Origin of the sequence: Georgenia soli, assembly GCF_002563695.1 — a bacterium.
In the GTDB taxonomy this organism is placed as follows: Bacteria; Actinomycetota; Actinomycetes; order Actinomycetales; family Actinomycetaceae; genus Georgenia; species Georgenia soli.
In genome coordinates this window covers 2,223,677-2,336,304 of the sequence record NZ_PDJI01000004.1, presented here as the reverse complement: position 1 = coordinate 2,336,304, position 112,628 = coordinate 2,223,677, and the positions used below count along the sequence as shown (strand labels likewise).

The window sequence follows — 112,628 nt, the reverse complement described above, 5'->3', positions numbered from 1 at the left end:
GGAGGTGCCTGCGCCGCCCGCCCCTCCCGCACCGCCCGTGCCGGAGGACGACGGCGGCACCGCCCGCATCTCGCTCCGCCTCCCGGAGACCCTCAAGGCCCAGGTCGACCAGGCCGCCGGCCGCGAGGGCGTCTCCGTCAACACCTGGCTCGTCCGGGCCGCCCAGCAGGCGCTGGCCGGCCCGGCCACGACCACCGAGAACGTCACCAGGACCGGTCGCCGCATGAGCGGCTGGGTCCGATGAGAAAGGCCTTCCGCCATGGATCCCAGCGTCCTCGACTCGTTCGCCGCGCGCGCCCTGCGCGTGCCGATGGACGAGCTCCTGACCGAGCGCCGCACGCCCCGCCTGCGACGCACCCGCCGCAACCACGAGAGGAGGGAGCACTGATGGACCAGTGGCTCGAGCTGCACGAGGCGCGTGCGCGTGACCTCGTCCGCGAGGCCGAGGCCGTCCACCGCCGCCGCGCCCTGGCGCCGCGGCGCACCACGACCTTCGCCCCCACGCGTCGGCGCTCCGCCGACGGCGCGTTCTAGTCCCGTGCCCCGCCGCCCCGGCGGCGGGGCACCTCCCCGAGGAGACCCGATGACCCAGCACGACTTCCCCGTTCCCGGACCGGTCCGGGTCCAGGCCGCGACCCGGTCCAGCGACCTCACCGTCGTGGCGGACGATGTCGCCGGAGCCACCGTCCGGCTCGACCCGACCAGGGCGGACGAGGACGGCCAGTCGCTGGCGGAGTCGACCCTGGTGGCGCTCGCCGGGGACACGCTGCGCATCGAGGTGCCGCCGTCGCGCACCCGGCTGTTCGGGCCGAGCGCGCGCCTGCGGATCACCGTGACGGTGCCCGTCGGCTCCTCGCTCGACGCCACGTCCGGCTCCGGCGACGTGACGAGCACGGGGGCCCTCTCCGCCGCCGCGGTCCGGACCGGTTCGGGCGACGTCGACCTCGGCGAGGCGGGCGACGTCGACGTCACCACCGGGTCAGGTGATGTCACGGTGATGTCGCTCGACACCGGTCAGGTGCTCACCGGCTCGGGCGACGCGACGGTCGGGACGGTCCGCCGGTTCCTGCGCACGCGGTCAGGGTCCGGGGACCTCGTCGTCGGTTCCGTCGCGGACCTCGAGGGGGCCACCGGCTCGGGCGATCTGCTGGTCAAGGAGCTCGCCGGGCGCGCCGTCGTGCGCACCGCCTCCGGTGACCTGACGGTGCGCCGGGCGGTCCACGGCCAAGTCGAGGCGAAGACCGCGTCGGGCGACGTGTCCGTGCGGGTCGCCGAGGGCACCGCCGTCCTGCTCGACTGCTCCACCGTGTCCGGCGGGATGCGGTCGACCCTGGAGCCGGGCGCCGAGCCCGGCCCGGACGAGCCCGCCCTCGTGCTGCGGGCGCGGACCGTCAGCGGCGACGTCAGCGTCCAGCGCACCACCTGACGCTCGGCGCACCGCTCGGCAGCCCTACGCCGCCCGGCGGTTCGACGCCGCCGGACAGCTCAGCGCCGTCCGCCCGACAGCGCCGGCCCACCCAGCACCTCAGCGCAACGACAGGGCGAAGCGCTCCTCGCCCCGCAGCGGGTCCGAGGGCAGCGCCTGCCGCTCGCCGGTGGACCGGAAGCCCAGCCGCTCGTACAGGTGCCGCGCCCGGTCGTTGCCGTCCGCGACGAACAGCGTCAGTGTCCGTGCGCCTTCGGCCGCGGCCGCCTCGCGCACCGCGGAGACGAGCAGCGCCGCCGCCCCCGATCCGCGCGCGTACGGGTCCACCCACATGGACACCAGCTGCCGCTCGTCCTCATGCCCCGGCTCCACGTAGTAGCCGGCCAGTCCCACGACCTGGCCGGCCCGCAGGGCGAGGAACGTGCGCCCTGCCGCGGCCCGCTCCCGCCAGGTGCTCTCGTCGAACGCGAGCTCACGCTCGAGCGTGGAGCCGAACGCCTGCGGCGCCTCGGCGAGGGCGCGCAGGCGCACGTCGCGGAGCGTGCGCCAGTCCTGCTCGCTCACGCGCTCCACGGTGATGCCCTGGTCCGTCAGTTCCACTTCCGATCACCCCGGTTCTCGTTCGTGCGAACCTCCCCCGGCTACCCCAGCGGCGTCTGCTGGTGCAGGACGAGCACGGCACGCCCGTCCTCCTCGACGTACGTGCTCGCCATGGTGGCCCGGTACACCTCGGTGCCGCGCCGGCCCTCGAACGTGTAGACGACGGACGCGGCGTCCTCGCCGACCTGCAGCAGCTGAGCGTCGGTCAGGGCCACGCCGTCCCAGCCGGGGCTGACGTCCATCGCCCTGGCGCACTCCTCGGCGTCGAGGACCATGCCGGGCAGCACGAACAGCGCGTCCCGACGCATGGCCCGGCGGTAGGTGTCGCCGTCGCCCGTGGCGAGCTGTCGTTCGCTGGCCAGGAGAGTCGCGAGGTTCAGCATGCACCGAAGGTAGCGGGGCGACGTCGGACGCGCCGCTGCAGCGAGGACCGCCGGGGCGCGCCGCGGGGCAGGATGGAGGCATGAGCATCGTGAAGATCAATGCCATCACGGTCCCCGCGGACAGCGGTGACGAGCTCGCCCACCGCTTCGCCGCCCGCGCCGGTGCGATGGAGGGGGTCGACGGGTTCCTCGGCTTCGAGCTGCTGCGACCGACCGACGAGCGCACCACCTGGCTCGTCATCACGCGGTGGCGAGACGAGTTCTCCTACGAGGCGTGGCGCGGGTCCGACGCGTTCGCCGTCGGCCACGGCCGCGGCGGCCAGGCCGACGCCGGCGCCGGCGCCGGCGCCGGCGCGCGACACGAGCACGGCGGGCACAGCGAGGGCGGCGAGAACGGCGGGGAGCCGTCCGGCGGCCACGGGCACGGCGGCCGGCGGCCGGTCGGCACGTCCGCCGAGCTGTGGAGCTTTGAGATCGCGGGCGGCAGCGGGGTCGACTGACCTGTGCGCGACACTCCTTCCCCGCCCCGTGCCGGTATGTTTTCGGACGGCGACGGAGCGAAGGAGCGAACATGCCGCACACAGAGCAGCCCGGGGGCGCCGACGCACCGCGGTGGGTCCGGCGATGGGCCTACGCACTGCTCGCCGCGACCGTCGTGGTCCTGCTGCTCATCTCGTTCGTCGTCGTCGAGGCCCTCGAGATCCCGCTGCTGGTGGACCCGGTGCCGGCACTGCGGGGGGCGGGGCCCTTCGCGGCCGTGGTCGGGGTGGCCCTGCTCACCGTGGACGTGGCCGTCCCGGTGCCCGCGAGCGTCGTCATGACCGCGCACGGCACCCTGTTCGGCGTTGCCGCCGGTGCGGCACTGTCCGTCCTCGGCGGAACCGGGGCCACGCTGGTCGCCCTGCTGCTGGGCCGGCGCGGCGAGCGCACGATCAGCCGGGTGACGCTCCCCCGGCACCGGGAGACGGCGGAGCGCCTCGTCACCCGCTACGGTGCCGCGGCTGTCGCCGTCACGCGGCCTGTGCCGGTGCTGGCCGAGGCGGTCGCCGTCGTCGCCGGTGCCGCGGGGATGCCGGTCCGGCGGGCGGCGTGGGCGGGAGCCCTCGGCAATCTCGTCCCGGCCGTCGCCTACGCCGTCGTGGGAGCCACGGCCACCGACCTCGCGACCGGCGCGGCCGTGTTCGCCGGTGTCCTGCTCCTGAGCCTGACGGCCTGGCTCGTCCCGGCGCTGCGCTCCAGGAGCCGCGCGTCGGTCTGACAGCCCGCGCCGAGCGCCGGCCGACCGGTCCGCGGGAGGGAACCAGCCGGGCGGGCGTGAACCCACCCAGGTACGAAGGCTGCCGGACGGGCGTGAACCCGCCACGTGCAACCGGTCAGGAGGTCCCGAGCTCGTTCCGGCCGAACTCCTGCAGGAACCGGGGGCCGTGCTGCTCGAGCTCGCGCTCGTACCTCTCGGCCCAGCCGCTGTACGGGTCCGTGGCCAGGCTGTCGTTGGTGAAACGGGGGTCGCCGGTCAGCTCGGTGACGCAGAAGTCGGGGATCGTCAGATCCGTGACCGGCCCGCCCCGTTCGCACTCGGCGACGATGAGCGGGGCGTTGCGCCCGAGGAACGAGTCGAGCACCCAGCCGTCGGTGCCCAGCCACACCGAGTGGCGGTACTTGATCACCTTGGCGCCACCGAGGCGCACCATCCCCAGCCCCACGGACACGTCGAGCTCCCGCTCCGCCTCGTACCGTGTGCCGCCCACGTACGGCCCCTTGGCGGTGAGCGCGCAGAAGGTGAACGTGCCCGCCAGCTCGTCGAGGAGCGTGTCTTCGTCGACGGCGGCGGGCACGGGCACCCGCGGCGCCGGGGCCTGCAGGCGGACCCGCAGGGCGTACCCCTCGGCGGCGAGGTAGTAGCTCTGGACGATGAGGACCGGGTCCGGCTCGCGCAGGACCGAGTCCGGCAGCGCGCGGACGAGGAACTTACGCTCGAACTCGAAGTCGCCGTAGCCGGTGTCGCTCATGCCCAGAACCTACCCGCCAACCCGTCCAGCAGCCCTCCCCCTCGACGAGACGTCAAGTCCTCCGCGACACGTCAAGTCCTCCGCGAGACGTCAAGTCCTCCGCGAGGCGTCAACTTCTCGCCGAGCCGCATCGTCAGCGCACGGACGCCACACCCGTCCGTGCCGACGAGCCCTCCTCGAAGTCCTCGGGGAAGCCGTTGAAGAAGTCCGGGTGGAAGCCGATGCGCCGGCCGCGGTCCAGTCCTTCGATCGCCACCATGTCGTCGGTCGACAGCTCGAAGTCCAGGACGTCGAGGTTCTCCGCCATGCGTGACGGCGTCACCGACTTGGGGATCACGACGTTCCCGAGCTGCAGGTGCCAGCGCAGCACCACCTGGGCGGGGGTGCGCCCGAGCCGCTCCGCGATCCCGGTGATGACGGGGTCGCCCAGGACCGCCCCCTGCCCCAGGGGGCTGTAGGCCTCGGTGAGGATGCCGTGCTCGGCGTTGAACGCGCGCAGCTCCTTCTGCTGGTGGTACGGGTGCACCTCGATCTGGTTCACCACCGGCCTGACCTCGCCGGCCTCGAGCAGCTCGGTGAGGTGGTGCGGCAGGAAGTTCGAGACCCCGATCGAGCGGATGCGGCCCGCCGCCCGCAGCTCCTCCATCGCGCGCCAGCTGTTCAGGGCCTCGCCGCGCCCGGGGCAGGGCCAGTGGATGAGGTACAGGTCGACGACGTCGAGGCCGAGCTTCTCGGCGCTGGCGTCGAAGGCGGCGAGGGCGGACTCGTAGCCCTGGTCCGGGTTGGCGAGCTTCGTCGTCACGAACACCTCCTCGCGCGCGACGCCCGCGGCCTTCAGCGCCGCGCCGACGCCCGGCTCGTTCTCGTACCGGGCGGCGGTGTCGATGCTGCGGTACCCGGCGGCCAGACCGTGTGCGACCACCTGCTCGGTGTCCTCCGGCGGGACCTGGAAGACGCCGAGCCCGAGCTGCGGCATCGTCGTCCCGTCGTCGAGCGTCACCTGGGGCTGGTCCATCGTTCTCCTCCGTCTGCCGGCTGCTGCGTCCTCATCCTGTCCGCAAGGTGTGACGTGGACCAAAACCCCGTCCGCCAGGTGGGCGCGGGCGGCCGGGACGCGACGGGGCAGGCGAGCGCCCCCACGCCGTGCCAGGACGACGACGGAGCGGACGGTCTCCCCTAACCTTCTGTCGCGCGGAGGTCGCCCGAGGGCGGGCGACCGGGGAGGGGGCCGCATGGACGCGGACGCCGTCGTCGTCGGAGCGGGGCTGGCCGGACTGGTCACCACCTGCGAGCTCGTGGCCGCGGGCCGCCGCGTGGTGCTGGTGGACCAGGAGTCCACCGCGAACATCGGCGGGCAGGCGTACTGGTCCTTCGGCGGGCTGTTCCTCGTCGACTCGCCCGAGCAGCGGCGCCTGGGCGTCCGCGACTCGCTCGACCTGGCGTGGCAGGACTGGGAGGGCACCGCCGGGTTCGACCGGGAGCGCGAGGACACCTGGCCGCGCCGCTGGGCGCGGGCGTACGTGGAGTTCGCCGCCGGCGAGAAGCGTGCCTGGCTGCACGGGCTGGGCGTGCGGTTCTTCCCCGTCGTCGGCTGGGCGGAGCGGGGCGGGCACGGCGCCACCGGGCCGGGCAACTCCGTCCCCCGCTTCCACATCGTGTGGGGCACGGGCCCGGGCCTGCTCGAACCGTTCGTGCGGCGGGTGCGCGCCGCCGTCGACGAGGGCCTCGTGACGCTGGCCCCGCGTCATCGCGTGGACCGGCTCACGACGACGGACGGCGTGGTGGACGGCGTCGCCGGCACGGTCCTCGAGCCGTCCACCACCGCGCGGGGCGTGGCCTCCTCGCGCACCGCCGTCGGGGAGTTCGAGCTTCGCGCGGCGGCGGTCGTGGTGACCTCCGGCGGCATCGGCGCCAACCCGGAGCTGGTGCGCCGGTACTGGCCCGCGCGGCTCGGCAGCCCGCCCGCGCACATGCTCACCGGGGTGCCGGCGTACGTGGACGGGCGGATGCTCGACATCGCCGCCGACGCCGGGGCGAACCTGGTCAACCGCGACCGCATGTGGCACTACACCGAGGGCATCACGAACCACTCCCCCGTCTGGCCGTCGCACGGCATCCGCATCCTGCCGGGGCCGTCGTCGCTGTGGCTGGACGCGCTGGGCAACCGTCTGCCGGTCCCGAACTTCCCCGGTTTCGACACCCTCGGCACGCTGGCCCACCTGCGCGGGACGGGGCACGACCACAGCTGGTTCGTCCTGACGCAGCGCATCATCGAGAAGGAGTTCGCCCTCTCGGGGTCGGAGCAGAACCCCGACCTGACGGGCCGGAACCTGCGCCTGCTGGCCCAGCGGCTCGGCCCCGGCGCACCCGGTCCGGTGGAGGCGTTCAAGGAGCGGGGTGAGGACTTCGTCGTCGCGGACACCCTCGGCGAGCTCGTCGCGGGCATGAACGCCCTCACCCCCGAGCCGCTGCTGGACGTGGCGCAGGTGGAGCGCGAGGTGCGCGCCCGGGACCGGGAGATGGCCAACGAGTACTCGAAGGACCTCCAGGTGACCGCGGTGCGGGCGGCGCGCGCCTATCCGGGCGACCGTCTCGTGAGGGTGGCGCCGCCGCACCGCCTGCTCGACCCCGACGCCGGCCCGTTGATCGCGGTGCGCCTCCACGTGCTCACGCGCAAGACGCTCGGCGGCATCGAGACCGACCTGGACGGCCGCATCCTCCGGGCCGACGGCGCACCCGTGCCCGGCCTGTTCGCCGCCGGTGAGGCCGCCGGTTTCGGTGGGGGCGGCATGCACGGGTACCGCTCGCTCGAGGGCACGTTCCTCGGCGGGTGCCTGTTCTCGGGCCGGCAGGCGGGCCGGGCGGCCGCCGGGTGACCGCGCCCGGCGTTCCTGGTCCGAGTGTCACCGACGCTGCCGTAGCCTTCGGCTCGTGATCATCCGTCGCGCCGCCGCGGGCGCCTACTGGGCGCTGAGCCGCTGGACCTACCGCTCCGAGCCGCTCCCCAAGGACGGCGCCGGCATCCTCGTGGGCGCCCCGCACACCTCGAACTGGGACTTCGCGCTCATGCTGGCGATCAGCTGGCGCGCGGGCGTCCAGGTGAAGTACCTGGGCAAGCACACCCTGTTCAAGAAGCCCTTCGGTCCGCTGATGCGGGCGCTGGGCGGCATCCCCGTGGACCGCACGAACCCCGCCGGGCTCGTGGACGAGCTGGTCTCGCGGGTCACGGCGGGCGAGCGCTTCTACCTGGTGATCACCCCGGAGGGCACCCGCAGCGCCTCGCCGTACTGGAAGTCCGGCTTCTACCGCATCGCCCGGGCCACCGGGATGCCGGTGACGCTCGGGTACGTCGACCGCAGCACCATGACGACGGGGCTGGGCCCCACGCTGACGCTCACCGGCGACGTCACGGCCGACATGGATCGCATCCGCGCCTTCTACGACGGCAAGACCGGGATTACCGGCCGGACGACGACGCCCCGGCTGCGTGAGGAGTCGGGCGAGACGGCGGCCGACGAGCCGTTGCCCCCGACCTGAGACCGGCACGATCAGGAGCGCTCTCCTCGGCGTCTGCCCGGGACCGGCCCCGGGCGGCGACGCCGCCGCGAGCAGGTCCGGACGCACGAAGGCCCCGGCACCGCATGACGGTGCCGGGGCCCTGCGTCAGGACGCCCTGAGGCGCCCAGAAGAGTTGACCGGGCGAGCCCGGCACCCTCGCTCTGAGATCAGAGCGGGCGGATGTTCTCCGCCTGCGGGCCCTTGGGGCCCTGGGTGACGTCGAACTCGACCTTCTGGTTCTCCTCGAGCGAGCGGTAGCCCGAGGACTGGATCGCCGAGTAGTGGGCGAAGACGTCGGCCGAGCCGTCGTCGGGGGCGATGAAGCCGTAGCCCTTTTCGGCGTTGAACCACTTAACAGTTCCGGTAGCCATGGTTGCTCCTTCCGAGCAGTGAGACGGCCCCCCGGTTGGGAGCCGTGTGTCACGGTGTTCTTCGTCTGCTCCATGAAGGAAAAGCAACCCGACAGGCGGCCGGGGCCGAACAAACTTGAGTGCACTGCAACTTGTGGCACGAGCCTACGGCATATCTGCCGGTCGGAGGCAAGTGTTTCCCGGCACATCGTTCCCGCGTGTCGGTTCGGCCGTCATGTGCGCTCATGGACGCGCCCACGTGGACCAGCGACGACGAGACGCTCCGCGAACGCCGACGACGTCGGCGAGGCCCGTCGGCGGACCGGGGCCCGTCTCTCGCGGCGGCGCCGGCGGAGGGGCGCCAGTAGCATCGGTCCACCTCCGCAGAGAAAGAGTGCGATGTCCGACTTCCGCGTTCCGCTCGCCGAAGCCCTCGACCCGCTCGTCCTCGCCCTCGACGTCGGTTCCACCGCCAGCCGTGGCGGGCTCTACGACGCCGCCGGCCGGCCGGTGCTGCAGCACCGGCACAAGGTTCCTCACCAGTTCACCACCGGGACGGACGGCACCTCGACCATCGACCCCGACCAGGTGGTCGACGAGGTGGAGGAGATCGTCACCACGCTCGCCCGCAGCGAGCTGAAGGGTCGGATCGCCGGCGTCTCGCTGGACACCTTCGCCTCCTCGCTCGTCGGCGTGGGGGCGGACGGGCGCGCGGTCACCCCCTGCTTCACCTACGCCGACTCACGGTGCGCGGCGCAGGTGAACGCCCTGCGGGCGGAGCTCGACGAGCAGGAGGTGCGGTGGCGGACGGGGACGCGGCTGCACTCGAGCTACCTGCCGGCCAGGTTCCGGTGGCTGCGCGAGACGGCGCCGTCGACCTTCGCGTCCGTCGAGCGGTGGATGTCCCTCGGCGAGTACGTGTACCAGCGGATCCTGGGCACGACCGCCGTCGGCACCTCGACCGCCGCGTGGACCGGGCTGCTCGACCGGCGCACGGGCCAGTGGGACGCCGGCATGCTCGAGGTGAGCGGCGTCGCCGTCGAGCAGCTGTCCGAGGTCCGCGACCCGGACCGGCCGCTGGAGGCGGAGTCCCGGTGGAAGGCCCTGCGCGGCGCCCGCTGGTTCCCGGTCATCACCGACGGGCTCGCCTCGAACCTCGGGGCGGGTGCCGACAACCCGGCGACCGTCGCTGCCGCCGCCGCCACCAGCGGCGCCATGCGCGTTCTCGTCTCCGACCTGCCGGACGAGCTTCCCCCGGGCCTGTGGTGCTACCGCGTGGACGCGACCCGCTCGCTGCTCGGCGGTGCGCTGAACGACGTGGGGCGCGCGGCCTCCTGGCTGGAGGCGAACGTCCGCCTCGACGGCGTCGACGTCGGGGCCCTCCTCGCCGCCGAGCCGGACCCGAGCACCCCGACCGTGCTGCCGTACTTCTCCGGCGAACGTTCCACCGGCTGGGCCGCCGACGCCCGGGCGCTCCTCGCCGACGTCTCCGCGGGCACCACCGCGTCCATGCTCTACCGCGGGACGATGGAGGGCGTGGCGCTGTCCTACGCCCGGGTCGCCGCCCAGCTGCAGCAGGTGGCCGGCCAGACGCAGCAGATCCTGGCCAGCGGCCGGGTGACGCAGGACCTGCCGACGTGGCTCCAGGTCCTCGCCGACGCGCTCGGAGCCCCCGTCGTCCCGGTGACGATCAAGCGCTCCACCCTGCACGGCACGGCCCTGCTCGCGCTCGACACGCTGGCCCCGGGGGTCGAGCGGAGGCCCGTCGACGTCGGCCCCACGTACGAGCCCGTGCCCTCCCGGGCGCAGTACTACACGGACCGGGCGGCCCGGTACGAGCAGCTGTACCGCTCGGTCGTCGCGGGGAGCTGAGGCCGGCTCACCGGGGGCCCTCCACGGCCGCCGACCGGTGAGGTTCTGGCGTCGGACATCGCGCGGGCTGCGGTCAGATCTCGGAGTCACCCGCGGGCGAGTCTGCCGAGACGCGCCGGCCGGAGACCCGGCCGAGCTCGATGGCGATCCGGACCCCGCTGCCGCGCACCGCCCACGAGTCGATCGGCGGGAGGTCCGGGTTGACCAGGTCGTCACCCACCAGGCGGGAGCTGCCATGGACGACGACGGACCATCCGGACCGCGCCCGGACGTCGAACTCACCGATGCCGAAGGACATCACCCGGTCCTGGGCGGCGGCCGCGAGCTTGCTGCCGTAGGCGGTCGTCACGACCAGCTCGTCCCGGTGCAGCACGTAGTTCACCGGCACGAGGGCGGCGCCGCCGTCGTCGTCGGGGAAGGCGACCCAGCCCACTGCGCCCTCGCGCAGCAGTCGCAGGCACTCGTCCCTCGAGAGCTCTTCGAGCTGGTCCGCGCGCACACCGGCCTCCCGCCTCGTCGCGGTTCGAGTGTCGCACGGCGGCCCGGGCGCGTGCTGAGGTGCGCCGAGCGGGAAAGTCGTGCCACGCGTGAGGGCGCCCTGACTTGCGGGAACAGCGGGAGGCCGGGCCGCAGCAGTGGTGCTGCGGCCCGGCCCCTACCCCCTGCGACTCAGCTGCAGCCGCTGGTCGACCCGCAGCCCTCGCACACGTAGCACGAGCCCGAGGGACGCATCTTGATGCCGCACGACATGCACAGCGGGGCGTCGGCGCGCTGACCCTGCTGCAGCTCGAGGAGCTCGGCGGACGAGTGCGGCCGGGCCGGCGGCGTCGGGGCGGGCGCCGGCTCCGCGGGCGTGGTGCCGGCGGACGACGGCGCAGCCGTGGCAGCCGCACCCGCGGCACCAGCCGTCGGCGAGGGCGTCCCGGATCCGTCGGCGCCGTCCTCGTCCATGAGCTCGTTGAGGTCCGCCAGGTCGTCCTCGGCCGGCGCGTACGAGCCGGTCTCGGCGTACCGGGCCCGCTCGGCCGTCGTGAAGATGCCCATCTCGGAGCGGGTCTCGAACGGCAGGTGGTCCAGCGCCAGACGGCGGAAGACGTAGTCCATGATCGACTGCGCCATCCGGACGTCGGGATCGTCCGTCATACCGGCCGGCTCGAAGCGCAGGTTCGTGAACTTCTGCACGAAGATCTCCAGCGGCACGCCGTGCTGCAGGCCGATCGAGATCGCGATCGAGAACGCGTCCATCACGCCGGCCAGGGTCGAGCCCTGCTTGCCCAGGCGCAGGAAGATCTCGCCCAGTCCGTCGTCGGGGTAGGAGCCGGCGGTGAGGTACCCCTCCGCGCCGCCCACCATGAAGGACGTCGTGACCGACGGCCGCTGCTTGGGCAGGCGCTTGCGCGCCGCGCGCGGCGGGCCGTCCGTGGCCGGCTGCGGGGCGACGGCGGGAGCCCCGGAGCTCGCCTGGGCCGACGACGCAGCCGCGGCTCCGGCGTCGGCCGTGCCCTGCGCCGACTTCCCGGTGGAGAGAGGCTGGCCGACCTTGCAGTTGTCGCGGTAGACGGCGAGCGCCTTCAGGCCGAGCTTCCACCCCTCGAGGTAGACCTGCTCGATGTCCTCGACGGTCGCCGACTCGGGCAGGTTGACGGTCTTGGAGATGGCGCCGGAGAGGAACGGCTGGACGGCGGCCATCATGTTCACGTGCCCCATGGGGGCGATGGAGCGCACGCCCATGGCGGTGTCGAACACCTCGTAGTGCTCGGGCCGCAGGCCCGGGGCGTCGACGACGTGGCCGTGCTCGGCGATGTGCTCGACGATCGCCTCGATCGTCTCCTCGGTGTAGCCGAAGCGGCGCAGCGCGCGCGGGACGGTGTTGTTGACGATCTGCATCGACCCGCCGCCCACGAGCTTCTTGAACTTCACGAGGGAGAAGTCGGGCTCGATGCCGGTGGTGTCGCAGTCCATCATGAAGCCGATGGTCCCGGTGGGGGCGAGCAGCGAGGCCTGCGCGTTGCGCCACCCGTGCTCCGTGCCGAGGGTGTTGCCGGCCTGCCACTCCCGGCTCGCCGCGGCGTGGATGGCGGCGTCCATGGTGTTGACCGTGCGCAGGTCGTCGTTGGCGGCGGCGTGCTTGCGCATCACCCGCTGGTGGCCGGCGGCGTTGCGGGCGTAGCCGTCGTAGGCGCCGAGGGCAGCGGCGAGCTCGGCGGAGCGCCGGTACGCCGACGCCGTCATCAGGGAGGTGATCGACGCCGCGAGGGAGCGTCCGCCGTCGGAGTCGTAGCCGTGGCCGGTGGCCATGAGCAGGGCCCCGAGGTTGGCGTAGCCGATGCCCAGCTGGCGGTAGGCGCGGGTCGTCTCGGCGATCGCCTCGGTCGGGAAGTCGGCGAAGCAGATGGAGATGTCCATCGCGGTGATGACGAGCTCGACGGCGGCGACGAACCGCTCGACGTCGAAGGTGTCGTCGTCGCGGAGGAACTTCATGAGGTTGAGCGAGGCGAGGTTGCACGAGGAGTTGTCCAGGTGCAGGTACTCGCTGCAGGGGTTCGAGGCGGTGATGCGCCCCGACTCCGGGGAGGTGTGCCAGTCGTTGATGGTGTCGTCGTACTGCAGCCCGGGGTCGGCGCACTCCCAGGCGGCCTTGGCGATCTTGCGGAAGAGGTCCTTGGCGTCGACGGTCTCGATGACACGGCCGTCCTGGCGGGCCTTGAGGCCGAACGTGCCGCCGGCCTCGACGGCGCGCATGAACTCGTCGCTGACGCGCACCGAGTTGTTGGCGTTCTGGTACTGGACCGAGGTGATGTCCCGGCCGCCGAGGTCCATGTCGAACCCCGCCGCCCGCAGGGCGCGGATCTTGTCCTCCTCGCGCGCCTTGGTCTCGACGAACTCCTCGATGTCCGGGTGGTCGACGTCGAGGACGACCATCTTGGCGGCGCGGCGGGTCGCGCCACCGGACTTGATGGTGCCGGCGGAGGCGTCGGCGCCGCGCATGAAGGAGACCGGCCCGGAGGCGTTGCCGCCCGAGGAGAGCAGCTCCTTCGAGGAACGGATCCGTGAGAGGTTCAGGCCGGCGCCGGAGCCGCCCTTGAAGATCAGGCCCTCCTCGCGGTACCAGTTCAGGATCGAGTCCATCGTGTCGTCGACCGACAGGATGAAGCAGGCCGAGACCTGCTGCGGCGACTCCGTGCCGACGTTGAACCACACCGGCGAGTTGAACGCGAACACCTGGTGCAGGAGCAGCCAGGTGAGCTCGTCGGAGAACACCTGGGCGTCGGCGTCCGTGGCGAAGTACCCGTTCTCCTTGCCGGCGGCGGTGTAGGTGCGCACGACGCGGTCGATGACCTGCTTCAGGCTCTGCTCGCGGGCCTCGGTGCCCAGCGCGCCCCGGAAGTACTTGGTGGTGACGATCGTGGTGGCGTTGACCGACCAGGTGGACGGGAACTCGACGCCCTTCTGCTCGAAGACCGTCTCACCCGTGCGCCAGTTGGTCTGCACGACGTCGCGGCGCTCCCACTCCACCTCGTCGTAGGGGTGGGTGCCGGCCGTGGAGAACACGCGGGGGATCGTGAGGCCACGCCGCTTCGTGCGGGCGGTTCCGCTCTTCTTGCTGGCCGGGGTGACGGTCATGCTCTGCTCCTTCGGGCGGTGCTGCGGCGGTCCGGGCACCGGGTGTTGTCCAGTACCCATTGTGAACCTGTGGTGACTCGTTGTCATCACAACATGTAGTGCTTGTAATTCGCAGGCGCCACCATATGTTGGGGTCAATCTGAAGGTTGGGACCTTGGCCCCGGGCGTGGCGCGGGCGCCTGTGCAGGGGCCGGAAAGCCGCGACGACACGCCGCTCCACGCGGCACCGCGGCTCCTGGACGCAGCGTGGCGAGTCCGAACCGCTGGTCCCTCAGGCTGGGTCGCCGTCCTCGGCGGAGCGGCCGGCGTGCCGGTGCCGGTGCACGTGCCGGTGCCGGTGCAGCAGCCAGATGCCGTAGGCGGCGGCGAGCGTGCCCATCACCAGCTCGACCACAACGGTGAAGATGTCCGGTGTGGAAGTGCCCCCAGGCACGGGAAGAGTTGCCGTCTGCGTCACAGCATCGATGAGGACCAGGGGCCAGATCGTGCCGGTCACCACGACGGCGGCTGCGAAGGCGATGCCCATACCGACCATGTGCAGCGCCTGAAGTCCGACGAGGGCGGGGTCGACGCCTGCGGCCATGACGCCGAGGTACTGCGCGCCCCACAGGACCGACGAGAGGAGCACGGCCCGCAGGGTCGCGCGCGGCAGCAGCGCCTGCAGCACCGCCCCGCGGAAGACGGCCTCGTCGCCGAAACCCACCGCAAGTGAGCTGAGCGCGACCAGCGCGAAGTATCCGAGGCTGTGACTCGCCACGCCCAGCCATACCGGTAGCAGGACCATCGAACCCGCGTAGACCACGATCAGCGGCAGGAGAGGAACGAGGCTCCGCCAGGTAGAACGGGTGGTGAAGCCGGTGACCCGCCACCACCCCAACGCCGTCAGCAGGGCCGCAGGGAACAGGACCCTCCACGCCAGGCCTCCGAGCATGAGGGCGTTCGCCGATGCTGTGACGCTTGCGGCCTGCGGCGCGAGGAGCGTCAGGGCCAGCAGAGGAACGATGTACGCCAGGCTGACCAGCACCGCGAACAACTCGCCCCTTCGGGCGGTGAACTCACGCAGCGTTCGGCGGGCCGGGACAGAGCGGGCCGGGACAGATCTGAGAGCTGAGGTCACGGGACACCTCCCATCAGGCGCCGTCGCCCCATGCCGCCCGGGCGACATCCATGCGCTCGTCTCGTCCATGAGCAGAGCCACCTGCGTCGACGTTAACGCGGGCGGTTCGGCGGCCGCGAGGGCCAAAGGTCCGAGGCCTGTCCGCGACAGAGGTCTGTCGACCCGGAACCACAATGGTGAGGATTCGATGAGCATCGAATCCTCACCGTTGGGCCCCGGCGGGCAGCCACAGATCGCCTTCACCCGTCCACGCCCCGCTCAGCGGCAGCGCGCCCGCCCCCGCCTGGTTCGCCAGAACGACGCTGGTACGGCTTCAGTCGCGCGCACCGATACGGCTCCAGTCGAGCGACGCCAGCGCGGCTCCGGTCGAGCGACGCGGTGCGCTCGAGTTGGAAGGTACGGCTTCAGCGGAAAGACGCCCGCACGGCCGCGCGGCGAAGGGTGGCGAGCACGGGCCTGCCCAGCAGGGCGACCCCCACCGCCGTCGTCAGCGCCCGGCCCAGGTCCCAGGCGAGGGACGTCGTGAGCGAGTACACGACGAACCGGCTTAGGTTCGCGCCGACCGGGTCGCCCGGCACGAACGAGATCGCCGTGCCAGCACCGAGCTGGAACGGCCAGAAGGACAGGTTCATCGCCCACCCGTACGCCAGCGACGCCACCGCCCCGTAGCCGGCCAGCGCCACGACCTCGCCCCACCCGCGCAGCCGCCCGGGCAGCAGGCCCGCGCCGAGACCGACCCACGCGGCCCCGAGCATCTGGAACGGCAGCCACGGCCCGACCCCACCCGTCAGCAGGGCGGAGGCGAGCAGCGTGGTGGAGCCGAGGACGAAGCCGAAGCCCGGCCCGAACACCCGCGCGCCGAGGACGATGACGAGGAAGACCGTCTCGACGCCGCCTGTCCCGCCGGCCACGGGCCGCAGCACCGCCCCCACGGCGGAGAGCAGCCCGAGCATCGCGACGGCCTTGACGTCGATCCCGCCGTCGCCGAGGCCGACGAACAGCACAACGAGCGCGGCCGCCAGGACGACGCCGAGAACCAGCGGGGCGCTGGTGCCGTCCGCGAGCGCGGCCCCCGGCTCCACCACGAGCGGCCACCCGAAGGCGAGCAGGCCGAGCGTCGAGGCGAGCACGAGCGCCACGACCATGCGGCGGCTCAGCGGCACGGCGGTGCTGACGCCGTCCGGTGCCATCAGGTGGACCTGCCTCGACCGTTGGTCCGTCACAGCGCACCTCCGCCGAGCGAGTGGTCACGCGGTGCGCCCGGATCGCGAGCGGTGCCCGGGGCGCGCGGGTCGCGAGCGGTGCCCGGGGCACCTGGATCACCACGGTGGTCCAGTTCGCCGGGACCACCGCGATCGCGCCCGGACCCTCCGGCGACGTCCCGGACGAGCAGGTCGCGCACGTCGGCGACCGTCAGCACGTCGACCGGGCGGAGGATCTTGGCGACCTGCGGGGAGAACGTCGCCGAGTCGTGCAACACGCTACGGGCCGGGGCGTCGGCCACCAGGTCACCGCCCGCGAGGAGCACGACCCGGTCGGCGCAGCCGGCCACGAACTCGACATCGTGGGTGGCCAGCAGCACGGTGCGGCCACCGGAGCGCAGGGTGCGCAGGAGGTCGGCGAGGCGGGCCTTGCCCGTGTAGTCCAGCCCGCGGGTGGGCTCGTCGAGCAGCAGCACCATGGGCCGGCCGGCGAGCTGGATCGCCAGCGCCAGCGCCAGGCGTTGCCCCTCGGAGAGGTCCCGCGGGTGCGCATCGCCGGGCACGCCCGGGGCGAGGGCGTGGAGGACGTCCCGCGTGGTGCCCGCCGGGGCGCCCACCTGCTCGTCCGCCGCCGCGCACTCCTGCCCGACCGTGGGCAGGTAGAGCAGGTCCGACGGCGACTGGGGCACCAGCGCGACGTGGCGCCGGGCGGCGGCCGGCGTGAGGGTGGCCGGGTCGGCGTCCGGGCCGGCGAGGTGGACGATGCCCGCGCTGCGCGGACCCTGACCCTGCAGCGCCCACAGGAGGGAGGACTTCCCTGACCCGTTGCGGCCCATGAGCGCGACGATCTCGCCGGCGTGAAGCGTCAGGTCCGCCCCACGCACCGCGTCGACGGCACCGTGCCGCACCGCCAGACCGCGGGCCGTCAGTGTGGCCGGCGCCTCCGCCGACCTGGCCGTGCGACCTTCGTCGTCGGCCGCACGCCGAGAACGCCCTAAGTGCTCGTCTGCCACCGCGAACGACCACTTAGGGCGTTCTCGGCGCTCGGACAGGGGTTGCTTCGCCGTCGCCGTCGGACGCCCGGACAGGGGTTGCTTCGCCTCCGCCGTCGGACGCTCGGGGGCGTGCCGCTGCGGCGCTGCCAGGAGGCGCTCGCGCAGCGGTGCCGCCAGGCGCCGGGCGTCGCGCACCGATAGCGGCAGCGGGTCCCAGCCGGCCAGCCGGCCGAGCTCCACCACGGGCGGGGCGACGGCGGACCCGGCCAGGACCTGCGCGGGCGGGCCCGAGACGACGGTCCCGTCGTCGCCCAGGGCGATGACCCGGTCGGCGAACTGGACCACCCGCTCCAGGCGGTGCTCGGCCAGCAGCACGGTGATGCCGACGTCGTGGACGAGGCGGGCGAGGGCGGCGAGGACGTCCTCCGCGGCGGCGGGGTCGAGGGCGGAGGTGGGCTCGTCGAGCACCAGCACGCGCGGCTGCGCGGTGAGCACCGCGCCGATCGCCACCCGCTGCTGCTCACCCCCGGACAGGTCGGCGAGGGCGCGGTCGCGCAGTCCGGCGAGGCCGAGCAGGTCCAGGACCTCCTCGACCCGCTTGCGCATGAGCGCCGGGTCCACGCCGATCTGCTCCATGCCGAACGCGAGCTCCTCCTCCACGGTGTCGGTGACGAACCCGGCCAGCGGGTCCTGCGCGACGATGCCGACGACGTCGGCGAGGTCCCGGGGAAGGTGGTCGCGGGTGTCGCGGCCCTCCACCAGCACCCGGCCCGCGACCTCCCCGCCGGTGAAGTGCGGGACACGCCCGGCGGCCGCCCCCAGCAGGGTCGACTTCCCCGAGCCGGTGGGCCCGACGACGAGGCAGAGCTCGCCCTCCTCGACGTGGGCGTCGACGTCGCGCAGCACGGGTGCGGCGGCACCGGCGTAGGTGACGGAGAGGTTCTCGAAACGGATCACCGCACGCTCCTCGGTCGTACGACGGCGGGCACGGCGGCGACGACGGCGGCCAGGGCCGCCAGCGGGGGCAGCTCGGGCCAGGCGGGCGGGCTCAGCGGGGCCGACACCGCGGCCGGGTCGAGCGCGCCGGCCACGAGGACAGCGGCGGCCGCGAGGGCCCCGCACCCGGCGACCGCCCACTCCTCGGCACGCCACGGGTCGGGCCGGTACCGCGTGCGGCGCACCCGACGGCCGGCAAGGGAAGAGGCGAGGACGGCGACGGCGGCCCCGGCGGCGAGCAGGGCGAGTCCGGCCCAGTCCGGCGTCGCGCCGTCGAGCAGGCCGTACGTACCCAGCACCCCGGCCAGGAGGGCGACGACGAGCGCCGCCCCGACCCGGCGGTCACCGCCCGGGGTGGTGGTGCGGGCGTAGCCGCGCGAGTCCATGGAGGCCGCGAGCGCGAGGGCGTGGTCGAGGGCGTCCTGCAGGACGGGGACCAGGCGGGCGGCCGCGGCGCGGGTCCCGCGCGCCTCGAGGCCGCGCAGGCGCTGCGCACGGCGCACCCGGGCGACGGCCGCGGCGAGCTGCGGGGTGACGGTCACGGCGATGACGACGGCGGTGCCCAGGTGGTGCAGGGAGGCGGGCAGGCAGCGCAGCGCGCGCTTGGGGTTGGCCAGGGCGTTCGCCGCCCCGAACGTGACGATGAGGGCCGCGAGGCGCAGCCCGCCGTACAGGGCACCGAGCAGGCCGGCGAGGTGGACCGGCCCGAGCAGCTCGACGCCCACGAGCAGGTCCGGCAGCGGCACGCCGGGCAGGTCGAGCACCACGGCGCTGGCGTCGTCGACACCGACCAGCACGTAGAAGAGCACCCGGACGGCGATGACCACGCCACCCAGCACGAGGTAGGCGCTGAAGGCGCGGCCCCACGGGGAGTCGTCCCGGTGCACCGCGACGACGAGGACGACGGTGGCGAGCAGCAGGAGCACCACCACCGGGTTCGTGGTGCGGGTCAGCGCGACGGCGATGCCGCCGGCCCACGCCCACCAGCCGAGCGGGTGGAGCCGGCCGCCGGCCGGGCGGGCGGTGGTGCTCGCCTGCCCGGCGTCGACGGCCGACCGGCCGGCGCGAGCGCTACCGTGCGGGGCGCGAGCGCTCACGTGCGCGGCACGCGCGGGCTGCCGGGCGTGGGTGCCCGTGTGCCCGGCACGGGCCGGTACAGCGTGACCTCGCTGTGCCGTCGCGCCGCCCTCAGGCCCGCTCGTCACGGGATCACGCCCGCCCGCCCCCGCGGCGGCGCAGGAGCACCACGGCGACCGCCACCGCGACAACAGCGGCCCCCAGGGCGGCCACCGTCCCGGTGGACGGCCCGCCCTCGCTCTCGGCGGCCTGGTTCGCCTCGGCGGCCGGGGCGTCCTCCTCCATCACCACGTCGGCGGTCCCGGCGGCGACGAGCTCGGCGGGCTCGACGCCGGGGCCCGTGCTGCCGTCGTTGTAGCGCCACCCCTCGAACGCGCCGGGCGCCGGGTCGGCGGTGTCGGCACCCTCGGTCTGCGCCGTCCACGCCCCGTCCGACTCGGCGGAGAAGTAGGCCCAGTATCGGCCGTCGAACTCCTCGGGGCAGGGGTCGGGGAGGTTGTCGATCGCGCAGATCATGCCGGGCACGGAGTCGGTGGTGGTGAAGCCCGCCTTCTCCAGCGCCTCGCGCCCGCTGGCCGGGTCACCCGTCGCGCAGCCGACGCGGACGTCCTCGCCGAGGTCGCTCAGGTCGACGACCACGGTGACACCGTCGTCCTGGGTGCAGGCCTGGCCCGTCACGACGGGCTCCGCCTCGGCGCCGGCCGCCCGGGCCGGCAGGGCTGGGGCCAGGAGCCCGGCGGCGAGCACGACCGGCGCGACGGCGAGCGCAGCGGCACGCCCGAGGGGCGCCGGCCGCCGGAGCGCGGCGAGGGAGGACCGGGGGGACGGGGCGGAGTTCATGCAGACCTCTCGGGCGGGGGCCTGCGCGCAGGCCCGCGCCCGGTGCGCACGCGCCCGGACCCGAGCTCGCCCGCAGACCGCGACGGGTGGAGCCAGACGTCCCGGCCAGGTGCTCCGGCTCGCCGCCTCTCGGCGACCTACGGTTGCGGGTCAGCGCCGGACTTGGACCGGCTTCTCCTGGTTTCGGGACGGTGTGAAGTTGTTCTGTCCCCCGCATTGTCCCCCACGAGGCGGCCGGTGGGATGCTTCCCGGGTGACGCGCATCTACACCGGCACCGGCGACGACGGCACGACCGGCCTCTTCTTCGGCGGTCGGGCCTCCAAGGGCGACGTCCTCGTGGACGCGTACGGGGACGTGGACGAGGCGGTCGCGGTGCTGGGCGTGGCACGCGCGGGCTGCGCCGACGCCGCCCTGGCCGACCGGATCCTGCGGCTGCAGCGCGAGCTGTTCGTCGTGGGCGCGGACCTGGCCACCCATCCCGAGCGGCGCCGGCGCCTGGTCGACGGCGTGTCACGGGTGACCACGGAGATGGTGGCGGCTCTCGAGCGGCTCATCGACGACCTCGTGACCGAGCGGCCGCTGCGTCCCGTCTTCGTCGTCCCGGGCGCCACGACGACGAGCGCGGCGCTCGACCACGCACGGACGGTCGTACGCCGCGCGGAGCGTCACGCCGTCGGCGCCCGTGAGGCCGGGCGCGCCGTCGCCGAGCCGGCGCTGATCTACCTCAACCGGCTCTCGGACCTCCTGTTCGTGCTGGCGCGGCACGCGGCCGGCGAGGCCGAGGAGCCCGCGAGCCACGAGTGACAGGCCGTGCCTGACCAGCCTGACCCAGACGAGGAGGACCGTGATGCTGGAGGTCGACCCGACGTCCGCCGTGCCGCCGTTCGAGCAACTGCGCCAGCGGATCACCGCGCAGATCAGCTCCGGCGAGCTCCGTCCGGGAGACCGGCTGCCACCGGTGAGACGGCTCGCCGAGGACCTAGGCATCGCGGCCAACACGGTCGCCCACGCCTACCGGACGCTCGAGGCGGACGGTCTCCTGCAGGGTCGCGGGCGGGCAGGGACTTTCGTGGCCGACGACGACTCCGGCCGCGCGGCGCACGCCGCGGCGAGGACCTACGCCGCGACGGTGCAGGCCCTCGGCCTGAACCAGGCGGAGGCCGTGGAGCTGGTGCGCCGGGCGATGTCGTCCTAGGCGCAGGAGTCCCCCAGCCAGACCCGGCAGAACCCGTCCGATATACCACACGCAAGTGTTCCCGCACGCCAGGTGGAGCGTGAGTTCAGCCACATCGTGACTGCGCTCATAGGACGGCGAAAACTCCGGCCGTTACTCTTCCGTGACAATCCCGTCGGGGCCTGCTCCCGGCGCCACGCCTGAGCCCCCGGTCCATGGGTCTCCCGCGGTCTCCTCCGCGCACACCCGGCCGGCAGATCTCCCGGAGAGCTTTTCTTGACTGAGCGTTACACCCCCAGCACCGCAGACTGCACCGACACCCAGGTCATCACCGTCTCAGCACCCGGCACCGAGCGCACCCGCGGGGCGCACCGCGCCGAGACGAAGCCGCTCTCGCGGCGTGGCCGAATCCTCCGCGCCTCCGCCCTGGGAGTCCTGGGCGTCCTGACGCTGGCCACCCCCGTCGTCGCCGTGAGCACCGACGACGCCGACGCCGTCGCCGCCAAGGCCACGCCGGTCAGCAGCGACGCGCTGCAGGCGCTCGACGCCGGCTTCGCCGCCGCCGCGAAGGAGGGCACGTCGTCGGACGCCCTCGTGGCGGACCGGGCCGCCGACGACCGCAGGACCGAGCTCGAGCGCGCCTCCCGCGTGAAGGTCCGCGAGGCCCTGCCCGAGGACAAGCCGGCGGGGCCCGCCGCCGAGGCCAAGCCCGCTCCGGCCCCCGCACCGGCGCCCGAGCCCGCGCCGGAGCCGGTCGCCGTGGCCGAGCCGCCGCGCCCCGAGGTCGTCATGCCCGTCGCCGCCGGCGACTTCCGGCTGACCTCGCAGTACGGCGCCCGCTGGGGAAGCATGCACGCGGGCGTCGACTTCGCCGCGCCGCTCGACACCCCGATCCACGCCGTGGCCGACGGCGAGGTGACGTACGTGGGCGTGGGCAAGGACGGCCGGTCCAGCATGCTGATCTCGATCAGGCACAACGTGGGCGGCAAGGTCTTCGAGAGCTGGTACGTGCACATGTACCCGGACGACCTGAAGGTCACCGCCGGCCAGAAGGTCAAGGCGGGCGACGTCATCGCCGGGGTGGGCAACAACGGCAACTCCACCGGTCCGCACCTGCACTTCGAGATCCACACCGCCCCGGGCAGCACAACCGAGCCGCTCGGCTGGATGGAGTCGCTCGGCGCGGTGGACGTCGGCCAGATGTGACGCGCCGCGCCCGGCCCGAGCATCACGCCCGGGCCGGGCCCGTCAGGGAGTCAGGCGACGAAGCCTGGCTCCCCTTCTGCGTCCATGACCGGGTACCCCGCGTAGTCCCACTCGCGCAGGCCGCCGCGCAGGTTGAAGGTCTGGTGGCCGTCCGCGGCCAGGAGCTCGGCGGCACGCGCCGAACGCGGGCCTGAGCGGCAGACGGTGACGATCGGCCCGTCGGGCAGGTCCTCGCTGCGGTCCAGGACGTCGGCCAGCGGGATGTTGACCGAGCCCCTGATGTGCCCCGCACGCCACTGGGCCGGCTCGCGCACGTCGACGACGACGGCGCCCTCCTCGATCAGCCGGCGCACCTGGTGCGGGCGCACCTTGCGGTACGCCGTCCGCCGCCCGCTCAGGAGGCGGCCGAGCCAGCCTCCACGGACCTTCTCGCGCGGCTCTGCGGACTCGGCACGGGGCTCGACGGGCTCGACGGCGGACGGGACAAGCTGGCTCGTGGTCAAAAGGGCTACCTCCACAGGTCTGTCTTGGGTTACGTCGGTTCAACGCCCGCACGTTCCGATTTGTTCCCCGGATCGCGCCGTACCGCCGTTTCAGGGATGACAGACTCGCTGCATGCGTGAGCTCGTCGTCCTGGGGACCGCCTCCCAGGTGCCCACCCGGTCCCGCAACCACAACGGGTACTTCCTGCGCTGGGACGGCGAGGGGCTGCTCCTCGACCCCGGCGAGGGCACCCAGCGGCAGATGATCCACGCGGGCGTGGCGTCCTCCCGGGTGACCCGCATCTGCCTCACCCACGTCCACGGCGACCACTGCTTCGGCCTGCCGGGCGTGCTCTCCCGCATGGCCGTCGACGGCGTCGAGCACCCGGTCCACCTGCACTACCCGGCGTCGGGCGAGGCGGTGGTGCGGGCGCTGGTCGGCGTCGCGGGCGGCGGCGTGGACCTCCGGCTCCACCCGCACGGCTCCGCCGGGGAGATCGCCGACGGCCTGGACGTCGTGCCGCTGCACCACCGCATCGAGACCTACGGCTACCGGCTGCGCGAGCCCGACGGCCGCACCCTGCTCCCCGAGCGGCTGGCGGCGGCGGGGCTCTCCGGCCCGGCCGTGGGCGAGCTGCAGCGACGCGGCCGGGTCGGCGCGGTCCGGCTCGACGACGTCAGCGTCCCGCGACCGGGGCAGCGCTTCGCGTTCGTCATGGACACCGCGCCGTGCGCGGGGGCCGAGGAGCTCGCCGAGGGTGCGGACCTCCTCGTGGCCGGGTCCACCTTCGCGGACGACGACGCCGACCTGGCGGCCGACTACCGGCACCTCACCGCGGGGCAGGCGGGAGCGCTGGCCGGTGGCGCCGGGGCGGGCAGGCTGGTCCTGACCCACTTCTCCTCCCGCTACCCCGACGTCGCTCACCTCGCCGACCAGGCCCGCGCCCGGGCCGGCGAGGCGGCGGTGGTGGCCGCCGCGGACCTGGACCGGTTCCCGCTCCCCCGACGGCGGACGCGCGAGGCCGGGGGGCGCTGAGGCCGGGGCCTCTGCCGCCGGCGGACCGTCGGCGGCAGGTCCGCTAATTCCCTGTCGCGCGGCCCCGTGCCGCTCTACCGTGACGGCGTGCGCCACCGACGGCACCGCACCGGAGCCGGCCGGCGCACCACTCCCGGGGGTACCACCAGAGCAGCCACGACGACGAGGACAAGGCTCCTATGAACCCCAGCGCGACCACGACCGTCACCGAACGACTCCGCGACCGCGTCACCGGCCGGGTCATCACCCCGGGAGACGCCGACTACGAGACCCTCCGCACCACCCACTACGGCGCCCCGGACGCCCGCCCCGCTGTCATCGTGCGGGCGGCGAGCACCTCCGACGTCGTGGTGGCGGTGGCCGCGGCACGCGAGAGCGGGCTGGAGCTGGCTGTGCGCAGCGGCGGGCACAGCGCGGCCGGCCACAGCACCACGGAGCGCGGCATCCTCCTGGACCTGGGCGACATGAAGGACCTCGAGATCGACGTCGAGAACCGCACCGCCACCGCCCGGCCCGGGCTGACGGCGGGTGAGTACAACACGGCCGCGGGGCGCCACGGCCTGGCGACCGGCTTCGGCGACACCGGCTCCGTCGGTGTCGCGGGCATCACGCTCGGCGGCGGGGTGGGCCTCCTGACCCGCCGGTACGGCCTGACGATCGACTCCCTGCTCGGCGTCGAGATCGTCACCGCCGACGGCGGCGTGCTGGAGGCCGACGCCGAGCACGACCCGGACCTGTTCTGGGCGGTCCGGGGCGGCGGCGGGAACTTCGGCGTCGTCACCCGCCTGACGTTCCGGCTGCACCCCGTCGACGAGGTGGTCGGCGGCATGCTCGTGCTCCCGGCGGCGGCCGAGGTCATCGAGGGGTTCGCCCGCCTCGTGGCGGCGGCACCGGACGAGCTGACGGCGATCGCGAACCTGATGCCGTGCCCGCCGCTGCCTTTCGTGCCCGCAGAGGTCCACGGCCGCCCCGTGCTCATGGCGCAGCTCGTGCACACCGGCCCAGTCGACGAGGCGGAGGAGGCGCTGGCACCGTTCCGCGCCCTCGCCGAGCCCTACGCGGATCTCGTGCGTCCGATGCGCTACCCCGAGATCTTCCAGGAGGAGGACATGGGGCCGATGCCGGAGATCGTCTCCCGGGGCGGGTTCGTCCGGGAGTTCGGCGCCGAGGGTGCGGCGCTCCTTGCCGACGCCGTCGCCACGCCCGGCTCGCCCCGGATCGCCCAGCTGCGGGTGCTCGGCGGCGCGGTCGCCCGGATCGACACCGACGCCACGGCATTCGTGCACCGTGACGTCCCGATGATGCTCATGCTCGTCGCGTTCTGCGACGGCCCGGAGGACCGCGCACGGCAGGAAGCGTGGCTGGAGGAGGCGTCGGTCCTGCTGGACAGGGCCACCTACGTCAACTTCCTCGGCCGCGCCGGGGCCGAGGAGGTCCGCTCCGCTTACCCGGGACGGACGTGGGACCGTCTGGCCGAGGTGAAGCGGCGGTACGACCCGCAGAACCTGTTCCGCCTCAACCACAACGTCACCCCGGCCTGACGCGTTCTCGGGCGCCTCCGCGGCGAGTTGATGGTCCTAGACGTCTTCGAAACTGGCCCGCACAACATCGCGCTGAGCTGGGGGTACAGCGGCGTCGAGGGTCTGCTGGTCAACCTGACCGAGAAACGAAGCAGTGCTTACCCAGCCCCCTGAGTGAGCTGAAGTGCCTGAAGCGCGACGCTCGGAGCCGATCCAAGGAAGCCCGCTACGGCTGGAGTAAAGATCCGCTCACTCATCGTCGCCCAGCGTTCGCGGAACGTCCCCTCGCTGTGACCTTCGGCGGCCTTGAGAGCTCCCCAAAGGTGTTCAAGCGCTGCCTGCAAGTCAACGGATCCGAGGACCTCGTACTCCTCGATGCAGGTCCGAGCGTTCTGCACGACCTTGTAGACGTATGCCCTGAGTTCGTCAGGCAGCGTGTCGTCCTCGGCCAGGAGGGCAATCACCTCGGTGAGCAACTCAAGAGCCGCGCCGCGCACTTCCTCGTTAACGGAGGGACCAGCGAAGTCCAGCACGTCAGACAGTTGCACGAGCGTGTCGAGCATCGGCTGAGTGATCAGGTCAGCAGTTCTCATGGACTGCCAAGCGCCCGGGTAGTTCAGCACGATGTGGGTCCAGTTGCCGAGGTGCCGGCGATATGGCCCGACTTTGCGGCCCTGAAGCTCCAGTCCGTCGATCAGGTCCTTCAGCTCACTGATCCAACGCATCGCATTGACATGGTCGGCGTCCGCGCTGGTGAACTCGCCCTCTTGATTGAGTCCTCTCGTAGACGCGACGGAGACATTTCCAGTGGGTTCGGCCCACGTCTCGAAAAGTTCCATCAGGAGGGTCGCGGGGTTGGCCATGCCCCGCACATTACCGGTGAGCGACCTCCGTTTCGGCGGAATCCTGAGGGATGACTGACCAAGGCCGAAGGAGCGCCCGGGCGCGGACCCAAAGCGTTGCCACGACTGCGGCGGACTGACGTTCAGCTAGGTCCGGTCAGGCGGGCCGACTTCTCGCGCACCTGCCGCTTGATCCGCCCGAGCATCCCGGCCATCCCGCGCAGCCGCAGCGGGCTGACGGCCTGCGCGAGCCCGAGCCGGTCCGAGACGTCGCCGGGCACCGCGAGCACCTCGGCGGCGGTCAGCCCGTCGAGGGCCTCGTGGAGGATGCCGGCGAACCCGCTGGTGGTCGGGGCCTCCCGGGGCGACTGGAAGTGCAGGTGCACGATCGCGTCGTCCCCGGTGCCCTCGAGCTCGGCGATGAGGAAGATCGGCGACTGGCACTCGGGCACGGGCTCGAGCAGCTCGGGGTGGTCGGCGTACCGCTCGGGCAGCGCCGGAAGGTTCCGGCTGAACTCCAGCAGCATCTGCAGGCGGTCCGGCGCGGCGACGGCGTTGAAGTCGTCGACGATCTCGGCGAAGCCGGCGGGCAGGTCGGCGGTCGGTGCGCTCATCGGGCGGGCACCTCCCCGGGCTCCTCGCCGACGGCGATCGGCACGCGCACGGCGTTGCCCCACTCGGTCCACGAGCCGTCGTAGTTGCGCACGTCCTCGAAGCCGAGCAGGTGCTGGAGCACGAACCAGGTGTGGCTGGAGCGCTCGCCGATGCGGCAGTACGCGATCACGGGCTGCTGCGGCAGGAGGCCCTGCTCCTCCTCGTAGATCGCGGCGAGCTCCTCGCGGTTCTTGAAGGTGCCGTCCTCGTTCGCCGCCCGGGCCCACGGCACGGACAGCGCGCCGGGGATGTGGCCGCCGCGCAGGCTCGCCTCCTGCGGGTAGTCGGGCATGTGGGTGCGCTCGCCGGTGTACTCCGGCAGCGAGCGGACGTCGACGAGCTGGCCGCCCAGGAACTCCAGCACGTCCTCCTTGTAGGCGCGCACGCGGCTGTCGTCGCGCTCGACCACCGGGTACTCGGTCGGCGCGGGGACGGGCGTCTCGGTGGTCATCTCGCGGCCCTCGGCCTGCCACTTGGCGCGGCCGCCGTCGAGCAGCCGCACGTCGGGGTGGCCGAAGAGGGTGAAGACCCACAGGGCGTAGGCCGCCCACCAGTTGTTCTTGTCGCCGTAGAGCACGACGGTGCTCTCGCGCGTGATGCCCTTGGCGGACATGAGCCGGGCGAAGCCCTCGCCGTCGACGTAGTCGCGGGCGACGGGGTCGTTGAGGTCGAGGTGCCAGTCCACCTTGACGGCCCCGGGGATGTGGCCGGTCTCGTAGAGCAGCACGTCCTCGTCGCTCTCGACGACGACGAGCCCCTCCGTCCCGAGGTGCCGGGCCAGCCACTCGGTGCTCACCAGGCGTTCCGGGTGGGCGTACTCGGCGAACTTCGGGTCGTCGTCGTAGGGCAGTGCCATCGTCAAACCTCCACGCTCGGGTCGGGTTCCTGCCTCGATCCTCTCACCGCGCGGGGTCGGGGGCCCAAGCAGGACCGGCCCCGCGGGGGACCTACTGCCCGGGCGGACGGCATCGGACGCTGACATGCTGAAAAGGCGTCGGCAGCCACGAGCCGACCACGAAGGAGGACGGACATGAAGGCGTTGCAGTACCGCACCATCGGGGCCGCCCCGGAGGTCGTCGAGATCGAGACTCCCGAGCCGGGGCCGGGTCAGGTGCGCCTGAGGGTGACCGCGGCAGGGGCGTGCCACTCGGACGCCTTCGTCATGAGCCTGCCCGAGGAGGCGTACGTCTACGGCCTGCCGCTCACCCTCGGGCACGAGGGGGCCGGCGTCGTCGACAAGCTCGGCGACGGCGTGAAGGGCGTGGAGGTGGGGACCTCCGTCGCCGTCTACGGACCGTGGGGCTGCGGCCACTGCTACCAGTGCGCGCAGGGCCGGGAGAACTACTGCGCCCGGGCCGGCGAGCTGGGCATCGCCCCGCCCGGGCTCGGCTCGCCCGGCGCGATGGCCGAGTACATGATCGTCGACGACCCCCGCCACCTGGTGCCGCTGGGCGACCTCGACCCGGTGGCCAACGTGTCGCTGACGGACGCCGGGCTCACGCCGTACCACGCGATCAAGGCGTCGCTGCCCAAGCTCGTGCCCGGGTCGGTGGCCGTGGCGATCGGCGCCGGGGGCCTGGGCCACGTCGGCATCCAGATCCTGCGGGCCGTCACCTCCGCGACCGTCGTCGCGCTCGACGTCAACGAGGAGAAGCTCGCCCTCGCGACGGAGGTCGGCGCGCACCACGCGTTCCTCTCCGACGACGGGGCCGTGGACGAGGTGCGCAGGCTCAGCGGCGGCCGCGGCGCGATCGCCGTCCTCGACTTCGTCGGCATCCAGCCGACCATGGACCTGGGCAGCAAGATGCTGGCCGTCGGCGGGGACCACGTGATGGTCGGCGTGGGCAGCGGCTCGCTGCCCGCCGGCTTCCTCGACCGGCCCTGGGAGTCCTCGGTGCGTGCACCGTACTGGGGCTACCGCTCCGAGCTGTTCGAGGTGCTGGACCTCGCCCGTGCCGGCGTGATCTCCGTCGAGACAGAGGTGTTCTCCCTCGACGACGCACCGAAGGCGTACGAGAAGCTCCACGCGGGCACGCTGCGCGGGCGGGCCGTCGTCGTCCCGTAGGCGCGGACGTACGGAACGCTCCCGGCGGCGCCGGGGCTCCGGCTGAGCGCTCGGCCCAGGTCGGGTCGGGCGCTCAGCCCTGCCCGAGCCGGGAGCGCATCTCGTCGACCTTGGCGGAGAGCTCGTCGAGCGCCTTCTGGACGCTCCCGTCGGCCTGCTTCGAGGCCTCGTTCAGCTTCGCCTTGGCGTCCTCGAGCGCGGTCCGGGCCTGCTCCTTGGCCGCCGCGGCGTCGTCCCCGGACAGGGCCTGCTCGGCGTCCTTGACCGCGGTCTGCGCCGAGTCCACCGCGTCCTCGACGGCCGCACGGGCGTCCGGGTCGAGGCTGGGCAGCTGGCTGCGGGCGTCCTCGGCCGCCGACCGGGCCTCGTCCGCCGCGTCCTTCAGGGCCGTGCGCGCCTCGTCGGCGGAGCCGCTGAGGCCCTCGACGGCGGCAGAGGCGGACTGACGGACCTCCCCCGGCACGTCGCTGGACGAGCAGGCGCCGAGCAGCAGGGCGAGCGAGACGCCGCCGGCGGCGGCGAGCGTGGTGCGGTGGCGCACGGGGTCCTCCCTGGGCAGGTGACGTCCCCATTGTGCGCCGTCGTACCGGTGAGGGCGCAAGCGGTCAGCGGTCGACGGCGCTGGCTGACCCCCAGGCGCAGGGCACTCGCGACGCCAGTTCGCTCCGCTTCGCCGAGGTCGGGACCTCTGTCCCGGTTTCGCCCGTTATGCCGGACCTACGTTTGTCCCGTACGAAGAAGGACCGGTCCGATACCGGTTCGGAACTGAGCGGGAAGCCAGCAGGTGGCTGCCCGCAGAGACACGGGGAACCACCATGAACAGCAGCATCGCCAAGGTCACCGGCCTGGTCGCCATCATCGCAGGAGCGCTCTTCGTCATCGCCGGCGGCGCGACGTGGGCCCTCATCACCACCAACCTGGCCAAGGAGAACGTCACCGTCGCGGAGGACTCCAAGTTCCTCCCGGGCGACGACGTCAACGGCCCGTTCTCCGCCTTCGCCCAGGCGCAGGTCATCAACGAGCACGCCCTGCACGCCACCGAGGGTCGCACCTACGCCGAGCTCGGCGGGCTCGTGAAGGAGGCCGAGGCGGCCGGCGACACCGCCCTTGCCGAGGAGCTGCAGGGGCAGCGCGCCACGGTCATGAACGCCTCGTTCCTGCGCGCCTCGCTGTTCACCTCGGTGGTCTCCTACGGCGTGGCCGCCCTGGTGATGGGGCTGGGCGCTCTGCTCGCGATCTTCGGGGTGGCGTTCCGCTCCTTCGCCCCGGCGGCTGCTCCCGAGGCCGTCCGTCCCGTCCCGGCCAAGCTGGACCAGGTGCCCCTCCCCGCCTGATCCGCAGGGACGCCAGCGGCCCACCGGACCTCGTCCGGTGGGCCGCTTCTGCGTCTCACGCGCGCAGCGAGCCCCGTCGGGGGTCGCCACCCTCAGGTGCCCTCGAGGGCAACCTCCACGGCGCGCAGCGCGTGCGTGCGCATGGAGTCGATCAGCGGCAGCGGGCTGTCGGCCGGCCGCACGAGCAGCTCGATCTCCGTGCAGGCGAGGACCACCGCCTCCGCGCCCCGCGCGGCGAGCTCCTCGATCACCCGGACGTAGCGGCGCCGGGAGACGTCGGAGACGACGCCCTGCGTGAGCTCGTCGAAGATGACCCGGTCGATCATCTCCCTGTCCGTCCCGGGCGGGACCACGACGTCCACCCCGTGCCTGCCGAGCCGGTCGGAGTAGAACGTCTCGTCCATGACCCACCGGGTGCCGACGAGTCCGACGGTGCGGTGGCCGGCCGCGGAGGCGGCCCTGCCGACGGCGTCGCCGATGTGCAGCAGCGGGACGGACACGGCGGCCTCGACGTCGTCGGCCACCTTGTGCATGAGGTTGGTGGCGATGAGGACGACGTCGGCTCCGGCCTCCTCGAGCCGGCGCCCCGCGTCGGCGAGCAGCCTGCCCGCGCCGGCCCAGTCCTCGGCGAGCTGGAGGGCGCGGACCTCGTCGAAGTCGAGCGAGACCATGACGATCCGCGCGGAGTGGTGTCCGCCGAGCCTGCTCTGGACCTCGGCGTTGACCACCTTGTAGTACTCGGCCGAGGAGTACCAGCTCATCCCGCCGATCAGGCCGATGGTGCGCATGCCTCTACTGTGCCGCAACCGCACCGCGCGACGGGCGTGACGGCGCGACGAACTCCACGACGCGGGCGATCACGCCGGGGTCGCGCAGGATCCGCTGGTGCCCCAGCCCCTCGGTGGTCTCGAGGGTGGCGGCGGGCCAGGCCTGGGACACCCGGACGCCCTCGGCGTACGGCACCTCCTTGTCGAGGCGGTCGTGCACCACCAGCGCCGGGACCGCCCCCGCCATCCGCGTGAGGTCGAAGTCCGTCAGCGGGCGTCCAGCGAGCGTCTCGAGCCGAGACGCGAACTCCCGCTTGGTGCGCTCGGCGTAGCCGAGGCGGCGGGCCATCTCGTCCGTCATGGCCACCACGTCCGCGCTCGGCGCGACGAGCGCCACCCGGGCGGCCGGCATGCCGTCGTGGACGGCGATCGCCGTCGTCGTGCATCCGAGCGAGTGGCCGACGACGGCGGCCGGCTCGCCGTGGCGCTCGACGACGGCGAGCAGGGCCTCCGTCATCTCGACGGCGGTGCTGCGCCGGGGGCCGAGCACGCCCGGCCCTGACTCGCCGTGGCTCGGGGCGTCGAAGGCGACGACCCGCCGTCCGGCGTCGACGATCGGTGCGACGAAGGCACCGAGCTGGCCGCGCCAGCCGCCCCAGCCGTGCACGAGGTAGACGGGCTCGCCGACGCCCCAGGTCTCGACGACGACGGAGCGACGCCCGGGCAGGTCCACGACGGACCGCTCGCCGGCGAAGGGTCGTTCGTCGCGCCGACGGCCGCCGTTGGAGGGCAGCGTGGACCACAGGCGCAGCGCCCACCGGGCGGAGACGTGGGGGGCCACTGTGTCGAGGACGCCGAACGCGGCGCGCATCGCCGCCAGCCGGGCCACGCCCGCCGGGCGGGGACTTCTGGTCGGCGTGGACGTGCTCGTCATCTGTGCTCCCGTGGTTCCTGCCCCGCCGTCGGGGCGTGACGATGGTACGGCCGCGACGTGGTCGGGCCCGACGGCGTGCCGGCACGCTGGCCTCCGGCGGCACCGTGCCGCAGGATGAGGTCGTGACCGCGCACGCCCCGACGGAGCCCGAGAAGTTCACGAGCGCCGTGTACTCGAGCCGCCTGGAGCGGGCGGCGGCCGACGCGGCACGGACGGGACTCGCGGGAGTCATCGTCGCCCCCGGCCCTGACCTGACGTGGCTCACCGGTTACCGACCGCCGGCGGCGACCGAGCGCCTCACCCTGCTGGTCCTTGCGCCGGACCAGGAACCGACCCTGCTCGTCCCGACTCTCGAGCGCCCCGACGCCGAGGCCGCCACTGGCGCGCCGGCCCTGCAGCTGGCCGCCTGGACCGACGGCACCGACCCCTACGAGGCCGCCGCCGCCCTGCTGCCGGCCGAGGGGACGTTCGCCGTCTCCGACTCCACGTGGGCCGCGCACCTCCTGGGCCTGCAGCGGACCCGGCCCGGCACCCGGTACCGGGCCATGTCCGAGGCACTGCCCATGCTCCGTGCCGTCAAGGAGGGCGCGGAGCTTGCCCGGCTGACGGCCGCCGGGGCCGCCGCCGACGCGGTCTACGACGAGATCCTCGGGCGCCCTTTCTCGGGTCGCCGCGAGAGAGAGGTGGCGGCCGACCTGGCTGCGCTGCTGCAGCACTTCGGGCACGAACAGGTCGACTTCACCGTCGTGGGCTCCGGACCGAACGGGGCCAACCCGCACCACGAGGCCGGCGAGAGGGTGATCGAGCCAGGAGACGCCGTCGTCCTCGACTTCGGCGGGCTCATGCACGGCTACGGTTCCGACACCACGCGCACCGTGTCGGTCGGCGAGCCCGATGAGGAGGTGCGCCGGGTCCACGAGGTCGTGCGCAACGCGCAGCAGGCCGCGTTCGAGGCGGTCCGGCCGGGCGTGCCGTGCCAGGAGATCGACCGTGCCGCGCGCGCCGTCATCACCGAGGCGGGCTACGGGCAGTACTTCATCCACCGCACCGGCCACGGCATCGGCGTCACCACCCACGAGCCGCCCTACATGGTCGAGGGCGAGGAACAACCGCTCGTTCCCGGGATGTGCTTCTCCATCGAGCCCGGGATCTACCTCGAGGGTCGGTTCGGTGTGCGGATCGAGGACATCGTCACCGTGACTCACGACGGTGGGCGTCGCCTCAACACCACGGACCATGGACTCGCCGCTGTCAGCTGACACAGGTGACACAACTGGAGAACCCTGCCACCGATCACCGGTCGTACCCTGGCGACCATGACCACGCCGACGGACCACGAGATCACCTTCCGGACCCGCAAGTGGATCAAGCCCGAGGACCTCAACGCCAACGGCACGCTCTTCGGCGGCAGCCTCCTGCGCTGGATCGACGAGGAGGCGGCGATCTACGTGATGATCCAGCTCGGCAACGAGCGCGTGGTCACCAAGTACATGTCCGAGATCAACTTCGTCAGCTCGGCGGAGCAGGGCGACATCGTCGAGATGGGCCTGCTCGCGACGGCGTTCGGCCGCACCTCGATGACGATGCGCGCCGAGGTGCGCAACCTCTTCACGCGGCAGAGCATCCTCACGATCGAGAAGATCGTCTTCGTCAACCTCGACGAGGACGGCCGCCCCGCACCGCACGGGTACACGGACATCACCTACGACCGCAACCGGATCCCCGAGCGACTGAGGCTGCCGGCGAAGCGCCACGCCGCCCGCAATCTTTAGCCGGTCACCCGTCCCCGCCCCTGTCCGCGTCCGTCCCCGTACTGCCCGGCGACAACGCCCTGACTGCCCAGCTGGCGGGCCGGACGCGCAGTCAGGGCGTTGTCGGCAGGTTGGTCCCCGGAGGTTGTGGGGCGGCGGTGACCAGGCCTACCGCACTCCGGCCCGCAGCGCGCGCAGTGCCACCGACAGCGGCGCCAGCGAGGCGCCGTCGAGCCCCTCGACACCCCGGATCGTGGCGCGGGCCCGCTCGGCGTAGGCGGCGTTCGCGGCGTCCCAGGCGGCCAGGCGGGCGTCGGGCTCCTCGCCGTCGTCGGTGGCCCCCATCACCGTGGCGGTCAGGGTGTCCAGCACGGCGTAGAGGTCAGCGCGCAGCGCCGACCGGGCCAGGGCGTCCCAGCGCTCGTCGTCGGGAAGCTCGGCCACCCGCGCGAGGAGGGTGTCGACGCCGAGGTGCTGCTCGACGGCGGCACGCATCTGCGCCACCTGCTCCAGCGGCCGGTCGGTCCGGCGAGCGAGCTCGGCGACGTCGAGCACCCCGTACTGCTCCGCCAGCACCGACCCGTACCGCGCGAGGTCCTCCGGGACCCCGGCCTCCGCCATCGCGCGGTAGCGCTCCTCCGCGTCGGCCAGCGACCGCCCCCGCAGCAGCTCCGGCAGGCGCGGGGCGAGCTCGTCGACGGCGGGCGCGAAGCGCTCGATCTCGTCGGCGACGTCGATCCCGTCCGGGCGGTGCTGGACGAACCAGCGCACCGCCCCGTCCAGCAGCCGGCGGAACTCCAGGTACAGCGCCGACTGCGCGTCGGTGGGGACGACGTTGTCGAGCCGCTCCACCGCCCGCACGAAGGGGGCGATCCCGAAGATCTCGCGGGCGACTACGAACGCCCGGACCACCTCGGCGGCGGAGGCCCCCGTCTCCTCCATGGCGCGGTAGACGAACGTGATGCCGCCGCGGTTGACCACCGAGTTGGCCACACGGGTGGCGATGATCTCGCGCCGCAGCCGGTGGCGGCTCATCTCCTCGGCGAAGCGGTCCTGCAGCGCCTGCGGGAAGTACTGGCGCAGCTCGGTCTCGAACCAGGGCTCGTCCGGCAGGTCGGACTCGAGCAGGTCCGCCTTCAGCGCCAGCTTGGCGTAGGCGACAAGGACGGCGAACTCCGGGGACGTCAGGCCCCGGCCGGCCTCGGCGCGCCGGGCCAGCTCCGCGTCCGAGGGCAGGAACTCCAGCTCGCGGTCGAGGTCGCCGCGTTCCTCGAGCCAGTGCATGAACCGCTGGTGGGCGCCCAGCATCTGGTGGTGCTGGGTGCGGGCGTTGCCCAGCAGGACGCTCTGCTCGTAGTTCTGCCGCAGCACCCGCTCCGCCACCTCGTCCGTCATGGACCCCAGCAGCTCGTTGCGCTCCTGCAGGCTCATCCGCCCGTCCTTGGTGACGGCGGTGAGGAGGATCTTGATGTTGACCTCGTGGTCGGAGGAGTCCACCCCGGCCGAGTTGTCGATCGCGTCGGTGTTGAGGCGCACGCCGGCCGTTGCGGCCTCGATGCGCCCGAGCTGGCTCGCGCCGAGGTTGCCGCCCTCGCCGAGCACCTTGCACCGCAGGTCCTCGCCGTTGACGCGGATGGCGTCGTTGGCGCGGTCGCCGATGCGGTCGTTCGTCTCGGTCGAGGCCTTGACGTAGGTGCCGATGCCGCCGTTCCAGAGCAGGTCCACCGGCGCGGTGAGCACGGCGCGGATCAGCTCGGACGGCGTGAGCGAGGTGACGCCGTCGTCGAGGCCGAGGCGCTCGCGCACCTGCGGGCTGACGGGGACCGACTTGGCCGTGCGGGGGTAGACGCCGCCCCCCTGGCTGATCAGGGTCTGGTCGTAGTCCGCCCAGGAGGAGCGGGGTAGCTCGAAGAGCCGGCGGCGCTCGGCGTAGGAGGTCGCGGGGTCGGGGTCGGGGTCGAGGAACACGTGCCGGTGGTCGAACGCGGCGACGAGGCGGATGTGCTCCGAGAGGAGCATCCCGTTGCCGAAGACGTCCCCGGACATGTCGCCGATGCCGGCGACGGTGAAGTCCTCGGTCTGGGTGTCGTGGCCCATCTCCCGGAAGTGGCGCTTGACCGCCTCCCACGCACCGCGGGCGGTGATGCCCATCTTCTTGTGGTCGTAGCCGGCGGACCCGCCCGAGGCGAAGGCGTCGTCGAGCCAGAAGCCGTACTCCTGGGAGACCTCGTTGGCGACGTCGGAGAACGCCGCCGTGCCCTTGTCGGCGGCGACCACGAGGTAGGGGTCGTCACCGTCGTGGCGGACCACGTCCGCGGGCGGGACGACCTCGCCGCCGACGATGTTGTCGGTGATGTCGAGCATCGAGGAGATGAACAGCCGGTAGGCGGTGCGGCCCTCGGCCACCCAGGCGTCGCGGTCCGCGGCGGGGTCGGGCAGGTTCTTGGGGAAGAACCCGCCCTTGGACCCGGCGGGCACGATGACGGCGTTCTTGACGGTCTGCGCCTTGACGAGGCCGAGGATCTCGGTGCGGAAGTCCTCGCGCCGGTCGGACCAGCGCAGCCCGCCGCGGGCGACGGCGCCGAAGCGCAGGTGCACGCCCTCCACCCGGGGGCCGTAGACCCAGATCTCGTACAGCGGCCGGGGGGCCGGCAGGTCGGGCAGGCTCCGCGGGTCGAGCTTGAACGCGACCGTCGGGTGGTGGCCGTCCCCCGCGTCGTCACCGGGCCGGGCCGGCTGGTAGTAGCTGGTGCGCAGGGTGGCGCGCACGATCCCGAGGAGGGCCCGGAAGATGCGGTCGTGGTCCAGGGAGGCGACGTCGTCGAGCCCGGCCAGGATGCGGTCCGCGACCTCCTCCTCGGCGGCCGCGCGGGCGTCGTCGGCGACGTCCCCGAAGCGGCCCGCCGGGTCGAAGCGGGTCTCGAACAGCTCGACGAGCAGCCGCGCCAGCTCGCTGTTCTCGCGCAGCGCCGCCTCGACGTACTCCCGGGAGAAGATCGACCCGGTCTGGCGCAGGTACGCCGCCAGCGCGCGGATCACGACCACCTGGCGCCAGGTGAGCCCGGCGGTGAGCACCAGGGCGTTGAAGCCGTCGCTCTCCGCCCGCCGGTCCCAGACGGCGAGGAAGGCGTCCTGCAGGCGGTCCCGCACCTCGGCGGGGTCGCCGGCCCACGTGCCGGGCGCGCCCCGCAGGCCGAAGTCGTAGACGTAGATGTGCCCCGCGTCGTCGGCGAGGGTGTGGGGCCGCTCGTCGACCACCTCGAGGCCCAGCCCCTGGAAGATCGGCAGGACCGCCGAGAGGGAGATCTCGGCCCTGCGGTAGAGCTTCAGGCGGCGCTCCTCCTCGGCGGCGCCGTCGGGGCGGTACAGGTGAAGGCCGAGCGAGTCCGGGGGGAGGTCGCCGAGGTGGCGCAGGTCCTCGGTGGCGGCGACGGCGTCGAAGTCCTCCTTGTACCCCTCGGGGAAGGCGAACGAGCGGGCCAGGGCCGCGCCCTCCTCCCCGTAGCGGGCCCCGGCGGCCTCGACGAGATCCTCCTCCCACGTCCGGGTCGCCGCGGCCACCCGGCGCTCGAGCTCCGCCACGTCGACGTCGCGGACCGTCTCCCCGTGCCCGGCGCGCACCACCACGTGCAGCTGGGCCAGCGCGGACTCGGAGACGCGGGTGTTGGTCTCGCTGCTGACCCCGTCGAAAGCCTCCCGCAGCACGGCCTCCACCCGGCGCTCGACCGCCGGGGTGTAGCGGTCGCGGGCGAGGTAGACGAGGCAGGACATGAACCGCTCGTAGTCGTCCTTGCGCACGAAGAGGCGGGTGCGTGGCCGTTCGCGCAGATGGACAACGGCGGTCGCGACGTCGGTCAGGGTGGCGACGTCGCTCTGGAACAGCTCGTCGCGGGGGTAGGACTCGAGCACCTCGAGGAGGTCCTTGCCGAGGTGGCTGGCGGGGGCGAAGCCCGACCGCGTGCGGACCGCCGCGACCTTGGAGCTGATGAAGGGCACCTCGGTGACCGACCAGGTGTAGGCGCTGAGCGTGAACAGCCCGAGGAACCGCTGCTCGCCGACGACGTTGCCGAGGTCGTCGAAGACCTTGACGCTGAGGTAGTCGAGGTAGACGGGGCGGTGGACGGTCGAGCGGGAGTTGGCCTTGGTGATGATGACCAGGCGAGGCTCGGCGGCCTTGCGGGCGACGGTGGGTGGCAGGACCGTGGGCCGGGCGGCCTCGTCGTGGCGCAGGATCCCCAGCCCGGTGCCGGGGACGGGCTCCAGCGTGGCCTCCTCCGGGGTGGCGCCGCGCGTGAAGTCGTACTCGCGGTAGCCGAGGAAGACGAACTGCCCTCCCACGAGCCAGTCGAGCAGCTGCCGGGCCTGCCGGATCTCGTCCTCCGGCACCCCGGACGGGGGCGACTGCAGCAGGAGCGCGGAGATGTCGCGGGCGCGGGCCTCCATGCGGGGCCAGTCCTCGACGGCCGCACGCACGTCCGCCAGCACCTGGCGCAGCGCCTCAGCGACCTTGTTCCGCTCCCCCGCGTCGTCGATGCGGTCCACCTGGACGTGGATCCAGGACTCGTGGACGGCGCCCCGCGCCGCAGCTCGGGGAACGACCTCGAGGAGCGTGCCGTCGTCGTCGCGCCGCACGGTGGGCTGCGGGTGGACGAGGAGGCGGATGGTCCGGCCCTGCTTGGCGAGCTCGGCGGAGATCGAGTCGACCAGGAACGGCATGTCGTCGGTGACGATCTCGATCACCGTGCGGCCGGCGGACCAGCCGTGGTCGGTGTCGGTGGGGGTGAAGACCCGGACGACCGCCTCCCCGGGACGACGCTGGTGGGCGACGGCCCGGTGCGAGAGCGCCGCGCCGAGGAGGCTCCTGGGCTCCTGGGACTCGAGGTCCTCGGTGAGCACGTCGCGGTAGTAGCCGTCGAGGAGATCGGCGACAGCGTCCGGCTGGGGCGCGTCGGGAAGGTCGCTGGCCGCCGCGGCCGCCTCCCCCAGCACCTCGGTGCGGTCAGCGTCGAGCGTGGCAGCCATGCTGGTGCATTCCTCCGTCGGTCTCGCCCCGGCCCGTCGTCAGGCCCCTCAGGCGGATCGTACGCAGGAACGCCCGACGGCGAACCTCGGGCGCGCGTGCGTGCTGCTGCGCGGCGGCGGGAGGGGCGCGAGCAGCCGCTGGTGCTGCAGGGGTACGTCAGAGAGGGATGAACCCCTGGCCGGCATCCCTGCCACGGTCGATCTCCCAGCGCAGACGGCGCAGTTCCTCAGCCGTCTCCGGGTCAGCGCCCTGCATGCGTTCGGACCTGCGGCCGAGCTGGTTGGTGATCTCGTACCAGAGGCCCAGGAGGCACACAGCGAGAAGCAGCAGTCCCACGATCCAGTACCACATGGGCACCTCCGTCGGCCGGTGTTGCCCGGAGGCTACGCGGCAGCCGCCTCGTGCACCAGCCGCGGTCAGGTCTATCCCGGGATGATTGCCGCGACCGCGGTATCGGGTCGCCTCTGTGCAAGCGGTCCCGCCTGCCTCGCGGTGCGCATGAGCAGTCTGGTCGTTGCGGCGCACCTCTCGTCGGTCCGGTCATGCGATGCCCGCTCGACCGGTGTTCTCCACAGCCCCGTGAGATGCCACGCCGTCCACAGATTTGGCGGAATGACGCCACTTCCCTTGCCGCCTCGAACGCCCGTTCGATAGCCTAGGGGCACGTTCAGCAACCGGGTCTGACGAGGCAGTCCGGCTCTGACGGACGGACGTACGGGCCCCGCGGCCGACACGCACCCACGACGCAGAGGGAGGGCGAGATGACCACGACACCGCCCGCCCCCGGCGCGCCCGCCGACCCCGCCGTGCCGGCCGGGCCGGTCTCCGCGGCCCTGACCGCGGCGGCCGACCAGCTCGACCTCCTCACCGGCCTCGACCTCGCCACCCTGCCCTCCGCCGAGCTGCTCGCCGCGGTCGACGCCGCCGAGGCCCTCCACCGCCGCCTGCAGGCGGTCACCGCCCGCATCCTCACCGCCACCGAGACCGACGGCATGTGGGCCACCACCGGAGCACGGTCCTTCCCCGCCTGGTACCGCGCCCGCACCGGCCGCCACCACACCACCGCCCACAAGAACGTCCGCGAGGCCCGCCGCCTGCGCGACCACCTCCCCGCCACCGCCGACGCCCTGGCCGCCGGGACCATCAGCGCCGACCACGCCACCGCCCTGACCACCCACACCGCCGCCACCCCCGCCGTGCGGGCCCGCCTGAACGACCCCGACCTCGGCGAGGACTTCCTCCTGGGCCACGCCGCCACCCTCGGCGCCACCGAGTTCACCCACCTCGTCAAGCACTGGGCCTACCGCGCCGACCCCGCCGCCGCCGACCGCACCTACCGGGACGACTCCGACAAGGAGCACCTCACCCTCGCCCCCACCACCGGCGGCTACCACCTCACCGGCTGGCTCACCACCGCCAACGGGCAGGCCGTCCAGGAAGTGAAGCGTTCGGGTTTGTGTGCCGCATCGTTTCTTGCGAGGAAGGATGCAGGTATGCCGAAGCAGTACGACGCCGCGGCGAAGGAGCGCGCGGTGCGGATGGTCAGGGAGCAGGTCCCGGAGTACGGGTCGATCACCAAGGCGTGCGAGGCGGTCGCGGCGCGTCTGGGGATGTCCCGGGAGACGTTGCGGGGGTGGGTGCGTCAGGGCGATGTCGACGCCGGCGCCCGGGACGGGATGACGACCCAGGAACGCGAGGAGATCAAGGCGCTCAAGGCGCGGGTGCGGCGCCTGGAGGAGGACAACGCGATCCTGAGGTCCGCGGCGACTTTCTTCGCGGGGGAGCTCGACCCCCGAAACCGATGATCATGGAGTTCATCCGCTCCCAGCACGCCCAGGGCCGCTCGGTCGAGTCGGTCTGCCGGGTCCTGTCTGACCAGGGCCTGCAGGTCGCCGCGCGGACCTACCGGGCCTGGCGGGCCCGGACCTCCCTGGCGCCGCGGGAGCTGGCGATGGCGTACCTGGTCAACGCCATCCACTCCCTGGCGTTCGTCCTGGACCCCACCACGGGCCGGTACCGGCTGCTGCCCGAAGGCCTGTACGGGCGGCGGAAGATGACCGCCCTGCTCCGGCGGGGCGGCCTGGAGGTCTCCTACGGGCGCGTCGACGCCGCGATGCGGGCCCTGGGCCACCACGGGATCAGCCGGGCCCGGCGCCACCGCACCACCGTGCCGGGCAAGGACGGCAAACGGGCCGGGGACCTGCTCAACCGGGACTTCACCGCGCCGGCGCCGAACCTGGTGTGGGTCACCGACTTCACCTACGTGCGGACTTGGGAGGGGTTCGTCTACGTCGCCTTCATCGTCGACGTCTTCGCCCAGCGGATCCTGGCCTGGCACGCCCAGCGCACCAAGGTCACCGACCTGGTGATGGTCCCGCTGCGCATGGCGATCTGGCAGCGCGACCGCGAGGAGCGGCCCGTCTCGCGCGGGCAGCTGATCCACCACTCCGACGCGGGCAGCCAGTACACCTCGATCCGGCTGACCGAGCACCTGGCCGTGGAGGACATCGCGCCCTCGATCGGCACGGTCGGCGACGCCTACGACAACGCCCTGATGGAGTCGATCATCGGCCTGTACAAGACCGAGTGCATCGCCACCACGGTCTTCCACGACGGGGCGTACAAGACCCTCGGCGACGTCGAGTTCGCCACCGCCGGGTGGGTCGCCTGGTACAACAACACCCGGTTGCACTCCAGCATCGGGATGGTCCCGCCCGTCGAGCACGAGCAGGCCCACTACGCTGCCCTCGAGCCCGAGGCCCAGCCAGTATGAGAGCGGCACGAAAACCCGAACGCTTCACCCACCCCGGCGCCGCCTTCGGCCTCTCCCCGGCCACCCTTCACGCCAGGGCGACCGAGCCCACCGCCGCAGCCGCCCTCGCCGCAGCCCCCGGTGACGGCCGGGCGCCCGGCGATGGGGCACCGGACGGCTTCGTCATCCCCGGCGAGCTCGACCACACCGCCCTCCTCGGCGCCGAACCCGCCACCCTGGCCGACGGCACCCCCCTCGCCCCGCAACTCCTCGCCCGCCTCACCTGCTCCGGCGCCCTCCACCGCGTCATCTTCGGCACCGACTCCGAGATCCTCGACGTCGGCCGCGAAGAATGAACCGCCCCGGGTTCCGTGGAGAGTTCAGTTGTTGGCTCCGACCGGCTGGACGGAGTCGTGCTTGGCGTAGTGGTTGGCTTCGTGCTGGGTCGGGGTGAGGTAGCCGAGCGCGGAGTGGAGTCGTCGGGTGTTGTACCACTCGACCCAGGCCATGGTGGCGTACTCGACGTCGGCGATCGACCGGTAGGGGCCGGCGTGGAAGACGTCGGGCTTGATGCACTCGGTCTTGTACAGGCCGACGATCGACTCCATCAGGGCGTTGTCGTAGGCGTCGCCGACGCTGCCGATCGAGGGTGCGATGCCCTCGAGGTCGAGGTGCTCGGTGAAGCGCAGCGAGGTGTACTGGCTGCCGGCGTCGGAGTGGTGGATCAGCCCGGTGGTGACGGGGTGTCCCTGGTGGCTCCTGGCCCAGGTGGCCATGCGCAGGCAGGTCAGCACCAGGTCGGTGTGCCTGGTCGTCATCGCGTGCCAGCCGACGACGGCCTGGGAGAAGACGTCGACGGCGAAGGCGACGTAGACGAACCCGGCCCAGGTCCGCACGTAGGTGAAGTCGGCGACCCAGACCAGGTTGGGGGCCGCGGCGGTGAAGTCGCGGTTGAGCCGGTCCCCGGCCCGGCTGCCGTCCTTGCCCGGGACGGTGGTGCGGACCTTCCCCGAGCGCACCGCTCCGCGCATCCCGTGCTCGCGCATGAGCCGCTCGAGAGTGCAGCGGGCGACCGTCACGCCGCGGGCGCGCAGGGCGTGCCAGGTCTTGCGGTACCCGTACAGGCTCTCCGGGGTCGGGCGGCCGTGGGCGTCGAGGCGCAGCCGGCGCAGCTCGTGCAGGACGGTGGCGTCGGAGACGGTCCGCGCCGCGGGCCGGCGGGAGCGGTAGGCGTAGTAGGTGCTCGGGGCGATCTTGCAGCCGTGCTCGGTCAGCACGCGGCAGATCGGCTCGACCCCGAACCTGGCCCGGTTCTCGTCGATGAACCGGCAGATCACCGCTGTGGCGGGTCGAGCTCCCGCGCGAAGAAAGACGCCGCGGACTTCAGGATCTCGTTCGCCCGCCGCAGCTCGCGGTTCTCCTTCTCCAGCTCCTTGATCCGCGTCGCCTCGGCGCTGGTCACCCCGGGTCTTGCGCCGGCGTCGACCTCGGCCCGGCGCACCCACTTACGCAGCGTCTCGTGCCCGACCCCCAGCCTTTCCGCGATCGTCCTGATCGCCTCGTACTCGCTGGTGTAGTCCTGCCGGTGCTCCAGGACCATGCGCACAGCGCGCTGCTTGAGCTCCTCCGGGTACCGCTTCGTCGTCTTCGACATGAGATCGATCCTTCCAAGGAAGGAACCCTCCACGGAACCCGGGGCGGTTCACCCACGGTCTGCGGCCCTCGCTCGCCGGTGACGCCTCGCCCTTCTCACCGTCCCCGCAGCACAAGCCCTGCCTACCGAAGCAAGCAGGTCAGCCAGCAGCGCCGGCTCCGACGGAGCGCCCGGTTCAGGCCACCGGCACAGCGGCCAGTCGGCTTGGAACGCCGGAGGTTTTCACGCCCCGCCGGAGGTACCGCCGGGGACGCCGGGCCGGGAGGCGTAGTACCGGCGGTGCAACTCACGCATCCGCAGGTCAAGCCCCGGAACCGGACCCTCGACCGGCAGGCCGGGCACCACCTCCTGGATCGGGAGGGAGCGAACCGGTCCAGGCGCGACCCCGAACTCCGCGAGCCACTCTCCCAGCTGTGCCGAGGAGTGGACGTAGACGATCCGGCCGAGCCCCACCCAGCCGTGCGCCGCCGAGCACATGGGGCAGTGCTCGCCGGAGGTGTAGACGGTTGCGGCCGCACGCTCCGCGGCGCCCAGGTGGACGGCGGCCCAACGGGCCAGGGCGATCTCCGGGTGGGCGGTCGGGTCAGCGGTGCCGACGATGCGGTTGCGGTCCTCCGCGAGGACGCTCCCGTCGGCGCCGACGAGCACGGAGCCGAAGGGCTCGTCCCCTGCCTCGAGCGCCTCCGTCGCCAGCTCGATGCAACGGTCCAGGTGAACGGTCTCGGGGTGCATGTGCCGCATGGTGCCACGGAACCCGCTCACGCCGTCGTGCCGACAGCCACGCGCCGCCGGGCCCCGACGAGGAACGGGGGCCGGCGGCTTCTGGGTGGGAGACGTGCGGGAGGCGCGACGCGCGCGCCCCGCGGATCGCGTCAGGCGCGCGGCGCGAGTGCGCGCTCCGGCCTGGCCTCGCGGGCGGGCGCAGCCGCTGCGACGGAGCCGCTGTCGGCCCGGCGGCGCAGCAGGCGCATGGCGTTGGCGATGACGACGAGCACCGAGGCCTCGTGCACGAGCATCCCGATCGCCATGGTCACACCGCCGGCGAAGACCCCGGCCAGCAGCAGCGTCACGGTGACCAGCGCGACCGCGATGTTCTGCCGCATCACCGACACCGTGCGCCTGGACAGCCCGATCGCCTCGGGCAGCCGGAGCAGGTTGTCACCCATGAGCGCGATGTCCGCGGTCTCCACGGCGACGGCGGAGCCGGCGGCCCCCATGGCGACCCCGATGTCCGCGGTGGCCAGGGCGGGGGCGTCGTTGACGCCGTCGCCGACCATCGCGACCGTCAGCTTCTGCCGCTGCAGCTCACGGACGGCGTCGAGCTTGTCCTCCGGCAGCAGCCCGGCCCGGACCTCGTCCACCCCGGTGGCCCGCCCGATCGCCTCGGCCACCAGCGGCGCGTCGCCGGTGAGCATGACGACCTTCTTGACGCCCGCGGCGTGCAGGCGGCGAACCATCTCGGTGGCGTCCTCCCGAACCTTGTCGGCCACGGCGACCACCCCGGCCACCCGGCCGTCGACCGCGACGATCATCGGCGTCCGGCCCGCCGCGGCGAGCTCCTCGGCCGCACGGACGGCGCCGACGGTGTCCTCCACCCCCTCGGCGGTCAACAGGGCGGCGTTACCGACCAGCACGCGGTGGCCGCCGGTGCTGGCGATGACGCCCATGCCGGGAACGGGCTCGGTGCTCTCGGGCAGGCCAGGGGTCGACAGCCCCTCCTCCGCCGCCGCGTCGAGGACGGGTCGGGCGAGCGGGTGCTCGGACCCTGCCTCGGCCGCCGCCGCCCAGGTCAGCACGTCGTCACGGTCCAGCGACGGGTCCAGCACGACGACATCGGTGAGGTACGGCCGACCCTCGGTGAGGGTGCCCGTCTTGTCGACGGCGACGGCGTCGATCCTGGCGGATCGCTCCAGGAACTCCCCGCCCTTGATGAGGATGCCATCCTTGGCGGCCCGGCCGATGCCGGCCACGATCGCGACGGGGATGGAGATGACGAGCGCGCCGGGGCAGCCGATGACGAGCAGGGTCAGCGCGAGGACGACGTCACCGGTGATCAGGCCGACCGCGAGCGCGAGCAGCATGATGCCGGGCGTGTACCAGGTGGAGAACCGGTCGATGAAGGCCTGCGTCTTCGCCCTCGCATCCTGTGCCTCCTCGACCCGGTGGATGATGCGGGCGAGGGTGGTGTCCGCCCCGACGCCGGTGGCGCGCACCTGGAGGAACCCGCCGCGTGAGACGGTTCCGGCGTAGACCTTGTCGCCCGCCGCCTTCTCGGCCGGGATGGACTCCCCGGTGATGGACGCCTCGTCCAGGGCGCCGGTGCCGCCGACGACCTCGCCGTCGACGGGGACCTTGGCGCCGTTCTTGACCAGGACCGTCTCCCCCATGACGACGGCGCCCGCGGGGACCTCCACCTGCTCGCCGTCGCGAAGGACGACGGCGACGTCCGGGGCGACGGCGACCAGTTCGGCCAGCGCGGACCGCGTCCTGTTCATCGTGCGGGCCTCGAGCGCGTGCCCGACGGCGAACAGGAAGGTCACCGCGGCGGCCTCCCAGTACTCGCCGATGATGACGGCACCGACAGCCGCGACCGACACCAGCAGGTCGATGCTGATGGCCCTGACCATCAGGGCCCGGACCGCCTTGACCGCGATCGGCGCGCCGCCGACGACCGCCGCGGCGACCATGAAGACGTCGCTGACCGCGTCCGAGCCCAGCACCCGGGCGACGAAGAATGACGTCAGGATCAGCGCCCCGGACACGATCGGCACCGTCCACGGGCGGTGCATCCACCGTTGCAGCGTGCTCATGATCTTCTCCCTCTCGACGTTGTCGGCCCGATCTGGGCTGCTGACAACGACGCTAGGAAGGACGCGGAGAAGGAACCATGACGGACGTCAATCAACCGCAGAGGCGCGGCGGGCGGGCGCCAACCTCTCAGGCCGCGGCCCGAGGCGACTCCCGTGGCCCTCCCCGACGACCGAGCGGCCCTCACCTCAGTGTCGAACGTCAGTTCGATGAAGCGAGTATGCTCGAGCAGTGGCGATCGAGCAGGTTCCCCTGCGGGAGCAGGCCCACAGCCTGGGTCCCGCGCAGTACGGCACGCCGGTCCACCAGGCCGCCGAGCCGCTGCCCGTGTCGGCCTGGATCCACACCCGTACCGGCCACCACCACGTGGTGGGTGTCGCGGTCGCGTGGACCTCGAAGGCGGCCCGCATCCGCTACACCGACGACCACGGCCGCGAGGGCTACGCCTGGGTGTGGGCCAACGCGGTCACCCGGCGGTAGGCCCGTCAGCCGTCACCCGTCCCGCCGAGCCTTCGCGCCCCACCGGCCCACCGGTCCACCGACCGCGGACCTGCCCGCCGACCGTGAACCTGCCCGCCGACCGCGCCGCTCAGCTGAAGAGGTCGGAGAGCCCGCTGCCGCTCTTGCCCGCCTGCTGGCCACCACCGGCCTTGACGGACTCGCTGGGCTGGACGAGCACGTACCCCTGGCCGCCGAAGGCCATCTGGAACGTCTCGCCCGTGCCGCCGCGAACCATCGACCGGAGACCGCCGGTGTCGACCCGCACGTCCATCGAAACTCCCGCCGTCCAGAGCACGACGGCCTGCGGGTCGCCGAAGGTCGGCGCGCTGGCGACGTCGAGGGCCACCGGTTCGCCCTTGGTCGTGATGGCCACGTAGCCGGTGCCGCGCAGGGAGACGTTGTACAGCCCGCCGGTCATCGCGGCGCCCCGCGCCTGGATGCGGTGGATGTCCCACTCGACGGAGGAGGAGAACGCGAGGACGTTGTTGCCGTTGACGGAGACCATGTCGTTCTCGAGGTAGAGCACCTGGATGTCCGCCCCGTCGTCGGCGACGAACAGCTCGCCGTGGCCCGCCGCCTGCATCATGTCCACGCCCTCGCCCGTCATCGCGGACTTGAACATCTTGCCGATGCCGCCGGAGCCCTTGTTCTCGAAGCGGATGTCCCCCTGGTAGGCGACCATCGAACCGCTCTTCGCCCAGACCGGCCCGTAGCCCATCTGGATCTTCAGCAGCTTCTTGTTCTGGAGGGAGAAGGGGTCCTGGGAGACGTTCTCCCGGTAGTCGCTGAACAGGCTGCCGTGGATGGGCATCGGGCGCACTCCTCGAGACGGGGGACACCGGCACCGAACGGCACCGTCCTGCCCGAAACCTATCCGACCCCGCGTAGGCTTCATCGCGCCGAAACGCGTGGAGGAGCAGCCGGGAACCGGCGGTACGTCCGGGGACCGACCGTGCTCCGGCGGAGGAGCTGGGGAGATGACCACCCCCTGGAAGTCGGACGTCCCAGGCGTCGTCACCCTGCCGTCGGGCCGGAGGGTCCGCGGCCGGGCCCTCCGCGCGGCGCCCATCCCTCCGCCCAGCTTCACGCTGTTCCTCCTCGGCCGTCACCCTCCGGCGACGGCCTGGCCCTCCCGGTGGGTGCGCTGGCGGGACTTTCTGGTTCCGGCGGACCGTGCTAACGCCGTCGACGCCTTGCACGAGGTGTGGCGTCGCGCCCCCGGTGAGTGCGTCGAGATCGTGTGCGACGGCGGACGCGGCCGCACCGGGACCGCGCTGGCGTGCCTGGCGGTGCTGGACGGTACGTCGCCGGACAACGCGGTGCGTCTCATCCGCGAGCGCTACGACCGTCGCGCCGTCGAGACGCCGTGGCAACGTCGGTTCGTCCAGGACCTCGCCAGGACCGCGCCTTAAGGCGCCGCCCGGTCTTTCCTTGCGCCCGGGCGACCACGTCCTTCTCCGCTGCCCGCACACCCGACACCACGTCGGTCGTTCCTTGCACAATCAGCCGGCCATCGACGCAATCCGGACGTGAGCACCGGGAAGTTTGTGGACGGGCTTTTCGCTATTCATTCGCCCATTTGATACCCGGCTCTGCACCGATTCTTGCGGAACCGTTCAGAGCGCGACCGCAGCCGTCCGGAGCACATCCGCAGACGTCCGGAGCACATCCGCAGCCGCCCGAAACACGGCCGCTCCAGACCGCTGCGCAGCCGCCCGAAACACGGCCGCAGCGGTCTGGAGCGGCCGCAGCCCGGACGTCAGGGCTTCGTCCCGGCCGCGATCGCCGCGGCCGCATCTCCCCGGGCACCTCCGCAGCGCTGGGTGTAGTGCCACGCGGAGAGTCCCCAGCGCTGGGTGACGCAGTCAGCGTTCTGCTCCAGGCCCGAGAAGCCGGACCCGCCGTAGACGGAGTTCATCCGGGCCGACAGGGCGTCGACGTCGCCGTCGAAGATCCGGTACTGCATCAGGTGCACGCACTCGTGGGCGACGACGTACGTCAGCCGCTCCGGCGGCGTGGAGGACCGGATGAGGATCGCGTTGTTGTACCAGTCGGCGGAGCCGTTCGCGTCCCCGAGCCGGGGGTCGTCGATGCGGACGGTGGCGGACCCGCAGCCGTACTGCGCCGCGATCCCGGCCACCTCGTCACGGAGCGAGCCCTCCACCTCGGCCGGGGACAGTTCCGTGGGCGTGCCCCCCTGTCCGGCGAGCGCCGAGGCCGAGCGCTCCGGCGCCGGCTCGGCGCTTCTCTCTCCGTCGCTGTGTGCCCCGCCCCGGTTGCGAGCGTCCTCGGCGCGCCTGGCCTCCTCGGCCCGGCGCTCCTCCTCCCGTCTCGCCTCGGCCTGGCGGACGGCCTCGGCCTGGCGGGCCTCCTCGGCTCGCCTTGCCTCCTCAGCCTTCTTGGCCTGCTCGGCGAGCCGGGCCTGCTCTGCCTCCCACGCCGTCATCGCCGCCCGCACTCGGGCGACGGCCTCACCGACCGCGACGGGAGCGAGCCTGAGCTCGGTGGGCTCGTCGGCGGCCGCAGCGCGCCGCAGGATCCGGGCGAGGTCGCTGCGCTCCGACTCGTCGAGCACCCTGCCCTCCGAGCTGGCCAGCACCTCCTTGCCGAGAGCGAGGGCGCCGTCCCTCTCGGCAGCGACCGCGGCCAGAACGGCCCGGTCGTACTCCCGCCCCCGCTCGGCGGCGAGCGCGGCACGGTCGGCGGCAACGGCCATGCTGGCACTGACACGACCCTGCTGAGTCTCACGGAAGTGACTGCCGTGAGGGTCTGGAGCCGCCCCCCCGGTCAGGGCTACCAGCACGAGGCCGAGCGCCGCCACGCCCCCTACGACCCTGTGCCGCCCGGCCCGAGAAATCGGTCGTCCGGAACGGTAAAAAACCGCCGGCCTGACGCCCATAAAGTACTGTGACCCAGACCCCCCGGAATAGTGAAGTCCTATTTCTGGGAATCAACGCCGACGTCCGGCGCGAATTAACAGGATGGGGAATGCAGAAATCTGCCCCGCTATTCTCCCGCGAGCGCTCAGGTGGGGCTGCGGCACCGTTCAGATCGGTCGGCGAGGCCGGCACTGGCGGTCAGGCCCGCCCGCGACGCCCACACTGGCGCTCAGCCCGTGTGCACGACGCCGCCACAAGGCGGCCGGGCCCGCCGCGACGCCCGACACGCCCACGCTGGCGCGTCAGCCTCGCGCCACCCGCGCCTCGGGGTGGGGGTCGCACCAGCGTCACAGGTGACGCCCGGGGTCAGAGACGCTCGCCGGCGACGCGGGCGTGTGCGGGGCTTCCGTGATCGCGGTGGTAGATGCCGCGGGCGACGGCGAGCTCCAGCGCCGCTGGACCCATCCGGGTGACCCGCTGGACGACGTCGGCGGGCACTCCGGCCTCGAGAGCCTGCACGACCGCCACGTTGCGCACCATCAGCAACGGCTCCGTGACCCGCACCGAGGAGAGGAGGTCGTGCTGCGTCGCGCGCAGCCGCCCGAGCGCGTCCTCGGCGGTGGCGGACCCGAGCGGCGCCGTCGGCACGGCGACCAGGGGCTCGGGGTCGAGTGCGTCGACCGTCATCACGGCTCGGTCCTTCCAGTTCGGGGCGGACGTCGGGTGATGTCGCACCTACCGGCGCGGCCACCGGGCGCAGCACACCGTATGCCTCCGGTCTGCGGGGCGACGAGCGTCGCTTCGTGAGCAACTCGTGCACGAACGGCCCGCGGCGTGACGGGACGTGGAACGCGTCAGGTCCGCGTCGGTGAACCGCGTCGCCGCCCCGAAGCTGCGACCGCGTCGCGCAACGTTCCGACTTCCGGAGACGTCAGCTCGCGACGCGCCGCGAGGCTTCCTGCTGCTCGATCCGGCCCCGGTCCAGCCGGTGCACGCTGGTGGCGCGTGCGGCGACCGTCTCGTCCTGCGTCGTGACGACGACGGTGATCCGCATGGTGCGGGAGAGCCGCACGAGGATGAGCATGACCGCCGGCGTCGGCTCCTCGACCACGAGCACCACCGCGCCGGCTGCGATCGCCCGCGCGACAGCCACCCGCTGGCGGTCCTCCTCGCTCAGCTGCGTCGGGTAGGAGTGCCTGGCGGTCCCCAGGCCGACGGCGGCGAGCGCGGCGTCCGTGCGCTGGCGCCTGTCTGCCGGGTCGACGCCCTGGCGGGCGAGCCCCAGCTCGACGTTCTCCTCCGCGGTCAGCCGGTCCAGCAGGCGGGGCGGGTGGGGCACGAGCCCCAGCTCGCGGGCGCGGACCTGGGCGAGCCGTTTGGTCGTCATGACGGCCAGGCTCTCGTCGTTGAACCGGACCGATCCCGACGACGGCCGTTCCAGTCCCGTCAGCACGCGGACCAGAGCAGCCCTCGCCGCGACGTCGGAGCCGTGGACGGCGACCACCTGCCCGGTGGGCACGTGAAGGTCGATGTCACGGAGCACGTCGACGGGGCCGTGGGGCCCTGTCCGGGTCATGCGGACATCGATGAGGTCGTACATGGCAGCCCCTTGCGGCGCGGGACGCCCGGGCGCGGACGTCCATGGGGACGGCAGTTGCTTGACCGACATCAGAGAAAGGACCGTCCGTCGATGGACGGTCCTGCATGGATCCAGCGAGCCGGCCGGGCCGCCTCTCTGGACCCATCAAGCGTGCACCCGATGACGTCGCGTGGCAACCGTCGGGCAACAAGACGCACGGGGGGTCGTCCCGGTTCTGACCGGGACACGCCTCCGGGAGGCGCAGAGCCGATGAACGGGCCGCCTGCCCTCCTTCAGCGGTGGTTGGCGGGCGGCTGCGACCGGAGGAACTCCTCGATCTCGCCGACCATCTCGCCCATCGCGTCGTCCCGCTCGTGCCGCGCGAGCAGCGAGATGAGGCCGCTCATCGCGGCGACCACGCCGAGGACCACGGCGAGCGCAGACATGGTGGACAGCATGCTGGAACCGCGTGGCGCGAGCCCGGTCAGCCCCAGGAGGACGAACGCGGCGAACGCCGTGCCGAGGGCCAGGCGTCCGGCGGACCCCACCACGTCGTGGGCAGCCACGAACCGGCGAACGCGTGCAGTCATCATTCCAAGTTCCCCTTTCGGCGCAGGACTGCCTGCCCTCGTGCCCGGCGTCGCTCTGGGCGCAGCGTTCTCGGTGCGGGACGTCAGCACGTGCAGGACGGTGTCTCCAGGCGATAACGCTAGATTCGGCCGGACTCTTCCTTGTGGGCTTTTCGTCCCAGATCGACCGGTACGCCTCGCCGGTCGCCCGGCCGGTCCGGCAGCTGCGGCGGCGTCGGGGTCAGCTGTCGCGGACGGTCACAGGAAGTCCCGCGGGACGGTCGTGCTCCAGGTCTTCGCGGCCACGCGCCGCTCCCCCTCGTAGGCGTCGAGCTCGGCGAGGACCTGGAAGTCGGTCGGGGTGGAGGTCAGCACCGTCCGGGTCCGGGTGCGCACCTGCCACTCCCCCCGACCGAACCCCATGGTCCAGTCGGTCTCCCCGCGCACGGAGCAGAAGTCGCGGCCGGCGAACGTGTAGCGCTCGTGGACCCGGCGGGTGACGGTGAGGTCGATGCCGTCGAACCTCACGACGCCCAGGTCCTTGAGCACGTCAAGCGCCCCGGACAGGTCCACCATGTCCCGGGTGACCGTCCAGGCGTGCTCGACCGGCCTCAGCGGTGTGACGGAGATCGGGGGTGCCCCCTCCGGCTCCCCGAAGCTGGGGGCGGGCTCGCCGTCGTCGACGCCGACCGGGCGCACCGGCAGCACCAGGTGGCTCTCGTCCGGGAAGACGGTGAGCCGCACCGCCTCCGGGGACGGCCAGACCACCGGCCAGTACGAGGTGGAGAGGGACAGGCGCAGCCGGTGCCCGGCGGGGAACGACTGGGCCATCCCGTTGAGCTGGACGCGCACCGTGAACCTCCTCCCCGGTTCAAGCGGCTCCGGGTGCTCGGAGCTGGTGTGGTGGGTGAGGTTGCGGACGCCGTAGCTCACGCGGGTGGCCTCGCCGTCGGGGGCGACGTCGGAGAGCCGAGCCACCACCATGGCCACCGGGCGGTCGACGGCGCAGCTGAGCTCGACCGTCGGCGCGCCGAGCACCTCGAGCCGTTCGGGCAGGACGTCGCTGTCGAAGACCATCGACCCGCCGTCCTCCTCGCGCTGGTCGTAGGGCATGTCCGGGGGCGCGTTGTACGAGCACCACTTGCCCGCGAAGTGGCCCACCCACAGCGGCGACTGCACGGTCAGCGCCGGGGCGGGCCCGGGACCGTCGGCCGCCTTGGGGGCGCCGATCCGGTGCCGCCCGAGGGGATACCGGATCTCGACGATCCGCGGGCTCGGCCAGCTCGGCTCCCCCACCCACCGGCCGGGTCGCTCGGCGTAGGTGGTCGAGGGACGGACGGTGTCCTGCATCCAGATGGTCAGGGCCGGATGCTCGGCTCCGCCGTCGTCCTTGCCCTTGAGCCAGCGGTCCCACCACGCGACCACCTCCTGGAGGAAGCCGATCGCCGGCCCGGGCTGGCCGAGGTGGGGATATTTGTGGCTCCACGGGCCGATGAGCCCGCGGGTGGGCACGTCCAGCCCGCGCAGCAGCCGGAACACCGCGTTGGAGTACCCGTCGGCCCACCCGCTGGCCGCGAAGACGGGGCAGCGGATCGCCGAGAAGTCCTCGTTGACGGAGCCGTGCTTCCAGTAGTCGTCGCGACGCTGGTGGCGCAGCCACTCCTCGAGCCACAGCCCGCTGTGCTCGAGCCGGTCCAGCCACAGCTCCCGCCACCGGTCCCCCACGACGGCGGGGTCGGGCGGGCAGGAGTTGTAGGCGAACATGGTCGACGCCCAGGAGAGGTTGTCGGTGAGCAGGCACCCGCCCATGTAGTGCACGTCGTCGGTGTAGCGGTCGTCCGTGGAGCAGACGGTGACGATGGCGCCCAGGCTCGGCGGCCTGCGCGCGGCCACCTGCAGGGCGTTGAACCCGCCCCACGAGATGCCCATCATCGCGGTGGAGCCGTCGCACCACGGCTGCGCGGCCATCCACGCCAGCACCTCCTCGGCGTCGAGCAGCTCCCGCTCGAGGTACTCGTCCGTGAGGACGCCCTCGGAGTCGCCGCTGCCGCGCAGGTCCACCCGCAGGCAGGCGTAGCCGTGACCGGCGATGTAGGGGTGGTGGATGGAATCGCGCTGCGCCGTCAGGTCGCGCTTGCGGTACGGGATCAGCTCCAGCACGCCCGGCACCGGCTCGGCGACGGCGGAGACCGGCAGCCACATCCGGGCGGCGAGGCGGGTGCCGTCCGACATCGCGATCCAGAGGTGCTCGACCTCCTGGACCTGGTACGGCAGCGACGTGACGGTGCGCATCAGGTGTCCTCCCCGACGTCGTCGACCTCGAAGGTCAGCGCCTCGACGCACGCGGCGTACTTCGCCGCCAGCTCCGCCTCGTCGTCGCCGCCGGTGTAGATCTCGGCGAGGACGAAGCTGTAGCTGTCCTCGCCGTCGGCCTGGGAGAGCCGGTCGCCGGCGGCGACGAGCGGGCGGACGGTCGTCCCCGGCACCGCACGCTCGACGGCGGCGACCTCGTCCCGCGTCGGGACGCGGCGGACGACGCCGTCCGCGAAGCGCCGGAGGAACCACTTCGCCGCGGTGCGGTACCGGCCCTGGCCACGGGGAAGGTCCGGCTCCCGGCCCAGTGCCAGCGCGACCATGCAGGCGTGGTTGGGCACGCCGTCGACAAGCGTGAAGAGCATGGCGTGTGACTGCGAGTGCCGCGTGTTGATCTCCAGCAGGTTCAGGCGTCCGGACGCGGCGTCCCAGAAGTACTCGATGTTGAACGTCGAGTCCTCCAGGCCGACGGCGGTGATCACCTTCTCGGTGACCGCGGCGGCCTCCGCCTGGACCTCGTCGGGGAGGACCGACGGGTACTGGTAGCGCAGGAAGCTCGACGAGCCGGGGTAGCGGAAGGAGTCGACGACGCCGTAGGTCCGCACGCGACCGGCCCGACCGTACCCCTCGACCGTGAACTGGTGGCCCGTCACGGCCTCCTCGACCAGGCACGTGCGGGCGCCGGCGGCGGCGATCTCCGTCGGCAGCTCGACCATGGCGAGCAGCTCCTCCCACGCGGGCCCGATCCGGTCCAGGGTCGCGCGGGCACGGGTCACCGCCGTCTGCAGCTCCGCCTCGTCGCCGGCGTAGCTGGCACCCTCGGAGCTCGCCGACTTCACCGGCTTCACCCAGACGGGGTAGCTGAGCTCGCGCGGGAGCGTGGCGGGCAGGGCCGCGGGGTCGAGCAGGGCGAACGCCGGGAGGTTGTCGACGACCTTCCGCTGCTCCAGGCGGCTCCAGTACTTGTGCTCGCACTTCATGACGGCGGTCAGGTCCGCCGAGCGCAGGCCGTAGCGGCGGCACAGCACCGGCACCATGAGGCTGACCGGGAAGTCCCAGTAGCCGACGACGGCGTCGATCGGGCCGTCGAACGCGTCCAGCTGGCGGAAGGCCTTGGCGAGGAGGTCCGCGACGGAGACGGTGCCGGTCTGCAGCTCGGGCTGGGTGAGGAGCTGGTGGAACGCGTAGTCCTCGACGTCGGGCAGCGACCGGAGCGTGGCGAGGTTGTGGTCGTCGAGACCCACCACGAAGACGTTCCGCCGCATGAGCGTCCCCTTCCCGGAGGGGAAGATGGTCGCACCCCGCCCGGGACCGCGCTACCGCCTTGGGCGCCTCGAGGTCACCCGCTCCGCATCACCGGACCGGGGAGCCGGTGGGCCCGCTACTGCAGCAGCGTCCGGTCGTCGAGGCCACCGCCCTTGATCTTCTCGAACTCGGCGAGGAGGTCGGCGGGGGTGGTGCGCACCTTCCGGGCCTCGTCGACGTCGAGGATGATCCGGCCCTCGTGCATCATGATCAGCCGCGTGCCCATGCTCAGCGCCTGCTCCATGTTGTGGGTGACCATGAGCGTGGTCAGGTGGTGGCGCTCGACGAGCTCGGCCGTCAGCCGCGTGATGAGGGCCGCGCGCTGCGGGTCCAGGGCGGCCGTGTGCTCGTCCAGGAGGAGGATCTGCGGCTCCGAGAACGTCGCCATGAGGAGCGAGAGCGCCTGGCGCTGCCCGCCGGAGAGCAGCCCCACCTTGGCCCTGAGCCGGTCCTCGAGTCCGAGCTCGAGGCTGGCCAGCTCCTCCCGGAAGCGGCTCCGCTTGGCGGCCGTGACGCCGCGGGCCAGGCCCCGCCGTCGGCCACGCTCGAGGGCGATGGCGAGGTTCTCCTCGATGGTCATGTGCGGGGCGGTCCCGGCCATCGGGTCCTGGAAGACCCGGCCGATGTAGCGCGCGCGCTGGAAGTCGGCGAGCCGGGTGACGTCCCGTCCGCCCACGTGCACGCTCCCCCGTTCCGGGCGCAGTTTGCCGGAGACGATGTTCAGCAGGGTCGACTTCCCGGCCCCGTTGGAGCCGATGACGGTGACGAACTCTCCGTCGGCGAGGTGGAGCTCGACGTCGCGCAGCGCGACCCGCTCGTTGACGCTGCCCGGGAAGAAGGTCTTGGTGACGGTCTCGACGTCGAGCATCAGGCCTCCGCCCCGGTCGTGACGGCACGGACCCGCCGGGCCGGCCGGAACCGCCGCAGCACCGACCACTGCGGCAGCACCAGCGCGAGCACGACGAGCACCGCGGAGACGAGCTTCATGTCGTTGGCCTTCAGGCCCGACTCGAGGGCGAGCTGGATGAAGACCCGGTACAGGACGGAGCCGAGCACGACGGCGAGGGTCGCGACGAAGATGGTTCGCTGCCCGATGATCGCCTGGCCGATGATGACGGAGGCGAGGCCCGCGACGATGAGCCCGATGCCCATGCCGATGTCGGAGAAGCCCTGGTACTGCGCGATGAGCGCCCCGCAGACCGCGACGAGGCCGTTGGAGAGGGCGAGCCCGAGGACCTTCATGCGGTCGGTCGAGACGCCGAGGGAGCGGATCATCTCCTCGTTGTCCCCGGTGGCCTGCATGGCCAGGCCGGTGTCGGTGTGGAGGAACCAGTCCAGGATGAGCTTCAGGACCAGGGCGCCGACGGCGAAGATGGCGATCGCCCCGAGCCCGCCGAGCAGGCCGGCCTCCCGCAGCGGGGTGAGGAGCGTGTCCTCGCGCAGCAGGGGCAGGTTGGCCTTGTCGCCCATGATCCGCAGGTTGATCGAGTAGAGCCCGATCTGGGTGAGGATGCCGGCCAGGAGCCCGTTGATCCTGCCCTTGGTGTGCAGGAGGCCGGTGATGACGCCGGCGAGCAGGCCCGCGACCCCGGCCATCGCCGTCGCCAGGAGCGGCGGCGTGCCGGAGATGATGAGGGTCGCCGCCGTCGCGCCACCCGTGGTGAACGACCCGTCGACCGTGAGGTCGGGGAAGTCGAGGATCCGGAAGGTGAGGTAGACCCCCAGCGCCATGACGGCGTAGATGAGGCCCAGCTCGACGGCGACGACCACGGGGTTACTCGACGACCTTGTCGGCGCGGTCCAGAACCGCCTGCGGGACCTCGACGCCCATGCGCTCGGCGGCGCCGGAGTTGACCACGAGCGTGAGCTCCTCGAGCGTTGCGACCGGCATCTCGGCCGGGTCGGCACCCTCGTTGAGGATCTCGACGGCCATGAGGCCGGTCTGGTACCCGAGCTTGTCGTAGTCGATCCCGTACGTGGCCAGGCCACCGCGCTCGACGCTGTCGGACTCACCGACGATCACCGGGACCTGGCGCTGCTCGGCGGTGGCGAGGACGGACTCCAGCGCCGAGACGACGACGTTGTCCGTGGGGACGTAGAAGGCGTCGACGTCGAGGGACTGGGCGGCCTGCTGCACCTCGGCGGAGTTGCTCACCGTGGCCTCCTCGAGCGTGAGCCCGAGCTCCTCGGCGGCCTCACGCGCCAGCTCGACCTGCACCTCGGAGTTGACCTCGCCGGAGCTGTAGACGACGCCGACGGTCTTGGCGTCGGGCGCGATCTCGGCGAGCAGCTCGAGCTGCTCCTTGACCGGGTTGAGGTCGGAGGTGCCGGTGAGGTTCCCGCCCGGGGCCTCCCAGCTGTCGACCAGGCCGGCCTCCGCGGGCTCGGTCACCGCGGTGAACAGGACCGGGATGTCCGTGATCGCCTGAGCGGCGGCCTGCGCCGTCGGGGTGGCGATGGCGAGGACGAGGTCCTTGCCGTCGGAGGCGAAGGTGTTGGCGATCGACGTCGCCGTCGACTGGTCGCCCTGCGCATTCTGCTCGTCGTACTCGGCGTCGATGCCGTTCTCCTCCAGCGCGCGCTTGAAGCCCTCGCGGGCGGCGTCCAGGGAGGGGTGGGAGACGATCTGGGTGATGCCGATCTGGACGGTCTCGCCGGCGGCGGCGCCGGTGCCGTCCGCGGCGGGGTCGGCCTCGCTCGAGCCGCAGCCGGCGAGGAGGAGGGCGGACGCGGCGAGGGCGCCAAGGAGGCGCACGGGTCGCTTCATGGTGGAGGGGTTCCTTTCGGCGGAGGGCTGCCGGTTGCTGGGCAGGGTAGACGTCGGCTCACCATCTGGTCGATCGCTTCTCGCATGATGGTCCCGAAAGACGGTCGCCGGCGCCGCCCGCACCGCCGTCGCCAGGGAGCCGCGTGCGGGCCGTCGTCAAGGGCCCCCGGCGTCGCGTACGGGCAGAGCCGCCGTCGTCGACGGGCGACGGACCGCCGTCATCGACGGGCGACGCACCGCCGTCGTCCAGGCACGGCCCCCGGCTGGCGGAAGTCGCGGAACAGTCTCATCGTCGTACGTGGGCCTGCCGCGCCGACCGTGGCCGGTGACGACCGCGGGCCGCACCTCCACCAAGGAGCGCCCATCGTGAGTACCAACCAGGCCGCCGCATCCAGCACCTCCCCCACCGCCACGTGGCGCCCGGACGACAGGTGGCTGCTGGGCATCGTCCTCGCTGTCATCAACTTCTGGCTCTTCGCGCAGACGCTGCTCAACGTCATCCCGGGCATCAGCGACGACCTGGGGATGTCGACGACGATCGCCAACCTCGCCGTCTCCGTCACCTCGCTGATGTCCGGCTGCTTCATCGTGGTCTTCGGGGGCCTGGCCGACAGGCTCGGCCGGGAGAAGGTCATGAACGTCGGCATCTGGCTGTCGATCGTCGGGTCCGCGCTGATCGTCCTGCCCTTCGAGGGCACGGCCGCGTCCGCCACCATGCTGAGCGGTCGCATCGTCCAGGGACTGTCGGCGGCCTGCATCATGCCCTCGACGATGGCGTTGGTGAAGACCTACTACGAGGGCAAGGAGCGACAGCAGGCGTTGTCCTACTGGTCCATCGGGTCCTGGGGCGGGTCGGGGTTCTGCTCGCTCTTCGGCGGCCTGATGGCGACGTCGGCGCTCGGGTGGCGGTCGATCTTCTACATCTCGATCGCCCTGTCCTTCCTGGCCCTGTACCTGGTGAAGGACACCCCCGTGTCCAAGGCGTCGACCGCCGCGGCGCCGGGGATGGCGACCACGGGCACCGGTGCCGCGGCGGCCAGTGGCGACCGGCGCGGTTTCGACTGGAGCGGTCTGATCACGTTCGTGGTCGCCATGCTGGCGATCAACATCTACATCTCGCAGGGCCCGCGCATCGGGTGGCTCTCGGCCACCGGTCTCGCGCTGGTCGCCGTCTTCGTGGTGACCATCCTCCTGTTCTTCAAGGTCGAGACCAGCAGGGACGAGACGTTCATGGACCTCGGCCTGTTCGCGAACCTGACCTTCTCGGGCGCGACGTTGTCGAACTTCCTGCTCAACGGCGCCGCGGGCACCCTGATCGTCTCTCTCGGCCTCGTCCAGCGCGCCGCCGGGTTCACCTCGCTGCAGTCCGGACTGCTGACCCTCGGCTACCTGATCGCCATCCTCGCCACGATCCGGGTGGGCGAGAAGTTCCTGCAGCGCTTCGGACCCAGGAGGCCGATGCTCTGGGGCAGCATGATCACGGCGTCCGGCATCCTGCTGACCTCGGCCACGTTCGTGCTGATCGAGCAGTACGTGGTGCTCGCGTTCATCGGCTTCACGCTGTTCGGCGTGGGGCTGGGGTTCTACGCCACCCCCTCCACGGACGCGGCGCTGTCGAACGTGCCCGACGCCCAGGCCGGCTCCGCGTCCGGCATCTACAAGATGGCGTCCTCGCTGGGCGCCGCGTTCGGCGTGGCCATCTCCGCAGCGATCTTCACCGCAGGGCAGAACATCGACCCGGCCCTCATCCCGGTCGAGTCCATCTTCATGGGGCGGCAGGAGAACATCGCCCTGCGCTTCGGCGGTGCGCTCGCCCTCCTCTTCAACGTGTTCATGTGCCTGGTGGCGCTCATCTCCATCATGGTGACGGTGCCGCGCGAGCGTCCGCGTGACGAGCAGGCCAAGCAGCCCGAGGTGCCCGCGACGCCGATGATCGGGGCCTGAGGCGGTCCGCCGTTTCGCGCCCTCTGAGCGAGTTCCGGGGCCGGGCCTCGCCGCCGACAGCTACAGGTCCCGCTCGGCGAGCTCGCGGAACGCGTCGGGCACCCCGGCGTCGCGCCGCACGGTCGCCGGCAGGTAGCCCACCGCGTCCCGGCCGAACCTCGCGCGCGCCGCGTCCATGGACCGGTCGAGCGCCCACCGGGCGGATCCGGCCGGGGAGCCCGGCCGCCACGGGTCCTCGGGCTCCAGCGGGAGCTCGAGCTGCACGGCCTCCTGCCGGACCAGGTTGGACACCGAGACGGCGAGCAGGGTGATGTCCACGGCCGCGCCCTGGTCCCGGATCGCCTGCCACACGAGGCGCTCGGCCACCTCGGTGAGCGTCAACGTGGCCGAGACGGGCACCTCGAGGGTGTGGGAGCGGGTCACCGACCGCATGCCGGCGAACCGCACCCGCACGGTGACGGTGCGGCCCGCCCGGTTCTTCGCCCGCAGCCGTCCGCCCACCCGCTCGGCCAGGTGGCTCAGCACGGAGCGGACGAGCTCCGGCGTCGGCGCCCGACGCCCCAGGGCCGACTGCGCCCCGACCGACCCGGCCCGGCCGGGGCCCGTCACCTTCCGTGGGTCCTCGTTGAGGGCGAGGGCGTGGAGGGTGGCCCCGGTGGCCTTGCCGAGCAGTCTCTCGAGCGCGGGGCCGGGCTCCTCGACGAGCTGCCCGATGGTGCGGATGCCCCGGTCGGCCAGGCGTCGCTCCGTCACGGGGCCCACGCCCCACATCAGGCTCACCGGCAGCGGGTCGAGGAACTGGCGCTCGCCCTCCGGCTCGACGACGACCAGCCCGTCCGGCTTGGCGACCTGGGAGGCGATCTTCGCCAGGTGCTTGGTGCGCGCGGCGCCCACCGAGATCGGCAGCCCCACCTCTCCGCGGACCCGCTGACGGACGCGAGCCCCGATGGCGGCGGGCGGGCCGAAGAGATGCGTGGAGCCGGAGACGTCGAGGAACGCCTCGTCGATGGAGATGCGCTGGACCACCGGGGTGTAGTCGCCCAGGACGCGCATCACCCGGTCCGCCAGCTCCTGGTAGCGGCCGAAGTGTCCGCGGACGAAGACGAGGCCCGGGCAGAGCCGCGCCGCCCGCCAGCCGGGCATGCCGCCCTGCACGCCGTGCACCTTGGCCTCGTACGACGCCGCGAGGACCACCCCGCCCCGCGCGCTCCCGCCGACCGCCACCGGGACCCCGCGCAGCGACGGGTCCAGGAGCTGCTCGACCGAGGCGTAGAACGCGTCGAGGTCAGCGTGCAGGATCGTCGGCCCGCCGGACACGGACCAAGCCTATCCGAACAGGCGTTCGATGCCTATGCCCCGCTGGCCTCGAGGCGCCGGGCGAGGTACGGCGCGGTGGCGCTGCCCGGAGCCTTCGCGATCTCGGTCGGAGGTCCGGCGGCCACGACGCGGCCGCCCGCGTCACCGCCGCCGGGGCCGAGGTCGATGACCCAGTCGGCGGTGCCGATCGTGTCGAGGTCGTGCTCGACCACGACGACGGTGTTGCCGGCGTCGACGAGACCGTGCAGCTGTCGTACGAGCAGTGCGATGTCGGCGGGGTGGAGCCCGGCCGTCGGCTCGTCGAGGAGGTAGAGGGCGTGGCCGCGGCGGGCCCGCTGCAGCTCGGTGGCCAGCTTGATGCGCTGCGCCTCCCCACCGCTGAGCTCGGTCGCCGGCTGGCCCAGCCGCAGGTACCCCAGCCCGACGTCGCGGAGGGTCCGGAGGCTGCGCGAGGCGGCGGGGACGTCGGCGAGGAAGGTCGCTGCGTCGTCGACCGGCATCGCCAGCACCTCGGCGATGTTCTTGGCGCGGTAGGTCACCTCGAGCGTCTCGGCGTTGTAGCGCGCGCCGTGGCAGGTCGGGCACGGCCCGTAGGTGCCGGGCAGGAAGAGCAGCTCGACCGCGACGAACCCCTCGCCCTGGCAGGTCTCGCACCGGCCCTCCGGGACGTTGAAGGAGAACCGGCTGGCGGTGTAGCCGCGCGCCCGGGCCTCCTCCGTCGACGCGTACAGCCGGCGCACCGCGTCGAACATCCCGGTGTAGGTCGCCAGGTTGGACCGCGGTGTGCGGCCGATCGGCCGCTGGTCGACCAGGACGAGCCGGTCGAACGACTCGAGCCCGGACGCGTCCCGCAGGTCGAGCTCGGGGCTCGCGCCGTCGTGGTCCGGCGGCGTCTGTCCGAGGTGGCCGCCCACGACCTCGGCGAGCACCTGCGTCACCAGGGTCGACTTGCCGGAGCCGGAGACGCCGGTCACCGCCGTCAGCACCTGCAGCGGCACGTCGACGGACACGTCCCGAAGGTTGTGGCGTGAGACGCCCTTCAGGTGCAACCAGCCCCGGGGGGAGCGGGGGCTGCGCTCGTCCGGCTCCGCGCGGCCGAAGAGGTACCGCCCGGTGGCCGACTCCTCCACGTCCTCGAGGCCGGCGACCGGGCCGCTGTAGAGCACCCGACCGCCGCCCGCTCCCGCGCCGGGGCCGATGTCGACCACCCAGTCGGCCCGCCGGACGACATCCATGTCGTGCTCGACGACGAAGAGGGAGTTGCCCGAAGCCTTCAGCCGGTCGAGCACGACCAGCAGCGGCTCCGCGTCGGCGGGGTGCAAACCCGCGGAGGGCTCGTCGAGCACGTAGACGACCCCGAACAGCCCCGAGCGCAGCTGCGTGGCGATCCGCAGGCGTTGCGCCTCGCCGGGCGACAGGGTCGTCGAGTGCCGTCCGAGGCTGAGGTAGCCCAGGCCAAGGTCGAGCAGCACGTCGATGCGCGCCACCAGGTCGGCGCAGATCCGCACCGCGGCCTCGGTCGACTCCCCGGACTCGGCGCCGGGAGTGGCGGGACCGGCGTCCGGCAGGTCCGCCACGGGGCGCAGCAACGCCGCGACCTCGGCGAGCGGCATGGCGTTGACCTCGGCGATCGATCGGCCGGCGAAGGTCACCGCGAGCGCCTCGGGGCGGATCCGGCTGCCGTGGCACTCGGGGCACGGGACGCTCCGGACGAACCGCAACGCCCGCTCCCGCATCCGCTGGCTCCTGGAGTCGGCGAGCACGTGCATGACGTGCTTGCGAGCGCTCCAGAACTTCCCGTTGTAGCCGTGGTCGATGCGGCCCGGCTCCGGTGCGATCAGCACCGACGGCTGCTCGTCGGTGTACAGGAGCCACTCCCGGTCCTTCCTGCTGAGCTCACGCCACGGCCTGTCGATGTCGATGCCCAGACCGTTGACGATGCTGCGCAGGTTGGCGCCCTGCCAGGCGCCCGGCCACGCCGCGATCGCGCCCTCGCGGATGCTCAGCGACGGGTCCGGCACCAGCAGGTCCTCGGTGACGTCGTGCACCTCACCGAGTCCGTGACAGCGGGTGCAGGCCCCCGCGACGGTGTTCGGCGAGAACGCCTCGGCGTCCAGCCGGCGGGCTCCCGGCGGGTAGGTGCCCGCACGCGAGTACAGCATCCGCAGCAGGTTGGACAGCGTGGTGAGGGTGCCCACCGTCGACCGCGAGCTCGGGGCCCCGCGACGCTGCTGCAGGGCCACGGCCGGCGGCAGCCCGGTGATCTCGCGGACGTGCGGTGCGCCCACCTGCTGCAGCAGCCGGCGCGCGTAGGGTGCGACCGACTCGAAGTACCGACGCTGCGCCTCGGCGTAGAGCGTGCCGAACGCGAGCGAGGACTTCCCGGAACCGGAGACCCCGGTGAAGGCGACCATCGCGTCCCGGGGGATGTCGACGTCGACGTTGCGCAGGTTGTGCTCGCCGGCGCCTCGGACACGCACGAACTGGTCGGTGAGATCGTCGGACATCTCAGCAGGCTAGCCACCCGGCGAACGACCGCGTCGAGCTGCTCCGGCCTCTGTGATCAACGCCCCGCAGTCCTCCCTCGGGTTACCGGATGCGGCCCCCCGGAACCGTTGACAGGGTGGAGACATGAGCGAGGACCTCGCCCGGGACCTGCGCCAGGAGCCCTGATACCCGGCTCCGGACCCGAACGCTCCACGACCCCCGCGGGGCTGGTCAGCCCCCGAGGTTCGCCGGGCGGGGAGAGAAGAGGGCCGGGTGAGGTCCGAGGCGCCGGCAACCAGAACCACACACCCGCCGCCCGCGGGCCGAAGCACCGCCAGGGGCGGCGCCACCACGAAGGGAGCCACTTTTGCGCGCACTGACATGGCAGGGCAAGGAGGACGTCCGCGTCGAGGACGTCCCCGACCCGAAGATCACCGCACCGACCGACGCCGTCATCAAGGTCACCTCGACCGCCATCTGCGGCTCCGACCTCCACGTCTACAGCCCGCTCGGAGCGTTCGTCGACCCCGGCTACGTGCTCGGCCACGAGCCGATGGGCATTGTCGAGGAGGTCGGCCCCGAGGTCACGCACGTCAGGCCGGGCGACCGGGTGGTCATCCCGTTCAACGTCTCCTGCGGCAGCTGCTGGATGTGCACCCGCGGGCTGCAGAGCCAGTGCGAGACCACCCAGGTGCGCGAGCAGAGCACGGGCGCCTCGCTGCTCGGCTTCGGCAAGCTCTACGGCGACGTCCCGGGCGGCCAGGCGGAGTACCTCCGTGTGCCCCAGGCGCACTACGGGGCCATCCCCGTCCCGAACGACGACGAGCCGGACGAGCGCTACCTCTACCTCTCCGACGTCCTGCCCACCGCCTGGCAGGCGGTCGAGTACGCCAACATCCCCGACGGCGGCTCCGTCGTCGTTCTCGGGCTGGGCCCGATCGGGCAGATGTCCGCCCGGGTCGCCCGCCACCGCGGCGCCGGCCGGGTCATCGCCGTCGACCTCGTGCCCGAGCGGCTCGCGATGGCCCGCCGCCACGGCATCGACACCATCGACCTGCGCGACGTCGACGACCTGCCCGACGCGGTCCGCGACCTGACCGGCGGCCGGGGCCCCGACAGCGTCATCGACGCCGTCGGGATGGAGGCGCACGGCTCCCTCGGCTCCGGCGTCGCGAAGGCGGTCCAGGCCGGCGCGAACCTGCTGCCCGACGCCCTGGCCCGCCCGATGATCAAGAACGTCGGCGTGGACCGGCTGGGTGCCCTGCACCTGGCCATCTCCACCGTCCGGCGAGGAGGGACCCTCTCCCTCGCCGGCATCTACGGCGGCGTCGTCGACCCCCTGCCGATGCTGGAGCTCTTCGACAAGCAGGTGAACCTGCGGATGGGCCAGGCCAACGTGCGCCGCTGGACCGACGACCTCATGCCCCTGGTGAGCGACCCGGCCGACCCGCTCGATGTGCTGGGCCTGCGCACGCACCGGGGCTCGCTGGAGGACGGGCCGGGCGCGTACGAGGCCTTCCAGCAGAAGGAGGACGGCGCCGTCAAGATCGTCCTCGACCCCACCATCCCGGCCACCGGTGCGTTCCAGTCGTCGGCAGCGGACACCAAGGCCGTCCCGGCGGCGGACCGGGCCTGAGGTTCGCCGTCGTCAGGGCCGCCGGCACCGTCGCCACGGCGGTGCTGCGGCCCTGACGGCGCGGGAGTCTCTTCCTCCGCGCGGCGCCACGTACCTAGCGCCGCGCACGCCTGCGGGGCGTTACGATGAGAGCTCACCGTGACGAGCAGGTCCGCTCGGGATGACGACGGGCTGCGGAGCCGGTGATCGGCCTCTCTGAGAACGAGGGGTCCTCAGGTCCGCGCGTGCGCGGGCCGGTCGAGCTCGGCGCGATGGTCTGCGGATCTGCGTGGTCGGCTCATCTCTCGGAGCGGCAGCTGGTGCCGCTCCGGTCGACATCGTCGTCCCGGCCTCAGAGCCGTGTGCGCGGGTTCGTCCCGGCGCCGCGAGCGGTCGGGCGCAGGAGGAGGATTCTGTGGCTCGAGCAGCGCAACGCCGGCCGCCGGCACGCCGCACCGCCGCGCGCGACGGTCGTCCGTCGCGACCGAAGGACGGGCGCCCGCCCCGCGCGAAGGACCAGGAGGGAATCCTCCCGGTGCTGGCCCAGGTGGTCCGTGACGTGGAGGCGGCCGTGCAGCGCGGCCGGGTCACCCCCTCCGTCAGGACCAAGTTCCAGGTGGTCGCCCTGCTCGTGCGCGAGGAACGGGCCCGCGTCAAGGACGCCGACGGCACGATCACCGAGGCCCGTCGCACGGAGCAGCTCAAGCGTCTCGACGGCATCGCCGTCATCCTCGCCAAGACGGCGGCCCGCGACACGTCCCTGCTCAAGCTGCTCGACACCGACACCGCCCCCTCCGAGGCCGCCCGGTCCCTCCGGCGCCAGCTTCTCGAGGCCGCCGGTGTGGAGGTGGCTCCCGAGGAGGAGCCGGCACCCGAGGAGCGCCCGACGGCGTCCGCGGCGTCCCCCCGCCAGGTGGTGCCGCAGTCCGTCATCTCGCGCCAGCTCGCCAACCCGTTCCTCGCCCCGGACTTCTCGTCCGCCGCGAGGTTGACGAACCAGCCCCGCCGCCTCGCCGGCTGGGAGCTGCTCGGGCCGCTGTACCGGTCGTTCGAGCTGGGCGGCGCCACGTCCTGCATGGAGCTGCCGGATCCGTCGTCGGTCAACGTGCCGAGCGGCCCCGACCTCATGCCGCACCAGGCCCGCGTCGTGGCGGCCGCCGCGGCGGGCCACCGCACCTTCCTGCTCGCGGACGAGCCGGGGCTCGGCAAGACCGCGCAGGCTCTCCTCGCGGCCGAGGCGGCGGGCGCCTACCCGCTGCTCGCCGTCGTGCCGAACGTGGTCAAGACCAACTGGGCGCGCGAGGCGGGCATCTGGACGCCGAACCGGCGCGCGACCGTGGTGCACGGCGACGGCGACACGGTGGACGGCTTCGCCGACATCATCATCGTCAACTACGAGGTGCTGGACCGGCACGTGGGCTGGCTCGGCACCCTCGGGTTCCGCGGCATGGTGGTCGACGAGGCGCACTACATCAAGAACAAGAAGTCGCAGCGTTCCCAGCACGTGCTGGAGATCGCCGAGCGCATCCGCCTCCGCACCGGCAACCCGCTCATGATGGCCCTGACGGGCACCCCGCTGATCAACGACATCGAGGACTTCCACGCCATCTGGCAGTTCCTCGGCTGGATCGACGACACGAAGCCGCGCGGCGAGCTGCTCGAGTCCCTCGAGGAGACCGGCCTGACCCCCGCCGACCACGGCTTCTACGCCGCGGCACGGAACAGCGTGGTCGAGTGCGGGATCGTCCGCCGTCGCAAGATCGACGTCGCCGCCGACATCCCGCCCCGCCGGGTGGCCGACCTGCCCGTCGAGCTCGACGGCGCAGCGGGCCGGTCGATCCGCGAGGCCGAGCGCAAGCTCACGCGGCGTCTCGTCTCCCGCTACGAGAAGGCTCTCGCGGCGCGCGGCGACGAGGGCGGCGGCGAGCCGGGCGTGGACCTCGCGCTCGTGCACCAGGTGGTGCGGCGCGAGCTCGCGGCCAAGGCCACGAAGGCGGCCGAGGACAACGTCTTCGCCATGATGCGGCGCATCGGTCAGGCCAAGGCCGAACCGGCGGCGGACTACGCCGCCCAGCTGGTCCGCAGCGCCGGCAAGGTGGTCTTCTTCGCCAAGCACGTCGACGTGATGGACGCCGCCGAGGAGCTCTTCGCGAGCCGGGGGATCGGGTACGTGTCGATCCGCGGCGACCAGACGACGGCGGCACGCCAGCGGGCCATCGACGCGTTCACCAACGACCCCGAGGTCGCCGTCGCGGTCTGCTCCCTGACCGCCGCGGGGGTGGGGCTCAACCTCCAGGTCGCGTCCAACATGGTGCTCGCGGAGCTCTCGTGGACCGACGCCGAGCAGACCCAGGCCATCGACCGCATCCACCGCATCGGGCAGGCCCTGCCGGTCACCGCCTGGCGGATCATCGCCGCCCAGACGCTCGACGCGCGCATCGCGGAGCTGATCGACAGCAAGGCGGGGCTCGCCGCCCGCGCGCTCGACGGCTCGGACGAGGAGCTGCCCTCCTCGACGGACGTGCAGCAGGAGGCGCTCGTCGCGCTCCTGCTGGACGCGCTGTCGGAGCACGAGGTCGCCGCGTAGGTCTGCCGAGGACGGTGGCGTGAGCGCCTGACGTCGCCGCGCACCGTGCGGCCGGGCGGAGCCGGGCCACGGACGCGGCCGGTCAGGGCGGCGCCGGGCAGGTGGGGCCCTCAGGACGCGAGGCGGGTCTGCTTCCGGTACCGAGCCGGCGGCATACCGAACTCGGCGAGGAACGCCTTCCGGAGCGTCTCGGCACTGCCGAGCCCGCAGCGACGGGCGACGGCCGCCAGCGGCAGGTCGGTGCTCGCGACGAGCTGGGCGGCGGCGTCGGCGCGGGCACGGCGCACGTACCGGGCGGGGGTGAGCCCGGTGTGCTCGACGAAGAGCCGGGAGAGCTGGCGCGGACTCAGGCCCACCTCTCGAGCGAGGCGGGTGGCGGACAGCTCCCCGTCCAGCCCGCTCGCGACGAGCGCCACGGCCGCGCGCACGGCGTCGTGACGCGGCCCCGGCGCCGACGTGAACAGGCTCATCTGGGCCTGGTCGCCCGGCCGTTGCAGGTAGGTGACGAGGTCGCGGGCCACCTGGCGGGCCAGCGAGGGCCCGTGGTCCTCCTCGACCATCGCCAGCGTGAGGTCGAGCGCGCTGGTGACCCCGGCCGAGGTCCAGACGGCGCCGTCGCGCAGGTAGATCGGTCCAGGGTCGACGTCGATCCGGGGATACGCCCGCGCGAGCCGGTCGGCGAAGCGCCAGTGCGTGGTGGCGGGCCGGCCGTCGAGCAGGCCGGCGGCTGCGAGCACGGTGGCCCCCGTGCACACGGAGGCGACCCGGCGGCTCAGTGCGGCGAGCCGGCGGACGTGCCCGACGACGAGGGGGTCCGCCGCAGCCCGCTCGTGACCGAGCCCGCCGGAGACGACCACCGCGTCCAACGGCGCGGTCCACCGCTGCAGCGACGCCTGGCCGGCGAGCACCAGGCCCGAGTCGCACGTGACCGGCGCCCCGCCCGGGGTGAGGAGCACCGTGCGGTAGGGAGGGTCTGCGCCGAGACGGGTGGCGATGACGAGGGTCGAGGTCACCGACGAGATGTCGAGCAGCTCGGCGCCGTCGTACCCGACCACACCCACCACACGCTCGTTCATCCGCCGCCCCCACCGTTCTGGACATGGCCACCGAGGATCCGGCCATCACCACGGTACCCCGGTGGGGTATGACGCGGACCGGGTCAGGATGAGTCGCACCCCGGAACCGAGAGGAAGTCTCATGAACGAGCCATCTGCAGCTGTGGCACCCGGACCGTCGGCGCGGCTGGACCGGCCCCACCGGATCGGCGTCCTGCACCACTGGCCGGCCCTCGTCGGCGTGGTGGCGGTTGCACTGATCCTGGTCGGGGAGGCCGACCGTGAGGTGCCCGCGCTCGTCGTCGCGATCGCCGCGCTGTGCTACCTCGCGGCGGCAGCGACGGACCGGCCGTGGGTCGCCTGGGCCGCGATCCCGGCATCCGCCGCGGTGGTGACGACGACGGAGCTGCTCGCCGTGCCGTGGTGGTGGACGCTCGCAGGCTCCGTCGTCGTCCTGGTGCTTGTGGGACTTCTCCACGGAGCACCTCGCCCGGCACTCACGGCACAGACGGCGGCGGTTCTGGCGTTCGGCGCACTGGCGGCAGCCGCCCTGCTCGTCGACCAACCCCGGGTCGGGCTCGCCGTCGCCGGAGCCGCTCTGGCGTCGCACGCCGTCTGGGACGCCGTGCACTACCGCCGTCGCGTCGTGGTCCCGCGGTCCCTGGCGGAGGCGTGCCTGTTCCTCGACGTCCCGGCGGGCGTCGGCTTCGTCGTCATCGCGCTCGTGGGCTGAGCGCCCGGCCGGACCGCACGTCCTGCGTCGCGGGCCGCACGGCCCGGTCACCGGGCCGCGAGGCTGCCGGTGGGCTCGGTTGTCAGCGCGCGTGGTCGCGCCGGCCCCACGCCGGGTCGTAGGCGCTCGCGAGCCGGCCGAGCGTCAGCGCAGCCAGCATCAGCCCGAAGTCCCGGAGCGCGACGTCGTAGAAGCCGGGGTAGGTCACCAGGTTGACGATGATCCCGGCCAGCCACAGAGCCACGACGTACGCGCCGTAGCGAGGCTTGACCGCCACCAGGACGCCCGCGACGACCTCCACCACGCCGACGATCATCATGGCGGTGCCGGCACTGAACGGCAGCAGCCCGACGATCCACGGCGCGAGGTAGCCCTCCCAGCTGGTCAGCACGTTGGCGAACTTGTCCAGGCCGAAGACGACCGGCAGGACGGTGAAGCCCACACGCAGCAGCGTGAAGGCCCCGTAGGCCGGCTCCGTCCGGGCGCGTCGCAGCACGGTCGTCCCTCCGGACACCGACGGTGCGGCACCCGCAACACTTGCTCCCATCACCATCTCCTCCTCACATCCCCCGGCGATCGTCCGACGACCGAGGGGTGCCCCCGGTCAGTGGCTCGTCGGCGACGACGCCGACAAGCGGGGAGGGCGAGTTTCGGGCGGCTCCGCCAGAGGTGGCGGCGCTCGGTCCGCCCGCCGTTGCGGGACCTTGCGGCCCCGTGGTCGAACCTGCTCCTGCACGTGCACCTGCACCTGCACCTGCACCTGCAGACAGGACGACCGTAGGTCTGCACCGCCCTACGGTCAATGAATCTTGTTTTTAGAGAGTGCGACCCTCCGGGCTGCGACGCACCGGACGACGACGGCGCCGCGTTTGTACCGGCCGCGCCACCCGGGTGAGCCCCGGTCCCTGACGGGAGCCACTATTGGTGCATGTCTGCGTCGGACCTCTGGGACTACATCGGCATCACGCCCGTCGGGGCCCTCTCGGTCGCTCTGGCGGCGGCCGTCCTCTACGGCGCCTTCGTCTTCGCGACGCGACTCCTCGGTCAGCGCGTGCTCGCCGGGCTGTCGGGCTTCGACCTCGTGGTCGTCATGATCTTCGGCGCGGTGCTCGGCCGTGCGACGCTCGGCCCGTGGCCGACCCTCACCGGCGGGCTCGTCGCGTTGGTGACGCTCCTTGCCCTGGAGGCCGTGGTGGGCCAGGTGCGGCGCCGGCCGCTGTGGAACGCCCTCATCAACAACCAGCCGGCGGTCCTCATGGCCGGACCGGTCGTGCTCGACGACCAGCTCGAGAAGTACCACATCACCCGCGACGAGCTGCATGCGGCGCTGCGCAGGACCGGGGTGCGGCACCCGGGGGAGGTCGCCGTGGTGGTGCTCGAGGCGACCGGCACACTGAGCGTGCTGCGGACCGGGGAGCCGGTGGACCCGGCCCTGCTCGCGGACGTGCGAGGGGCCGGACGTGTGCCGCCCGAGCTGCTCAGCCGTTGACCGCCGGTGGAACCGACCTCGCGGTCCTACTCCGCGCTCTGGCGGCGCACCATCTCCGCGATCCAGACCGGCGCGAACGGCGAGGTGCAGCTCGGCGGCGTCGGGTAGTCCTTGAGCACCTGGAGGCGCTCCCCGATGCCGATGGCCCGGGCGCGGTGCTCGGGGTGATCGATGCCGATGCGGGCCAGGCAGTTGTTCATCGCCCACTGCAGGCGGTCCGGGGCACCCTTCATCTCCGCCTCGATGACGTCGAGCAGACCGCCGAGATCCAGGCCCGCGGGCTTCTTCGCCACCCGTTCGGTGGTCAGCGCCCAGCCGGCGCTGGCCACCACCGGGTCCGGATCCGCGGACCACGCCAGGCGCAGCTCCTCGGCGTGCGGGTTCTTTTTCACCACGTAGTTCACGAGCCAGTCGTGGACCTTGGGGGTGCGGGCCTCACGCAGCATGACGTCCAGCTCGTCACGGTCGAACGCCCGGGGACGGCAGACGAGGACCGCGAGCAGCCGGGCCGCGGTGTCGCCCGTCGCCCACAGCTGCCGCGCGAGCTCCTGCTGGGTCTTCAGACGCTTGGCGATCGCCCGGAGCTTGCCGAGGTTCACGCCGTGGTCGTCGCCGTGCCTCTCGTTGACCGCCCGGGCCCTCGGGTCCTCGAGCGCCGCGAGCTCGGCCATCACGTCGTCGACCGTCGTCTGGCTCAACCTAAGAAACTCCTGTCCGTCTCCTCTGCGTCCTGTCCCTCCTCCAAGGCTACGGTTCACCGTCATGGCCACCTGGTTCTCCTACGAGTACTGCACCGACCTCGGCGCGACCCGGGAGTTCTACGGCGAGCTTCTCGGGCTGCGTCAGATCTGGGACGAGGTCGACGGCGTCGCGTTCGAGCATGACAGCGTGCAGCTGTCGTTCCAGCGCCTGGAGTCGCTGGAACGCCCGTCGGGGTGGGCCTTCCAGCCCGGCTGGGGCCATGGCCAGCTCGCGGACGCACCGGCGACCGAGGACGTGCGGTCGATCTCCGTGGCCCTCGCGCCCGCAGCGTTCCGGTCGGCCGTCGAGCGGCTGCGGGCGGCGGGGGTGGAGGCCCTGAGGCCGGAGCCGTTCTGGGTGGGCTACTGGTCGTTCGTGGTCAAGGACCCGGACGGGCGGACCGTCGAGCTCAGCGACGCCGGGACCTCCGGCCCCTGAGGCGGAGAGCGTCCGCGGCCGGTCACCCCGTCGCCGCCTCAGCCGTCGCCCGCAGTCCCGGTCCGCTGCCGTCGCCCTCGCATCCTGGGCCACTGCCGTTGCTCTCGCGCCCTGGGCCGCTGCCGCTGCCGCTGCCGCTGCCGCTGCCGCTGCCGGCGAGCGTGGTGCCGGTACGGCCCGGAGGATGGCGTTCATGACAGCGTTGCTGTGGCTCCGTCGGGACCTCCGGCTGCACGACCTGCCGGCGCTGCTCGCGGCGCACGAGGCTGGCGGCGGCGTCCTGCCGGTGTTCGTCGCGGACCCGACGCTGCTGGCCTCGGCGGGGCCCGTGCGCCGGGCCTATCTGACGGCCGCCCTCGACGCTGCGAACGCCTCGTACGACGGCGCACTGGTCGTGCGCGCGGGACGCCCGGAGACGGAGCTCCCTGCCCTGGTGCGCGAGGTGGGTGCGACGAGTGTGCATGTCAGCCGGGAGAGCACGCCCTACGGGCGGCGCCGCGACCGGCGGGTCGAACGAGCCCTGGGCGACGTCCCGCTCGTCGCCACGGGCACGCCCTACGCCGTCGGCCCGGGCCTGGTGCGCAAGGCCGACGGCGAGCCGTTCCAGGTGTTCACCCCCTTCTCGCGCGCGTGGCGGGAGCACGGCTGGCCCTCCCCCGCACCGCTCCCGGAGCACCTCGCGTGGCACCGGAGGGTGGAGTCCGCCCGGCTGCCCTGGGCGGAGGACCCGGCCCTCGCCGTCGTGCCGTCCGGCGAGGCCGCGGCCAGGGCACGCTGGGAGGAGTTCCTCGAGGAGGACCTGGCCGACTACGACCGCAACCGGGACCGCCCGGACCTGGACGCCACGTCGCAGATGTCCGTGTATCTGAAGTACGGCGCGATCCACCCGCGCACGATGCTCGCCGACCTCGCCGCCCACCCCGCCGGCCGGTCCGAGGGCGCGCGGCGCTTCGTCGCGGAGCTGTGCTGGCGCGAGTTCTACGCGGACGTGCTCTGGCACCGCCCGGACTCCGCCTGGGCCGACCTGCGCGAGGACCTGCGCGGCATGGCGTACGAGGATCCTACAGGAGCCGCGGCGGACCACGTCCGCGCGTGGGAGGAGGGCCGGACGGGCTACCCGTTCGTCGACGCCGGCATGCGTCAGCTCCTCGCCGAGGGGTGGATGCACAACCGGGTGCGGATGGTGGTGGCGAGCTTTCTGCTGAAGGACCTGCACGTGTGGTGGCCGCACGGCGCGCGGTACTTCCTCGAGCATCTCCGCGACGGCGACCTCGCCTCGAACAACCACGGCTGGCAGTGGGTGGCCGGGACCGGGACCGACGCCGCACCGTACTTCCGGGTGTTCAACCCAGTCACCCAGGGTGAGCGGTTCGACCCCGACGGCGAGTATGTCCGCCGGCACGTCCCCGAGCTGGCCCACATCCCCGGCGCAGCGGTCCACCAGCCGTGGAAGGTGCCCGACGGGCTCGCCCACGGGTATCCCGGGCGCATCGTCGACCACGGCGTGGAGCGGGCCGAGGCGCCGCGGCGCTACGAGGCCGCACGCGCCTGAACCGGGGGCGTTGCCGAGGCGACGCTGCGGTGGTCCCCTTGAGTGGTCGTGGAAGGAGAGTGCGATGACGAGCTCCGACCTGAACCGCGCCATCGAGGGTTACCGGGACGCCCTCGGCGCCTTCATGAAAGGTGACCCCGAGCCGTGCCGGGCGTGCTTCTCACAGCTGGAGGACGTCACGCTCGCCAATCCTCTGGGCCCGCCGCAGCGAGGACCCGATGCGGTTCGGCGAACCATGGAGGCTGCCGCTGCAAACTTTGCCGAGGGTGGGGCGTTTCGGTTCGACGAGGTGACGCTCACCTTCGAGGAGGTTTCCCGGTTCACGACGCCGGACCTGGGCTACGTCGTCCAGCTCGAGAGGTCCTCGGGTCGCCTCACCGGACGCGCCGACACCGTCGCCATCGACCTGCGGGTAACCATGATCTTCCGCCGCGAGGACGACGGCGCCTGGCGCGTCGCGCACCGGCACGCAGACCCCATCACCACTGACCGGCCGCTCAGCACGGCTGTCAGGGGCTGAGGAGCCGGAGCCGCCGGTCGGCCAACACAGCCCTTCCCGCTGGAGATCCGGGAAGACCGAAGCCGCGCGGCGTCCGCCGGCCTCAGTGGACGATTGTGTGGTGAGGACGGTCGACGGACTGGGCAGGTGGGTCGCCGGCGTGACCGCCGTCGTCCTCCTCGCCGGTTGCGGCTCCGTCGCAGAGACTCGCGCGCCTGCATCGCAGCCCGACGGGACGGGACCCGCGCACCACGACGCAGCCTCGCGTCAGGACCTCTGCTCCCTCATGACGGATGCGGTTCACCAACGGATCGACCCGCGGACGGACAACAGCATCCTGACGACCTCTCGCGCCGAGGCCGACACCGCGCAGCACGACGGCGGCTTCTCCGACGACGACGGGGTCGCCTTCCTCGGCTCCGCGACAGCCCGGGAGGGTCTCCGGCTTGTCCATCACCTGCTCCGCCCTGCGACCGGCCAGCACGCGTACACGCTCGAGGGTCGACGGCTCGAGGACCTGATCAGGGACGGCTACATCCTTCAGGAGGACGGGTTCTTCGCGTCGGCCAAGTCGGCCGACTGCCTCGAGGCGGTCCACGAGCTCGTCCGCGCCAAGGACGGACAGCAGCGCCTGGCGATCACCGACGGCCAGCGCGAGGAGCTGATGGCGGCGGGATTCGCCGATCTCGGCGTCTCCTTCTTCGTCGCCACCGACACGGTGTTCACGCTGGCCGTGCTGCCCGACACCCAGAAGGAGGTGCACCCGGGTCGCGAGCCGAACCTCTTCCTGCACCGGGCGCAGTGGCTCGCCAGCAACGAGGACGCGCTCGATCTGCGCTACATCACGCACACCGGCGACGTCGTCGACTGGGACACTCCTGGGCACGAGCAGTACAAGCTCGCGCACGAGGGGGTCGCCGTGCTCGATGCCACCGGCATCCCCTACTCCTTCGCCGTCGGCAACCACGACGCCATGGCCACCGCCGTGGGTGGAAGTGCGAGAGACGGTGCGAACACCCAGGCGCAGCTACGCCACACCGAGACCTTCAACACCTACTTCGGCGTCGATCACGTCGAGAACCTTCGCGGCACGTTCGAGGAGGGCAAGGTCGACAACTCCTACAGCACGTTCACTGCCGGTGGCGTGGACTGGCTGGTGCTCCACCTCGAGCTCTGGCCGCGTCTGCGAGCCGTCCACTGGGCCTCCGAGGTTCTGGCCGCGCACCGGTACCACAACGCCATCATCGTGACCCACTCCTTCCTGGAGGCCGACGGCTCGATCAGCCAGGACAACGGCGGCTACGGCAACACGAGCCCGCAGTTCGTCCTCGACCATCTGGTGGCTCGCGCCCCGAACGTCCGCTTCGTCCTCTCCGGCCACACCGGCACCTGGGCGCACAGCGAGCAGCAGGGGGTTGCGGGGAACCCGATCCACATCATCCAGACCGCGTACCACGACGACGCCACCAACCCGACGAGGCTGATCGAGATCGACACCCAGGCGGACTCCTTCACCACGTCGGTCTACGCGCCGTACACGGACACCACGAAGCAGGACGGGTCGGCGTTCACCGTGGAGGGACTGGAACTGATCGAGTGACGCTCAGCAGCGTGGCGGCGCGGACCAGCGACCCGCCGGGCTCGGCTTGTCCGACTCACCGCGCAGGCCCCGTCAGCCCTCGCGATCCACCGCACGGCGCTCGTCCAGCAGGCGCTCCCTGCTGCGGACGAACCGCACGAGGGCGACCAGGCCCAGGCCGCCGACCATGTTGCCGACGACGGTGTACGCGAACCAGTACGCCCATTCGCCGTACCCGAACGGCGCCTGCCCCGTGTGCAGGGCGCCGAAGATGAGCAACGAGTCCAGGATCGAGTGGAACATCTGTGACGATGCCAGCAAGAACCCCGCCGCCACGGCGGCGGCGATCTTGGCGGGCATGGAATCGGTGCCGTGCTGCATCCGGGTCATCAGGGTGATGACCATGCCGGCGAGCACGGCGAGGCTGAAGGTCCGCAACGTCAGGGGTTCCCCGGCGAAGTGTCCGGCCATCTCCACCGTGTCGGCCTGCTGCTGCGGGAACGCCGTCATCACCAGCCACATGATCAGCCACCCACCGACCAGGTTGCTGACGAGCGTCCCGCCCCAGAGTCGCATCAGCTGCGAATAGCTGGCCCGCCTGGCCACGACGGTCATCACCGGGATGAGGAAGCCCTCGGTGAAGAGCTCGGCGCGGCCCAGCAGCAGCGCGAGGAAACCGATGCTGAAGGCGAGGCCCGCAAGGAGGTGGCTGCCTGTCTCGTGGTAGACGAGCAACATCGCCATGACACCGATCGCGATCTCGGTGCCGCCGGTGAAGCCGGTCGCCAGCAGGACGTGCCAACGGCGATGCAGGCGTTGCACGCCCTCGCTCAGCTGGCGTCCGAAGGCAGCCTCGAGATCGTCCTCCAGGGGACTGTCGGTCTCCCCGTACTTCCGTGGGTCCGGGTCCGGCATCTCAGGCTCCTTGCGTGCGACGTCGCACTGACAGTGGATCAACTCGGTCCCGGCCGCATCTGGGCGGAGCCGGGAGCCACGGATTCACCAGAGCTGATGTCGACCACGCGCGGTACGCACCACGAACCGGTATCGACACGCCTAATGGCTGCGCCGCCCTCAACTCGGCCTCGAACGTGCGCGGCTCACGGTCGATGGCCGCTAGGTTTCCTGTTCTGGGTCCGTTGCAGCGTGGGCGCTGACACCGCGCCTTGCGCGCAGCTACGGATTCGCCGAGAAGGCAGCAGTCACACACACCCTGAGGTTTCATGGCCGGGGCTGCGGTGCTCGCGACGTTGGGTCAGTGGACGTGGCTGTTTTCCCCGCTCCTGGCGCTGGCGGCGATCGCACTCTCGTTCGTCCGCCGGTAGGCGGGGCGCCAGGTGAGAGCGGGCGGCCCGGCTGCGCACTCCTCCTTGCCGAGGATCCGCTGATCCTGCAAGAAACGGCCCTCCTGAGGTCGTTCCTGCAACAACGTCCGTAGGTTGTTCCTGCAAGATCTTTGGGCCCACTTCCGCGCGGCCGGAGACGCCGAACGGATGCCTGCTGGCTCCTCGTCACTCGCAAGCGATCGACGCCAGGGCTGACCGGAGTGCGTCCGACGAGCGAGCGAACGGCTGGGCAACGCTGTGGCGCTCTTCCGATCTGCACCTCGCTCGTCCGTGCCCCCACTCAGGGGAGGGCTCACTGGTTAGACGTGCCCTGGACGTTTTCCGCCACACCCTTCTCGGCGATGCCGCGAAGGGAACGACATGGAAGCGCCGACTGAGCTCTTCTGTCATCTCGACATCAGCTGCGTCGAAGAACCCCTTCCGAACGCCCCGCTTGTCGAAGATCTCGGAATCGTCGGGGTGCCACCAATAGAGGATCAATTCGGTCGTTATGACAAACGAACCCTGCGTATCTCATCGGATGCATCATGGGGCGAGATACCCCTCCCCTAACTCTAGTTAAGCGTTGCCTCTCCTCACAGCAGCGGTCGGCCTTTGCCCGCATACCGCCCATGGACGATGTAGTAATGACCGCCGGTGGCGACAATGAGCCCGCACAAGGCGAGGTACATCACACGGAAGTCCCACCCTGTGACTAGCCCGCCGAGCACCACCGGCCCCATGCCAGCCCCGAGATCCAGCATCAGGTAGAACGTCGCAACCGCGAGGCCGACGTTGGGCGGCTGGGCGAGCCGTACCGCTGCCGTCTGCACCGTTGGCATGACGGTGCCAAAGCCCAATCCGATAGCGAGGGCCGCCAGCAGTAATTCTTGAACGGAGTGCGCCTGGGAAAGCATGGCCAGTCCAGCAGCGTAGAAAAGCACGGCTGGATACATCACCCAGTTGTCCCCGAACCGGTCCTGCACGGCTCCGACGAAGAGACGGCAGGTAAGCACTCCGAGCGCATTCACTCCAAAGAAGGCCCCCGCGTGCGCCCCTAGTCCCGCGGACTCTGTGAACGGGTGGGCGAACGTGATCATCGCAGAATTCACGACGCCAATAGCGACCATGACGGTGGCCACCGGAAGTGCGTCTGGGTCGACGAATCGGCGCCAACTAGGCCCCCGGGACTCAAGCCCACGACTCGCCGGGCGCTCGGGGAGGAGGAGCGAGGCGACGAAGGCAGCACCGGACACCGCGACCGCGGCCCAGAAGAGGACCGCGTAGCCCCAACGCTCGATGAGCGCCAGACCCAGTAGTGGTCCTAGAGCGGCTGCGAACGGAACGCTGAGGCTGAAGTACCCGGTGCCCTCCCCCCGCCTGCGCTGCGGGATGAGCGACTGCGCAATGGTCGTTACGGCGGTGTTGGCTAGGCCGAAGCCGATCCCGTGCGTCAACCGGACGGCAAGCAGGAGGGGCAAGTTGACCGCGATGATGCATGCCAAGGACATCGCGATGAAGAGGAATAGCGCCCCGATCAGGATGCGCCGCGGCCCCATCGAGTTGATCAGCTGTGCCGCGGTGAACCGCGATGCTAACGCCCCGATTACGAACATGCTTGAAGCAAGCCCAGCCAGGCTGTCCGACGCTGCGAAGCGGTGGATCGCGTAGAGCGCCATCGTCGTCATCAGCAGGTAGAAGACGACCATCGTTAAGGAGTTAACGACGACGGCACATATGAACTCCGCTGTCCAGAGACGTTCCTCAAGTGGCTTTCGGTCACCGCCGCACCACGGGCGGCTCACGTGGACGACCGCCGCAGCTGCTCGTGCCCGTATGTCATCGTCTTCCCTTGCTTGTTTGGAATTTGCCAGTTCAGCACCAAAGGCCCGCGCCGCCTGACTGTGGGCGGCCGCGGGCCTCTGGGCATCTCCAGTCGTCTCCCGAGTTATCGGATGAGTGAGGGCAGCCAGGTGGTCAGCGTCGGGAAGGCGAACAGCACCGCCACCACCACCAGCTCGACCACCACGAATGGCGTCACGCCACGGAAGATGGTCTCCACCCGAGTGTTGGAGGTTCCGGCCACGACGAAGCAGCTGATGCCGACCGGTGGAGTTACCATGCCGATCTCGATGAACTTCACGATGAGGATGCCTAGCCAAACTCCGTCGAAACCCAAACTCGTTGCGATCGGGTAGATCAGCGGAACGGAAATGACCAGGATCGAGACCGACTCCAGGGCCATGCCCAACGGCAGCAGCATGAGCAACAGCAGGGCCATCGTGAGGAAGGGATTCAGGGCCATACCTTCGACCCAGTCCGTCGCCATCTGCGGCAGCCGTGCCGAGATGAAGAACGCCGACAAGATCGCCGAGCCGACGACGATGGCGAAGACCATGCTCGTGGTGGCTGCGGTCTCTTTTAGTGCCTCAACGAAGTTGCTGGTCAGTTCTTTAATGCCGTCCTTGCGGAATTCCAGGATGAGCATCACAGCAGCGGCGAGAGCGCCAATCGCCGCCGATTCGGTGGGGGTGAAGTAACCGGAGTAGATGCCCCCAAGCACGATGAGGAAGAGGATCGCGACTCTTCCCACGCCTCGCATTGGAAGGTCCCGTAGCCGTACCCGATCTCCGGTAGGTCCACCGATGCCAGCGGGGCTGAGCGCCTCGGCAGCGGACTGCTCAACGTCGGAGTTCCGGGGCGGGGTCCGGGTATCCCGCACAGCCAAGGCCACGCCACCGCCCTCGAGACTCTCGGTCTCCGACCTTTGCGCTGTCCTGTTCAGGGCAGCGCCGCCTCGGCCACCGGTTGCGTCGTCCAGAGCCTCATCCAGGCGACTCTCGGCGCGGGTATCCCAATCCGTTTGATTCCGCTTCGCGGTAAAGATGATGTAGGTGGCGTAAGCGATTGCCGACAGGATGCCGGGGATTATGCCGGCGGCGAGCATCGCGGCCACGGACTCGCCGGTCATGATCGCGTACAGCACGAGGAACAGGCTGGGCGGTATGAGGGCGCCGAGAGTACCGGCCACCGCCACCGAGGCGCCTGCGAGTGAGGCGGGATAGCCGGCCTTTCGCATTTCGCCCATGGACAGTCGTGACATCGTCGCTGCCGTGCCGATGGACGAGCCCGAAACGGCTGCGAAGCCCGCGCAGGCCATTACTGTGGCCACGCCCAGGCTGCCTGGCAGCCAGCGGAACATATGACGTGCCACCGCATAGACCTGCTCAGCGATGCGAGCCTTGACCGCGAAGATTCCCATGAGAATAAACATGGGGACGATGGTCAACGAGAAGGAGTTGGTCTGGGAGAAGGGAATTGCACCCAGCTGGTTTGTCGCGTAGTCGGCATCGCGCAGCATCATCAGGCCCACCGCCCCGCTGAGGGCAAGGGCCAAGGCCACCGGCATCCGGATCGCCAGCAGCACAATCAGCAGGACGACCACCAACGCGATGAGGGCTCCGATGCTCACAGCTGGATCCCCTCTTCCTCGCCCATCGGCATGCGCCCACGCAGCAACCGCACGATGTTGGTGATCGCGACCACGAGGAATGCCGCGAAGCCGATCACGATGAACCAGCGCGCCGGCCACAACGGCCAGCTCACCAGCCCCATCCGTGCTTCGCTACGGGCCAGAGAATCCGTGGCGCGCCCGACGCTCGCGTAGGTGAGCCAGGCGAGGACCGCAGCACTGAGCAGCCATGTTACGAACATCGTCCACTGAGCTACCCGGCGAGGCAGCCTGGTGACAAGCAGGTCCACGGCGATGTGCGAGCCGTTGATGCTCGCGTAGGCCAGGCCGAAGAAGACCGTGGCCACCAGCGCGGACTCACTGAGTTCGAGCACCCCGGCCAACGTCTCGCCTTGAATGTTTCGGTACACGACGTCGGCACTGATGCCGAGCATCATGACAATCGTGCTGATGGAAGCCAATACCCCTAGTGGGGTGGCGATCGATTCAGCGGTCTTTTCCATCCTTTTCTTCTTCCGTTGTGCTAGTTATGACCTGCCAGACTGATACCAACTTCTCCACTTGCCTAAGGCAAGCCGCCAACGTGCGTAAACACTTCACCAACTAAGTGAGTGTCACCCGAAGTCGCCCATTAGCGAGACCTCGTCAAGTTTTAAGCGAACCGCTCGGCAAGGTTTTCGCCAGGGTCGCGGTCCCGCCAATCAACCCACGCCGGGAAGCTATTGGGAAAACCGTTCGACGCACAGGTCGAGCGGGTCGGGGATCTGGTCGCCGTGGGTCTCGAGTTTCTCCATGTACGCGTCCAGGTATCCGCGAGCATCTGAAAGGCCGTTCGCTTCCGCATCCGTGATCCAGCGTTCAAGGAGCTTGTCACCCACCGCGTCGTCCCACTGCTGAACGGCCTCATCGCTCCAGGCGTCGAGGGTCTCGACATTCGGGTGCTCCATCAGCGCCTCGCACTGAGTTTCAGCCACCTCGCTGAACGCACGGACTGCTTCACCGCCGTTGAGCTCGGCGGTCACCTCATCGACGATCTTCCGCAAATCATCGGGCAGGCCGTCATAGGTGTCTTGGTTGAACCACATGCCGAAGGTGTTGTAGTGCCCGGTGCCAGCGTCAGTCCAGTAGGGCAGCAACTCCATCAGCTGGTAGTCGACCGCACCGTCGAGCGCAAACCCAACGGCGTCGACCACGCCACGCTCGACAGCCTCATAGGTTTCCGGAGCGGTGAGGGCAACGTTCGAGCCCCCGACCTGCTCCATGGCGCGCTGCAGGTAAGGCCCGGACATTCGCCAGCGCAGGCCCTGGAGATCGTCGATTGACTCAATGGGCTCCGGGCTACCAAGAGTGAGACGGCCCCCCGACCAGTGAGCGATCATCTTGAGGTCGTTGGCGGCCCACACCTCGCGCGCACCTTCGTGCTCATGATTGATCTCGTACAGCGACTGCACGAGCGCCTGCGAGTCGGCGGCGACAAACGGCACGCTCACGACCGTGATCGTGGGGAAGATCTGGGGCGTGTAGTCAGGGATGGCCACCCCGACGTCAGCTCGTCCGTCCTGCGTGCACACGGCAATCTCGTTGGCCGGACATAGAGAGTTGGGTGGTGTCACGTCGAAGGTAAGCCGGCCATCGGACCGAGCCTCCACCTCGTCGACGAACCAGTTCATCACCGCAGCGTTAGGCACGGCCGGTTCGGTCATCGTGGCCACGACCAGCTCGATGCTCTCCTCCCCATCTCCGCTGTCGGCAGCACCCGCACCACCACAAGCTGCAAGAACCATCGCGGCTGCCGCCGACCCAGCGGTCAATAGCCACCGCCGCGCCGGCACCGAGCTCCGCCTTCTCCGTCGCAATTCACGCTTCGTGACATTCATCTGGCCCTCCTTGGCCGACTACTTCGGGGGATCCGAAAACAGCTAGGCAACATCATCGACGATGTCGTATCCGATCCGGCGCTCCGATGATGTCCACGCAATGACCCCTCGTCAAGCGGCCCCGCGGCCCCTTCCCCGAGGCTCCACGTCAAGGCAGGTCAGCACCACACCGACCAGCCAACCGCCACGAACCCCCCATTTTCTCTGGAAAAGCAGACGCCCACGCTTCACCCCTGCGGGCGAAGGCGGCCGCAGTTCCCCCAACTACATGCCGCCAGTGCTCCAGACGCTCGGACAAAAATCCTCGCCGATATGTCCCGCTGAGTGGGACAGGCAGTTTCTGTCACTCCGTCACGGCTCCGTAGCATCCACGGCAAGCCAATGGACTAGTCGTTAGTCCTGCTGCCCGAGCCGTCCAAAGGAGTGACATGAACTCGGTACTCGACGCCATCAACCACCGCGCGCAATTCTTCGCCGCCGACGCACCCGTCTCGAACCGGCTGGGGCGCCTCACCGATGAGGCGGCTAGCGCCCTTCGCGCCGTCGGCATCATGCGAATGCTCCAACCCGCTCGGTTCGGCGGTTTCGAAAGTCACCCCGTGGACTTCCTGCGCGCGGTGCACCGGCTGGCCAGCATCAGCCCCTCAGCTGGATGGGTTAGCGGCGTCGTGGGCCTTCACCCTTGGGAAGTTGGGCAGTTCGGGGATGAGACACAGAGCGAGGTCTGGGGCGCCGACCCTGACACCTGGATTGCTTCGCCCTATGCGCCAATGGGCCGAGCAACGAGCACCCCCGGTGGGTACACGTTCAGCGGGCAGTGGTCCTTCTCCTCAGGCACAGACCACTGCACTTGGGCCATCCTGGGTGGCCTCGACGTCAGCAAACGCGAATCTCCACTGCACTTTCTGATTCCGCGACGAGACTACGAGATCCTTGACGGCACCTGGGACGTTGCGGGCCTGGAAGGCACCGGAAGCAAAGACGTTCGTGTGAGCAATGCTTTCGTCCCCACCGAGCATGTCCTGGCATTCCGGGACGTCTCGCACGGGAACGCCTCGGAACGATGGATAGATGTGGCACCGCTCTACCGAATGCCTTACGTAGTGCTCTTCCCCGGCGCCATCACGGCCGCCACACTGGGCATCACCCAAGGGGCTCTCGAGCAGTACCTCATGGAGACTGGCACCAGGCCTAAGTCTGACGCGCAGCTGATATCGATGGCCGAGTCTGCTGAGACAATCGAGTCTGCGGCTCGCATCCTCTTCGACGACGTAGAGCGCACCTTCGACACCGTCTCAGCCGGCAAGTCTGTGCCCATCGGCGAGCGGATTCGTATCCGCCGCAACCAGGTCTCCGGGGTACGGAAAGCGGTGGCCGCGGTGAATGAACTGCACCGCATCTCAGGAAGCGTTGGGCTGCGCAACCACCAAGTCTTCTCCCGCTTCTGGCGGGACGCCAACGTGGGAGCCAACCATGCGACCAACTCGGCTGAACCGATCCTTCGCGGCTACGGACTGCACCGCACCGGGCAGGAGGTACCCGAGGTACTCCGAATGGGAACAGCTCCCGAACACGACGCGATCCCTGCCCTCGCCACAAACCGATCGTAAGCAAGTTCACCGCGAGCAAACGCCGCTGAGCCGAATAGGAAGGCATTAATGTCCACCGTCACGAATCTCGGATATATCGTCATTGGGGCTACAGACCCCGACGCCTGGGTCACTTTCGCACGCTCGTTCATGGGCGCAATGGCAGAAACCGACGACAACGAAAACGTTTACGTCCGGCTCGATGGCTACAAGTATCGGCTCCTCGTGACCAAGAATGACACCGACCGGCTTCTTGCCAGCGGTTGGGCGACGCGGGACCGTGACCATTTCAATGATGTGCTTGACCACGTAAGGTCGTGTGGTGTCGAGGTCTCGATGGGCACGCCGGAAGAGTGCACACTACGAGGAGTCGAATCGTTCTTCGCCGTTGAGGACCCTGCCGGGAACAGGCACGAAATCTGCTGGGGCCGGACCGTGGACCCTCGTCCGTTCATCTCCGAGAACGGCATCAGTGGGTTCGTCACCGGGGATCTCGGATTCGGCCACGTCTTCCTTCCGTGCACACACTCGTATGACGCTTGCCTCGACTTCTACGAGAAGGTCTTCGGCTTCGAGTACTCGGACTTTTTCCGCATTCCCCACAATTACGCATCGGGAATGAAGCCGGGCGCCAGGGTGCATTTCTTCCACCCCGAGAACTCCCGCCAGCACAGTCTCGCCATCGCCGAGCTCGAAAGTTCGCGAGGCATCCATCACTTCGAGGTGGAAGTTAACTCCCTCGACGAAGTCGGACGCGCGCTCGACAAAGCGCACGCACTGGACATTGTCGCCCGGACTCTCGGCCGCCACGTGAACGACTCAGTGGTCTCCTTCTACGCCCGCACGCCGTCCGGCTTCCTCGTCGAGTACGGATACGACGGCCTTCAGATGGATTGGGACAGCCACGAAGTGGTCAATATCCCCGTGGGTTCGTACTGGGGTCACAAGTGGCTGTGACACAGCGGGAAGCAACAATAGACAATATCAACGCAGAGGAGCGGCAGATGAACGGAGCAAAAGGGTACAGGTCGGTATGGACTTACCTGAACACCGTCCCCCACAAGCTGGCCTGGGTCGATGTTGACGGCGTGCGGACTCGCTACCTGGAGGCAGGTCCTACCGATGCGCCCGTGGTCGTATGTATTCACGGAACCGCTGGCAGCCTGGAGAACTTCGCCGCGAACTACGCCGCCCTGGCCTCGAAGTATCGCGTGCTGGGCATCGACATGGTTGGGTGCGGCTACACCGACAAGCCCGACTATCCCTACCTCGCCAAGGACTACGCCAAGCACGTTGCCGGGTTCATGGATGCAATGGGCATCGAGAGTGCGGCACTTGCTGGAGTCTCACTCGGGTCCTGGGTAAGTGGCCGCGTGGCGCTCGACTTCCCGGATCGCGTCGACGCGATGGTGATGTTTGCTCCGGCAGGAGTGACGGGTGACGAACAGGCTGAGAAGGAGTTCTTCGCCGGAGTGCGCCAGCGTCGCATGGCCGCAGCAGCCGAACCCAACTGGGACACAGTGACGACCGCTATGCGCGGCCTCGTCCTGAACAAGGAAGACCTGGTTGACGACATCATCGCGGTTCGGCTGAACATTTATCGCCAGCCTGAGCTTCAAGCGGCCATGCCGAATCTGTTGGCCTACATCGATGACCCAAACATCAGCGACGAGGAGTGGCGGTCTATCGATGTCCCGGCGCTGGTCGTGGCATCGGTGGACGCCCCCAACATGTTCCTGGCCAATTCCTACCGGCTGGCCGAGCTCATGCCTAGGGCAACCCTGTGGGAGATTCGCAACTGTGATCACTGGCCGCAGTTCGAGAGCCCGGACGAGGTAAACGCGGAAATGATTCGGTTTCTCGACGACGCTTTGTTACGCGTGCCCGCTGAAAGCTAAGCAGATGCCGGAAACATTGGGTGGCCAGGAGCAGCCGGCGGACCACTACATGACCGGTGCCCCGGTTCTCGTCAAGGCTGTGGCGATACTGGAGGCCTTCACGCAGGGTCCGTCAGCACTCGGCGGGCGCGAAATCGCGCGGCGTGCTGGCCTCCCGAGCAGTACGACCCACCGAATGCTGAGTCAACTGGTCGAAACCGGCTTCCTCGAACGCCAGGGCACGAAGTACCGCGTAGGGCTCAAGCTTTTCGAAGTCGGCAACTACGCTGCCTTCTGCGAGCCAGGCGGTATGCGCGACACTGCTCTGCCGTTTCTCAGTTCCATGTATGTCCGTGGCGGTGACTGCGTGGTAACGCTCGCTGTGCGTAGCGACAACCGGATCCTGTGCGTCGAGAAAATCCGTGGGCACTCCTCACCGCGTACGGAGACGCGGGTCGGTTGGCCGATTCCGGCGACGCAGACGAGCCTCGGCAAGGTGATTCTCGCCTTCTCGCCCGCTGGCGTGGTGAAGTCGATCGTCGGCCAAGGACTGATGCGGTCGACCCCCTTCTCGGTCCATCACCCCGCGCAACTGTTGGAGCAGCTCGACGATATTCGATCGTCGGGCGTGTCGTTCGACAACCAGGAAGCCGTGCTCGGGCTGTCCGGCGTGGCTGCTCCGGTCTTCATCGATGACGAGATCGTGGCGAGTATCGCACTGACTCAGCCCACCTCGACGTTCAAATCCGAATACGCAAAGCAACTTGTCGTGTCGACGGCCCAACAGTTAAGCAAGGCACTCCAGCGGGGGGCTGAGCGACGCAAATACATGCCTTTGGAACAGATTGGTCCAATCCAGCTGACACAAGGATTCGTCAAATGACCACCACGCCACAGCGCCCGGACGTCATCTCGTTGCGCAGAATGTTCGCCCAGTTCCCTACCGGCGTCGTAGCATTAGCCGCCACAGTGGAGGGGCAGGATCACGTTTTCGTAGCCTCGTCCTTCACCGTTGGGGTGTCACAGGAGCCTCCACTAGTGATGCTGGCCGTTCAAAGAACGTCCTCCACCTGGCCGAAGCTCAGGAACGCCTCGACCATCGGTGTGTCGATCCTCAGCAAGGAACACCGGCTGATCTGCCGCCAGCTGTCGCATCGCGCCCCCGAACGGCGCCTCCGGGACGTCCCGTTCACTCGTCAGGGCACCGCAATCCTCGTAGACGAAGCAGCTGGGTACTTCGTCTGCCGGATTCATGATGAGCATCCAGCAGGCGACCACACCATCGCGGTTCTGGAGGTCTTGGACCTCAAGCCGGCAGACGGCACAGATCCTCTGGTTTTTCATCGGTCAGGATTTGCCACGGTCGGCGTCGCTTAAGGCGCGCGTTGACGTACCCCTGAATCCTCTCGGCAAGCACCGGGGTAAATCAGTCGTCAGTGGGTCGGCCTCTAGAGGCTGGAGAAGTCAGGCAACCGCGGAGGGGATCCGAGGCGACGAAAGGAGTTCCATGAGCCACAACCACGAGGCCGAGCTGCTCGCGAGCGTGCCCGACCAGCTGTACATCGGCGGGCAGTGGCGCGACGCCGAGGGCGGGCGGACGCTCAACGTCTACGACCCCGCCACCGGTGACCTCGTCAGGACGATCGCGGACGCCTCGCCCGCCGACGGTCTCGCCGCGCTGGACGCCGCCGACGCGGCGTTCCCCGCCTGGGCCGCGACACCGGCGCGCGAGCGTGCGCAGATCCTGCGCCGCGCGTTCGACCTGCTCCAGGAACGCAAGGAGGAGTTCGCCCTCCTCATGACGATGGAGATGGGCAAGCCGCTCGCCGAGGCGCGCGGCGAGGTTGCCTACGGCGGGGAGTTCGTGCGCTGGTTCAGCGAGGAGGCCACCCGCGTCCAGGGCCGGTACGGGCCCAACCCCGAGGGCACCGGCCGGATGGTCGTCTCCCAGCACCCCGTCGGGCCGTGCTTCCTCATCACGCCGTGGAACTTCCCGCTCGCGATGGCCACCCGCAAGATCGCCCCGGCGCTGGCGGCCGGGTGCACGGTCGTCATCAAGCCCGCCGAGCTGACGCCGCTGACGACGCTGTACTTCGTCAAGCTGCTCGAGGAGGCCGGGCTCCCGGGCGGCGTCGTCAACGTCTTCACCACCTCGACGTCGGGGAAGGTCTCCGAGCCGATCATCCGCGACCCGCGGCTGCGCAAGCTCTCCTTCACCGGCTCGACGCCGGTGGGCCAGCGCCTGCTGGAGCAGGCCGCCCAGGGGGTGCTGCGCACGTCGATGGAGCTCGGCGGCAACGCCCCGTTCGTCGTCTTCGACGACGCCGACCTGGACAAGGCGGTCGAGGGGGCGATCGCGGCGAAGTTCCGGAACATCGGCCAGGCCTGCACCGCCGCGAACCGGTTCATCGTCCACCGCGACGTCGCCGAGGAGTTCGCGCGCCGGGTCACCGAGCGCGTGAAGGGCTTCACCGTGGGCCGGGGCACGGAGGAGGGCGTGACGATCGGGCCGCTCATCAACGAAGGCGCGGTCGAGAAGGCCGCCGCGCTCGTGGGTGACGCCGTCCAGCGCGGCGCGACCGTGCACACCGGCGGCAGCGCGATCGAGCGGCCCGGTACCTTCTACGCGCCCACCGTGCTCGCCGACGTGCGCCCGGGCAGCGAGATCCTGCGCGAGGAGATCTTCGGGCCCGTGCTGGCGATCGTCCCGTTCGACACCGAGGACGAGGCGGTGCGCATCGCCAACGACACCGAGTACGGCCTGGTCTCCTACGTCTACACGGAGAACCTGGCCCGCGGTCAGCGCATGATCGAGCGCCTGGAGACGGGGATGATGGGCCTGAACATCGGCGTCGTCTCCAACGCCGCGGCCCCGTTCGGCGGCTGGAAGATGTCGGGTCTGGGCCGCGAGGGCGGCGCCGAGGGCATCCACGAGTACCTCCAGACCAAGTACACGCTGACGCCCAACCCGTTCTGACCGACCCAGCAGTGTTCTGTCGTACGCGTGCCCTCAATGTGAGCTCGTCGGGTAGTAATACAGATGGGCGCCCAATTGAAAGTGCAGTACCGCCTGGCGGGACGGCGGTCGGCCTCTCCTGTGAAGGGACGCCGTCGAGCAGTCTCAACACGCCCCACTCGCAGGAGTGGGAGCCCGAGTAATCACTCACTGCGCGTGAGGAGACTCGCGAGTTAACACCCTAAATGATATACTATTTCACATACAGCACAGAGCGAGGGAGCTCATGACTGAAAACATCGTCACCCCCGGCGCCGAGCACCGTTCCGATCTTTCCGACGGCCTCAACCAGATTGCCGCCGTTCAACTTATGCCGGTGCTCACCATGGAATTGGTCGACGGTCCGGATAGGCGAGACCACGGACGTTTTGCAAGCAACCAGGCCGGCGTGGGTTTGCCGACAAGAGCGAGGTACAACGCATGGCAACCCACCCGATGACAGACACGGCGGTTCTCGGGACTACAAGTTCGCCGAGCAAGTCTCAGCTTGCCTACTCGTGGATCAGGGAACGAATCACCAGTCAGGCCTTCACTCCAGGCTATCGTCTTGTACTTTCCACGCTCGCAGAGAATCTCGGCATGAGCGTCGTGCCTGTGCGCGAGGCGATGCGCCAGCTCGAGGCCGAGGGCTTGGTGACCTTCAAGCGAAACGTCGGCGCGCACGTGTCGATGGTCGACGACTCGCAGTACCGGAACAGCATGCAGACCCTCGCGATCTTGGAGGGCGCGGCCACCGCGCTCTCGGCGCGACTCCTCACCGAGGACGATGTGAGCCGCGCTCGAGAGATTAACGCTCAGATGATCGACGCCCTCGAGGAGCTCGACCCCCGCTGGTTCACACGGCTCAACCAGCAGTTCCACTCAATCCTCTTTGCGCCCTGCCCGAACCCTCGCATGCTCTATGTCGTGAACGCCGAGTGGACACGCCTAGGCCACCTACGAAAGTCGACGTTCAGTTTCGTACCCGGTAGGGCGCAAGACTCCGTGCGCGAACACGAAAGAATTCTGCACCTCATTGAGGCGAGCGCGGACCTGATCGACATCGAGAAGGCAGTACGCCGGCACCGCTCAGCCACTCTGGACGCGTACCTCAGCCACGAGCACCCAGACGATCCACCCTATGCATACTCGGAAGTTTGATCCCGTTCGGTCCGGTCAACGAACCCTGACCTGACAAATTCATCCGGCCGGTCGCGCACTCGTCCGTTTGCGCATTCAGCGCTACATCTGCTGCCCCCGCAGCATCCCCACGCTCGAGGTCATCTCCTTTGCGTGCGTGGCCGAAGATCCCAAGCTGCTGACTCAAGGTTCAGTACCACAAGACAAGAGGAAGGACTCGTACGTGACCATGCCCATCACCCGAACCCTGGAGCCCATCGTCGTCGCGGGGATCGCGGACGAGCTCGCCGCCGCCGAGCGGGACCGCACGATGGTGCCGCTGCTGACGAAGCGGTACGACGGCATGACGGTCGAGGACTCGTACGCCGTGCAGAACGAGTGGCGGCGTCGGGCCATCGACGCCGGCCGGCGGCCGGTGGGCCGCAAGATCGGTCTGACGTCGAAGGTCATGCAGGCGGCGACCGGCATCGACGAGCCCGACTACGGCGCCATCTTCGCGGACATGATCTTCGACAACGGCTCCGTCATCGAGCACGACCGGTTCTCGAACGTGCGCATCGAGGTCGAGCTGGCCTTCAAGCTGGCCGAGCCGGTCGACGGCCCGGACGCCACCGTGTTCGACGTGCTCCGGGCGACCGAGTACGTGGTGCCGGCGCTGGAGATCCTGTCCTCGCGCATCGAGCTCGAGGGCCGCACGATCGTCGACACCATCAGCGACAACGCCGCGATGGGCGCGATGGTCTACGGCGGCAACCCGGTCCGGCCCGGCGAGCTGGACCTGCGGTGGGTCTCGGCCCTGCTGTACCGCAACGAGACCATCGAGGAGTCGGGCGTCGCGGGCGCCGTGCTCAACCACCCCGCGATGGGGGTGGCGTGGCTGGCGAACAAGCTCGCCCAGCACGGCGACCGCCTCGAGGCCGGGGAGCTCGTCCTCGCCGGCTCGTTCACCCGCCCCATGTGGGTGCACCCGGGCGACACCGTGCTCGCCGACTTCCGAGAGCTGGGGACGATCTCGTGCCGCTTCGTCTGACGCCCACCTTCCGTCACGCCCTGACGGGCCAGCAGGCGAAGGGCCACGCGGCCCGGCCGCTGGCGGGGATCTGGGTCTGCAGCGGCAGCCCGCTGGTGGCCGAGATCGTCGCCGGCTCGGGGATCGACTGGGTGCTGATCGACATGGAGCACTCCCCCAACGGCCTGGAGTCGGTGCTCGCCCAGCTGCAGGCCGTCGCCGCCTACCCCGTCACCCCGCTCGTGCGGGTGCCGATCGGGGACGTGGTGACGATCAAGCAGGTCCTCGACCTCGGCGCGCAGAACCTGCTCGTGCCCATGGTCTCCTCCGGCGCGGAGGCCCGCGCCGTCGTCGAGGCGGTCCGCTACCCCCCGCGGGGGCGCCGCGGCGTCGGCTCGGCGCTGGCGCGGTCCGCGCGGTGGAACCGGGTCGAGGGGTACCTCGCGGACGCCGACGAGCACGTCTCGCTGTTCGTCCAGATCGAGACCGCCGAGGGCGTCGAGGCGGCCGCGGACATCGCGGCCGTCGACGGCGTCGACGGGGTCTTCGTCGGGCCGTCCGACCTGGCGGCGTCCATGGGACTGATCGGCCGGCAGAGCCATCCCGACGTCGTCGCCGCGGTGCACCGCGCGTTCGAGGCGGTCCGGGCGGCAGGCAAGCCGGTCGGGGTCAACGCCTTCGACCACGCCGTGGCCCGCTCGTACATCGACGCCGGAGCCTCCTTCGTGCTCGTGGGCGCGGACGTGGCGCTCCTCGCCCGCGGCTCCGAGGCCCTCGCCGCGGCGTTCGTCACCACCTCCGGCACCAATGCGTCTGGCGAAGCTGCACCGAACGGCGGCGGACGCGAAAACTACTGACGCATTAAGGGCCGCGGTTGAGGAGATTCGCCCTGGATCTGCTCCGCTTCTTCAACCACACCTCCATTGGTCGGGTTTGTGGTCCGCGCTGCATGCAGGTTACGGCGGCTGCCGTCTCGCGCAACGAACTGGCTGAGCGGGGCCGACGTAACGTCGACGACCTAGAACCCGGTCTGCTTACTCTCGAGAGATCACCCGGCCATGAAGTCTCTTCCATGCAGTCTTGCAGATGCCAAGACGCGTCATGCAGTTGTGTGCATCGTCGGCACGCTGAATAGCGGGTGGTCGTGGTCCAAATACTCGGCGAGGATCACGGCGACGGCTCGAGCACTCGTTCTCTACCGGGATTGGTCGCCTTAGCAGAAACCCAATCTGCAGTTGCAGCTTCGGTGCGTGCACTTCCCCTGCTGCCGACCCAGTGGACCGGCTGTGTTGCGTCAGGGAGAAGCAGGTACACGGGGCGAGACGCCTGGGTGAATTCAATGTCGTTCGCCAGCAGTTTGCCACGGAGATCAGCGACGTCGCCCTCCTCGTCGACCGCCTCCCAAACGCCGTGATCAAGCGCCGCCTTGTCGCGCTTGACGCGCCACGCTCCCACCATCACCCGGAAGATCTTCTTTCCGACCACCGCAATCAGGATGTCAGGGATGTTGTCCTGGGCCACCGCGAGCATCTTGTCGCTCACGGGCCAGTACTTGAGGCATCTCTCGGAGATTGCCTTGTTCGTGGCCGTGGGGCTGAGCGCGACCCCGCCATCCGCAATGTCGTCATCGCTGATCAGTACGACGAGCGCGGCATACCAGCCGGCGTTGCCCTTGAGGTGCGAATCCAATTGGGACCGAATGTCCTCCCAACCCAGTCGGTCGATCGTGCTGTCGAGTCAGGCATGCCCGGGAGGAACCTCTGGGGCAGTCGTTCTCCTCTTCGGAACGCTTGTGCCCGCTCCCGGCCCTCTCCAAGTGTCCTTTCGATCATCTCGGCGTTCGTGGTACGAGAACTGTGGCGCGACGAGGTCGCCCTGGACCTCGAGCGGGTCGTGGTCAGCTGTAAGGGGCAGGTCGTCGCCGACCACGCCCGCTCCTGGGCAAGGGGTCTCACGGTGACCGACCCGGGTCATGTCGCCACCGCCAAGGTGCTGCGCCAGCGCTTCCTGGCGCCGCGACCGGTCCGTGAGGTCGAGGCCGATCTGGCCCGGGACCTGTCGGTCTACGACACTGCGTTCGGTGTCACCGGCCTGGACGGGCAGGTGGTCTGACGACCGCCCCCGTCAGCCAAGCCGCCAAGGAGCTGGACTACTACACCCGGGCGCTGAAGGCGCCGCGGATCCGGGAGGCCACCGCGAAGCTGGCCGAGCAGGCCCGCGCCGAGGGCTGGACCCACGAGGACTACCTCGCCGCCGTCCTGGCCCGCGAGGTCGCCGCCCAAGCGGCCTCCGGGCCAGCATCCGTACCCGCGCCGCGGGGTTCCCGGCGCGGAAGACCCTCGCCGACTTCAACTTCGACCACCAGCCCGCCGCCGACCGCGGCCAGATCCACCGCCTCGTCGCCGGCGCCTACCTCGCCGAGGCCGGCAACATCGTCCTGCTCGGCCCGCCCGGCACCGGCAAGACCCACCTCGCCACCGGCCCTGGGCATCACCGCCGCCGAGCACGGCACCCGGGTCCTGTTCGACACCGCCACCGGATGGGTCACCCGCCTCTCCGCCGCCCACGCCCTCGGCAAACTCCCCGCCGAGCTACGCCGCCCACGCCGCTACGGCCTGCTCGTCATCGACGAGGTCGGCTACCTGCCCTTCGAGGCCGAGGCCGCGAACCTGTTCTTCCAGCTCGTCGCCTCGCGCTACGAGCACGCCTCGATCATCCTGACCTCCAACCTGCCCTTCTCCCGCTGGGGCGAGGTCTTCGGCGACCAGGCCGTCGCCGCCGCCATGATCGACCGCATCGTCCACCACGCCGAGGTCATCACCCTCAAGGGCACCAGCTACCGACTGAGGCACACCGAGATTGACGCACTGCCCTCCGCCGCCGCGGAGAACCAGGCACACTAACCACATAAACGACGTGGCTCACTTTTCGACCGTCGAAACCGGCTCACTTTTCGACCGTCGCTGACACCCTCCTAGCGCGCCATGTCCACGAACCGGGAGTAATGACCCTGGAACGCGACGACGATCGTGTCGGTCGGTCCGTTGCGGTGCTTGGCGACGATGATGTCCGCCTCGCCGGCGCGCGGGGACTCCTTCTCGTAGGCGTCCTCGCGGTGCAGCAGCATGACGACGTCGGCGTCCTGCTCCAGCGAACCCGACTCACGCAGGTCGCTCATCATCGGCTTCTTGTCCGTGCGCTGCTCCGGACCACGGTTCAGCTGCGCGACCGCGATGACCGGTACCTCGAGCTCCTTGGCCAGCAGCTTGAGCGCACGGGAGAACTCCGAGACCTCCTGCTGGCGGGACTCGACGCGCTTGCCGGAGCTCATGAGCTGGAGGTAGTCGACGACGACGAGGCGGAGGTTGTGCTTCTGCTTCAGCCGGCGGCACTTGGCCCGGATCTCCATGAGCGACATGTTGGGGCTGTCGTCGATGAACAGCGGCGCCTCGGACACCCGGCTCATGGCGGTGGCCATGCGGGTCCAGTCCTCCTCGCGCATGGTGCCCTTGCGCATGTTCTGCAGCGGCACCTGCGCCTCGGCGGAGAGCAGACGCATGGTGATCTCCGTGCGCCCCATCTCGAGGGAGAAGATGACCGAGGTCTGACCGTTCTTGATCGACGCCGACCGGCAGATGTCCAGGGCGATCGTGGACTTACCGATCGCCGGACGGGCCGCGATGATGATCATCTGCCCGCCGTGCAGGCCGTTGGTCAGCGCGTCGAGGTCGGCGAAGCCGGTCGGCACGCCGATCATGCCCTCGCCGCGGTCGGCGGCGGCCTCGATCTCCTCCATCGTCGGGTTGATCGTGTCGCGCAGGGGCACGAAGTCCTCGCTGGTGCGCCGCTCGCTGACGGCGTACACCTCGGCCTGCGCGCTGTTGACGAGGTCCTCGACGTCGCCACCCTCGGTGGCGTAGCCCAGCTGGACGATCCGGGTACCGGCCTCGACCAGGCGGCGCAGCACCGCCTGCTCGCGCACGATGCGGGCGTAGTAGCCGGCGTTCGCTGCGGTGGGCACGGAGGAGATCAGGGTGTGCAGGTACGGGGCGCCACCGATCCGCGCGATCTCGCCGCGCTTGGTCAGCTCGGCCGCCACCGTGACCGCGTCGGCGGGCTCACCGCGCCCGTAGAGGTCGAGGATCGCCTCGTAGATGAACTCGTGGGCCGGCCGGTAGAAGTCGTTGCCGCGCAGCTCCTCGACGACGTCGGCGATCGCGTCCTTCGACAGCAGCATGCCGCCCAGCACGCTCTGCTCGGCGGGGATGTCCTGGGGAGGGGTCCGGTCGAAACCCTCCCGGCCGTTGGTCGCCGTACGTTCGTCCGCGATCGTCACCCGATCTCCTCCCCGTCGTCCTGCTCCGCACAGGTCTACCGCCCAGCACCCACTCGAGAGCAGACGGGCGCCATCCTGCGCCCTCGCGAGACTAGGTGGCCGCGGCCGTCCACACCGAATCCCGCCTGTGCACGCAGCGGCCCTATCCTGTGGACGGTCTGTGGACCCCATCCCCATCGTTGTGCACAGCCTGGGGACAACTCTGTGGGTAACACGGTTGCGATTCGCCTGAACCGGCCAGTCTGCGTCCCCAGCTGTGTGCACACACTGTGGAGAGAAAGAGGGAACGAGATTGGTGGACGACACTCCCGGCGCCACGCCCGACCCTCAGGGAAAACCTGAGGGTCGCCGTCCGCACGGACGTGCGCTGGACCGGCAGATCCTGGCCCTGGCGATCCCGGCGCTCGGTGCGCTCGTCGCCGAGCCGCTGTTCGTGCTCATCGACTCCGCCATGGTCGGGCACCTCGGCACCGCCGAGCTGGCCGGCCTCTCGCTCTCGTCCACCCTGCTGATGACGGCTGTCGGCATCTTCGTCTTCCTCGCCTACGCCACGACTGCCGCGACGGCGAGACGAGTCGGGGCGGGGGACCGGGCCGGAGGCGTCAGCGCGGGCATCGACGGCATGTGGCTCGCGCTCGTCCTCGGAGCGGTGACGACCGCCGCACTCATGGCCACCGCGCCGCAGCTGGTCTCCGCGATGGGTGCCCCGGACGCGGTCGTCCCCCACGCCGTCGCCTATCTGCGCTGGTCCGCACCCGGCCTGCCCGGCATGCTGCTGGTGCTCGCGGCCACCGGGACGCTGCGCGGCCTCCTCGACACCCGCACGCCGTTCGTCGTCGCGGTGGCCGGGGCACTGTCGAACATCGCCCTGAACGCGCTCTTCATCTACGGCCTGGGAATGGGCGTCGCCGGCTCGGGCCTGGGGACGGCCGTCGCCCAGACCGGCATGGGGCTGACGCTGGTGCTCGTCGTCCTGCACCGCGCCCGCGGCATCGGCGTCGATCTGCGCCCCCGCGCGGCCGGGATCTGGTCCGCGGCGCGGGCGGGCAGCCCGCTCCTGGTCCGCACGCTCACGCTCCGCGGGGCGATCCTGGCGACCGTCGCCGTCGCGACGTCGCTCGGCGCCGTCAGCCTCGCCGGCCACCAGGTGGTCAACGCGATGTGGGGCCTCGCCGCGTTCGCGCTCGACGCCCTCGCCATCGCCGCCCAGGCGATGGTCGGCCAGGCGCTCGGCGCCGGCGACGTGTCGTACGTCCGGGCCCTCATGCGTCGCTGCCTGCAGTGGGGCACCGCCGCGGGAGCGGTCATCGGCGTCGTGTTCGCGGCGGCGGGCTGGTGGCTCGCCCCCCTCTTCACCGGGGACGACGACGTCCGCCTCGCCGCCGCCGTCGGACTCGCCGTGGCCGGCGCGTGCCTGCCGGTCGCGGGGTGGGTCTACGTCCTCGACGGCGTCCTCATCGGGGCCGGCGACGGCCGCTACCTGGCGTGGGCGGGCGTGCTCACCCTCGTCGTCTACCTGCCCCTCGCCTGGCTCGTCCAGCACTCGGCTCCCGACGGCGCAGCCGGGCTCGCGTGGCTGTGGCTCGCCTTCGGAGCGGGCTTCATGACGGCGCGGGCCGTGACCACGGGCCTGCGGGCGCGCGGGACGAGCTGGATGGTGCCCGGCGCAGACCGGTAGCACCGCCGGGCGGCGGCTCCGCCGTCGTCAGTGGGTCTGCACGATGCAGAACTCGTTGCCCTCGGGATCGGCCATGACGGTCCACCGGACGCCTTCCTCGTGGTCACCCAGGCGGGTCGCGCCGATGGAGAGCAGCCGCTCGACCTCGGCCTCCCGGTCCGTGGCCTCCAGGTCGAGGTGCACGCGGTTCTTGGCCGTCTTCCCCTCCGGCACGGCGAAGAAGAGGTACGTGAGGTCCTGGCCGCCGACGGCGGCGAACTCCGCCGTCGCGCCGTCGCGCACGGGCAGGTCGAGCGCATCGGCCCAGAAGCGGGCGAGGGAGGCGGCGTCCTCGGCGTCGAAGGTCACGGCATGCGGTGTCAGAGCCATGGGTTTCTCCTATGTCAAGCCGCTGCCGCGTAGGCGGGTGTGGTGGCGGTTGACTGGTTGGTGTTCGGGTTTTTCAGGGTGTTGTACACGACGCGTGCGAGCCGCCGCTTGAGGCAGCGCAGGGCCTCGGTCCTGGTGTCTCCGGCGGCGAGGCGCTTGTCGTAGTAGGCACGGCCCAGGCCGCCGAGCCTGATCTGGGTGATGGCGATGCGATGCAGGGCGGCGTTGAGCTGGCGGTTGCCCGACTTGTTCATCCTGACCCGGCCGCGGGTGTTCCCGGACCAGACCGGGATCGGGGCGACCCCGGCGTGCATCGCGTACTTCGCCTCGTGGGCGAACCGGCCGATCCCGGCCGTCTCGCCAACGATCTTCGCCGCGGTCAGCGCGGCGCAGCCGGGCAGCTCGAGCAGCTCGGGGGCCCGTTCCTTCACCAGCGCGGAGATCTCCTTCTCCAGGGCGTCGATCCGCCCGGTGAGCGCCTCGATGTCTTCGAGCAGCTCACGGGCCAGGCGCGCGTCGATCCCGCCCAGGTCGGCGAGCTGGTCACGCAGGCGGGCCCGGCTCCTGGCGATGTTCAGCGACTTCGCAGCCGGGTCGATCGTGGGATCGATCCGGTGCAGGTGCCACCGGAACCGGTTGACGATGCTGGTGCGCTGGCGCACCAGGTCCTCGCGGTGGTCGGTCAGCAGCTTGATCTCCCGGGACGCCTCGTCGTGGGTGGCCACCGGCAGGTCCGGCTCGCGCAGCGCGGCCCGAGCCACCGCCAGGGCGTCGATCGGGTCGGACTTGCCCCGCGTGCGAGCCGTGCGGCGCTGCTCGGCCATCATCTTCGGCGGCACCCGCACCACCTGCTGGCCAGCGTCGAGCAGGTCGATCTCCAGGCGGGCCGAGAGGTGACGGCAGTCCTCGATCGCCCACACCAGCTCGGCGCCGAAGCGGTCCTGGGCCCAGCGCACCGCCTTGTCGTGCCCGACGGTCACGGCCTTGACCGTGATCTCGGCGAGCTTGCGGCCGGCCTGATCGACCGCGACGAACGTGTGGGAGCGCTTGTGCACGTCGGCGCCAACAACAACCATGGTGGTTGCCTCCTTCACCTGATCAGTGACGGGACGGTTGGACCGGCCGGCGGACACATCTCAGTGGGGGCGACGCCACGCTCCTATCAAGTCACGCCGGCCGGTCCGTCACACCCGGTGCCGGCAAAACCCATGCACGCCAGACCCGAAGGTCGGCAGACACCGTAAGAGCCAGACACCAGGTGCTCAGGATCCAACCACCGCAACAGCGGCAGCACTCACCCTGACACTGAGGGACACCGTACGGGTGCGGCGAGGAGGGCGTTGCGTCCCGGCCGCCGTCAGGACGCTCCACCGTGTTCCGCCCCTGCGGCAGGCGACCCTCCTACGCTGGAGCAGGGAGCAAGGGCGCACACGCAGGAGGCCGACATGCAGCGGATCCAGCCGAACCTCTGGTTCGACACCGAGGCCGAGGAGGCGGCGCGCTTCTACGTCGACGTCTTCGGCGGGGACAGCCGGATCGGCACGATCACCCGGTACGGACCGGACAGCCCCGGCCCCGAGGGCACCGTGATGACCGTCGACTTCAGGCTCCAGGGCCAGTGGTTCACCGGCATCAACGGCGGGCCGCAGTTCCCGTTCACCGAGGCGGTCTCCTTCGTGGTCAACTGCGACGGCCAGGAGGAGATCGACCACTTCTGGGACCGGCTCGTCGAGGGCGGTGAGCCCGGCCCGTGCGGGTGGCTGAAGGACCGCTACGGCCTCTCCTGGCAGGTGGTCCCGACCGAGTGGTACGAGATGTACCAGGATCCCGACCAGGAGAAGGTCCGCCGCGTCACCCAGGCCATGCTCGCGACCCGCGGGAAGTTCGACCTCGCGGCGCTGCGGGCCGCGATCGAGGGCTCGGGTGAGCCCGCGACGCGGGGGACGTGACGGCGCAGTCCGGGCGGCGGAGCGGCCCACGGGCGAGCCTCGTTCGCTGCAGCCTGCGCCAACGGCTCCGGCCCGGTCCCACGACGGGGACCGGGCCGGAGCCGGTGCAGGATCCCGGCGACTCACGCCGTCGGGAAGCCTGCCGGTGTCACTTGGCGGGGACGACCTTGACGTCGACCGTGGCCTGGACGTCCTCGTGCAGACGCACGTGGACCTTGTGGTCGCCGATCGCCTTGATCGGGGACGGGACCTCGATCTTGCGGCGGTCGAGCTGCGGACCACCGGCGGCCTTGACGGCCTCGGCGATGTCCGAGGTGGTCACGGCGCCGAAGAGGCGGCCGTTCTCACCGGAGCGGACGGCGACGGTGACCGGGTTGGCCTGCAGGCGGTCACGGACGTCCCGGGCCTCCTCGATCGTGTGGATCGCGCGGGCCTTGCGGGCGGCCTGGATCTGGTCGACCTGCTTCTGGCCGCCCTTGGTCCAACGGGTGGCCAGGCCACGCGGGACGAGGTAGTTGCGGGCGTACCCGTCCTTGACCTCGACCACGTCACCGGCGGTGCCGAGACCAGAGACCTCGTGGGTCAGGATCAGCTTTGCCATGATGTGCCTCCCTTGCCTCAGCGAGCCGAGCTCGAGTACGGCAGCAGGGCCATCTCGCGGGCGTTCTTGACGGCCTTGGCGATCAGTCGCTGCTCCTGGACGGACACACCGGTCACGCGACGGGCGCGGATCTTGCCGCGGTCGGAGATGAACTTCCGAAGCAGCGCGGTGTCCTTGTAGTCGACGTTCTCGATCTTGGCCGACTTGAGCGGGTTGGCCTTCTTCTTGGGCTTGCGAAGAACGGGCTTCGCCATAGTTGATGCTCCTCGATGTATCGCGGGCGGGGCGCCGTGCGCCGCTCCCGAAGGTCTGACTTAGAAGGGGGGCTCGTCGTTGAACGCGCTCGAGCCGCCCGTGGCCCAGGGGTCGTCGGCCTGGCCGCCGCCGGGGGCGTTGTAGCCGCCACCCTGCTGCTGACCGCCGCCGAACCCGCCGCCCTGCTGGACGCCGGCCCCGGCGTAGCCGCCCTGGCCACCTCCGTAGCCGCCCTGACCGCCGGAGCCGCCACCGAAGCCGCCGCCACCGCGCTGGGAGCGGGTGACCTTGGCCGTGGCGTAGCGCATGGAAGGACCGACCTCGTCGACCTGCATCTCCACGACCGTGCGCTTCTCGCCCTCACGGGTCTCGAAGGAGCGCTGCACGAGCCGCCCCTGCACGATCACGCGGGTGCCCTTGGTCAGCGACTCGGCGACGTTCTCCGCGGCCTCGCGCCAGACCGAGCAGCGCATGAACAGGGTCTCCCCGTCCTTCCACTCGTTGGCCTGACGGTCGAAGGTGCGCGGCGTGGACGCCACGGTGAAGCTGGCCACGGCCGCCCCCGACGGGGTGAAACGCAGCTCGGGGTCCGCCGTCAGGTTCCCGACGACGGTGATGACGGTCTCGCCTGCCATGCGTGTGCTCCCTGGGTCAGTTGGGGCTCACCGAGCGAGTGCTCAGTGGGCGTCCGGGCGGATGAGCTTGGTGCGCAGGACGGCCTCGTTCAGGCCGAGCTGGCGGTCGAGCTCCTGGGCGACGTCCGGCGTCGTGGTCATGTTGACCACGGCGTAGATGCCCTCGGAACGCTTCTTGATGTCGTAGGCAAGACGGCGCTTGCCCCAGATGTCGACGTTGTCGACGGTGCCACCGGTCTTGACGACCGCGAGCAGCTTGTCGAGCGACGGGGCGACCGTACGCTCGTCGACCTCCGGGTCGAGGATGATCATCAGTTCGTACTGGCGCATGCTTGGTACCCACCTCCTCTGGACTAGGCGGTCACGGTCTCTCCGTGACAGGAGGGTTCTGCGTGCGATGGTCCCGTGAGCCAGCACGGGTGCGCCGACGCCAGGGACCAACGGACAACATTACCGTAGCGGCGCCGTCGCCAGGACCGCGAACCTCGTCACACCTTCTGTGGATCGCCGCCACCCTGTGGACGACGGCGGATACGACAACGGTGAGGGTCCGGTGCCTCGGGGGGCATCAGATCCTCACCGTTGTGCCGTGAGCGGGCGTGGGCCCGTTGGCGCGGCCGGGTCCGGTCAGGCCTCAGCCGGCCGCGGCCGCCGGGCCGGTCAGCTGGCGGTGCCGACCCAGTCCTCCCACCAGCGGGCCGCAGCGCCGTTGGTGCCGGTACCGCCACCACCGCTGCCGGGCGGCTGGCCGGGCGCGCCACCGGCCGGCGGCTCGGGCAGGATCTGCCCGTCCCCGTCCGTGGGGCTGGGCTCCGGCGCCGGCGTCGTGGGCGTCGGGCTGGGCGTGGGGGTCGGCGTGGGCGTCGGGGTCGGCGACGGGGTCGGCGACGGCGTCTCGGTGGGCGCCTCCGTCGTCGGCTCCTCGGTGGTGGGCTCCGGCGCCGGTGTCGTCGGCTCCGGCGCGGGCGCCGGGACGTAGGTGCGCTTCGGGGCGGAGCGCTCCGGGAAGTCCTGGATCTCCATGCCCTCGGTCGCCACCATCATGTAGTCCGTCCACACCTGGGTGGGGAAGGTCCCGCCCGCGATGGTGTTGATGCCGCCGAAGCCGGAGAGCACCTCCTCGGTGCCGTCCTCACCGGTCTGGAACATCGCGACGGTGGTGGACAGCTGCGGGACGAACCCGGAGAACCACGCCGAGCGGTAGGCGTTGGACGAGCCCGTCTTGCCGGCCGCGGGGCGGCCGATGGCGCTGGCCTTCTCGGCGGTGCCGCGCTCGACCACCTGGCTCATGGCGTAGGTGGCGTCCGCCATCACCTGCTGGTCGAAGACGCGCTTGCCCTCGGTGTTGCCGGTGAAGACGGTGTTGCCGTCGGAGCCCTTCACCTCGGCGACGATGTGCGTCTCGTGCCGCTCGCCCTGGGCGGCGAAGGTTGCGTACGCCGTCGCCAGGTCAATGGGGTGCGGCGAGGCGGGGCCGAGCACGTTCGACGGCGTCGCGACGAGCCCGGGGGTGTCCTCGGGCAGACCCGCCCGGGTGGCGACGTCGACCGTCTTCTCCGGCCCGGCCTCGACGTTCATCTGCGCGTAGACCGTGTTGACGGAGTGCGCGGTCGCCTCGACGACGTCGATCCGGCCGCGGTTGATGCTGTCGTAGTTGGAGACGGGGAAGTCGTAGCCCTCGATCTCCATGTCGTCATAGCTCTGGTACCTGTCGTCCAGGGTGACGCCGTTCTCGAGCGCCGCGATCAGCGTGAACGGCTTGAAGGTCGAGCCACCCTGGGCGACCGACTGGGTCGCGTCGTTCTGCGCCTGGGAGATGTAGTCCGGCCCGCCGTACAGCGCGACGATGCCGCCGGTGGCCGGGTCGATCGACACGAGCGCGACGTGGTTGTTCTTCGGCCGGTCGTCAGGCAGGTTGTCCACCGCCTGCACCGCGGCCTCCTGGTTGCGCTGGTCGATCGTGGTGACGATGTCCAGACCGCGGGTGTCGATCTCCTCCTCGGAGATGCCCGCCTTGGCGACGAGCTCGTTGCGCACCATCTTCAGCAGGTAGCCGTTGGGGCCGCCGTAGATGTTGTCCCGGGCGGCCTCGATCGTCTGGGGGTACTGGGCGGCGGCCCGGTCCTCCGCGGTGATCCAGCCGTCCTGGACCATGAGGTCCATGACGCGGTTCCAGCGCTGCTCCGCCCGCTCGGGGTCGACGGCGGGGTCCCAGTTGGACGGCGACGGGATGATCCCGGCGATGAGGGCGGCCTCGGAGACCGACAGGTCGGCGGCGGGCTTGTCGAAGTAGGCCTGGGCGGCCTTCTCGATGCCGTAGGCGCCGCGGCCGAAGTAGATGGTGTTGAGGTAGTTCTCGAGGATCTCGGCCTTGGTCTGCGACTGGTCGATCTTCAGCGCGAGGATGGTCTCCTTGAACTTGCCCAGGTAGTTCGTCGTGGTGCCCATGTAGTAGCGCTCGACGTACTGCTGGGTCAGCGTGGAGCCACCCTGGGTGGGCAGGCCGCGGACGTTGTTCCACAGGGCGCGGACGAGGCCCTTCGGGTCGACGCCGTTGTTCTCGTAGAACCGCCGGTCCTCGGAGGCGATGACGGCGGCCGGGACGTGCTCGGGCAGCGTGTCGAGGGCGACGATCTGACGGTCCACCTCGGAGAACTGGCCCATCGGCGTCTCGCCGTCGGCGTAGTAGACGGTCGTCGACTCGGCGAGGGCGAAGTCGTCGGGCTCGGGGACGTCGGTGGTCGCGTAGGCGAAGGCGAAGATGCCGGCGCCGATCGCGACGACGGTCAGGAACGCGCCCAGCACCACGCGCCAGCTGGGGAGCCAGCGCTGCACCGGCCCCTTGCCTGCGCGGGGGTAGTTGAGGAAGCGCTTCTTCGTCCGCGCCGCCGGGCGGCCACCGGACGCCGACGCGCGCCGGGGCGCCGACGGTCGTCGGCCCGAGCTGCTTGATGGTCTGCGTGCCACGCGGGTCAGCCTTTCACCGTGCCGCACGTCCGTCCTGCCAGGAGTGCGGTCCCGTGCACCCCGTCGGTCCGGGCGCGCTGGCGGGCACGCCGAACCACCCCGGGGCAGATCAGTCCCCCAGTATGCGGCAGCCGACGGCGCAGCGTCTGTACCGGTCACCACACTGGGAGCCGCGTCACAGGCGTTTCGCCTGCGTGTCACCCTTCCAGGACCGTCACCGTAGATATATCGGTGCGATATATTGCGGCGCTAGTGCAGCGAGCAGTGTGGGCCTCCGGCCGCGGCGTTGCAGACAGGACCGGACCGGCGCGCCAGCGGTGACGCGGCAGCACGGCCCGCAGAAGGACGGAAAACGGTGAGCGCGAGAACACGGGTGCTGGAGCTGGCCATCCTCGGCCGGCTCCGTGAGGCGCCCATGCACGGCTACGAGCTGCGCAAGCACCTCAACGCCGCCCTCGGCGCGTTCCGCACGCTGTCCTACGGCTCGCTCTACCCGGCGCTGCGCTCGCTCACCGAGCGCGGCCTCATCACCGCGGCCGAGCCCGCCTCCGCACCGCTCGGCGGCCGTCGCGCCCGCATCGTCTACGAGCTCACCGACGCCGGGCGCGACCATCTCGAGGAGGCCCTCGCGACGGCGGAGCCGGCCTCCTGGGACGACGACTCCTTCGACGTCCGCTTCACCCTCTTCGGCAGCACCGACGCCACCACGCGCCTGCGGATCCTTGAGGGGCGGCGGGCGCGCATGGTCGAACGGCAGGAGCGGCTGCGCCAGTCCCTCGGGCGGACGTCGCGCCGCATGGACTCCTACACGGCGGAGCTCGCGCGGCACGGTCTCGAGCAGGTCGAGCGCGAGGTGCAGTGGCTCGAGCGCGTCATCGACACCGAGCGCGGGACCCGCGGCGCGCTCGACTACCGGGCGCTGCCGGCGGACGGACCCGAGCCCGCCGGCATCGCACCCGGCGGCCGCGGGCCCGTCGGGATCCCGCCGCACGCGGACGACCGCGAGTCGGTCGGCACCCCGCCGCCCGGCACCCACATCCCCGGCCGGAACGGCACCCCCGCCGTCGCCGACCGGAACGGCGGCTCCGCCGTCGTCCATGAGACCAGAGGCGGGGGCGCCGACGGCGCGACCGCCTTCCCCGATGTCCCACAACCAACCAAGGAGCAAGCATGAGTGCTATCCGCGTCGCGATCGTCGGCGTCGGGAACTGCGCGTCCTCGCTCGTCCAGGGCGTGCACTTCTACGCCGACGCGGACCCCGAGAGCACCGTTCCCGGACTGATGCACGTCAAGTTCGGCGACTACCACGTGCGCGACCTCGAGTTCGTGGCCGCGTTCGACGTCGACGGCAAGAAGGTCGGGACCGACCTGGCCGAGGCCATCAACGCGTCCGAGAACAACACCATCAAGATCTGCGACGTCCCGCCGCTCGGCGTGCCGGTCCAGCGTGGGCACACCCTCGACGGGCTCGGCCGGTACTACCGCGAGACCATCGAGGAGTCCGCCGCGGAGCCGGTCGACGTCGTCGCCGCCCTGCGTGAGGCGCGCGTCGACGTGATGGTCTGCTACCTCCCGGTCGGCTCGGAGGAGGCCGCGAAGTTCTACGCCCAGTGCGCGATCGACGCGGGCGTGGCCTTCGTCAACGCGCTCCCGGTGTTCATCGCGGGCACCAAGGAGTGGGCTGACAAGTTCACCGAGGCCGGCGTGCCGATCATCGGCGACGACATCAAGTCCCAGGTGGGCGCCACGATCACGCACCGCGTGCTCGCCAAGCTCTTCGAGGACCGCGGCGTGGTGCTGGACCGGACGTACCAGCTCAACGTCGGCGGCAACATGGACTTCAAGAACATGCTCGAGCGCGACCGGCTGGAGTCGAAGAAGATCTCCAAGACGCAGGCCGTGACCTCGAACGTGCAGCACGAGCTCGGCGAGCGGAACGTGCACATCGGCCCGTCGGACTACGTGCAGTGGCTCGACGACCGCAAGTGGGCGTACGTGCGCCTCGAGGGCCGGGCGTTCGGCGAGGTGCCGCTGAACCTGGAGTACAAGCTCGAGGTCTGGGACTCCCCGAACTCGGCCGGCATCATCATCGACGCCGTCCGCGCCGCCAAGATCGCCCTCGACCGCGGCATCGGCGGCCCGCTGCTCTCCGCGGCCAGCTACTTCATGAAGTCCCCGCCGGAGCAGCGCCCGGACGACCTCGCGCGCGAGACCGTCGAGGCGTTCATCCGTGGTGACATGGAGCGCTGACCTCCGCAGCACGGACCGAATGCCGCGGGTTGGCACGGCGCTGACTACGGCTGGCGGCCGGCGGCTCAAGCACTGACCGGTCGCAGGGGCACCACTCGGCCGCTCTGCCCCACGGGCCCCGCCACCCTCACCGGGTGGCGGGGCCCGTTTCGTCGCTCGCCGTCGGCCCCAGCCGCTCAGTCACGGACTGCTACAACTTCGGTGCGAATAGCGCACCGTTTCTGCGCCATAGCGCCAACTCGCACGCGCGAAAGAACCGCGAGCAGCGCAAGTCCGGAGCCGCGCACCGCCCAGGAACTACGCCACGGGCCCCGCCCGGCACCGCCCACGAACCACGCCACGCAGCCCCTGCCCGGCACCGCCCAGGAACTACGCCACGCAGCCCCCACCGCAGCTCCGGACATTCCCCCGCCAGCCACCGAGCCGCAGCGCCGCCGCGACCTGCCCTGCGGTGCGGCACGGTGTGGCGACGACGTGCGCCCAGCGGTACCGCAGCGTCCGGTCACCCCGCTCGATGAGGACGGCGTTGTCGCGCCAGGTGTCCCTGGCGGTGCGCCCACCGGGGTGCGCGAGCATGCCGTCGAGCTCGACCCGCAGCCCGTACCCGGCGTACACGACGTCCGCCCTGATCCATCGTCCACCGACGACGTCCCGGACCTGGAGGGCGCTGCCCGGCAGGGCGTGGGCACGTTCGACGTCACGACGGTACCGCCGCTCGAGGGGCGACTCGATGCCGCTGCGGGCCTCTGCCAGGAGTTCGTCGAGAAGGGCGCGCCCCGGGAGGCGCAGACGGCCGGCGGCGGCGCGCGCGACGTGGTCCAGATTGATGCGGGCACGTGCGGCGTCGCACAGGAGCGCGATGGCGTCGTCAGGGTCGGAGGTCCGCGCCCACAGGTCGACAACCGTCTCCGGTGGATGGGTCGCACGAAGGACGCCGTAGCTGTCGGGCATGTATCTGCGCACGTGGATCCGTAGTCCCCGCTGGGGCGCAGCTCTCCGGGGCCACGGCAGGCTCACCTCGATGACACGCGGCGGCTTCCGCACGACCTCCCAGTGGTAGGCGGCCGACGAGTGGCTGAGCGCGGCACCCTCCCCGCAGTAGAGCAGGGCGGCACGCGCCCGCGTGCGCCACGGGACCGGCCCGGAGTGGACGACGGCGACACCCGGATGGATGGCGCGCCAGGCACCACGCCGTACCTGGGACGCCAGGTACCCGGGCGGCAGACCGAGCTGGACGAGCTGCTTGCGCGAGACGACGTCGTCCTGCCCACCCGCGAGCCGGGCGATCTCGAGCGTTCGTGGAGGCATGACAGTAAGGCTGGCCCGCGGACGGCGACGGCCGTTGAACACTGTCCCCTGCTGTGGACAACTGTGTGGACAACGCCACATCGGCCCATGGCACCCATGATGGCCGCGACACCCTGCAGGCGAGCCGCAGCGCGGCCTCAGTGGCGCACGAACGCGAGCGCAGCTAGTGCTACAACATCGGTGCACATATCGCACCGAAGTTGTAGCACTCCGCCGACAGGCCGCACAGAACACCAGACGGCCGCATGCCGGGGGGCGCCTTCACGCCACCTCGCCTCGGTGCCGCGCGCGCCAGACCAGTTTGCGCAGCTCGTCGAACCACAGCACCGACGACGCCATCGCCACCGCGACGGCCCAGTGCGCCAGGTCCATCGACGCGGTCCCGAACGCGGCCTGGAGGAACGGCACCTCCACGACCGCGACCTGCAGCGCGAAGGCCAGGGCCACTGCGCCCCACAGCCACTTGTTGACGAACAGCCGGTGGAACGCGCTGGTCGTCTCCGAGCGGGAGTTGAAGGCGTTGAACAGCTGCGCCACGACCAGGGTGGTGAACCCGGCGGTGCGCGCCACCTCGAGGGAGTCGTGGCCCTCCACGAGCCCGCCGGGCAGGAAGATGTCGATCGTCGCGAGCGTCGCGAGACCCATGACGAGCCCGATGGACAGGATGCCGGTCCACATGTGCCTGTCGATGATCCGCTCGCTCAGCCGCCGCGGGCGCCGGCCCATGACGTCGTCGATCTCGGGGTCCACGCCCATCGCGAGCGCCGGCCCGGAGTCCGTGACGAGGTTGATCCACAGGATCTGCGTCGCGAGCAGCGGGACCACCACGGCGTCGTCGGAGGCGCCCGCCAGCCCGATGACGCCGGCGAGCACCACGCCGAGAAAGACGGTGAAGACCTCGCCCATGTTCGAGGACAGCAGGTAGCGCAGGAACTTCTTGATGTTGTCGAAGATGATCCGGCCCTGCCGCACGGCAGCGACGATCGTGGCGAAGTTGTCGTCGCCGAGGATCATCTTGGAGGCCTCCTTCGTCACCTCCGTCCCGGTGACGCCCATGGCCACCCCGATGTCGGCCGACTTCAGCGCGGGGGCGTCGTTGACGCCGTCGCCGGTCATGGCCACCACGTGCCCGTCGGCCTGGAGGGCGTCGACGATCTGCAGCTTGTTCTGGGGCGCCACGCGGGCGTAGACGGAGACGTCCCGCGTGACCTCCCGGAGCGCACCGCCGTCGAGGCGGTCGAGCTCGACACCCGTGACCGCGCGGGCCTCGCCCGCACCGACGATGCCGAGGTCCTCGGCGATGCGCGCCGCCGTCGTCGGGTGGTCGCCGGTGATCATCATGACCCGGACGCCGGCCCGGTGGGCCTGCTCGACGGCGTCGGCCACCTCGGGGCGCGGCGGGTCGATGATGCCGACGACGCCGACGTAGACGAGGTCCCGCTCGCTGTCCTCGAGCCGCTCGGCCGACGTCCCCTCCTCGACGCGCCGGTACGCCACCCCGAGCGTGCGGTACGCCTGCCCGGAGAGGGCCTCGACGTCGGCGAGGGCCCGGGCATGCCGTGCGTCGTCGAGCGGGACGACGTCGGAGCCCACCTGCTGCCTTGTGCAGCGCCGGAGGAGCACGTCGGGGGCGCCCTTGGTGACGAGCGCCCACGCGCCGTCGCCCTCGGGGTCGACGAGCGCGGACATCATCTTGCGCTCGGAGGTGAAGGGGACCTCGCCGCGGCGCTCGTACGTGCGCACCCGGTCCACGGTGCCCTGGAGCTTGTGCGCGGCCACGAGGAAGGCGGCCTCGGTGGGGTCGCCCTGGATCTCCCACTCGCCGTCGCGCCGGGTGAGCTGGGCGTCGTTGGCGAGCGAGCCGCCGCCGAGGACCATGCCGACCTCCCGGGTCAGCGCCTCGTCCTCGAGCGGCCCGCCGGCGGACAGCACCTCGCCGTCGGGCCGGTAGCCGACGCCGGTGAGGCGGACCTCGCCGGACGCGGTGACGACCCGCTCGATCGTCATCTCGTTCTTCGTCAGCGTGCCGGTCTTGTCCGAGGCGATGACCGACGCCGAGCCGAGTGTCTCCACGGAGTGGAGCTTCTTCACGACGGCGTTGCGCCGCGCCATCCGCTGCACCCCGATGGCCAGCACCACGGAGAGGATGGCGGGCAGGCCCTCGGGGACGGCGGCGACGGCGAGCGAGACCCCGAGCAGCAGCACGGTGACGAAGTCGGAGAGCGTGCTCACCTCGTTCACGAGCGCCGTGACGACCATGACCACCACGGCGATGACGATGACCGTGACGCCGAGGAGCTTGCTGACGCCGGCGATCTCGCGCTGCAGCGGGCTGGGGTCCTCCTCGGTGGCGTCCAGCATCTCGGCGATGGCGCCCATCTCGGTGTCCATGCCGGTCGCGGTGACCAGCGCGGTGCCGACCCCCTGCGCCACGGCGGTGCCCTTGAACACCATGTCGAGCCGGTCGCCGAGCGGGGCGTGCGCCTCGAGGGTGGCGGGGTTCTTGGTCACCGCCTCGCTCTCGCCGGTGAGCGAGGCCTCCTGGATCTTCAGGGCGGTGGCACGGACGAGGCGGGCGTCCGCGCCGACGGCGTCACCCTCGCCGAGGACGAGGACGTCGCCCCGCACCAGCTCGGCCGAGGGGACGGTGACGCGCCGGCCGTCCCGCAGCACCGTGGACGTGGCCGCCGTCATGGACTGCAGCGCCGCGACGGCGTTCTCGGCCTTGTTCTCCTGGACGAACCCGAGCACGGCGTTGAGCAGGACGACCGCGGCGATGACGACGGCGTCCACGGGGAAGCCCGTCGCGCCCTCCGCCGCCCAGGCCACCACCGAGATGGCGACGGCGACCAGCAGCAGGTAGATCAGCGGGTCCTGGAACTGCGCCAGGACCTTCCGCCACAGGGGCACCGGAGGTTTCGAGCGCAGCTCGTTCGGCCCGTCCGCGGCCAGCCGGCGGGCCGCCTCGGCGCCCGTCAGGCCGACGGAGAGGTCCACGTCCAGCTCGCGGGCGAGGTCCGCCACCTCCCGCACCGACGGGTCGTGGCCCGGCCGGCCCGGGCTCGCGTCGCGTCCCGCGGCGGTCCGGTCGCCGACGGCGGCGGCGGGTGTGGACCGGTCACTAAAGTTTGATCTATCCACCTATCCATCGTCGTCCACCCGACGCCGATGTGCCATGGGACGTTCGGCCGTCGCGCACGGTGAGATGGGGCACGCCTGCGGCACCGCTTCGCACCCATGGCGCGGACGGCGGATAGCCTGCCACGGTGCCGATCCCCGCCGCCCGCATCCGATGAGCGTCCTCTCCGACCTGCGGACCGTCGCCGTCAACGACGGCTTCCGCAAGCTCTTCACCGTCCGACTGGTCTCCCAGTGCGGTGACGGGGCGTTCCAGATCGGGCTCGCGACGCTGTTCTTCTTCAACCCGACGAACATGGCCACCGCGTCCTCCGTGGCGGCCGCGTTCGCCGTCCTGCTGCTGCCCTTCACCGTGGTGGGGCCGTTCGCCGGCCCGCTGCTCGACCGGTGGCGCCGCAGGCAGGTCCTCCTCTACGGCAACGCGATCCGTGTGGTGCTGGCCCTCGTCCTGGCCGCCCTCATGGCGACCGTGGGCGTGGGGCTGCCGGTCTACGTCCTGGCTCTCGTCACGCTCGGCATCAACAGGTTCTTGCTGGCCGCACTCTCCGCCGGCCTGCCGCGGGTGGTGCCGCGCGAGCACCTCATGATGGCGAACACGATCACGCCCACACTGGGGGCGGTCTCCGCCGTCGTCGGGGCGGGCATCGGCCTGGTGCTGGGGCTCGTCGCGCCCACCGGGCCGGTGAAGAACGGGATCGCCCTGACCATCGCGGCGCTGCTGTTCGGGGCCGCCTCGGCGCTCGCGGTGCGGCTGGGCCGCGACCAGCTGGGCCCCGTCGCCCCCGCCCCCGCCGACCAGCTCTGGGACGACGTCCGCGCCACCGCACGGGAGATGGTCGACGGCGCCCGCTACCTGATCGCCCGCCGCACCCCGGGCATGGCGCTCGGGGTCATGGCGGTGCACCGGTTCCTCTACGGCACCAACTTCATCGCGCTGCTCCTCATCTCGCGCAACCTGCTCTCCGACCCGGCCGACGCCGAGGCGGGCCTGAAGATGTTCGGCACCCTCAGCGCCGTCTCGTTCGCGGGCAACGGGCTGGGCATCCTGCTGACGCCGGTGGCGCACGAGCGGATGCGGCCCTCCACCTGGATCGTGGTGTGCCTGGGGATCGCCGGGCTGAGCCAGGTGATCCTGGCGACGACGCCCGTGCTGTGGGTGATCGCCGTCGCCGCTGTGCTCATGGGGCTGGGGGTGCAGGGGGCGAAGATCGCCGTCGACACCATCGTCCAGCGCGACACCGACGACACCTACCGCGGGCGCGCCTTCTCCCTGTACGACACCCTCTACAACGCCGCGTTCGTGGGGGCGGCGGCGCTGGCCGCGGCGGCCCTGCCGGACACCGGCTGGTCGCGCGGGGTGTTCCTGGCGCTGACGGCGGTGTACGTGGTGGTGACGCTGGCGTACCAGGCGGGCACGCGGCGGGTGGACGACACCCCCGTGCCCGTGCTGGCCGGCGAGCGCGGCTGAGCCGTCCGCCGGCGTCAGCGCGTGACGACCTCCCAGTCGGCGACCGGCCCCGGTTCGACGACGAAGAGTGGGTGCGGCAGCGGGACCGCGACGCCGGCAAGCTCGCGGGCACGGTCGGGGCTGCGGACGCTGAGCTTGGTCATCAGGTGCGTCCACTCGTGATCGAGCTGGCCCTCGGTGACGGCGATCGGCGCGCCGGTGGGCACGTCGGCAGCCGGCGGGACGAGGATGCGCCCGCGGTCGTACCGGTAGCCCCGGGTGGTGGCCTCGTCGGCCACCGCGGAGAGGTACGCGCCCACGGCGGCGAGCGGCTGGGCGTGGGCACGGAAGCGGACGAGCTGCGGGTGGTGCCGGTAGCCCTTGGTGCGGCCGGCGAGGACGGCCTGCGC

General features: G+C 71.2%; 103 protein-coding genes, 2 pseudogenes and 1 other annotated feature (2 of these 106 running past the window's edge). Of the genes and pseudogenes, 49 read left to right on the top strand and 56 right to left on the bottom strand.

What is annotated here, in order from left to right; genetic code table 11:
• The 4 genes in view from ATJ97_RS11870 to ATJ97_RS11865 are tightly spaced (at most 49 nt apart) and all read left to right on the top strand, a layout consistent with a single transcriptional unit that may run on beyond the window.
• Positions 1–244, top strand: the 3' end of a protein-coding gene (locus ATJ97_RS11870; protein ID WP_098483921.1) for a hypothetical protein. It extends 251 nt beyond the left edge of the window; 244 of the gene's 495 nt are visible here — the last part of the coding sequence; the start codon falls outside the window, past its left edge; it ends in the stop codon at positions 242–244.
• 15 nt (positions 245–259) lie between these two features.
• The gene (locus tag ATJ97_RS20580) at positions 260–388 is read left to right on the top strand and encodes a hypothetical protein (RefSeq protein ID WP_281254950.1); all 129 of its coding nucleotides are present in this window, start codon (positions 260–262) and stop codon (positions 386–388) included.
• Complete coding sequence (locus ATJ97_RS19825) at positions 388–534, top strand: hypothetical protein (RefSeq protein ID WP_170037406.1); 147 nt, start codon at positions 388–390, stop codon at positions 532–534. Before ATJ97_RS20580 ends, ATJ97_RS19825 begins: the two co-directional genes overlap by 1 nt.
• Positions 535–583: 49 nt before the next feature.
• Positions 584–1,426 (top strand): DUF4097 family beta strand repeat-containing protein, encoded by an 843-nt coding sequence (locus tag ATJ97_RS11865; protein ID WP_098483920.1) that lies wholly within the window; start codon positions 584–586, stop codon positions 1,424–1,426.
• 99 nt (positions 1,427–1,525) lie between these two features.
• On the opposite strand, the gene ATJ97_RS11860 is transcribed toward ATJ97_RS11865, so the two are convergent.
• Positions 1,526–2,026, bottom strand: a complete 501-nt coding sequence (locus ATJ97_RS11860) for a GNAT family N-acetyltransferase (RefSeq protein ID WP_245862421.1) — start codon at positions 2,024–2,026, stop codon at positions 1,526–1,528.
• 41 nt (positions 2,027–2,067) lie between these two features.
• On the bottom strand, positions 2,068–2,409 hold the full coding sequence (locus ATJ97_RS11855; RefSeq protein WP_098483919.1) for a DUF4440 domain-containing protein: 342 nt from the start codon (positions 2,407–2,409) through the stop codon (positions 2,068–2,070).
• A gap of 80 nt (positions 2,410–2,489) precedes the next feature.
• Between ATJ97_RS11855 and ATJ97_RS11850 the strand changes: the two genes are divergently transcribed.
• Together ATJ97_RS11850 and ATJ97_RS11845 are read left to right on the top strand one after the other, a co-directional pair.
• On the top strand, positions 2,490–2,909 hold the full coding sequence (locus tag ATJ97_RS11850) for an antibiotic biosynthesis monooxygenase family protein (RefSeq protein ID WP_098483918.1): 420 nt from the start codon (positions 2,490–2,492) through the stop codon (positions 2,907–2,909).
• 71 nt (positions 2,910–2,980) lie between these two features.
• On the top strand, positions 2,981–3,667 hold the full coding sequence (locus ATJ97_RS11845) for a VTT domain-containing protein (RefSeq protein ID WP_098483917.1): 687 nt from the start codon (positions 2,981–2,983) through the stop codon (positions 3,665–3,667).
• A 115-nt stretch (positions 3,668–3,782) separates the two neighbouring features.
• On the opposite strand, the gene ATJ97_RS11840 is transcribed toward ATJ97_RS11845, so the two are convergent.
• Both ATJ97_RS11840 and ATJ97_RS11835 read right to left on the bottom strand, forming a co-directional pair.
• A complete protein-coding gene (locus tag ATJ97_RS11840; protein ID WP_098483916.1) occupies positions 3,783–4,418 on the bottom strand; it encodes a CYTH domain-containing protein in 636 nt (211 codons plus the stop codon).
• 133 nt (positions 4,419–4,551) lie between these two features.
• Complete coding sequence (locus ATJ97_RS11835) at positions 4,552–5,433, bottom strand: aldo/keto reductase (RefSeq protein WP_098483915.1); 882 nt, start codon at positions 5,431–5,433, stop codon at positions 4,552–4,554.
• A gap of 217 nt (positions 5,434–5,650) precedes the next feature.
• Between ATJ97_RS11835 and ATJ97_RS11830 the strand changes: the two genes are divergently transcribed.
• Both ATJ97_RS11830 and ATJ97_RS11825 read left to right on the top strand, forming a co-directional pair.
• Positions 5,651–7,294: an FAD-binding dehydrogenase gene (locus ATJ97_RS11830; protein ID WP_098483914.1), complete on the top strand. Its 1,644-nt coding sequence runs from the start codon at positions 5,651–5,653 to the stop codon at positions 7,292–7,294.
• A 58-nt stretch (positions 7,295–7,352) separates the two neighbouring features.
• Positions 7,353–7,955 carry a 1-acyl-sn-glycerol-3-phosphate acyltransferase gene (locus tag ATJ97_RS11825; RefSeq protein WP_098485419.1) on the top strand — a complete coding sequence of 201 codons (603 nt, stop codon included), beginning with the start codon at positions 7,353–7,355 and terminating at the stop codon, positions 7,953–7,955.
• Between the two features lie 188 nt (positions 7,956–8,143).
• Here ATJ97_RS11825 and cspE read toward each other — a convergent pair whose 3' ends face one another.
• The gene (gene cspE, locus ATJ97_RS11820; RefSeq protein WP_043497473.1) at positions 8,144–8,347 is read right to left on the bottom strand and encodes a transcription antiterminator/RNA stability regulator CspE; all 204 of its coding nucleotides are present in this window, start codon (positions 8,345–8,347) and stop codon (positions 8,144–8,146) included.
• 378 nt (positions 8,348–8,725) lie between these two features.
• Between cspE and ATJ97_RS11815 the strand changes: the two genes are divergently transcribed.
• Entirely contained in the window at positions 8,726–10,198 is a 1,473-nt protein-coding gene (locus ATJ97_RS11815) for a gluconokinase (protein ID WP_098483913.1), read from the top strand.
• A 73-nt stretch (positions 10,199–10,271) separates the two neighbouring features.
• On the opposite strand, the gene ATJ97_RS11810 is transcribed toward ATJ97_RS11815, so the two are convergent.
• The 7 genes from ATJ97_RS11810 to ATJ97_RS11780 all read right to left on the bottom strand — a co-directional run bounded on the left by ATJ97_RS11810 (position 10,272) and on the right by ATJ97_RS11780 (position 20,049).
• A complete protein-coding gene (locus ATJ97_RS11810; protein WP_098483912.1) occupies positions 10,272–10,697 on the bottom strand; it encodes a pyridoxamine 5'-phosphate oxidase family protein in 426 nt (141 codons plus the stop codon).
• Positions 10,698–10,867: 170 nt separating this feature from the next.
• The gene (locus ATJ97_RS11805; protein ID WP_098483911.1) at positions 10,868–13,822 is read right to left on the bottom strand and encodes a vitamin B12-dependent ribonucleotide reductase; all 2,955 of its coding nucleotides are present in this window, start codon (positions 13,820–13,822) and stop codon (positions 10,868–10,870) included.
• Positions 13,823–14,093: 271 nt separating this feature from the next.
• Positions 14,094–14,846: a CPBP family intramembrane glutamic endopeptidase gene (locus tag ATJ97_RS11800; RefSeq protein ID WP_245862846.1), complete on the bottom strand. Its 753-nt coding sequence runs from the start codon at positions 14,844–14,846 to the stop codon at positions 14,094–14,096.
• Between the two features lie 497 nt (positions 14,847–15,343).
• Positions 15,344–16,129: an ECF transporter S component gene (locus tag ATJ97_RS11795; protein ID WP_098483909.1), complete on the bottom strand. Its 786-nt coding sequence runs from the start codon at positions 16,127–16,129 to the stop codon at positions 15,344–15,346.
• A 29-nt stretch (positions 16,130–16,158) separates the two neighbouring features.
• Positions 16,159–18,093, bottom strand: coding sequence for an ABC transporter ATP-binding protein (locus ATJ97_RS11790; RefSeq protein WP_098483908.1), 1,935 nt, complete (start codon positions 18,091–18,093; stop codon positions 16,159–16,161).
• Positions 18,090–19,229 carry a CbiQ family ECF transporter T component gene (locus ATJ97_RS11785; protein WP_098483907.1) on the bottom strand — a complete coding sequence of 380 codons (1,140 nt, stop codon included), beginning with the start codon at positions 19,227–19,229 and terminating at the stop codon, positions 18,090–18,092. The genes ATJ97_RS11790 and ATJ97_RS11785 overlap by 4 nt, the downstream gene beginning before the upstream one ends.
• Positions 19,230–19,341: 112 nt before the next feature.
• On the bottom strand, positions 19,342–20,049 hold the full coding sequence (locus ATJ97_RS11780) for a hypothetical protein (RefSeq protein WP_098483906.1): 708 nt from the start codon (positions 20,047–20,049) through the stop codon (positions 19,342–19,344).
• 253 nt (positions 20,050–20,302) lie between these two features.
• Between ATJ97_RS11780 and ATJ97_RS11775 the strand changes: the two genes are divergently transcribed.
• The 3 genes from ATJ97_RS11775 (at position 20,303) to ATJ97_RS11765 (ending at position 22,430) form a co-directional block, all read left to right on the top strand.
• On the top strand, positions 20,303–20,854 hold the full coding sequence (locus ATJ97_RS11775; protein ID WP_211287189.1) for a cob(I)yrinic acid a,c-diamide adenosyltransferase: 552 nt from the start codon (positions 20,303–20,305) through the stop codon (positions 20,852–20,854).
• A 43-nt stretch (positions 20,855–20,897) separates the two neighbouring features.
• Positions 20,898–21,245: a GntR family transcriptional regulator gene (locus ATJ97_RS11770; protein WP_098483904.1), complete on the top strand. Its 348-nt coding sequence runs from the start codon at positions 20,898–20,900 to the stop codon at positions 21,243–21,245.
• 255 nt (positions 21,246–21,500) lie between these two features.
• Entirely contained in the window at positions 21,501–22,430 is a 930-nt protein-coding gene (locus ATJ97_RS11765) for a M23 family metallopeptidase (RefSeq protein WP_098483903.1), read from the top strand.
• 50 nt (positions 22,431–22,480) lie between these two features.
• Here ATJ97_RS11765 and ATJ97_RS11760 read toward each other — a convergent pair whose 3' ends face one another.
• Entirely contained in the window at positions 22,481–22,933 is a 453-nt protein-coding gene (locus tag ATJ97_RS11760) for a rhodanese-like domain-containing protein (RefSeq protein WP_098483902.1), read from the bottom strand.
• A gap of 112 nt (positions 22,934–23,045) precedes the next feature.
• Here ATJ97_RS11760 and ATJ97_RS11755 point away from each other — a divergent pair, with 112 nt between their 5' ends.
• Together ATJ97_RS11755 and ATJ97_RS11750 are read left to right on the top strand one after the other, a co-directional pair.
• On the top strand, positions 23,046–23,948 hold the full coding sequence (locus tag ATJ97_RS11755; protein ID WP_098483901.1) for a ribonuclease Z: 903 nt from the start codon (positions 23,046–23,048) through the stop codon (positions 23,946–23,948).
• Between the two features lie 179 nt (positions 23,949–24,127).
• Positions 24,128–25,489 carry an FAD-binding oxidoreductase gene (locus tag ATJ97_RS11750; protein WP_098483900.1) on the top strand — a complete coding sequence of 454 codons (1,362 nt, stop codon included), beginning with the start codon at positions 24,128–24,130 and terminating at the stop codon, positions 25,487–25,489.
• Between the two features lie 137 nt (positions 25,490–25,626).
• Here the strand turns inward: ATJ97_RS11750 and ATJ97_RS11745 are convergent, their stop codons facing one another.
• From ATJ97_RS11745 to ATJ97_RS11735, 3 genes are all read right to left on the bottom strand, one after another.
• Positions 25,627–26,331, bottom strand: coding sequence for a hypothetical protein (locus ATJ97_RS11745; RefSeq protein WP_098483899.1), 705 nt, complete (start codon positions 26,329–26,331; stop codon positions 25,627–25,629).
• A gap of 122 nt (positions 26,332–26,453) precedes the next feature.
• A complete protein-coding gene (locus ATJ97_RS11740) occupies positions 26,454–26,924 on the bottom strand; it encodes a SufE family protein (RefSeq protein ID WP_098483898.1) in 471 nt (156 codons plus the stop codon).
• A complete protein-coding gene (locus ATJ97_RS11735; RefSeq protein ID WP_098483897.1) occupies positions 26,921–27,820 on the bottom strand; it encodes a sulfurtransferase in 900 nt (299 codons plus the stop codon). The genes ATJ97_RS11740 and ATJ97_RS11735 overlap by 4 nt, the downstream gene beginning before the upstream one ends.
• A gap of 174 nt (positions 27,821–27,994) precedes the next feature.
• On the opposite strand from ATJ97_RS11735, the gene ATJ97_RS11730 reads away from it, so the two are divergent.
• Entirely contained in the window at positions 27,995–29,029 is a 1,035-nt protein-coding gene (locus ATJ97_RS11730; protein WP_098483896.1) for an NAD(P)-dependent alcohol dehydrogenase, read from the top strand.
• Between the two features lie 73 nt (positions 29,030–29,102).
• On the opposite strand, the gene ATJ97_RS11725 is transcribed toward ATJ97_RS11730, so the two are convergent.
• Positions 29,103–29,570 (bottom strand): hypothetical protein, encoded by a 468-nt coding sequence (locus tag ATJ97_RS11725; RefSeq protein ID WP_098483895.1) that lies wholly within the window; start codon positions 29,568–29,570, stop codon positions 29,103–29,105.
• Positions 29,571–29,844: 274 nt separating this feature from the next.
• Here ATJ97_RS11725 and ATJ97_RS11720 point away from each other — a divergent pair, with 274 nt between their 5' ends.
• Complete coding sequence (locus ATJ97_RS11720; RefSeq protein ID WP_211287188.1) at positions 29,845–30,363, top strand: aromatic ring-opening dioxygenase LigA; 519 nt, start codon at positions 29,845–29,847, stop codon at positions 30,361–30,363.
• Between the two features lie 92 nt (positions 30,364–30,455).
• On the opposite strand, the gene ATJ97_RS11715 is transcribed toward ATJ97_RS11720, so the two are convergent.
• Complete coding sequence (locus ATJ97_RS11715; protein WP_098483894.1) at positions 30,456–31,151, bottom strand: aspartate/glutamate racemase family protein; 696 nt, start codon at positions 31,149–31,151, stop codon at positions 30,456–30,458.
• A gap of 4 nt (positions 31,152–31,155) precedes the next feature.
• Entirely contained in the window at positions 31,156–32,064 is a 909-nt protein-coding gene (locus ATJ97_RS11710) for an alpha/beta fold hydrolase (protein ID WP_098483893.1), read from the bottom strand.
• A gap of 122 nt (positions 32,065–32,186) precedes the next feature.
• Here ATJ97_RS11710 and ATJ97_RS11705 point away from each other — a divergent pair, with 122 nt between their 5' ends.
• Positions 32,187–33,323, top strand: coding sequence for an aminopeptidase P family protein (locus ATJ97_RS11705; protein WP_245862418.1), 1,137 nt, complete (start codon positions 32,187–32,189; stop codon positions 33,321–33,323).
• Between the two features lie 57 nt (positions 33,324–33,380).
• A complete protein-coding gene (locus tag ATJ97_RS11700) occupies positions 33,381–33,836 on the top strand; it encodes an acyl-CoA thioesterase (RefSeq protein ID WP_098483892.1) in 456 nt (151 codons plus the stop codon).
• 147 nt (positions 33,837–33,983) lie between these two features.
• Here ATJ97_RS11700 and ATJ97_RS11695 read toward each other — a convergent pair whose 3' ends face one another.
• Entirely contained in the window at positions 33,984–38,837 is a 4,854-nt protein-coding gene (locus tag ATJ97_RS11695) for an NAD-glutamate dehydrogenase (RefSeq protein ID WP_098483891.1), read from the bottom strand.
• Between the two features lie 157 nt (positions 38,838–38,994).
• A complete protein-coding gene (locus tag ATJ97_RS11690) occupies positions 38,995–39,189 on the bottom strand; it encodes a hypothetical protein (RefSeq protein WP_098483890.1) in 195 nt (64 codons plus the stop codon).
• A gap of 410 nt (positions 39,190–39,599) precedes the next feature.
• On the opposite strand from ATJ97_RS11690, the pseudogene ATJ97_RS11685 reads away from it, so the two are divergent.
• The 3 genes and pseudogenes from ATJ97_RS11685 to ATJ97_RS11675 form a co-directional block, all read left to right on the top strand.
• Positions 39,600–40,265: pseudogene (locus tag ATJ97_RS11685) on the top strand (DUF222 domain-containing protein); the annotation flags it as partial.
• Between the two features lie 66 nt (positions 40,266–40,331).
• Positions 40,332–41,611, top strand: a protein-coding gene (locus tag ATJ97_RS11680; protein WP_098482786.1) for an IS3 family transposase whose coding sequence is annotated in 2 segments (ribosomal slippage) — positions 40,332–40,605 and positions 40,605–41,611 — 1,281 coding nt in all. Because the reading frame shifts where the segments join, the coding sequence is not laid out codon by codon here.
• On the top strand, positions 41,608–41,946 hold the full coding sequence (locus ATJ97_RS11675) for a hypothetical protein (RefSeq protein WP_098483889.1): 339 nt from the start codon (positions 41,608–41,610) through the stop codon (positions 41,944–41,946). Before ATJ97_RS11680 ends, ATJ97_RS11675 begins: the two co-directional genes overlap by 4 nt.
• Positions 41,947–41,970: 24 nt before the next feature.
• Here ATJ97_RS11675 and ATJ97_RS11670 read toward each other — a convergent pair.
• The 3 genes from ATJ97_RS11670 to ATJ97_RS11660 form a co-directional block, all read right to left on the bottom strand.
• Positions 41,971–43,244 (bottom strand): IS3 family transposase gene (locus ATJ97_RS11670; RefSeq protein ID WP_425432714.1). Its coding sequence is split into 2 segments (ribosomal slippage): positions 41,971–42,962 and positions 42,962–43,244, totalling 1,275 coding nucleotides; the frame shifts between segments, so codons are not numbered across the junction.
• Positions 42,835–42,966, bottom strand: a sequence feature (AL1L pseudoknot). (Overlaps the previous gene by 132 nt.)
• A 222-nt stretch (positions 43,245–43,466) precedes the next feature.
• Positions 43,467–43,976 carry a nucleoside deaminase gene (locus ATJ97_RS11665; RefSeq protein ID WP_098485417.1) on the bottom strand — a complete coding sequence of 170 codons (510 nt, stop codon included), beginning with the start codon at positions 43,974–43,976 and terminating at the stop codon, positions 43,467–43,469.
• A gap of 140 nt (positions 43,977–44,116) precedes the next feature.
• Positions 44,117–46,054, bottom strand: a complete 1,938-nt coding sequence (locus ATJ97_RS11660; RefSeq protein WP_098483888.1) for a heavy metal translocating P-type ATPase — start codon at positions 46,052–46,054, stop codon at positions 44,117–44,119.
• Between the two features lie 229 nt (positions 46,055–46,283).
• On the opposite strand from ATJ97_RS11660, the gene ATJ97_RS11655 reads away from it, so the two are divergent.
• A complete protein-coding gene (locus ATJ97_RS11655; protein ID WP_098483887.1) occupies positions 46,284–46,532 on the top strand; it encodes a hypothetical protein in 249 nt (82 codons plus the stop codon).
• Between the two features lie 109 nt (positions 46,533–46,641).
• Here the strand turns inward: ATJ97_RS11655 and ATJ97_RS11650 are convergent, their stop codons facing one another.
• Positions 46,642–47,364 carry an AIM24 family protein gene (locus tag ATJ97_RS11650; protein WP_098483886.1) on the bottom strand — a complete coding sequence of 241 codons (723 nt, stop codon included), beginning with the start codon at positions 47,362–47,364 and terminating at the stop codon, positions 46,642–46,644.
• 166 nt (positions 47,365–47,530) lie between these two features.
• Between ATJ97_RS11650 and ATJ97_RS11645 the strand changes: the two genes are divergently transcribed.
• Positions 47,531–47,965 (top strand): protein-tyrosine phosphatase family protein, encoded by a 435-nt coding sequence (locus tag ATJ97_RS11645; RefSeq protein ID WP_098483885.1) that lies wholly within the window; start codon positions 47,531–47,533, stop codon positions 47,963–47,965.
• A gap of 347 nt (positions 47,966–48,312) precedes the next feature.
• On the opposite strand, the gene ATJ97_RS11640 is transcribed toward ATJ97_RS11645, so the two are convergent.
• From ATJ97_RS11640 to ATJ97_RS11600, 9 genes are all read right to left on the bottom strand, one after another.
• A complete protein-coding gene (locus ATJ97_RS11640; RefSeq protein WP_098483884.1) occupies positions 48,313–49,269 on the bottom strand; it encodes a hypothetical protein in 957 nt (318 codons plus the stop codon).
• A gap of 529 nt (positions 49,270–49,798) precedes the next feature.
• Entirely contained in the window at positions 49,799–50,119 is a 321-nt protein-coding gene (locus ATJ97_RS11635; RefSeq protein WP_143427004.1) for a hypothetical protein, read from the bottom strand.
• 244 nt (positions 50,120–50,363) lie between these two features.
• Positions 50,364–51,032 carry an ATP-binding cassette domain-containing protein gene (locus tag ATJ97_RS11630; protein ID WP_170037402.1) on the bottom strand — a complete coding sequence of 223 codons (669 nt, stop codon included), beginning with the start codon at positions 51,030–51,032 and terminating at the stop codon, positions 50,364–50,366.
• A 272-nt stretch (positions 51,033–51,304) separates the two neighbouring features.
• Entirely contained in the window at positions 51,305–51,601 is a 297-nt protein-coding gene (locus tag ATJ97_RS11625) for a hypothetical protein (protein WP_143427003.1), read from the bottom strand.
• Positions 51,602–51,838: 237 nt separating this feature from the next.
• Positions 51,839–53,872, bottom strand: a complete 2,034-nt coding sequence (locus tag ATJ97_RS11620) for a CocE/NonD family hydrolase (protein ID WP_098483880.1) — start codon at positions 53,870–53,872, stop codon at positions 51,839–51,841.
• Complete coding sequence (locus ATJ97_RS11615) at positions 53,872–55,158, bottom strand: ATP-grasp domain-containing protein (protein WP_098483879.1); 1,287 nt, start codon at positions 55,156–55,158, stop codon at positions 53,872–53,874. Before ATJ97_RS11615 ends, ATJ97_RS11620 begins: the two co-directional genes overlap by 1 nt.
• A 116-nt stretch (positions 55,159–55,274) precedes the next feature.
• Positions 55,275–56,066 carry an ABC transporter ATP-binding protein gene (locus tag ATJ97_RS11610; protein ID WP_098483878.1) on the bottom strand — a complete coding sequence of 264 codons (792 nt, stop codon included), beginning with the start codon at positions 56,064–56,066 and terminating at the stop codon, positions 55,275–55,277.
• A complete protein-coding gene (locus ATJ97_RS11605) occupies positions 56,066–56,968 on the bottom strand; it encodes an ABC transporter permease (protein WP_098483877.1) in 903 nt (300 codons plus the stop codon). Before ATJ97_RS11605 ends, ATJ97_RS11610 begins: the two co-directional genes overlap by 1 nt.
• A gap of 4 nt (positions 56,969–56,972) precedes the next feature.
• Positions 56,973–57,965, bottom strand: a complete 993-nt coding sequence (locus tag ATJ97_RS11600) for an ABC transporter substrate-binding protein (RefSeq protein ID WP_098483876.1) — start codon at positions 57,963–57,965, stop codon at positions 56,973–56,975.
• A gap of 366 nt (positions 57,966–58,331) precedes the next feature.
• Between ATJ97_RS11600 and ATJ97_RS11595 the strand changes: the two genes are divergently transcribed.
• The gene (locus ATJ97_RS11595) at positions 58,332–59,909 is read left to right on the top strand and encodes an MFS transporter (protein ID WP_245862417.1); all 1,578 of its coding nucleotides are present in this window, start codon (positions 58,332–58,334) and stop codon (positions 59,907–59,909) included.
• A gap of 60 nt (positions 59,910–59,969) precedes the next feature.
• Here the strand turns inward: ATJ97_RS11595 and dinB are convergent, their stop codons facing one another.
• Complete coding sequence (gene dinB / locus ATJ97_RS11590) at positions 59,970–61,226, bottom strand: DNA polymerase IV (RefSeq protein WP_098483875.1); 1,257 nt, start codon at positions 61,224–61,226, stop codon at positions 59,970–59,972.
• 32 nt (positions 61,227–61,258) lie between these two features.
• A complete protein-coding gene (gene uvrA / locus ATJ97_RS11585) occupies positions 61,259–63,733 on the bottom strand; it encodes an excinuclease ABC subunit UvrA (RefSeq protein WP_098483874.1) in 2,475 nt (824 codons plus the stop codon).
• 347 nt (positions 63,734–64,080) lie between these two features.
• Between uvrA and ATJ97_RS11580 the strand changes: the two genes are divergently transcribed.
• On the top strand, positions 64,081–65,349 hold the full coding sequence (locus tag ATJ97_RS11580; RefSeq protein ID WP_098483873.1) for a zinc-dependent alcohol dehydrogenase: 1,269 nt from the start codon (positions 64,081–64,083) through the stop codon (positions 65,347–65,349).
• Between the two features lie 394 nt (positions 65,350–65,743).
• On the top strand, positions 65,744–67,915 hold the full coding sequence (locus tag ATJ97_RS11575; protein WP_098483872.1) for a DEAD/DEAH box helicase: 2,172 nt from the start codon (positions 65,744–65,746) through the stop codon (positions 67,913–67,915).
• Between the two features lie 110 nt (positions 67,916–68,025).
• Here ATJ97_RS11575 and ATJ97_RS11570 read toward each other — a convergent pair whose 3' ends face one another.
• Entirely contained in the window at positions 68,026–68,991 is a 966-nt protein-coding gene (locus tag ATJ97_RS11570) for a GlxA family transcriptional regulator (protein ID WP_098483871.1), read from the bottom strand.
• A gap of 121 nt (positions 68,992–69,112) precedes the next feature.
• On the opposite strand from ATJ97_RS11570, the gene ATJ97_RS11565 reads away from it, so the two are divergent.
• A complete protein-coding gene (locus ATJ97_RS11565; RefSeq protein ID WP_211287186.1) occupies positions 69,113–69,703 on the top strand; it encodes a hypothetical protein in 591 nt (196 codons plus the stop codon).
• An 82-nt stretch (positions 69,704–69,785) separates the two neighbouring features.
• Here ATJ97_RS11565 and ATJ97_RS11560 read toward each other — a convergent pair whose 3' ends face one another.
• Positions 69,786–70,250 carry a hypothetical protein gene (locus tag ATJ97_RS11560; RefSeq protein WP_098485414.1) on the bottom strand — a complete coding sequence of 155 codons (465 nt, stop codon included), beginning with the start codon at positions 70,248–70,250 and terminating at the stop codon, positions 69,786–69,788.
• A gap of 381 nt (positions 70,251–70,631) precedes the next feature.
• Here ATJ97_RS11560 and ATJ97_RS11555 point away from each other — a divergent pair, with 381 nt between their 5' ends.
• Positions 70,632–71,192 (top strand): DUF421 domain-containing protein, encoded by a 561-nt coding sequence (locus tag ATJ97_RS11555; RefSeq protein ID WP_098483870.1) that lies wholly within the window; start codon positions 70,632–70,634, stop codon positions 71,190–71,192.
• Between the two features lie 26 nt (positions 71,193–71,218).
• Here ATJ97_RS11555 and ATJ97_RS11550 read toward each other — a convergent pair whose 3' ends face one another.
• Entirely contained in the window at positions 71,219–71,863 is a 645-nt protein-coding gene (locus ATJ97_RS11550; protein ID WP_245862845.1) for a DNA alkylation repair protein, read from the bottom strand.
• A 91-nt stretch (positions 71,864–71,954) separates the two neighbouring features.
• Between ATJ97_RS11550 and ATJ97_RS11545 the strand changes: the two genes are divergently transcribed.
• From ATJ97_RS11545 to ATJ97_RS11530, 4 genes are all read left to right on the top strand, one after another.
• Positions 71,955–72,371, top strand: coding sequence for a VOC family protein (locus tag ATJ97_RS11545; protein WP_098483868.1), 417 nt, complete (start codon positions 71,955–71,957; stop codon positions 72,369–72,371).
• 193 nt (positions 72,372–72,564) lie between these two features.
• On the top strand, positions 72,565–73,923 hold the full coding sequence (locus tag ATJ97_RS11540) for a cryptochrome/photolyase family protein (RefSeq protein WP_098483867.1): 1,359 nt from the start codon (positions 72,565–72,567) through the stop codon (positions 73,921–73,923).
• A 64-nt stretch (positions 73,924–73,987) separates the two neighbouring features.
• Positions 73,988–74,443 (top strand): YybH family protein, encoded by a 456-nt coding sequence (locus tag ATJ97_RS11535; RefSeq protein ID WP_098483866.1) that lies wholly within the window; start codon positions 73,988–73,990, stop codon positions 74,441–74,443.
• A 100-nt stretch (positions 74,444–74,543) separates the two neighbouring features.
• Complete coding sequence (locus ATJ97_RS11530) at positions 74,544–76,022, top strand: metallophosphoesterase (protein ID WP_098483865.1); 1,479 nt, start codon at positions 74,544–74,546, stop codon at positions 76,020–76,022.
• Between the two features lie 72 nt (positions 76,023–76,094).
• Here ATJ97_RS11530 and ATJ97_RS11525 read toward each other — a convergent pair whose 3' ends face one another.
• From ATJ97_RS11525 to dctP, 5 genes are all read right to left on the bottom strand, one after another.
• Positions 76,095–76,916: a formate/nitrite transporter family protein gene (locus ATJ97_RS11525; RefSeq protein WP_098483864.1), complete on the bottom strand. Its 822-nt coding sequence runs from the start codon at positions 76,914–76,916 to the stop codon at positions 76,095–76,097.
• Between the two features lie 1,006 nt (positions 76,917–77,922).
• Positions 77,923–79,131, bottom strand: a complete 1,209-nt coding sequence (locus ATJ97_RS11520; RefSeq protein ID WP_342746895.1) for an MFS transporter — start codon at positions 79,129–79,131, stop codon at positions 77,923–77,925.
• A 143-nt stretch (positions 79,132–79,274) separates the two neighbouring features.
• Positions 79,275–80,798 carry a TRAP transporter large permease gene (locus tag ATJ97_RS11515; RefSeq protein WP_098483862.1) on the bottom strand — a complete coding sequence of 508 codons (1,524 nt, stop codon included), beginning with the start codon at positions 80,796–80,798 and terminating at the stop codon, positions 79,275–79,277.
• Positions 80,795–81,301 (bottom strand): TRAP transporter small permease, encoded by a 507-nt coding sequence (locus ATJ97_RS11510; protein WP_098483861.1) that lies wholly within the window; start codon positions 81,299–81,301, stop codon positions 80,795–80,797. The genes ATJ97_RS11515 and ATJ97_RS11510 overlap by 4 nt, the downstream gene beginning before the upstream one ends.
• Before the next feature lie 216 nt (positions 81,302–81,517).
• Entirely contained in the window at positions 81,518–82,675 is a 1,158-nt protein-coding gene (dctP, locus tag ATJ97_RS11505) for a TRAP transporter substrate-binding protein DctP (RefSeq protein WP_098483860.1), read from the bottom strand.
• 428 nt (positions 82,676–83,103) lie between these two features.
• On the opposite strand from dctP, the gene ATJ97_RS11500 reads away from it, so the two are divergent.
• The 10 genes from ATJ97_RS11500 to ATJ97_RS11460 all read left to right on the top strand — a co-directional run bounded on the left by ATJ97_RS11500 (position 83,104) and on the right by ATJ97_RS11460 (position 92,142).
• On the top strand, positions 83,104–84,285 hold the full coding sequence (locus ATJ97_RS11500) for an acyl-CoA dehydrogenase family protein (protein WP_098483859.1): 1,182 nt from the start codon (positions 83,104–83,106) through the stop codon (positions 84,283–84,285).
• A gap of 48 nt (positions 84,286–84,333) precedes the next feature.
• Positions 84,334–85,221 (top strand): VOC family protein, encoded by an 888-nt coding sequence (locus ATJ97_RS11495; RefSeq protein ID WP_098483858.1) that lies wholly within the window; start codon positions 84,334–84,336, stop codon positions 85,219–85,221.
• Between the two features lie 47 nt (positions 85,222–85,268).
• A complete protein-coding gene (locus tag ATJ97_RS11490; protein WP_098483857.1) occupies positions 85,269–86,162 on the top strand; it encodes an alpha/beta fold hydrolase in 894 nt (297 codons plus the stop codon).
• Between the two features lie 4 nt (positions 86,163–86,166).
• The gene (locus tag ATJ97_RS11485; protein ID WP_098483856.1) at positions 86,167–87,024 is read left to right on the top strand and encodes an IclR family transcriptional regulator; all 858 of its coding nucleotides are present in this window, start codon (positions 86,167–86,169) and stop codon (positions 87,022–87,024) included.
• Positions 87,021–87,518 carry a flavin reductase family protein gene (locus ATJ97_RS11480; RefSeq protein ID WP_098483855.1) on the top strand — a complete coding sequence of 166 codons (498 nt, stop codon included), beginning with the start codon at positions 87,021–87,023 and terminating at the stop codon, positions 87,516–87,518. The genes ATJ97_RS11485 and ATJ97_RS11480 overlap by 4 nt, the downstream gene beginning before the upstream one ends.
• A 130-nt stretch (positions 87,519–87,648) precedes the next feature.
• A complete protein-coding gene (locus ATJ97_RS11475) occupies positions 87,649–89,118 on the top strand; it encodes an NAD-dependent succinate-semialdehyde dehydrogenase (protein WP_098483854.1) in 1,470 nt (489 codons plus the stop codon).
• 265 nt (positions 89,119–89,383) lie between these two features.
• Positions 89,384–89,596 (top strand): hypothetical protein, encoded by a 213-nt coding sequence (locus ATJ97_RS19510; protein WP_143427002.1) that lies wholly within the window; start codon positions 89,384–89,386, stop codon positions 89,594–89,596.
• Positions 89,578–90,297 carry a GntR family transcriptional regulator gene (locus ATJ97_RS11470; RefSeq protein ID WP_245862414.1) on the top strand — a complete coding sequence of 240 codons (720 nt, stop codon included), beginning with the start codon at positions 89,578–89,580 and terminating at the stop codon, positions 90,295–90,297. Before ATJ97_RS19510 ends, ATJ97_RS11470 begins: the two co-directional genes overlap by 19 nt.
• Positions 90,298–90,505: 208 nt before the next feature.
• A complete protein-coding gene (locus tag ATJ97_RS11465; RefSeq protein ID WP_098485412.1) occupies positions 90,506–91,306 on the top strand; it encodes a 2-keto-4-pentenoate hydratase in 801 nt (266 codons plus the stop codon).
• A complete protein-coding gene (locus ATJ97_RS11460; protein WP_098483853.1) occupies positions 91,291–92,142 on the top strand; it encodes an HpcH/HpaI aldolase family protein in 852 nt (283 codons plus the stop codon). Before ATJ97_RS11465 ends, ATJ97_RS11460 begins: the two co-directional genes overlap by 16 nt.
• Positions 92,143–92,452: 310 nt before the next feature.
• Here the strand turns inward: ATJ97_RS11460 and ATJ97_RS11455 are convergent, their stop codons facing one another.
• Entirely contained in the window at positions 92,453–92,974 is a 522-nt protein-coding gene (locus ATJ97_RS11455) for a hypothetical protein (RefSeq protein ID WP_098483852.1), read from the bottom strand.
• A 153-nt stretch (positions 92,975–93,127) separates the two neighbouring features.
• On the opposite strand from ATJ97_RS11455, the gene ATJ97_RS11450 reads away from it, so the two are divergent.
• Entirely contained in the window at positions 93,128–93,397 is a 270-nt protein-coding gene (locus ATJ97_RS11450) for a Mu transposase domain-containing protein (RefSeq protein WP_098483851.1), read from the top strand.
• Positions 93,394–94,188, top strand: a pseudogene (istB, locus tag ATJ97_RS20765) (IS21-like element helper ATPase IstB). Before ATJ97_RS11450 ends, istB begins: the two are co-directional and overlap by 4 nt.
• A gap of 71 nt (positions 94,189–94,259) precedes the next feature.
• On the opposite strand, the gene dnaB reads toward istB, so the two are convergent.
• Positions 94,260–95,621, bottom strand: a complete 1,362-nt coding sequence (gene dnaB, locus ATJ97_RS11440) for a replicative DNA helicase (protein ID WP_098483850.1) — start codon at positions 95,619–95,621, stop codon at positions 94,260–94,262.
• 295 nt (positions 95,622–95,916) lie between these two features.
• Here dnaB and ATJ97_RS11435 point away from each other — a divergent pair, with 295 nt between their 5' ends.
• Positions 95,917–97,299, top strand: a complete 1,383-nt coding sequence (locus ATJ97_RS11435) for an MATE family efflux transporter (RefSeq protein ID WP_098483849.1) — start codon at positions 95,917–95,919, stop codon at positions 97,297–97,299.
• Between the two features lie 27 nt (positions 97,300–97,326).
• Here the strand turns inward: ATJ97_RS11435 and ATJ97_RS11430 are convergent, their stop codons facing one another.
• Together ATJ97_RS11430 and ATJ97_RS11425 are read right to left on the bottom strand one after the other, a co-directional pair.
• Complete coding sequence (locus ATJ97_RS11430; protein WP_098483848.1) at positions 97,327–97,668, bottom strand: VOC family protein; 342 nt, start codon at positions 97,666–97,668, stop codon at positions 97,327–97,329.
• Between the two features lie 14 nt (positions 97,669–97,682).
• Positions 97,683–98,762 (bottom strand): IS110 family RNA-guided transposase, encoded by a 1,080-nt coding sequence (locus ATJ97_RS11425; RefSeq protein WP_245862411.1) that lies wholly within the window; start codon positions 98,760–98,762, stop codon positions 97,683–97,685.
• Between the two features lie 351 nt (positions 98,763–99,113).
• Between ATJ97_RS11425 and ATJ97_RS11420 the strand changes: the two genes are divergently transcribed.
• Positions 99,114–99,617, top strand: coding sequence for a VOC family protein (locus ATJ97_RS11420; protein ID WP_098483846.1), 504 nt, complete (start codon positions 99,114–99,116; stop codon positions 99,615–99,617).
• A gap of 148 nt (positions 99,618–99,765) precedes the next feature.
• Here the strand turns inward: ATJ97_RS11420 and rplI are convergent, their stop codons facing one another.
• From rplI to ATJ97_RS11395, 5 genes are all read right to left on the bottom strand, one after another.
• Positions 99,766–100,218 (bottom strand): 50S ribosomal protein L9, encoded by a 453-nt coding sequence (rplI, locus tag ATJ97_RS11415; RefSeq protein WP_098483845.1) that lies wholly within the window; start codon positions 100,216–100,218, stop codon positions 99,766–99,768.
• Between the two features lie 17 nt (positions 100,219–100,235).
• Positions 100,236–100,472 (bottom strand): 30S ribosomal protein S18, encoded by a 237-nt coding sequence (gene rpsR, locus ATJ97_RS11410; protein WP_043503716.1) that lies wholly within the window; start codon positions 100,470–100,472, stop codon positions 100,236–100,238.
• Between the two features lie 60 nt (positions 100,473–100,532).
• Positions 100,533–101,108, bottom strand: coding sequence for a single-stranded DNA-binding protein (locus ATJ97_RS11405; protein ID WP_098483844.1), 576 nt, complete (start codon positions 101,106–101,108; stop codon positions 100,533–100,535).
• Positions 101,109–101,150: 42 nt separating this feature from the next.
• Entirely contained in the window at positions 101,151–101,438 is a 288-nt protein-coding gene (rpsF, locus tag ATJ97_RS11400; protein WP_043503720.1) for a 30S ribosomal protein S6, read from the bottom strand.
• Between the two features lie 330 nt (positions 101,439–101,768).
• Positions 101,769–103,943 carry a transglycosylase domain-containing protein gene (locus tag ATJ97_RS11395; RefSeq protein ID WP_245862407.1) on the bottom strand — a complete coding sequence of 725 codons (2,175 nt, stop codon included), beginning with the start codon at positions 103,941–103,943 and terminating at the stop codon, positions 101,769–101,771.
• A gap of 487 nt (positions 103,944–104,430) precedes the next feature.
• On the opposite strand from ATJ97_RS11395, the gene ATJ97_RS11390 reads away from it, so the two are divergent.
• Positions 104,431–105,249, top strand: coding sequence for a PadR family transcriptional regulator (locus ATJ97_RS11390; RefSeq protein WP_098483842.1), 819 nt, complete (start codon positions 104,431–104,433; stop codon positions 105,247–105,249).
• Positions 105,246–106,325 carry an inositol-3-phosphate synthase gene (locus ATJ97_RS11385; protein WP_098483841.1) on the top strand — a complete coding sequence of 360 codons (1,080 nt, stop codon included), beginning with the start codon at positions 105,246–105,248 and terminating at the stop codon, positions 106,323–106,325. Before ATJ97_RS11390 ends, ATJ97_RS11385 begins: the two co-directional genes overlap by 4 nt.
• A 369-nt stretch (positions 106,326–106,694) precedes the next feature.
• Here ATJ97_RS11385 and ATJ97_RS11380 read toward each other — a convergent pair whose 3' ends face one another.
• Together ATJ97_RS11380 and ATJ97_RS11375 are read right to left on the bottom strand one after the other, a co-directional pair.
• Positions 106,695–107,633, bottom strand: a complete 939-nt coding sequence (locus ATJ97_RS11380; RefSeq protein ID WP_098483840.1) for a hypothetical protein — start codon at positions 107,631–107,633, stop codon at positions 106,695–106,697.
• 261 nt (positions 107,634–107,894) lie between these two features.
• Complete coding sequence (locus ATJ97_RS11375; RefSeq protein ID WP_483866850.1) at positions 107,895–110,666, bottom strand: cation-translocating P-type ATPase; 2,772 nt, start codon at positions 110,664–110,666, stop codon at positions 107,895–107,897.
• Between the two features lie 259 nt (positions 110,667–110,925).
• Here ATJ97_RS11375 and ATJ97_RS11370 point away from each other — a divergent pair, with 259 nt between their 5' ends.
• Positions 110,926–112,239 carry an MFS transporter gene (locus tag ATJ97_RS11370; protein WP_098483838.1) on the top strand — a complete coding sequence of 438 codons (1,314 nt, stop codon included), beginning with the start codon at positions 110,926–110,928 and terminating at the stop codon, positions 112,237–112,239.
• Between the two features lie 14 nt (positions 112,240–112,253).
• Here ATJ97_RS11370 and ATJ97_RS11365 read toward each other — a convergent pair whose 3' ends face one another.
• Positions 112,254–112,628 carry the 3' portion of a pyrimidine dimer DNA glycosylase/endonuclease V gene (locus tag ATJ97_RS11365; RefSeq protein WP_098485411.1) on the bottom strand. The gene runs 75 nt beyond the window's last position, so only the last 375 of its 450 coding nucleotides appear in the window; its start codon lies beyond the right edge, outside the window; it ends in the stop codon at positions 112,254–112,256.

Excerpts from the sequence above, each read along its gene's own strand:
- ATJ97_RS11560 (WP_098485414.1), bottom strand. The coding sequence starts at position 70,250 with ATGGGAGCAAGTGTTGCGGGTGCCGCACCGTCGGTGTCCGGAGGGACG.
- ATJ97_RS11735 (WP_098483897.1), bottom strand. The coding sequence starts at position 27,820 with ATGGCACTGCCCTACGACGACGACCCGAAGTTCGCCGAGTACGCCCAC.
- ATJ97_RS11770 (WP_098483904.1), top strand. The coding sequence starts at position 20,898 with ATGCTGGAGGTCGACCCGACGTCCGCCGTGCCGCCGTTCGAGCAACTG.
- uvrA (WP_098483874.1), bottom strand. The coding sequence starts at position 63,733 with ATGTCCGACGATCTCACCGACCAGTTCGTGCGTGTCCGAGGCGCCGGC.
- ATJ97_RS11480 (WP_098483855.1), top strand. The coding sequence starts at position 87,021 with ATGACCACCACGCCACAGCGCCCGGACGTCATCTCGTTGCGCAGAATG.
- ATJ97_RS11610 (WP_098483878.1), bottom strand. The coding sequence starts at position 56,066 with ATGCTCGACGTCGAGACCGTCACCAAGACCTTCTTCCCGGGCAGCGTC.
- ATJ97_RS20580 (WP_281254950.1), top strand. The coding sequence starts at position 260 with ATGGATCCCAGCGTCCTCGACTCGTTCGCCGCGCGCGCCCTGCGCGTG.
- ATJ97_RS11840 (WP_098483916.1), bottom strand. The coding sequence starts at position 4,418 with ATGAGCGACACCGGCTACGGCGACTTCGAGTTCGAGCGTAAGTTCCTC.
- ATJ97_RS11510 (WP_098483861.1), bottom strand. The coding sequence starts at position 81,301 with ATGGAAAAGACCGCTGAATCGATCGCCACCCCACTAGGGGTATTGGCT.
- ATJ97_RS11795 (WP_098483909.1), bottom strand. The coding sequence starts at position 16,129 with ATGGCACCGGACGGCGTCAGCACCGCCGTGCCGCTGAGCCGCCGCATG.
- ATJ97_RS11635 (WP_143427004.1), bottom strand. The coding sequence starts at position 50,119 with ATGACGGTCGACGCACTCGACCCCGAGCCCCTGGTCGCCGTGCCGACG.
- dctP (WP_098483860.1), bottom strand. The coding sequence starts at position 82,675 with ATGAATGTCACGAAGCGTGAATTGCGACGGAGAAGGCGGAGCTCGGTG.
- ATJ97_RS19510 (WP_143427002.1), top strand. The coding sequence starts at position 89,384 with ATGACTGAAAACATCGTCACCCCCGGCGCCGAGCACCGTTCCGATCTT.
- cspE (WP_043497473.1), bottom strand. The coding sequence starts at position 8,347 with ATGGCTACCGGAACTGTTAAGTGGTTCAACGCCGAAAAGGGCTACGGC.
- ATJ97_RS11700 (WP_098483892.1), top strand. The coding sequence starts at position 33,381 with ATGACCACGCCGACGGACCACGAGATCACCTTCCGGACCCGCAAGTGG.
- ATJ97_RS11720 (WP_211287188.1), top strand. The coding sequence starts at position 29,845 with ATGAACAGCAGCATCGCCAAGGTCACCGGCCTGGTCGCCATCATCGCA.
- ATJ97_RS11745 (WP_098483899.1), bottom strand. The coding sequence starts at position 26,331 with ATGGCCAACCCCGCGACCCTCCTGATGGAACTTTTCGAGACGTGGGCC.
- ATJ97_RS11370 (WP_098483838.1), top strand. The coding sequence starts at position 110,926 with ATGAGCGTCCTCTCCGACCTGCGGACCGTCGCCGTCAACGACGGCTTC.
- ATJ97_RS11780 (WP_098483906.1), bottom strand. The coding sequence starts at position 20,049 with ATGAACTCCGCCCCGTCCCCCCGGTCCTCCCTCGCCGCGCTCCGGCGG.
- ATJ97_RS11570 (WP_098483871.1), bottom strand. The coding sequence starts at position 68,991 with ATGAACGAGCGTGTGGTGGGTGTGGTCGGGTACGACGGCGCCGAGCTG.
- ATJ97_RS11665 (WP_098485417.1), bottom strand. The coding sequence starts at position 43,976 with ATGCACCCCGAGACCGTTCACCTGGACCGTTGCATCGAGCTGGCGACG.
- ATJ97_RS11805 (WP_098483911.1), bottom strand. The coding sequence starts at position 13,822 with ATGACCGTCACCCCGGCCAGCAAGAAGAGCGGAACCGCCCGCACGAAG.
- ATJ97_RS11430 (WP_098483848.1), bottom strand. The coding sequence starts at position 97,668 with ATGGCTCTGACACCGCATGCCGTGACCTTCGACGCCGAGGACGCCGCC.
- rplI (WP_098483845.1), bottom strand. The coding sequence starts at position 100,218 with ATGGCAAAGCTGATCCTGACCCACGAGGTCTCTGGTCTCGGCACCGCC.
- ATJ97_RS11845 (WP_098483917.1), top strand. The coding sequence starts at position 2,981 with ATGCCGCACACAGAGCAGCCCGGGGGCGCCGACGCACCGCGGTGGGTC.
- ATJ97_RS11535 (WP_098483866.1), top strand. The coding sequence starts at position 73,988 with ATGACGAGCTCCGACCTGAACCGCGCCATCGAGGGTTACCGGGACGCC.
- ATJ97_RS11645 (WP_098483885.1), top strand. The coding sequence starts at position 47,531 with ATGACCACCCCCTGGAAGTCGGACGTCCCAGGCGTCGTCACCCTGCCG.
- rpsF (WP_043503720.1), bottom strand. The coding sequence starts at position 101,438 with ATGCGCCAGTACGAACTGATGATCATCCTCGACCCGGAGGTCGACGAG.
- ATJ97_RS11615 (WP_098483879.1), bottom strand. The coding sequence starts at position 55,158 with ATGCGGCGGAACGTCTTCGTGGTGGGTCTCGACGACCACAACCTCGCC.
- ATJ97_RS11490 (WP_098483857.1), top strand. The coding sequence starts at position 85,269 with ATGAACGGAGCAAAAGGGTACAGGTCGGTATGGACTTACCTGAACACC.
- ATJ97_RS11835 (WP_098483915.1), bottom strand. The coding sequence starts at position 5,433 with ATGGACCAGCCCCAGGTGACGCTCGACGACGGGACGACGATGCCGCAG.
- ATJ97_RS11465 (WP_098485412.1), top strand. The coding sequence starts at position 90,506 with ATGCCCATCACCCGAACCCTGGAGCCCATCGTCGTCGCGGGGATCGCG.
- ATJ97_RS11555 (WP_098483870.1), top strand. The coding sequence starts at position 70,632 with ATGTCTGCGTCGGACCTCTGGGACTACATCGGCATCACGCCCGTCGGG.
- ATJ97_RS11380 (WP_098483840.1), bottom strand. The coding sequence starts at position 107,633 with ATGCCTCCACGAACGCTCGAGATCGCCCGGCTCGCGGGTGGGCAGGAC.
- ATJ97_RS11540 (WP_098483867.1), top strand. The coding sequence starts at position 72,565 with ATGACAGCGTTGCTGTGGCTCCGTCGGGACCTCCGGCTGCACGACCTG.
- rpsR (WP_043503716.1), bottom strand. The coding sequence starts at position 100,472 with ATGGCGAAGCCCGTTCTTCGCAAGCCCAAGAAGAAGGCCAACCCGCTC.
- ATJ97_RS11500 (WP_098483859.1), top strand. The coding sequence starts at position 83,104 with ATGAACTCGGTACTCGACGCCATCAACCACCGCGCGCAATTCTTCGCC.
- ATJ97_RS11420 (WP_098483846.1), top strand. The coding sequence starts at position 99,114 with ATGCAGCGGATCCAGCCGAACCTCTGGTTCGACACCGAGGCCGAGGAG.
- ATJ97_RS11830 (WP_098483914.1), top strand. The coding sequence starts at position 5,651 with ATGGACGCGGACGCCGTCGTCGTCGGAGCGGGGCTGGCCGGACTGGTC.
- ATJ97_RS11695 (WP_098483891.1), bottom strand. The coding sequence starts at position 38,837 with ATGGCTGCCACGCTCGACGCTGACCGCACCGAGGTGCTGGGGGAGGCG.
- ATJ97_RS11710 (WP_098483893.1), bottom strand. The coding sequence starts at position 32,064 with ATGACGAGCACGTCCACGCCGACCAGAAGTCCCCGCCCGGCGGGCGTG.
- ATJ97_RS11690 (WP_098483890.1), bottom strand. The coding sequence starts at position 39,189 with ATGTGGTACTGGATCGTGGGACTGCTGCTTCTCGCTGTGTGCCTCCTG.
- ATJ97_RS11565 (WP_211287186.1), top strand. The coding sequence starts at position 69,113 with ATGAACGAGCCATCTGCAGCTGTGGCACCCGGACCGTCGGCGCGGCTG.
- ATJ97_RS11625 (WP_143427003.1), bottom strand. The coding sequence starts at position 51,601 with ATGACTGCACGCGTTCGCCGGTTCGTGGCTGCCCACGACGTGGTGGGG.
- ATJ97_RS11495 (WP_098483858.1), top strand. The coding sequence starts at position 84,334 with ATGTCCACCGTCACGAATCTCGGATATATCGTCATTGGGGCTACAGAC.
- ATJ97_RS11600 (WP_098483876.1), bottom strand. The coding sequence starts at position 57,965 with ATGAAGCGACCCGTGCGCCTCCTTGGCGCCCTCGCCGCGTCCGCCCTC.
- ATJ97_RS11550 (WP_245862845.1), bottom strand. The coding sequence starts at position 71,863 with ATGGCCGAGCTCGCGGCGCTCGAGGACCCGAGGGCCCGGGCGGTCAAC.
- ATJ97_RS11545 (WP_098483868.1), top strand. The coding sequence starts at position 71,955 with ATGGCCACCTGGTTCTCCTACGAGTACTGCACCGACCTCGGCGCGACC.
- ATJ97_RS11475 (WP_098483854.1), top strand. The coding sequence starts at position 87,649 with ATGAGCCACAACCACGAGGCCGAGCTGCTCGCGAGCGTGCCCGACCAG.
- ATJ97_RS11730 (WP_098483896.1), top strand. The coding sequence starts at position 27,995 with ATGAAGGCGTTGCAGTACCGCACCATCGGGGCCGCCCCGGAGGTCGTC.
- ATJ97_RS11755 (WP_098483901.1), top strand. The coding sequence starts at position 23,046 with ATGCGTGAGCTCGTCGTCCTGGGGACCGCCTCCCAGGTGCCCACCCGG.
- ATJ97_RS11470 (WP_245862414.1), top strand. The coding sequence starts at position 89,578 with ATGGCAACCCACCCGATGACAGACACGGCGGTTCTCGGGACTACAAGT.
- ATJ97_RS11660 (WP_098483888.1), bottom strand. The coding sequence starts at position 46,054 with ATGAGCACGCTGCAACGGTGGATGCACCGCCCGTGGACGGTGCCGATC.
- ATJ97_RS11630 (WP_170037402.1), bottom strand. The coding sequence starts at position 51,032 with ATGTACGACCTCATCGATGTCCGCATGACCCGGACAGGGCCCCACGGC.
- ATJ97_RS11675 (WP_098483889.1), top strand. The coding sequence starts at position 41,608 with ATGAGAGCGGCACGAAAACCCGAACGCTTCACCCACCCCGGCGCCGCC.
- ATJ97_RS11750 (WP_098483900.1), top strand. The coding sequence starts at position 24,128 with ATGAACCCCAGCGCGACCACGACCGTCACCGAACGACTCCGCGACCGC.
- ATJ97_RS11620 (WP_098483880.1), bottom strand. The coding sequence starts at position 53,872 with ATGCGCACCGTCACGTCGCTGCCGTACCAGGTCCAGGAGGTCGAGCAC.
- ATJ97_RS11525 (WP_098483864.1), bottom strand. The coding sequence starts at position 76,916 with ATGCCGGACCCGGACCCACGGAAGTACGGGGAGACCGACAGTCCCCTG.
- ATJ97_RS11865 (WP_098483920.1), top strand. The coding sequence starts at position 584 with ATGACCCAGCACGACTTCCCCGTTCCCGGACCGGTCCGGGTCCAGGCC.
- ATJ97_RS11485 (WP_098483856.1), top strand. The coding sequence starts at position 86,167 with ATGCCGGAAACATTGGGTGGCCAGGAGCAGCCGGCGGACCACTACATG.
- ATJ97_RS11855 (WP_098483919.1), bottom strand. The coding sequence starts at position 2,409 with ATGCTGAACCTCGCGACTCTCCTGGCCAGCGAACGACAGCTCGCCACG.
- ATJ97_RS11650 (WP_098483886.1), bottom strand. The coding sequence starts at position 47,364 with ATGCCCATCCACGGCAGCCTGTTCAGCGACTACCGGGAGAACGTCTCC.
- ATJ97_RS11640 (WP_098483884.1), bottom strand. The coding sequence starts at position 49,269 with ATGGCCGTTGCCGCCGACCGTGCCGCGCTCGCCGCCGAGCGGGGGCGG.
- ATJ97_RS11715 (WP_098483894.1), bottom strand. The coding sequence starts at position 31,151 with ATGCGCACCATCGGCCTGATCGGCGGGATGAGCTGGTACTCCTCGGCC.
- ATJ97_RS19825 (WP_170037406.1), top strand. The coding sequence starts at position 388 with ATGGACCAGTGGCTCGAGCTGCACGAGGCGCGTGCGCGTGACCTCGTC.
- ATJ97_RS11385 (WP_098483841.1), top strand. The coding sequence starts at position 105,246 with ATGAGTGCTATCCGCGTCGCGATCGTCGGCGTCGGGAACTGCGCGTCC.
- ATJ97_RS11850 (WP_098483918.1), top strand. The coding sequence starts at position 2,490 with ATGAGCATCGTGAAGATCAATGCCATCACGGTCCCCGCGGACAGCGGT.
- ATJ97_RS11815 (WP_098483913.1), top strand. The coding sequence starts at position 8,726 with ATGTCCGACTTCCGCGTTCCGCTCGCCGAAGCCCTCGACCCGCTCGTC.
- ATJ97_RS11740 (WP_098483898.1), bottom strand. The coding sequence starts at position 26,924 with ATGAGCGCACCGACCGCCGACCTGCCCGCCGGCTTCGCCGAGATCGTC.
- ATJ97_RS11405 (WP_098483844.1), bottom strand. The coding sequence starts at position 101,108 with ATGGCAGGCGAGACCGTCATCACCGTCGTCGGGAACCTGACGGCGGAC.